The sequence below is a fragment of the Salinicola sp. V024 genome (assembly GCF_052645315.1).
Map to the genome: position 1 here is coordinate 115,061 of NZ_JBQXYB010000007.1, position 107,551 is coordinate 222,611.

88 protein-coding genes, 1 tRNA gene and 1 rRNA gene are annotated in these 107,551 nt (G+C 61.9%); 42 read left to right on the forward strand and 48 right to left on the reverse strand.

The annotated features are described in order from the left end of the window. The first annotated feature begins 44 nt into the window (after positions 1-44). Together rsmD and ACUN9V_RS12145 are read left to right on the forward strand one after the other, a co-directional pair. On the forward strand, positions 45-701 hold the full coding sequence (rsmD, locus tag ACUN9V_RS12140; protein ID WP_445511569.1) for a 16S rRNA (guanine(966)-N(2))-methyltransferase RsmD: 657 nt from the start codon (positions 45-47) through the stop codon (positions 699-701). Positions 702-842: 141 nt separating this feature from the next. Then, complete coding sequence (locus tag ACUN9V_RS12145; RefSeq protein ID WP_445511570.1) at positions 843-1,049, forward strand: cell division protein ZapB; 207 nt, start codon at positions 843-845, stop codon at positions 1,047-1,049. A 53-nt stretch (positions 1,050-1,102) separates the two neighbouring features. Here the strand turns inward: ACUN9V_RS12145 and ACUN9V_RS12150 are convergent, their stop codons facing one another. The 7 genes from ACUN9V_RS12150 to prfB form a co-directional block, all read right to left on the reverse strand. Beyond that, a complete protein-coding gene (locus tag ACUN9V_RS12150; RefSeq protein WP_445511571.1) occupies positions 1,103-1,660 on the reverse strand; it encodes a GNAT family N-acetyltransferase in 558 nt (185 codons plus the stop codon). 151 nt (positions 1,661-1,811) lie between these two features. Further along, positions 1,812-2,705 carry a hypothetical protein gene (locus ACUN9V_RS12155; RefSeq protein WP_445511572.1) on the reverse strand — a complete coding sequence of 298 codons (894 nt, stop codon included), beginning with the start codon at positions 2,703-2,705 and terminating at the stop codon, positions 1,812-1,814. After that, entirely contained in the window at positions 2,705-3,016 is a 312-nt protein-coding gene (locus ACUN9V_RS12160) for a BolA family protein (RefSeq protein ID WP_445511573.1), read from the reverse strand. The genes ACUN9V_RS12155 and ACUN9V_RS12160 overlap by 1 nt, the downstream gene beginning before the upstream one ends. A gap of 95 nt (positions 3,017-3,111) precedes the next feature. After that, positions 3,112-4,512: an MFS transporter gene (locus tag ACUN9V_RS12165; protein WP_445511574.1), complete on the reverse strand. Its 1,401-nt coding sequence runs from the start codon at positions 4,510-4,512 to the stop codon at positions 3,112-3,114. Positions 4,513-4,555: 43 nt separating this feature from the next. Continuing rightward, positions 4,556-4,945 (reverse strand): hypothetical protein, encoded by a 390-nt coding sequence (locus ACUN9V_RS12170; RefSeq protein WP_439304883.1) that lies wholly within the window; start codon positions 4,943-4,945, stop codon positions 4,556-4,558. Between the two features lie 206 nt (positions 4,946-5,151). Next, complete coding sequence (lysS, locus tag ACUN9V_RS12175) at positions 5,152-6,699, reverse strand: lysine--tRNA ligase (RefSeq protein ID WP_445511575.1); 1,548 nt, start codon at positions 6,697-6,699, stop codon at positions 5,152-5,154. A gap of 74 nt (positions 6,700-6,773) precedes the next feature. Further along, a protein-coding gene (prfB, locus tag ACUN9V_RS12180) for a peptide chain release factor 2 (protein WP_445511576.1) occupies positions 6,774-7,872 on the reverse strand; the annotation gives its coding sequence in 2 pieces (ribosomal slippage) (positions 6,774-7,796 and positions 7,798-7,872; 1,098 coding nt in all). A 215-nt stretch (positions 7,873-8,087) separates the two neighbouring features. Here prfB and ACUN9V_RS12185 point away from each other — a divergent pair. The 14 genes from ACUN9V_RS12185 to ACUN9V_RS12250 all read left to right on the forward strand — a co-directional run bounded on the left by ACUN9V_RS12185 (position 8,088) and on the right by ACUN9V_RS12250 (position 29,356). Continuing rightward, positions 8,088-9,665, forward strand: coding sequence for a peptide ABC transporter substrate-binding protein (locus tag ACUN9V_RS12185; RefSeq protein WP_445511577.1), 1,578 nt, complete (start codon positions 8,088-8,090; stop codon positions 9,663-9,665). A gap of 263 nt (positions 9,666-9,928) precedes the next feature. Continuing rightward, positions 9,929-11,527 (forward strand): peptide ABC transporter substrate-binding protein, encoded by a 1,599-nt coding sequence (locus ACUN9V_RS12190; protein WP_445511578.1) that lies wholly within the window; start codon positions 9,929-9,931, stop codon positions 11,525-11,527. A gap of 30 nt (positions 11,528-11,557) precedes the next feature. Next, positions 11,558-12,481: an NlpC/P60 family protein gene (locus tag ACUN9V_RS12195; RefSeq protein ID WP_445511579.1), complete on the forward strand. Its 924-nt coding sequence runs from the start codon at positions 11,558-11,560 to the stop codon at positions 12,479-12,481. A 198-nt stretch (positions 12,482-12,679) separates the two neighbouring features. Further along, on the forward strand, positions 12,680-14,287 hold the full coding sequence (locus ACUN9V_RS12200) for a peptide ABC transporter substrate-binding protein (protein ID WP_445511580.1): 1,608 nt from the start codon (positions 12,680-12,682) through the stop codon (positions 14,285-14,287). Between the two features lie 101 nt (positions 14,288-14,388). After that, positions 14,389-15,999: a peptide ABC transporter substrate-binding protein gene (locus ACUN9V_RS12205; protein ID WP_445511581.1), complete on the forward strand. Its 1,611-nt coding sequence runs from the start codon at positions 14,389-14,391 to the stop codon at positions 15,997-15,999. Between the two features lie 71 nt (positions 16,000-16,070). Further along, on the forward strand, positions 16,071-16,997 hold the full coding sequence (oppB, locus tag ACUN9V_RS12210; RefSeq protein ID WP_445511582.1) for an oligopeptide ABC transporter permease OppB: 927 nt from the start codon (positions 16,071-16,073) through the stop codon (positions 16,995-16,997). Between the two features lie 92 nt (positions 16,998-17,089). Then, positions 17,090-18,064: an ABC transporter permease gene (locus tag ACUN9V_RS12215; RefSeq protein ID WP_445511583.1), complete on the forward strand. Its 975-nt coding sequence runs from the start codon at positions 17,090-17,092 to the stop codon at positions 18,062-18,064. Positions 18,065-18,074: 10 nt separating this feature from the next. Continuing rightward, positions 18,075-19,679: an ABC transporter ATP-binding protein gene (locus tag ACUN9V_RS12220; protein WP_445511584.1), complete on the forward strand. Its 1,605-nt coding sequence runs from the start codon at positions 18,075-18,077 to the stop codon at positions 19,677-19,679. Positions 19,680-19,718: 39 nt separating this feature from the next. Beyond that, complete coding sequence (gene pepF, locus ACUN9V_RS12225) at positions 19,719-21,605, forward strand: oligoendopeptidase F (RefSeq protein WP_445511585.1); 1,887 nt, start codon at positions 19,719-19,721, stop codon at positions 21,603-21,605. A 559-nt stretch (positions 21,606-22,164) separates the two neighbouring features. Beyond that, positions 22,165-22,989: an energy transducer TonB gene (locus ACUN9V_RS12230; RefSeq protein WP_445511586.1), complete on the forward strand. Its 825-nt coding sequence runs from the start codon at positions 22,165-22,167 to the stop codon at positions 22,987-22,989. 38 nt (positions 22,990-23,027) lie between these two features. Further along, positions 23,028-23,750 carry a MotA/TolQ/ExbB proton channel family protein gene (locus ACUN9V_RS12235; RefSeq protein WP_445511587.1) on the forward strand — a complete coding sequence of 241 codons (723 nt, stop codon included), beginning with the start codon at positions 23,028-23,030 and terminating at the stop codon, positions 23,748-23,750. A 53-nt stretch (positions 23,751-23,803) separates the two neighbouring features. After that, on the forward strand, positions 23,804-24,205 hold the full coding sequence (locus ACUN9V_RS12240; protein WP_445511588.1) for an ExbD/TolR family protein: 402 nt from the start codon (positions 23,804-23,806) through the stop codon (positions 24,203-24,205). A gap of 177 nt (positions 24,206-24,382) precedes the next feature. After that, on the forward strand, positions 24,383-27,202 hold the full coding sequence (locus tag ACUN9V_RS12245) for a TonB-dependent receptor (RefSeq protein ID WP_445511589.1): 2,820 nt from the start codon (positions 24,383-24,385) through the stop codon (positions 27,200-27,202). Positions 27,203-27,358: 156 nt separating this feature from the next. Then, the gene (locus ACUN9V_RS12250; RefSeq protein WP_445511590.1) at positions 27,359-29,356 is read left to right on the forward strand and encodes a M13 family metallopeptidase; all 1,998 of its coding nucleotides are present in this window, start codon (positions 27,359-27,361) and stop codon (positions 29,354-29,356) included. A gap of 106 nt (positions 29,357-29,462) precedes the next feature. On the opposite strand, the gene ACUN9V_RS12255 is transcribed toward ACUN9V_RS12250, so the two are convergent. Then, entirely contained in the window at positions 29,463-32,909 is a 3,447-nt protein-coding gene (locus tag ACUN9V_RS12255) for a hypothetical protein (RefSeq protein WP_445511591.1), read from the reverse strand. A 297-nt stretch (positions 32,910-33,206) separates the two neighbouring features. After that, positions 33,207-34,472 (reverse strand): OmpP1/FadL family transporter, encoded by a 1,266-nt coding sequence (locus ACUN9V_RS12260; RefSeq protein WP_445511592.1) that lies wholly within the window; start codon positions 34,470-34,472, stop codon positions 33,207-33,209. Positions 34,473-34,789: 317 nt separating this feature from the next. Between ACUN9V_RS12260 and ACUN9V_RS12265 the strand changes: the two genes are divergently transcribed. The 3 genes from ACUN9V_RS12265 to ACUN9V_RS12275 all read left to right on the forward strand — a co-directional run bounded on the left by ACUN9V_RS12265 (position 34,790) and on the right by ACUN9V_RS12275 (position 38,510). Continuing rightward, complete coding sequence (locus tag ACUN9V_RS12265; protein ID WP_445511593.1) at positions 34,790-35,233, forward strand: MerR family transcriptional regulator; 444 nt, start codon at positions 34,790-34,792, stop codon at positions 35,231-35,233. 191 nt (positions 35,234-35,424) lie between these two features. After that, complete coding sequence (locus ACUN9V_RS12270; RefSeq protein ID WP_445511635.1) at positions 35,425-37,965, forward strand: heavy metal translocating P-type ATPase; 2,541 nt, start codon at positions 35,425-35,427, stop codon at positions 37,963-37,965. Between the two features lie 110 nt (positions 37,966-38,075). Continuing rightward, the gene (locus tag ACUN9V_RS12275) at positions 38,076-38,510 is read left to right on the forward strand and encodes a VOC family protein (RefSeq protein ID WP_445511594.1); all 435 of its coding nucleotides are present in this window, start codon (positions 38,076-38,078) and stop codon (positions 38,508-38,510) included. Positions 38,511-38,545: 35 nt separating this feature from the next. Here the strand turns inward: ACUN9V_RS12275 and ACUN9V_RS12280 are convergent, their stop codons facing one another. From ACUN9V_RS12280 to ffh, 12 genes are all read right to left on the reverse strand, one after another. Next, a complete protein-coding gene (locus ACUN9V_RS12280) occupies positions 38,546-39,157 on the reverse strand; it encodes a YitT family protein (RefSeq protein WP_445511595.1) in 612 nt (203 codons plus the stop codon). 189 nt (positions 39,158-39,346) lie between these two features. Continuing rightward, on the reverse strand, positions 39,347-41,164 hold the full coding sequence (locus ACUN9V_RS12285) for a single-stranded-DNA-specific exonuclease RecJ (RefSeq protein ID WP_445511596.1): 1,818 nt from the start codon (positions 41,162-41,164) through the stop codon (positions 39,347-39,349). 7 nt (positions 41,165-41,171) lie between these two features. Then, positions 41,172-41,792, reverse strand: a complete 621-nt coding sequence (locus ACUN9V_RS12290) for a glutathione S-transferase family protein (protein WP_445511597.1) — start codon at positions 41,790-41,792, stop codon at positions 41,172-41,174. Positions 41,793-41,833: 41 nt separating this feature from the next. Further along, positions 41,834-43,222 carry a threonine synthase gene (thrC, locus tag ACUN9V_RS12295; protein WP_445511598.1) on the reverse strand — a complete coding sequence of 463 codons (1,389 nt, stop codon included), beginning with the start codon at positions 43,220-43,222 and terminating at the stop codon, positions 41,834-41,836. A gap of 111 nt (positions 43,223-43,333) precedes the next feature. Continuing rightward, positions 43,334-44,650 carry a homoserine dehydrogenase gene (locus ACUN9V_RS12300; RefSeq protein ID WP_445511599.1) on the reverse strand — a complete coding sequence of 439 codons (1,317 nt, stop codon included), beginning with the start codon at positions 44,648-44,650 and terminating at the stop codon, positions 43,334-43,336. 195 nt (positions 44,651-44,845) lie between these two features. Next, positions 44,846-45,604, reverse strand: coding sequence for a DsbC family protein (locus ACUN9V_RS12305; protein WP_445511600.1), 759 nt, complete (start codon positions 45,602-45,604; stop codon positions 44,846-44,848). A gap of 2 nt (positions 45,605-45,606) precedes the next feature. Beyond that, positions 45,607-46,494 (reverse strand): site-specific tyrosine recombinase XerD, encoded by an 888-nt coding sequence (gene xerD / locus ACUN9V_RS12310; protein ID WP_445511601.1) that lies wholly within the window; start codon positions 46,492-46,494, stop codon positions 45,607-45,609. Between the two features lie 169 nt (positions 46,495-46,663). Continuing rightward, positions 46,664-47,020 carry a 50S ribosomal protein L19 gene (rplS, locus tag ACUN9V_RS12315; RefSeq protein ID WP_445511602.1) on the reverse strand — a complete coding sequence of 119 codons (357 nt, stop codon included), beginning with the start codon at positions 47,018-47,020 and terminating at the stop codon, positions 46,664-46,666. 156 nt (positions 47,021-47,176) lie between these two features. After that, the gene (gene trmD / locus ACUN9V_RS12320; protein ID WP_445511636.1) at positions 47,177-47,956 is read right to left on the reverse strand and encodes a tRNA (guanosine(37)-N1)-methyltransferase TrmD; all 780 of its coding nucleotides are present in this window, start codon (positions 47,954-47,956) and stop codon (positions 47,177-47,179) included. A 47-nt stretch (positions 47,957-48,003) separates the two neighbouring features. Beyond that, the gene (rimM, locus tag ACUN9V_RS12325; RefSeq protein WP_445511603.1) at positions 48,004-48,633 is read right to left on the reverse strand and encodes a ribosome maturation factor RimM; all 630 of its coding nucleotides are present in this window, start codon (positions 48,631-48,633) and stop codon (positions 48,004-48,006) included. Between the two features lie 11 nt (positions 48,634-48,644). Then, positions 48,645-48,896: a 30S ribosomal protein S16 gene (gene rpsP / locus ACUN9V_RS12330; RefSeq protein ID WP_075560779.1), complete on the reverse strand. Its 252-nt coding sequence runs from the start codon at positions 48,894-48,896 to the stop codon at positions 48,645-48,647. A 174-nt stretch (positions 48,897-49,070) separates the two neighbouring features. After that, positions 49,071-50,504, reverse strand: a complete 1,434-nt coding sequence (gene ffh / locus ACUN9V_RS12335; protein ID WP_445511604.1) for a signal recognition particle protein — start codon at positions 50,502-50,504, stop codon at positions 49,071-49,073. A 325-nt stretch (positions 50,505-50,829) separates the two neighbouring features. Between ffh and ACUN9V_RS12340 the strand changes: the two genes are divergently transcribed. Both ACUN9V_RS12340 and ACUN9V_RS12345 read left to right on the forward strand, forming a co-directional pair. Next, positions 50,830-51,633: a cytochrome C assembly family protein gene (locus tag ACUN9V_RS12340; RefSeq protein WP_445511605.1), complete on the forward strand. Its 804-nt coding sequence runs from the start codon at positions 50,830-50,832 to the stop codon at positions 51,631-51,633. A gap of 108 nt (positions 51,634-51,741) precedes the next feature. Continuing rightward, a complete protein-coding gene (locus tag ACUN9V_RS12345) occupies positions 51,742-53,025 on the forward strand; it encodes an HlyC/CorC family transporter (protein WP_445511606.1) in 1,284 nt (427 codons plus the stop codon). Between the two features lie 7 nt (positions 53,026-53,032). Here the strand turns inward: ACUN9V_RS12345 and ACUN9V_RS12350 are convergent, their stop codons facing one another. Then, complete coding sequence (locus tag ACUN9V_RS12350; RefSeq protein WP_445511607.1) at positions 53,033-54,934, reverse strand: MFS transporter; 1,902 nt, start codon at positions 54,932-54,934, stop codon at positions 53,033-53,035. Next, positions 54,931-55,545: a TetR/AcrR family transcriptional regulator gene (locus tag ACUN9V_RS12355; protein WP_075560774.1), complete on the reverse strand. Its 615-nt coding sequence runs from the start codon at positions 55,543-55,545 to the stop codon at positions 54,931-54,933. Before ACUN9V_RS12355 ends, ACUN9V_RS12350 begins: the two co-directional genes overlap by 4 nt. A 313-nt stretch (positions 55,546-55,858) precedes the next feature. On the opposite strand from ACUN9V_RS12355, the gene ACUN9V_RS12360 reads away from it, so the two are divergent. Both ACUN9V_RS12360 and ACUN9V_RS12365 read left to right on the forward strand, forming a co-directional pair. Then, positions 55,859-56,533, forward strand: a complete 675-nt coding sequence (locus tag ACUN9V_RS12360; protein ID WP_445511608.1) for an SOS response-associated peptidase — start codon at positions 55,859-55,861, stop codon at positions 56,531-56,533. Between the two features lie 150 nt (positions 56,534-56,683). Then, positions 56,684-59,617 (forward strand): insulinase family protein, encoded by a 2,934-nt coding sequence (locus ACUN9V_RS12365; protein WP_445511609.1) that lies wholly within the window; start codon positions 56,684-56,686, stop codon positions 59,615-59,617. Positions 59,618-59,716: 99 nt separating this feature from the next. On the opposite strand, the gene ACUN9V_RS12370 is transcribed toward ACUN9V_RS12365, so the two are convergent. The 5 genes from ACUN9V_RS12370 to minC all read right to left on the reverse strand — a co-directional run bounded on the left by ACUN9V_RS12370 (position 59,717) and on the right by minC (position 66,761). Then, on the reverse strand, positions 59,717-63,034 hold the full coding sequence (locus ACUN9V_RS12370) for an autotransporter outer membrane beta-barrel domain-containing protein (protein ID WP_445511610.1): 3,318 nt from the start codon (positions 63,032-63,034) through the stop codon (positions 59,717-59,719). Positions 63,035-63,186: 152 nt separating this feature from the next. Continuing rightward, positions 63,187-64,695: an exodeoxyribonuclease I gene (gene sbcB / locus ACUN9V_RS12375; protein ID WP_445511611.1), complete on the reverse strand. Its 1,509-nt coding sequence runs from the start codon at positions 64,693-64,695 to the stop codon at positions 63,187-63,189. Positions 64,696-64,871: 176 nt separating this feature from the next. Next, a complete protein-coding gene (gene minE / locus ACUN9V_RS12380; protein WP_075560770.1) occupies positions 64,872-65,141 on the reverse strand; it encodes a cell division topological specificity factor MinE in 270 nt (89 codons plus the stop codon). After that, on the reverse strand, positions 65,138-65,959 hold the full coding sequence (minD, locus tag ACUN9V_RS12385) for a septum site-determining protein MinD (RefSeq protein WP_075560769.1): 822 nt from the start codon (positions 65,957-65,959) through the stop codon (positions 65,138-65,140). The genes minE and minD overlap by 4 nt, the downstream gene beginning before the upstream one ends. Positions 65,960-66,005: 46 nt before the next feature. After that, positions 66,006-66,761, reverse strand: coding sequence for a septum site-determining protein MinC (gene minC, locus ACUN9V_RS12390; protein ID WP_445511612.1), 756 nt, complete (start codon positions 66,759-66,761; stop codon positions 66,006-66,008). A gap of 312 nt (positions 66,762-67,073) precedes the next feature. Here minC and ACUN9V_RS12395 point away from each other — a divergent pair, with 312 nt between their 5' ends. Next, positions 67,074-69,842 (forward strand): DUF349 domain-containing protein, encoded by a 2,769-nt coding sequence (locus ACUN9V_RS12395; protein WP_445511613.1) that lies wholly within the window; start codon positions 67,074-67,076, stop codon positions 69,840-69,842. Between the two features lie 28 nt (positions 69,843-69,870). Further along, positions 69,871-69,947: transfer RNA gene (locus ACUN9V_RS12400), tRNA-Met, on the forward strand. Between the two features lie 235 nt (positions 69,948-70,182). Here ACUN9V_RS12400 and ACUN9V_RS12405 read toward each other — a convergent pair. Then, complete coding sequence (locus ACUN9V_RS12405) at positions 70,183-70,665, reverse strand: cold-shock protein (protein WP_075560766.1); 483 nt, start codon at positions 70,663-70,665, stop codon at positions 70,183-70,185. 193 nt (positions 70,666-70,858) lie between these two features. On the opposite strand from ACUN9V_RS12405, the gene ACUN9V_RS12410 reads away from it, so the two are divergent. Next, positions 70,859-71,083 carry a SlyX family protein gene (locus tag ACUN9V_RS12410; RefSeq protein ID WP_445511614.1) on the forward strand — a complete coding sequence of 75 codons (225 nt, stop codon included), beginning with the start codon at positions 70,859-70,861 and terminating at the stop codon, positions 71,081-71,083. Between the two features lie 93 nt (positions 71,084-71,176). Here the strand turns inward: ACUN9V_RS12410 and trxB are convergent, their stop codons facing one another. The 3 genes from trxB to ACUN9V_RS12425 form a co-directional block, all read right to left on the reverse strand. Continuing rightward, complete coding sequence (gene trxB / locus ACUN9V_RS12415; protein ID WP_110691474.1) at positions 71,177-72,130, reverse strand: thioredoxin-disulfide reductase; 954 nt, start codon at positions 72,128-72,130, stop codon at positions 71,177-71,179. Between the two features lie 182 nt (positions 72,131-72,312). Then, positions 72,313-72,915: a peroxiredoxin gene (locus tag ACUN9V_RS12420; protein ID WP_075560763.1), complete on the reverse strand. Its 603-nt coding sequence runs from the start codon at positions 72,913-72,915 to the stop codon at positions 72,313-72,315. Between the two features lie 146 nt (positions 72,916-73,061). Continuing rightward, on the reverse strand, positions 73,062-73,268 hold the full coding sequence (locus ACUN9V_RS12425) for a CPXCG motif-containing cysteine-rich protein (protein ID WP_075560762.1): 207 nt from the start codon (positions 73,266-73,268) through the stop codon (positions 73,062-73,064). 542 nt (positions 73,269-73,810) lie between these two features. On the opposite strand from ACUN9V_RS12425, the gene acnA reads away from it, so the two are divergent. Further along, the gene (acnA, locus tag ACUN9V_RS12430; protein ID WP_075560761.1) at positions 73,811-76,573 is read left to right on the forward strand and encodes an aconitate hydratase AcnA; all 2,763 of its coding nucleotides are present in this window, start codon (positions 73,811-73,813) and stop codon (positions 76,571-76,573) included. A 470-nt stretch (positions 76,574-77,043) separates the two neighbouring features. Here the strand turns inward: acnA and ACUN9V_RS12435 are convergent, their stop codons facing one another. The 14 genes from ACUN9V_RS12435 to radC all read right to left on the reverse strand — a co-directional run bounded on the left by ACUN9V_RS12435 (position 77,044) and on the right by radC (position 91,264). Next, on the reverse strand, positions 77,044-78,726 hold the full coding sequence (locus ACUN9V_RS12435; protein ID WP_445511615.1) for an NAD-dependent malic enzyme: 1,683 nt from the start codon (positions 78,724-78,726) through the stop codon (positions 77,044-77,046). A gap of 279 nt (positions 78,727-79,005) precedes the next feature. Then, entirely contained in the window at positions 79,006-80,220 is a 1,215-nt protein-coding gene (locus tag ACUN9V_RS12440; protein ID WP_075563225.1) for a YeeE/YedE family protein, read from the reverse strand. 163 nt (positions 80,221-80,383) lie between these two features. Then, a complete protein-coding gene (locus tag ACUN9V_RS12445) occupies positions 80,384-81,397 on the reverse strand; it encodes a tryptophan--tRNA ligase (RefSeq protein ID WP_075563224.1) in 1,014 nt (337 codons plus the stop codon). Positions 81,398-81,497: 100 nt separating this feature from the next. After that, positions 81,498-82,904, reverse strand: a complete 1,407-nt coding sequence (locus tag ACUN9V_RS12450) for a Na+/H+ antiporter NhaC family protein (RefSeq protein ID WP_445511616.1) — start codon at positions 82,902-82,904, stop codon at positions 81,498-81,500. Between the two features lie 84 nt (positions 82,905-82,988). Then, complete coding sequence (locus tag ACUN9V_RS12455; protein WP_445511617.1) at positions 82,989-84,224, reverse strand: NAD(P)/FAD-dependent oxidoreductase; 1,236 nt, start codon at positions 84,222-84,224, stop codon at positions 82,989-82,991. A gap of 59 nt (positions 84,225-84,283) precedes the next feature. Continuing rightward, the gene (locus ACUN9V_RS12460; RefSeq protein WP_445511618.1) at positions 84,284-85,081 is read right to left on the reverse strand and encodes an IclR family transcriptional regulator; all 798 of its coding nucleotides are present in this window, start codon (positions 85,079-85,081) and stop codon (positions 84,284-84,286) included. Between the two features lie 200 nt (positions 85,082-85,281). Beyond that, positions 85,282-86,400, reverse strand: coding sequence for an alanine dehydrogenase (gene ald / locus ACUN9V_RS12465; protein ID WP_445511619.1), 1,119 nt, complete (start codon positions 86,398-86,400; stop codon positions 85,282-85,284). Positions 86,401-86,560: 160 nt separating this feature from the next. Next, on the reverse strand, positions 86,561-86,995 hold the full coding sequence (locus ACUN9V_RS12470) for an acyl-CoA thioesterase (RefSeq protein ID WP_445511620.1): 435 nt from the start codon (positions 86,993-86,995) through the stop codon (positions 86,561-86,563). 37 nt (positions 86,996-87,032) lie between these two features. After that, positions 87,033-87,371 carry a putative signal transducing protein gene (locus ACUN9V_RS12475; RefSeq protein ID WP_445511621.1) on the reverse strand — a complete coding sequence of 113 codons (339 nt, stop codon included), beginning with the start codon at positions 87,369-87,371 and terminating at the stop codon, positions 87,033-87,035. A 27-nt stretch (positions 87,372-87,398) separates the two neighbouring features. Next, a complete protein-coding gene (locus ACUN9V_RS12480; RefSeq protein ID WP_075563229.1) occupies positions 87,399-88,589 on the reverse strand; it encodes a class I SAM-dependent rRNA methyltransferase in 1,191 nt (396 codons plus the stop codon). Positions 88,590-88,814: 225 nt separating this feature from the next. Continuing rightward, complete coding sequence (gene mutM / locus ACUN9V_RS12485; RefSeq protein WP_439304924.1) at positions 88,815-89,630, reverse strand: bifunctional DNA-formamidopyrimidine glycosylase/DNA-(apurinic or apyrimidinic site) lyase; 816 nt, start codon at positions 89,628-89,630, stop codon at positions 88,815-88,817. A 105-nt stretch (positions 89,631-89,735) separates the two neighbouring features. After that, positions 89,736-89,891, reverse strand: coding sequence for a 50S ribosomal protein L33 (gene rpmG, locus ACUN9V_RS12490; protein ID WP_031384643.1), 156 nt, complete (start codon positions 89,889-89,891; stop codon positions 89,736-89,738). An 11-nt stretch (positions 89,892-89,902) separates the two neighbouring features. Further along, a complete protein-coding gene (gene rpmB / locus ACUN9V_RS12495) occupies positions 89,903-90,139 on the reverse strand; it encodes a 50S ribosomal protein L28 (RefSeq protein WP_075563219.1) in 237 nt (78 codons plus the stop codon). A gap of 450 nt (positions 90,140-90,589) precedes the next feature. Next, complete coding sequence (radC, locus tag ACUN9V_RS12500; protein ID WP_075563218.1) at positions 90,590-91,264, reverse strand: RadC family protein; 675 nt, start codon at positions 91,262-91,264, stop codon at positions 90,590-90,592. Between the two features lie 194 nt (positions 91,265-91,458). On the opposite strand from radC, the gene ACUN9V_RS12505 reads away from it, so the two are divergent. From ACUN9V_RS12505 to slmA, 15 genes are all read left to right on the forward strand, one after another. Continuing rightward, a complete protein-coding gene (locus ACUN9V_RS12505; protein WP_445511622.1) occupies positions 91,459-92,163 on the forward strand; it encodes a GntR family transcriptional regulator in 705 nt (234 codons plus the stop codon). Positions 92,164-92,192: 29 nt separating this feature from the next. Then, positions 92,193-93,404 carry a D-mannonate dehydratase ManD gene (gene manD, locus ACUN9V_RS12510; protein ID WP_445511623.1) on the forward strand — a complete coding sequence of 404 codons (1,212 nt, stop codon included), beginning with the start codon at positions 92,193-92,195 and terminating at the stop codon, positions 93,402-93,404. Between the two features lie 75 nt (positions 93,405-93,479). Next, complete coding sequence (locus ACUN9V_RS12515; protein ID WP_445511624.1) at positions 93,480-94,502, forward strand: Zn-dependent oxidoreductase; 1,023 nt, start codon at positions 93,480-93,482, stop codon at positions 94,500-94,502. Positions 94,503-94,602: 100 nt separating this feature from the next. Continuing rightward, on the forward strand, positions 94,603-95,586 hold the full coding sequence (locus ACUN9V_RS12520; protein WP_445511625.1) for a TRAP transporter substrate-binding protein: 984 nt from the start codon (positions 94,603-94,605) through the stop codon (positions 95,584-95,586). A 57-nt stretch (positions 95,587-95,643) separates the two neighbouring features. Next, positions 95,644-96,237, forward strand: coding sequence for a TRAP transporter small permease (locus tag ACUN9V_RS12525; RefSeq protein ID WP_075563213.1), 594 nt, complete (start codon positions 95,644-95,646; stop codon positions 96,235-96,237). Beyond that, the gene (locus ACUN9V_RS12530) at positions 96,237-97,517 is read left to right on the forward strand and encodes a TRAP transporter large permease (protein ID WP_075563212.1); all 1,281 of its coding nucleotides are present in this window, start codon (positions 96,237-96,239) and stop codon (positions 97,515-97,517) included. Before ACUN9V_RS12525 ends, ACUN9V_RS12530 begins: the two co-directional genes overlap by 1 nt. Positions 97,518-97,521: 4 nt before the next feature. Continuing rightward, on the forward strand, positions 97,522-99,018 hold the full coding sequence (locus ACUN9V_RS12535; protein WP_445511626.1) for a mannitol dehydrogenase family protein: 1,497 nt from the start codon (positions 97,522-97,524) through the stop codon (positions 99,016-99,018). A 2-nt stretch (positions 99,019-99,020) separates the two neighbouring features. Then, positions 99,021-100,193 (forward strand): mannonate dehydratase, encoded by a 1,173-nt coding sequence (uxuA, locus tag ACUN9V_RS12540; RefSeq protein ID WP_445511627.1) that lies wholly within the window; start codon positions 99,021-99,023, stop codon positions 100,191-100,193. 98 nt (positions 100,194-100,291) lie between these two features. Continuing rightward, entirely contained in the window at positions 100,292-100,687 is a 396-nt protein-coding gene (locus ACUN9V_RS12545; protein ID WP_445511628.1) for a hypothetical protein, read from the forward strand. Between the two features lie 105 nt (positions 100,688-100,792). Next, positions 100,793-102,052, forward strand: coding sequence for a bifunctional phosphopantothenoylcysteine decarboxylase/phosphopantothenate--cysteine ligase CoaBC (gene coaBC / locus ACUN9V_RS12550; RefSeq protein ID WP_445511629.1), 1,260 nt, complete (start codon positions 100,793-100,795; stop codon positions 102,050-102,052). 80 nt (positions 102,053-102,132) lie between these two features. Then, entirely contained in the window at positions 102,133-102,633 is a 501-nt protein-coding gene (gene dut, locus ACUN9V_RS12555; RefSeq protein ID WP_445511630.1) for a dUTP diphosphatase, read from the forward strand. A gap of 45 nt (positions 102,634-102,678) precedes the next feature. Next, on the forward strand, positions 102,679-103,230 hold the full coding sequence (locus ACUN9V_RS12560; RefSeq protein ID WP_445511631.1) for a YaeQ family protein: 552 nt from the start codon (positions 102,679-102,681) through the stop codon (positions 103,228-103,230). Between the two features lie 52 nt (positions 103,231-103,282). Then, on the forward strand, positions 103,283-104,695 hold the full coding sequence (locus ACUN9V_RS12565; protein ID WP_445511632.1) for a phosphomannomutase/phosphoglucomutase: 1,413 nt from the start codon (positions 103,283-103,285) through the stop codon (positions 104,693-104,695). An 89-nt stretch (positions 104,696-104,784) separates the two neighbouring features. Continuing rightward, positions 104,785-105,687: an acetylglutamate kinase gene (argB, locus tag ACUN9V_RS12570; RefSeq protein ID WP_445511633.1), complete on the forward strand. Its 903-nt coding sequence runs from the start codon at positions 104,785-104,787 to the stop codon at positions 105,685-105,687. 127 nt (positions 105,688-105,814) lie between these two features. Continuing rightward, positions 105,815-106,432 (forward strand): nucleoid occlusion factor SlmA, encoded by a 618-nt coding sequence (slmA, locus tag ACUN9V_RS12575; protein ID WP_445511634.1) that lies wholly within the window; start codon positions 105,815-105,817, stop codon positions 106,430-106,432. Between the two features lie 277 nt (positions 106,433-106,709). Here slmA and ACUN9V_RS12580 read toward each other — a convergent pair whose 3' ends face one another. After that, a complete protein-coding gene (locus ACUN9V_RS12580; RefSeq protein WP_188113758.1) occupies positions 106,710-107,030 on the reverse strand; it encodes a hypothetical protein in 321 nt (106 codons plus the stop codon). Between the two features lie 400 nt (positions 107,031-107,430). Then, positions 107,431-107,545, reverse strand: a 5S ribosomal RNA gene (gene rrf, locus ACUN9V_RS12585). Positions 107,546-107,551 lie beyond the last annotated feature (6 nt).

Sequence of the window (107,551 nt, forward strand, 5' to 3'; positions counted from 1 at the left end):
GTCATCCTATCACCGCGAGGGTTGCGGGGGTACAATTGCGCGCCATGAATCGACGTCGCCCACGCAAGGCTGTCAACAGCGCCCGAAACCGCGCCCCAGGCAGCGCCCGTTCTGGCCATAACGGTCCCGCGTCACCGCATCGGGGGGCCGGTCAGCTGCGTCTGATCGGCGGCGAATTCCGTCGTCGCACACTGGCGATTGCCCAGAGCCCCGGCTTGCGTCCAACGCCGGACCGGGTGCGCGAAACCCTGTTCAACTGGCTGGCGTTCGATGTCGGCGCCAAGCAGGTGCTGGATCTCTATGCCGGCACCGGCGCGCTGGGACTGGAAGCGCTGTCGCGCGGCGCGCATGCGGCCACGTTCGTCGAATCGACTGCCGTCGTCGTCGACGTCCTCGAGGCGAATATCGAACTGCTGGGTGCCAACGGCCGGGTTCATCGAAACGATGTGCAGCGATTTCTCGACGGTACGCCCACCGCGTTCGATCTGGTCTTCCTCGACCCGCCCTTCCGCCTGGGGCTTGCGGCTCAAACCTGCCAGCGACTCGAAACCGATGGCTGGCTGGCAGCCCGAGCGATGATCTACGTCGAGACGGAACACGAACTGGATTGGCAGCCGCCGGATTGCTGGCAGCTTCATCGGGAAATCGTCGCCGGAGAGAGCCATGGGCGGCTGTTTCGGCGCGATCAAAGCGCGGGTTGACGTCGCCAGTTCGAGACGCTTGTCGTGGGCTTCGGCGCCACGTAGGCTGGCGCCCATCAGGTCAACAGTGGTTTTTCATCAGGTTGTTTTCCATTAGATTGTTTTCCATTAGACAGTCATGAGCTTTCAAGGAGCGTGCCAATGAACGGGGAAATCTTCGCCAAGCTGGAGCAGAAGATTCAGGATGCCGTCGACAGTATCGAGATGCTGAAGATGGAAAACGAAGAGCTCAAGGCGGAAAACGCGCGCTTCCAGCAGGAGCGTGAGGAGTGGGAACAGCGCCTCGGCGGCCTGCTCGACAAGCTGCAGTCGCTGGATACTCAGACGAGCGACAGCAACAACAGCTGAGTTGAATCCAGGGTGGCCGTCTTCGAGCCACCCTGTCGGCACGCCGGCCGCGCTCACGAGCCTCGGTTCGAATCCCGCTGTCTCACTCCTCCCCCTGGCGGTGTCCGCCCCTGACTCAACTCAACTCCAATCAGCGCCCGCGACATCAGCACTGCATCCTCGCCTCGCCCATCCTCACGCCGATAATAACCCTGACGCTGGCCATCGACGACGAACCCGGCCTGTTCGTAGAGTCGCCTGGCCCCCAGATTCGATTCTCGAAGCTCGAGCAGCAATCTTTCCGCCCCGCGCGCAGTCGCACACTGCGATATCCAGGCCAGCAGGCCTCGTGCCAGGCCATGGCGTCGCTCGCCAGGCAGGACGCAGATCGACTGCAGTTCGGCGTCGAAGGGCAGGTGGGCCAGAACGGCCGTCGCCCGCAGTCCGGCGCCATCGGCCGATCGGATCCCCCAGACTTCGTAATCGCTGTCGGTCAGCGCGGCACGCAACAACGCTTCCGTCCAGGCGTCGTCGTTGGCCAGGCGCTCGAACGTCAGCAGTGCCGGCAGATCGTCCACGCCCAGGCGGACCGGGGCGAGATCGGACGGGAAAGTGTCGGAAAGAGAGATCACGTGGCGTTATCCGGGAAGCGTGGAAACGATCGACATCGGAGAAGGTCGAGATTGGCGGAGGCCGAGGTTGGCAGAGTTCGACACCGTCAGACGTCGGCTTCGCCATGTGTTGAATTCAACAGCCGCCGGACTCGAGAGGTGATGGAGCCGCTCATTCCGACCGAGCAGCGCCCTGCCGCCAGGCAACCGCCAACGATTGCAGCCGTGGCCAGCATTCCCGTTTGGCATCGGCGGAGGCCAGCAGATCGTCGGGATGAGGCAGCGAGTGGCAGGTCCAGCCGGCATTGTCCTTAGCCTCGTACTCGGCGTTTTCCTCGGCTTTGCTGTCGGCGTCGCTCAACAGCGGCGCCCAGATTTCATCGCCAACGACGATGGCACCGTCGATCCTCAGGCCGTGGCGCTGCGCCTGACCGGCGCAAAAAACCTGAATGCCCTCGCGAGCTTCATCGGCCGGGTCGCTGGCCGGCACGTCCATCAACGGCCAGGAGAGGCGGGACAGCGCGGATCCATCGCCGGGAACGCCGACACTTCTCAGCATCTGCGCCAGCAGCGCGTGACCGGCCGCCGACAGCGGTCGGTCACCGGGAAGCATCAGCCACCAGCGATCGCCGAGCACCGAAAGCGACAAGGTGAAGCGAAGTGGATCGGCGAGCACCGGGCGCTTGGCCGGCTCTTCGGCCGAACCCACCGGTGCGGGCGCCGAAGGAGAGGCTGGAAGAGGCGTAGCCGCCGATGGCGAAACGGTCGCAGGCGACACCCCTTCGAGCAGCGCTCTGGCCCGCGCAGGCGGCGTAGCGGCTGGCTCCGGCGGAGCGCCGACCTCGGGCTCCGGAGCGCCGGCCGAGGGCCGATCGCGGGCCACCGGGGATGACGGCGTCTCCAGTAGCGCCTGCAGGCGCTGCCCCGGGGCCGGCTTGTCGGGCGCGGCCGCAACTTCCCACTCGCTCTGCTCGGTGGGCCTGGCATTGACGAACCGGTACCGCGAGGTCCAGGCAGCAATGCCCATCGCCTCGAGGTACTGGAGGCGTCGGGGATCGGCGATCACTACTGGCCGCCCCCACCGCGGCAGTTGGGCGAGTCCGGGCGGACTTCATTCCGCGCGGCCCATTGCTGCGGCGTGTAGAGATGCAGTGCCAGCGCGTGGACGGGGCCGGCAAGCTCGTCGGCCAGCAAGCTGTAGATCAACTGATGGCGCTTGACCGGCATCAGCCCTTCGAACTGGTCGGAAACCAGCGTCACTTTGAAGTGAGTTTCCGAGTCCGGTGGCACATGGTGCATGTGACTCTCGTTCTCGACCGCCACACTGACCGGCTCGAGCGTTTCGAGTTTCTCTTCGATACGTGCCTGAACACTCATGACAGCTCCTCCTGTGCCAACCGGATTATTGTAACGCCTCACCCGCCGCTGGGGCGACGGCCCGAGAAAATGAGATGCCGGCTCGACGGGTGACGTCAGCGCCGATAGCTTTTGGAATAGTTTTTGGCGGCCATCGGCGTGCGATAGAGACTCAACGCCAGGGCGATCACCACCGAGGCACACCCCAGCCATAGCGCCAGCGTCAACGAACCGAACGAGAACCCGAGGATCAGCCCCACCAGCGCCGTTCCCACGGACTGACCGAAGGTGCGCACCGAGGCCAGTACGCCGGAGGCATTGGCGCTGAGCTCCACCGACACGCTGCCGATCATCTCGCGGTTGTTGGGCGCCTGGAACAGCCCGTAGCCCACGCCGCAGAGCGCGGTTCGCCAGATCACGTCGAGGTTGCTCGAATCGGCATCCAGCCCGGTCAGCGCCAGCATGCCGAGCAGAAACAGCCCCAGTCCGGTCGAGCTGATCAGTGCAGGGTTGCCCTTGTCCGCCAGCCGCCCGGCCAACGGCCCGATGACCATGATCACCAGCGGCCACGGCGTGAACAGCACCGCCGACATGATCGGCGAAACCCCCATCACGGTCTGGTAAAGGAACGGCAGCCCGACGAAGGCCACGCCCTGAGCCAGGAATGCAAACATCGACACGACGGCCGCGAACGAGAAGCGCGGCTCGGCGAATAGCGCCAACGGTACCAGCGGCCTGGCGACGTGGCGTTGGCGATAGACGAACCCGATCAGGCAGATCACGCTGAGCGCCAGCGTCATCAGCGCCAGCGTGCCGCCGTTACCATGACCGAGCTGATCCAGCGCAAAGACACTGCCGCTGAGCATGACGATCGACATCAGGGCACCCCAGATATCGATCCGCCCGGCAATGGGTTTCTCTCGTGGCAGCGCACGGACGCCCAATACCAGTGCCAGCAGCCCGATCGGCACATTGATCGCGAAAAGCCACGGCCAGCTCGCTACGTGCAGGATCAACCCGCCCAGCGACGGCCCCGCGGCGATGCCGAACGCCACCGTCAGCGCGCTGAGCCCGATCGCCGACCCCAGCAGTCGCGTGGGAAAGATGATGCGATAGAGCGATGGCCCGATGCTCAGCATTGCCGCAGCGCCGACTGCCTGCAGCCCTCGCATTACCAGCAGGAACTCGAACGAGCGCGCCAGCGCACAGCCCAGCGACGCCACGGTGAAGAATATCAACCCGCCGATATAGAGACGATGACGGCCGATGCGCCGGCTCACCGCGGCAAAGGTCAGCAGCAATGCGGCGGTGATCAACTGATAGACGTTGGCGATCCAGATGGACTCGGAACCGCTGATCGCCAACTCTTTCGCCAGCGTGGGTAGCGCGATGTTGACGATGCCGCTGTCCAGCACCGCCATCTGGGTACCGGTAATCATCGCCAACAGCGCCAGCTTGCGTTCACGCCCCGGCAGACCGTCGTCGCCGGGACGCTCCTCGAACAGTCGCTTCAACATGTGGTGAAAAAGCGGCCGACGCCGCCATCGTAGAGCACCCGAGTCATCGGTCTTCGTCGTTCTCCATCAATAGCTCATCGTCTACTTCGGACGTTTCCAGCTCGACCTCGTCGTCGAGATCGACCGCCAGGTAGCTGTGCTCGAGGGTCAGAAACTCCTCGAACAGCGCCCAGTTGAGGCTCTCCGGCCACTGGCGCTGATCCTCTTCCCACGCCCGCAGTTCGGACTCGAGAATGTCGCTGTAACGCTCTTCGACATAGGCGAGCAGCGCTTCCGGCGTATCCATTTCGGGAATCAGATAAACCGTGTTTTCGCCGGCGATGTCATCGAGGGTCAGGTCGTCTTCACCGAGAGTCGGCTCCAACGAGTTGACCCAGTCGACGAACGCCTGGGTCGGCTTGACGCTCAGCGCGGAACGGTTGAGCAGCTTCATCGGTGTCACCTCTTTTTGGGAACCGCTCGGAGTCGGCGGAAATCGAACCGCAGCCATTATGGGCGCTAGCCGCGCTCGTGACCAACAACTCTTGCCCGGCTTCGCCGCGAGCCGCGAGCCGCGAGCCGCGAGCCGCGAGCCGCGACTGCAAGTCTCACCAGAAACACAAAGCTCGTAGCTCGTAGCTCGTAGCTCGTAGCTCCGTATTATTCCGGGCGCATCGCCGGGAACAGCAGCACATCCCGAATGGACGGGCTATCCGTCAGCAGCATCACCAGACGGTCGATGCCGATGCCCTCGCCGGCAGCCGGCGGCATGCCGTATTCCAGCGCGCGAACATAATCCGCATCGTAATACATCGCTTCCAGATCACCGGCGTCCTTCTCTGCCACCTGGGCGGCAAAGCGCTCGGCCTGGTCCTCGGCATCGTTGAGCTCGGAGAAACCGTTGGCGATCTCGCGCCCGCCGACGAAGAATTCGAAACGGTCGGTGACATGCGGATTGGTATCGTTGCGCCTCGCCAGCGGGCTGACCTCGGCCGGATATTCGGTGATGAAGGTCGGCTGGTCGAGCCGGTGCTCGGCAACTTCCTCGAAGATTTCGGTCTGCAGCTTGCCCAGACCCCAGCTCGGCTTGATCTGAATGCCGAGGCGCTGACAGGTTGCCGTCGCCCCGTCGATCGTATCGATCTCCGCCTCGCCGATGCCCTGCTCGGCACCGTATTCGAGAATCGACTGACGCAGGGTCAGGCGGCGAAACGACTGTCCCAGATCGTACTCGGTACCCTGGTAGGTGACGGTGGTCGTGCCCAGCACCTGCTCGGCCGCATCGCGGACCATCGCCTCGGTCAGATCGAGCAGATCGCGGTAATCGGCGTAGGCCCAGTAGAACTCGAGCATGGTGAATTCGGGATTATGCCGCGTCGACAGACCCTCGTTACGGAAGTTGCGGTTGATCTCGAACACCCGCTCGAAACCGCCCACGACCAGGCGCTTGAGATAGAGCTCAGGCGCGATGCGCAGATACATGTCGATATCCAGCGCATTGTGATGGGTCGTGAACGGCCGCGCCGTGGCCCCGCCGGGAATCGGCTGCAGCATCGGCGTTTCGACTTCCATGAAGCCGCGTTCGACCATGAAGCGCCGGATCGCGGCGATGACGCCGGAGCGTACCTCGAACACGCGCCGCGACTGCGGGTTCATGATCAGATCGACGTAGCGCTGGCGATAGCGCGCCTCGAGATCGGTCAGGCCGTGGAACTTGTCCGGCAGCGGACGCAGGCTCTTGGTCAGCAGCTTGGCCTCGACCAGCATGACGTAGAGATCGCCCTTGCCGGATTTGTGGACCGGGCCGCGACCGGCGACGATATCGCCGATGTCCCAACTCTGAATGTCTTCCAGCAGCTCGGCGGGCAGGCCCTTCTTGTCGACGTAGAACTGGACCTGACCGGAGACGTCCTGGATCACCACGAACGGACCGCGCTTGCGCATGATGCGCCCGGCCACGGCCGCCTGACGATCGAGAGACTCGAGCTCGGGCTTGTCCTTGTCGCCCAGCTCCGCCTGCAGATCCGCTGCCAGACTGTCGCGCCGAAAGTCGTTGGGGAACGCGCTGCCGCCCTGCTCGGCGGCCTGCTCGCGGCGCGCCGCCAGCTTGGCACGGCGCTCCGAAATCAGCCGATTCTCTTCCTGAGCCGCCGCCTGAGCGTCAGGTTGTGCACCGGAAGGAGATTGCGGATTGTCTTGGTTCGCCATGTCGTCGCCTGTCGAAAATTCGAATTAACGCTGAAAAGAAAGATGCCGCGCCTAGTCGGGCGCAGACACGCGCGTCAGAGCCCCTGTTTAAGGCTGGCTTCTATGAACTGATCCAGATCCCCGTCGAGCACCTTGTCGCAATTGCTGCTCTGCACGCCGGTCCGCAGATCCTTGATCCGCTGATCGTCGAGCACGTAGGAGCGAATCTGACTGCCCCAGCCGATATCGGCCTTGCTGTCCTCGGCCTGCTGCTTGGCCTCGTTGCGCTTCTGCATCTCGTGCTCCCACAGCCTCGCCTTCAACTGCTTCATGGCGAAGTCGCGGTTGGCATGCTGGCTGCGCTGACTCTGACACGCCACCACGATACCCGTGGGCTCGTGGGTGATACGCACGGCCGAATCGGTGGTGTTGACGTGCTGACCGCCGGCGCCGGAGGAGCGATAGGTATCGGTGCGCAGATCGGCCGGATTGATCTCGACCTCGAACTTGTCGTCGACTTCGGGGGAGAGAAACACCGAGGCAAACGAGGTGTGGCGACGACCACCGGAGTCGAACGGGCTCTTGCGCACCAGGCGATGAACGCCGGTTTCCGTTCTGAGCCAGCCGAAGGCGTACTCGCCCTGAACGTGGATGGTGGCGGACTTGATACCGGCCACTTCGCCCGCCGACACTTCGGTCAGCTCGGCCTTGAAACCGTGATGCTCGGCCCAGCGTAGGTACATGCGCAGCAGCATGTTGGCCCAGTCCTGGGCTTCGGTGCCGCCGGAGCCGGCCTGGATATCGAGATAGGCGTTGTTCTCGTCCATCTCGCCGGAAAACATGCGCCGGAACTCGAGCTTGTCGAGCTGGCCTTCGAGATACGCAAGCTCCTTGCGAACCTCGTCGATGGTGGCGTCGTCCTCTTCCATCACCGCCAGTTCGAGCAGCTCCTGGTTGTCGGCCAGACCGCTGTCGAGGGTGTCGATGGTCTCGACCACGGCCTCCAGCGACGCCCGCTCCTTGCCCAGTTTCTGGGCGTAGTCGGGATCGTTCCAGACATCCGGATTTTCCAGCTCGCGGGAGACTTCTTCTAGCCGATCTTTCTTCTCGGCATAGTCAAAGATACCCCCTCAGGACGTCTGTCCGTTCGGACAGGTCCTTGATGAGGTTGTTGATCGGGTTGATCTCTTGCATGGGGCTCCTGCCAACGTCGCCGCAGGCGTGGCGAACGGTCCCGGGATACGGAAACGATCGACTCGCCGAAAAAAGGAGGCCTATTGTAGCCAAACCCCGGCATAGCGTCATCCCGCACGGCGCGGCCGGGCGCGATACGCTAAGGTAAAAAAATCATCAGTTGCCGATTCACGATCGTTCGATCACCGACAATCATTCAAAGGGATGACGTTTCCATGTTACCGACTCGACTCGCAGCCGCCATTGGCCTCGCTGCCGGATTGACCGCCCTGCCCCTCCAGGCCGCGACGCTCCAGGTGGGCATCTCCGGCGACCCCGCCTCGCTCAGCCCGGCCAGGATCACCGGCGGTGTGTGGGAAGAAGACGTCCTGCGGGATATCTTCGAGGGCCCGATCGCCATCGACGCCGACGGCCAGATCATTCCCGGCGCCGCCAAGAGCTGGGAGATCTCCGACGACGGCAAGACCTATACTTTCCATCTGCGTGACGGCCTCGAATGGTCCGACGGCGAGCCGTTGACCGCCGACGACTTCGTCTACGCCTACCGCCACCAGGTCGATCCCGAGACGGCTTCCAACTATGCCCATCGCCTCTATCCGGTGGTCAACGCCCAGGCGATCAATTCCGGCAGTAAGCCGCTCGACTCGCTCGGTGTGGAATCCCTGAACGAGGGCAGGACGCTCAAGATCACGCTGAATTCACCTACCGTCTATTTCCTGAAAACGCTGGTGCTACCGTTCGCCTACCCGATCCCCAAACATCTGGTGGACGAATTCGGCGACGACTGGAGCGATCCTTCCCACATCGCGGTCAACGGCGCTTTCAAGCCGGTGAAATGGGTTTCCAACACCGAGCTGGACACGGTCAAGAACGATCGTTTCCACGACGCCGATAACGTCAGCCTCGATGGCGTCGACTATTTCCCGCTGGAGGACAAGAACGCCGGCATTCAGCGTTTCCGCGCCGGCGAACTGGATATCCTGCGTGACTACCCGGCGGCGCAGTATCCGCGGCTGTCGGAAAATCTGCCCGACGCCACCCATCTGTTTCCGTCGCTGGGCACTTATTACTACGTGTTCAACCTGCGCGACGGCTCTCCGGTCGCCGACAAGCGTGTGCGTGAAGCGCTGAGCCTGGCGATACGTCGCGACGTGATCGCCAAGCAGCTGCTGAAAGGCGGTGTCGAGCCGGCGACGACACTGGTGCCGCCGGGCACCAGCGATTACCAGGCCCAGTCTCAGCCAGGGCTCGACGACGATATGGACAGCCGCCTGGCCAAGGCCAGGAAATTGATGCAGGAGGCCGGCTACGGTCCGGACAAACCGCTCGAACTGACGCTGCGATTCAACAGTGGCGACGAGCATCGTCAGATCGCCGTGGCTGTCGCCGCGATGTGGAAGCCCTTGGGGGTCGACGTCGAGCTGCGCAATACCGAAGCCAATGTCCACTACGCCGACCTGATGGAAGGTGATTTTCAGGTCGCCCGCGCCGCCTGGATCTCGAGCTACGACGACCCCCAGAACTTCCTGCAACTGCTGTCGGCGGAAACCAACAACTACGGCGGCTACCAGGACGACGACTACAATCAATTGGTCACCCGGTCGGATGCCGAACAGGACCCGGCCAAGCGTGCCCAGTTGATGCAGCAGGCCGAGGCTCTGGCGCTCGCCGACTATCCGCTGACACCGATCTATACCTACAGCTCGCGCAGTCTGGTCAACCCGGCCATCGAAGGCTGGAACGACAATGCGCTGGACATGCACGCCTCGCGTTGGATCGATCTACCGGAGTGACTAGACCAACGTCTAACTGTTACTGAAATCACAACCAGGGCGGCGCCCCAGCCGCCTTCATGCGGCCCTATGCGTGAAATGAAACGAACCATCGAGCATTTGTATTAGACGCCTCATGAGGTTCGCGCGAAGGTAGCGCATCGATACTCGGGCGCGTCACTTGCCGGTTCAGACATGACTCGCTCGCAGCGATTGGCCTGCAGCGAACGTTTCACAACGGATTTTCCACATTTCCCAGAACAAAAAGTCGGAGTTCTCAACAGATGTCGAAGGCGCAACTTCCCCGCACCCTGTTTCCCCTGAGCGCCCTGGCGCTAGCCACCTCCATGATGGCGTCGCCGGCAATGGCCGAAACGCTCAGCATCGGCGTTCAGGGCGAGCTCGCTTCGTTCGATACCTCCCAGGTTTCCGGCGGCGTGTGGGAATCCCAGGTATTGATGGACGTCTACGAAGGCCTGCTGAAGGAGTCCCCCGACGGCAAGCTGCTGCCAGGCATGGCAACCAAGTGGGAAGTCTCCGACGACGGCAAGACCTATACTTTTCATATGCGTGACGACGCCGAGTGGTCCGATGGCAAGCCGGTCACCGCCGAGGACTTCGTGTTCGGCTGGCAGCATCTGCTGGCGCCCGAGAACGCCTCCAAGTACGCCTACATGCTCTATCCGGTCGTCAATGCCGAGGCAGTCAACACAGGTGACAAACCGCTCGATGCGCTGGGTGTCGAGTCATTGGACGACGGCAAGACGTTCAAGGTTCACTTGAACCACCCCACCCCTTACTTCCTGCAGCTGCTGATCCACTACACCACCTACCCTGCACCCAAACACCTGGTCGACGAGTACGGCAAGGATTGGGTCAAATTCGACCATATCGCCACCAACGGGGCGTTCAAGCCGGTGGACTGGGTCTCGCAGTCGAAGATCAGCGTCGAGAAGAGCTCGACCTACTATGACGCCGACGATGTCTCCCTGGACGGCGTCAACTATTTCACCGTCGAAGACCGCAATTCCGGCATCTCGCGCTTTCGTGCCGGCGAGCTGGATGTACTGACGGACTATCCTTCCAGCCGTTATCAGTGGCTGACCGACAACCTGCCCGATGCGACCCACATGGGCCCGTATCTCGGCTCCTACTACTACGTGCTCAACAGCCGCGAGGGCAGCCCCACCGCCGACAAGCGCGTGCGCGAGGCGCTCAACCTGGCGGTACGCCGCGAGGTGCTCTCCAAACAGATCATGGCCGGCAGCTTCAAGGCTTCCACCGCCATGGTGCCGCCGGGCGTCAGCCACTACGACACCCAGCAGATGGATCTCGGCAGCGACGACATGGACGATCGCATGGCCAAGGCCAAGGAACTGCTGAAGGAAGCCGGCTACGGCCCCGATCATCCGCTCGACCTGCGCCTGCGCTACAACACCAGTGACGAGCACAAGAAGATCGCCATCGCCGTGGCTGCCATGTGGAAACCGCTGGGCGTCAACGTGCAGATGATCAATTCCGAAGCCACCGTCCACTACCAGACCATCCAGCAAGGCGACTTCGATGTTGCCCGCGCCGGCTGGATCGCCGACTACAACGATGCCGAGAACTTCCTCACCCTGCTGCATACCGGTGTCGGCAACAACTATGGGGCCTACTCCAATCCCGAGTACGACAAGCTGATGGACCAGGCGGCCGGGACTCAGGATCTCGATGCCCGCGAGAAGCTGCTAGAAAAGGCCGAGAACGTGGCGCTCGACGACTACGCGTTCATTCCCATGCTGACCTATGTCACCCGCAATCTGGTGAACCCGAAGCTCGAAGGCTGGGAAGACAACGTCAAAGACAACCATCCGTCGCGCTGGGTGCATTTCACGGAGTAATGACGTGAGCCGCCGCCATGGAGCACCGGCATGACCTGCGTAGCCGTCACCGTGGCCGGATTGTGGACCTCCCCCGAAGCGCCGCGGGCCATCGATGCCCCGGTGCTCGGCAACCCGGTCCTCCTCGAGCGCTGGTTGGCGGCACTGGATGACGACACCCGCCTCGCCCTGTGCAAGGAGAAGCGGCTCGCCACCCAAGTGCTGCTGGACACGCCGGTCGAGATCCTCGAGCGGGCGAGCGATAGCCAGGGCGTCGAATGGTGCCGCGTGGTGGTCCCGAGCCAGGTGTCGTCGCTCGACGACCGCGGCTACCCCGGCTGGATGCCTGCACGCCAGCTGAGCGATGCACCCGGCTGCCGGCCTGATCACGACGACAGCGCTTGCGTCATTGCGCCAATCACCTGGTTGAGAGGTTTGCCGTCGGGCGAGTCGCTGAAGTTGAGCTTTCTGACGCGGCTGCGCCTGGCCACGTCTCCCGATGGTGAAGACCCCTCCCGCGTCTGGGTGGAGACGTCGCTCGGCCGGGGTTGGTTGCCACGCGACAGCGTCCATCTGCCGGGCGAGGGTTTCCCGGCGACTGCCGCGACGCTGGAGACGCTGGGGCGGCGCTTCGACGGCCTGCGCTATCTGTGGGCCGGCAACTCGAGCTTCGGCTACGACTGCTCGGGACTGGTTCACAGCCTGTTCGCCGCCGTGGGTATCGCATTGCCGCGCGATGCTCACGATCAGGTCAAGACGGGGCAGCCGGTCGAGCCAGGCGAGCGATGTGCGGGCGACCTGCTGTTTTTCGAGAAGCCCAACGACGAAGGCCGGCTGGTGGTCGATCACGTCGCGCTCTATCTCGGCGAGGATCGCATGCTGCATTCGCCGACCAACAACGCCCGGATCGAATGTCGTCGCCTCGGCGGCAGCGATTATGCAAGACAGTTGTGCGCCGTGCGCCGCTATTTTTGACGGGCGCTGTCTTAGACGGGCGATGTCTTTGAAGGGCGATGTCTTTGAAGGGCGATGTCTTTGAAGGGCTGCGTCTGACGAGAAAATCGGCGGCAGACGCAGGGTAGCGCTAGTATCGAGTCGGGAGCGGTTTCCCAGTACGACCATCGACGACAACAAATCGGCGACAACAAGCGACGACAACGGACGAACTCGATCATGCCCGAATTCCATTACCGCGCCGGACGCCGGCGCCGCCTGTGGCTACCCCTGCTGCTGGGGACGCTCGTATTTGCCAACACCACCCTGGCCGCAACCCTGGAGATCGGCATCCAGGGCGAGCCGGCCTCGCTGGATACCGCGCGGATCGGTGGCACCACCTGGGAAAACGACGTCCTGGGAGATCTCTTCGAGGGCCTGGTCACGCTGGACCCGGGCGGTGACTACATTCCCGGCGCGGCCAGCAGTTGGGACATCAGTGACGACGGGACCGTCTATACCTTCAAGCTGCGCGACGACGCCAACTGGTCGGACGGCGAACCCGTGGTCGCCAAGGACTTCGTGCTCGCTTTCCAGCGCCTGTTCGATCCGGCCAATGGCGCGGTCTACGCCAGCCTGTTCTACCCGATTCGCGGCGCCGAAGCGCACACCAAGGGTGAAAAAGACGCCCCGGCTCTCGGCGTCGAAGCCGTCGACGCCAAGACGCTGAAGATCACGCTCGATCAACCGACGCCCTACTTCCCGACGCTGCTGGCGCATATCGCGGCGTCGCCCGTGCCCTCGCATCTGGTCGAGCAATTCGGCAACGACTGGACCCAGATGGATCATATCGCCACCAATGGCGCCTTTACCCCGACCAGCTGGGTTTCCCACGATCACATCGCCGCGCGCAAGAACCCCGAGTTCCATGCCGCCGATGACGTCGCCCTCGACGGCGTCGACTACTATCCGGTCGAGGATCGCAGCGCCGGACTGCAACGCTTCCGCGCCGGCGGTCTCGACATCGTCCGCGACTTCTCGCCGGATCGTTATCAGTGGCTGCAGCAGAACCTGGCCGACGCCGTGCATCTCGCGCCGCAGCTGGCCAATTACTACTTCGCGCTCAATCAGCGCGACGGCCACCCTACCGCCGACAAGCGCGTGCGTGAGGCACTCAACCTGGCCATCCGGCGCAATGTGATTGCCGATCAGATCATGGGCGGCGTGGTCTCCCCCGCCAGCGGTTTCGTGCCCGACGGCGTCAGCCACTTTGAGGCCCAGGTCATGCCCGGCCTGGATCAGGACATGGACGGCCGTGTCGCCAAGGCCAAAGCCCTGCTCGAGGATGCCGGCTACGACGCCGATCATCCGCTGGAGCTGACCCTGCGCTACTCCACCACCGAAGCCAACAAGCGAATCGCGGTGGCACTGGCCGCGATGTGGCAGCCGCTGGGCGTCGAGACGCAGTTGATCAACGCCGAAGGTGCCGTCCACTACGCCGAGCTCGCCGCCGGCAACTTCGATGTCGGCCGCGGCAGCTGGGTCGCGGACTTCGACGACGCCAGCAACTTCCTCGGCATTCTGCAGAGCGATTCGCCCAAGAACTACGGCGGCTACCAAAGCGATACCTTCGATCAGCTGATGAGTCAGGCCAGCCGCGAAACCGACATGGGTACGCGTCAACGACTGCTCGAGCAGGCCGAGCGCCTGGCGCTCTCCGACTACGCCGTGGCGCCGATCTACGTCGACGTCTCGCGCAATCTGGTCAATCCCAAGCTGGCTGGTTGGGAAGACAACGCGCTCAATCGACATCTTTCTCGGTGGCTTTCGCTGCCGCAGGGCAACTGAGCGCCATCTCGAGCCACGCCGGCAAAGGACGGACTCATGACAACGACAACGACAACGACAACGACAACGAAGACACCGCTGGAGCGAGGGCGGAATCAGGCATGATGAAAACAACAATCAGGCAACTGCTCGTTATCGCGGGCTGCGCGATGATCACTCTGACGCCCCCGCTCGCCGCGGCGGATATCGAAGGCGGCAAGCAGATTCTCAGACGTGCCAACGGGGCCGAGCCTTCGTCGCTGGATCCGCAGCTGATGACCGGGACCTGGGAGTCGGCCATCATCTCGGATCTGTTCGAGGGATTACTCACGCGAGACGCCGCCGGCGGATCGATCCCGGGCGTCGCCAAATCTTGGGACATCTCCGATGACGGGCTGCACTACACCTTTCACCTGCGTGAAGATGCAAAATGGTCGGACGGAACGCCGCTGACCGCCGGTGATTTCGTCTATGCCTGGCGTCGAATCCTCAGCCCGAAACTCGCCGCCCCCTATGCCTACATGCTGTATCCGATTCTCAACGCTCGCGCCTATAACCAGGGCGAAAAGCCGGCCGGCTCGCTGGGCGTCGAGGCCAGCGACGATCACACGCTGAGCGTTACCCTGGCCCGACCCACCGGCTATTTCCTGGAGATGCTGAGCCACGCCTCGACCTATCCAGTCCCGCGCACCGCCATCGAGCAGTACGGCAGCGATTGGACCAAGCCTGGCCACATGGTCTCCAACGGTGCCTTCGAACTGACCGAGTGGATATCCCACGATCACATCGCTGCGGTGAAGAACCCGAATTTTCACGACGCCACCAATGTCGCACTCGACGAGGTCAGGTTTCTGCCCATCGACGACGGCCGCGCCGCCCTCAATCGCTTCCGCGCTGGCGAAGTCGACATGACCAGCAGTGTGCCGACCGACCGTATCGAGTGGGCGCGCGAGAACCTTCCCGATGCGCTCCATGAAACACCAACCCTGGCGACATTCTATTTCGCGTTCAATCAGCGTCCGGGCAGTGTTCTCAACGATCCCCGCATTCGCGAGGCGCTCAACCTTGCCATTCGTCGTGAAATCATCACGACGCAAATCACCAAACTCAATCAGCCGCTCGCCTACAGCCTCGTGCCTACTGCGATCAGTGATTATGACGGCCCCAAGTTCGACTTTGCCCAGCAACCGATGGATGAGCGGCTTGCCAAAGCGAAAGCGCTCATGCAGGACGCCGGATACGGCCCCGATCACCCGCTGCACCTGACCGTGGATTACATCACCAACCAGGACACCAAGCGCCTTCCGGTCGCCATGGCTGCAATGTGGAAACCGCTCGGTGTCGAGGTCACGCTCACCAACAGCGATGCCGCCGTCTACTATTCGAAATTGCGCCAGGGTGACTTCCAGATCGGCATGGCGCCGTGGAACGCCGACTACAACGACGCCAGCAACTTTCTGGATCTGTTCCGCACCGGCGTGCCCAACAACCACTCCGGCTATAGCAACGCCGACTACGATGCCATGATGGCGCGCGCTTCGAACGAGTTGGATCTCGACGAACGCGCTCGGCTCATGGCCAAGGCCGAACGTATCCTGCTGGACGACTACGCTTTACTGCCGCTCTATTTTTATATTCGACCGGCGCTGGTTTCCCCTTCGCTCTCCGGCTGGGAGGAAAGCCCGATGGACGACCATCTGAGCCGCTGGATGCACTTCAAAGATCCTGAATGATGAATCTGAACACCTATGCCGACTAGGGACTTACTCATGACCGCAGCCAAGCCGAGAAGAGACCGCAATACATGCTGATCTACACCCTCAAGCGCCTGCTGCAGGCGATTCCCACGCTGCTAATCGTGATCACGATCTCGTTTTTCCTGATGCGGGTGGCGCCGGGCGGGCCGTTCGACGGCGAGCGCCAGCTGCCGCCGGAGATCGAAGCCAACCTGATGGCGGCGTATCACCTCGACGAGCCGCTGCCGATGCAGTATCTGCGCTACATGGGCAACCTGCTGCAGGGCGATTTCGGGCCGTCGTTCAAGTACAAGGATTTCTCGGTCACCGAGCTGATCATGCAGGGGTTCCCGGTCAGTCTGGAAATCGGGGGGCTCGCGATTCTACTCGCGCTGCTTGTCGGGCTGCCGCTGGGCATTGCGGCGGCGATCAAGCGCAACTCGACCGTGGATTACGTGGTCATGGGGACGGCGCTGACCGGTATCGCGGTGCCCAACTTCGTGCTCGCACCGATCTTCGCGCTGGTGTTCGGCGTGCTGCTGGGCTGGCTACCGGCGGGCGGCTGGAACGGCGGTGCCCTGCCCAATCTGGTGCTGCCGGTGGTGGCGCTGTCGATTCAGCAGATCGCCTATATCGCGCGGATGATGCGCGCCAGCATGATCGAGGTGCTGGGCAGCCACTTCATCCGCACCGCCCGGGCCAAGGGCCTCAACGAGGGCGAGGTGCTCTGGCGCCATGCGATTCGTCCCGCCCTGTTGCCGGTGATGTCCTATCTCGGACCAGCCATCGCCGGGATCATCACCGGTTCGGTGGTGATCGAGCAGATCTTCGGCATCCCCGGTATCGGCCGCTACTTCGTTCAGGGCGCACTCAACCGCGACTACACCCTGGTGATGGGCACCGTGGTCTTCTATGGCGTGCTGATCGTGTTGATGAACCTGATCGTCGATCTGCTCTACTCCGCGCTCGATCCGCAAATTCGCTATGACGACTGATTCATTACGACGCCTGATCCATGACAACGAATCGACCATGACAAATACCGATCCACAGCTTCATTCACGTGTACAAACCGGGGAGGCCGCTGATGACCAGTGACACCAAGCCCTACAGCGGCGAACAGGCCCACGGTGCGCCGCTGCCCGCCGGCGGCCCCAACCCGCCCCGCTCTCCGGAGCCGGAAGCCGACGTCGCCCCGGTGGGCGCTGCCCCTATTGGTGAAAGCCTGGCCAAGGATGCCTGGCGGCGGCTCTCCCAGAACCGCGCTGCCATGGTCAGCCTGGGCCTGCTGATCGCCATCATCGTGGTGTGTATCGTCGGTCCGTGGCTGCTGCCGTGGGGGCTCGCCGAGGTCGACTGGAATGCTTTCGGCACGGGCCCGACGCTGGAAAACGCCCACTATCTGGGCACCGACGCCAACGGCCGCGATCTGCTCACCCGCGTGCTCTACGGCGGACGCGTCTCGCTCTCGGTGGCGCTGGTCGCGTCGTTCGTCAGTCTGATGATCGGCGTGCTCTACGGCGCCATCTCGGGCTACCTGGGCGGCCGCGTCGACAACTACATGATGCGTTTCGTCGACATCATGTACTCGCTGCCGTTCATGTTCCTGGTGATCCTGCTGATGGTGGTGTTCGGGCGCAACATCTTCCTGATCTACGCCGCCATCGGCGCAGTGGAGTGGCTCGACATGGCACGCATCGTGCGCGGCCAGACGTTGGCACTGAAGCGGCGGGAATTCATCGAGGCCGCCCACGCGCTGGGCGTACGCGACACCAAGATCGTCACCCGCCATCTGATTCCCAACGCCATCGGCCCGGTGATCATCTACGTCACCCTAACCGTACCCAAGGTGATCCTGCTCGAGAGCTTCCTGTCGTTCCTGGGACTCGGCGTGCAGGAACCGCTGACCAGCTGGGGCGTGCTGATCTCCGAAGGCGTCGACATGATGGAAAGTGCGCCATGGATGCTGCTGGTACCGTCGATCTTCCTCGCGCTCACGCTGTTCTGTCTCAACTTCCTGGGCGATGGGCTGCGAGATGCCCTCGACCCCCGCACGCGCTGAGGACATATCGATGACTCAATCACTGCTCGAAATCGACAAGCTCAGCGTGACCTTTCAGTTGCCCAATGGCCCGGTAACGGCGGTCAAGGACGTGAGCTTCTCCATCGCCGAAGGCGAGACGCTGGCGCTGGTGGGCGAATCCGGGTCCGGCAAGTCGGTGACCTCGACCGCCGCCATGCGCCTGCTACCGGAGCTCGCCGAGACAACCGGCGCGATCCGCTTCAACGGCGAAAACCTGCTCGAGATAACGCCCAAGCGCATGCGCCGGATTCGCGGCAACGACATCTCGATGATCTTCCAGGAGCCGATGACCTCGCTCAATCCGCTGCATCGCATCGGCCGCCAGATCGGTGAAGTGCTGATCCGGCACAAGCAGCTCAAGGGCAAGGCCAACCGCCAGCGCGTACTCGAGCTGTTGAATCAGGTCGGCATCCCCGAGCCGGAACGACGCATCGACAGCTACCCCTACGAGCTTTCCGGCGGTCAGCGCCAACGCGTGATGATCGCCATGGCGCTGGCCGGCGAGCCCAAGCTGTTGATCGCCGACGAGCCGACCACGGCGCTGGACGTCACCGTGCAGGCGCAGATTCTCGAACTGCTCAAGTCGCTGCAGGCCAAATACGGCATGGCGATTCTGTTCATCACCCATGACTTGAGCATCGTTCGGCACTTCGCCGATCACGTCGCGGTGATGCGCTACGGCGAAGTGGTCGAAAGCGGCCGTACGCTCGATGTCTTCGACAACCCCCAGCACGACTACACGCGCATGCTGCTGGATGCGATTCCGCGCGGGCGCAAGGAACCGGCACCCGCGAATTCGCCGGTACTGCTGAGCGGGCGAGACGTCAAGGTACGCTTCGCGCTCAAGAAGCGTCTGTTCGGCAAGAACGAGTATTTCGAGGCGGTACGTGGCATCGACCTGTCGATTCGTCGCGGCGAGACGCTGGGTATCGTCGGCGAGTCCGGTTCCGGTAAGTCGACGCTCGGCCGCGCCCTGCTGCGGCTGCTGAAATCCGAAGGTGAAATCCGCTTCGAAGAGGCCGACATCTCCGGGCTCGACAAATCCGGGATGCGACCGCTGCGCTCGCGCCTGCAGGTGGTGTTCCAGGACCCCTTCGGCTCACTCTCCCCGCGCATGACGGTGGGCGACATCATCAGCGAAGGGCTCAAAGTTCACCACCCCGAGCTGAACCGCCGTCAGCGCGAGGCCGAGGTCATCGCCGCACTCGAGGAGGTCGCGCTGGATCCGTCGATGCGTAATCGCTACCCGCACGAATTCTCCGGCGGTCAGCGTCAGCGCATCGCCATTGCCCGCGCGCTGATCCTCAAGCCCGAGCTACTGCTGCTCGACGAACCGACCTCGGCACTGGATCGCTCGGTGCAGGTGCGCGTCATCGATCTGCTGCGGGATCTGCAGAAGAAGCACGGCCTGACCTATCTGTTCATCAGCCACGATCTGTCGGTCGTTCGCGCGCTCTCCGATGACGTGCTGGTGATGAAGGAAGGTCGCGTCATCGAACAGGGCTCGACAGAGATGATCTTTAGTCAGCCCAAAGAGGCCTATACCCAGGCACTGCTCAAGGCGGCGTTTCTGGACGATGAAGTGGCCGCCTGACATCTCGACGCCCCATAACAACCGACTCGGGAAAAATCTGTGATTTTCAACAACAAGAAATGCACATCACTGACCCTCGGCATTTTGCTGGCGAGCACTTCGTTCACGCTACCAGTCAGCGCACTGGCACAGCCCGAGCCACCGTCAGCAAAGAATGGCCGCTGGAATCTAGCCGATCTCTATCCGTCACTAGCCGACTGGCAGCAGGCATTGAAAGATGTCAGCACGCAAATCGACGGGCTCGACGCCTACCAGGATACGCTGACCCAGAGCCCGGAAGCGTTGGCCACGGCACTGGACGCCATTCGCGCGGTCGAGAAGGCCACCAATCGTGTCCAGGTCTACTCGTCGCTCCAGGCTGACGAAGATCTCAGAAATGGCGAGGCGCAATCGCGACAGGGGCGTGCGCAGCAGATAATGGCCAATTTCCAGTCAGCGATCGGCTATCTGCGCCCCGCGCTGATCCAGATGGATCGCGACACGCTATCGAACTGGCTTTCGAACGCGAAGCTCGAGGATCACCATCGTTTTCTCGAGAACGTGATCCGTGAGGCGCCACATACGCTATCAAAGCAGACCGAATCTGCCTTGGCCGCACTAGGCCCGGTGATGAGTCACGAAACGCCCTACTCGCTCCTCACCAATTCCGACATCGAGTGGCCGACGCTGGTCATCGACGGCGAGAGCGTTCGACTCGATGCAGCCGGTTACAGCCACTGGCGAGAATCCAAGGATCGCGACGTGCGCCAACGGGTCTTCGACGCCTATTGGCCCGCCTGGCAACAGTACACGTCGACTCTCGGTTCGCTGCTCAATGCCCAGGTTCAGCAGCATGTTACCGAGGCAAAACTACGCCACTACGACAGCGCGCTGGCGGCCTCTCTTTCCGGAAACGACATACCAACGGCGGTCTATCAGCAACTGATCGATTCGACCAATGCTCACCTGGATACCCTGCATCGTTATCTCAAACTGCGTCAGCGCATTCTTGGTGTCGATCAGCTGCACTATTACGATATCTATCCGCCACTGGTGGAACTCGATCGAACCTTCGATCTCGATGGCGCCCGACAGATGACGCGAGAAGCGACACAACCACTGGGGCCGCACTACGCCAAGCTGCTCGAGCGTGCCACCGGTTCGGCCTGGACCAGTGCTTACCCTAGCCAGGGCAAGCGCTCCGGCGCCTACATGAACGGCTCGGCCTATGACGTTCACCCCTACGTGCTGATGAACTTCAACGGCAGCTACGGCGATGTCTCGACCTATGCCCACGAATGGGGCCACGGCATTCACAGCATGCTGACCAAGGAAAATCAGCCCTATCCGACGTCGGACTATTCGATCTTCACTGCCGAGGTGGCGTCGACGACCAACGAACAGTTATTGGTCGATCGCATGATCCGGCAGGCAAAGACGCCGCAGGAAAAGCTGTTCTACATCGGCCAGGCGCTGGAGGCCATTCGCGGTACCTACTTCCGTCAGGCGCAGTTTGCCGAATTCGAACTCGCCATTCACCAGGCTGCCGAGAGCGGCGAGCAGCTATCCGGCGATCGCCTGACTCAGATGTACGGCAAGATTCTGCGCCAGTATTACGGTGTTGCCCAGGGAGTCACCGATATCGATAAGGCCGACTATGCGGAGTGGGCTTACATACCGCATTTCTATTACGATTTCTACGTCTATCAATACGCGACGTCGATAACCGCAGCCCAGGTATTCGCTCATGGGCTGGTGCAGGACCCTGACGTTTGGCGAGACCGATATCTCAACGTCCTTTCTCAGGGTGGGGCAGAGAGCGGCTATCAGTTATTGAAAGACGCTGGCGTCGATCTCGCCACACCGGAACCCTACGATCAATTGATCCACGATATGGATCAACTTCTCGATGATGCAGAAATGATCCTGAATAAAACCTCGACCTGAACCCTAAAACTCGATCGACTCAACGCCTCCCCCAAGGGAGGCGTTTTCGTTCACGACTTAATAAAGCGGATCGATTCTATAGAAATCTTCATTCAAAAAGTCGATGAGGTCATTGAATAACCGCATGTATTTTTGCAGGGCAAAAATGAATAAATCGCACAAATAAAGTGCAAAAAAATCGTCGACTTTAGCAAGCTTACCCAAAAATAACTTCCTGCCACTGGACTGAAATAAACTCGACACCCACCCTCATTTTCGATACTAGCCTCTCATTTTTTACAACTTATTTTCTCACTACAATCTCGCTGAGTTTGAAGCTTTCCCATTTCCAGAGAGAGAGAAAATAGCGTTAACAAACAAAACACTATATTCATATAGATCTTTAGCCACTGGATTTGTATAAAATATCCAAATATTTGCTGGAAGCAGCCTATCCAGCTTATGAAAAACCACGCAATCTCGGCAAGAGTTGGCACATTAATTGCTCGTAATAGTGACAAGGGAAACGGCTCTTCATGAGTAGCCGCAAGCAAGCTGTCACCAGAATAACTGAGACAATATGATCGCGATCGAAACCGCGCCGCCCCTCCAGGGATCTGTACAGAAAAACAATCGTTCGATATCCCGACCGGAGATATGGGTTCTGGTGGCGATATCAGTATTGGTTCATGGCTTGATATGGTGGTCTCTGAATCGCCAACCCATGGTCGCCGCCGAAGTACTGTCTAATCAGGCGTCTCAAGCCTCGGAAGTTACGGTGATGCTGACCAGCGCACCCCCGCCACCACCACCACCACCACCACCGGTAGAACCGCCGCCTCCCCCGCCCCCCGTGCAGGAAGCGCCGGTCGTGGATGACGTCGCCGTCACACCCGCTGAAGAAAAGGTGGCGCCGGAACCAGAGCCCGAACCCAAGCCCAAACCGGAGCCCAAGCCCGAGCCGAAACCACAGCCCAAACCGCAGCCCAAGCCCGAGCCGAAGCCCAAACCGCAGCCGAAGCCCGAGCCGAAGCCAACACCGCAGAAATCGACTCCGACGCCGCAGCAGACCCAGCCTTCAAAGCCGGCGCCTAGTCAAAGCACGGCATCGAGCAACAAGGTCACACCAGCGGTTTCCGGTATGCAGAGTCTGGGAAATCCGCCACCACGCTATCCCTCGTTGGCACTGCGCCGTGGCTATGAAGGCAATGTACAGCTACAGATCTTGGTGATGCCGGACGGGACAGCAGGCCAGGTCAAGGTGACGCAGTCCAGCGGACACCGCGAACTGGACGAAGCGGCTATAGAGACCGTACGCAGCTGGACGTTCAAGCCGGCGAGACGTGGCGACACCCCCATCAAGGGCTGGGCACTGCAGACCATCGCCTTCCAGCTTCCGAATTAACGAAAAACAATGACGTAACTTTAAGCAAGGAAAACACCATGATGGAATCCAACAGCATTACCGCGATGATCGTACCCGGCGTGCTCTGGACGCTGATCGTCTTCTCTATCGCGACCTGGTCCATTCTGCTGATAAAGGGTCTTCAATTTGCGCGAAATCGTGTCGAAAATAAACGTTTCCAGAAAGTATTCTGGGAAGCAAAAAGCATGGAAGAAGGGGAGTCAATTAGCGAAAAACGCCCAGGCACCATGGCTTCGATTGCCCGTGCGGGGTTCGCTGTCGTCACGGGTCGAGACATCGCACTCAAGAATCAGGATCTGGCTCAAAAAATCAACCGTTCTGACCGCCTGGAGCGTAGCCTGAGACAACAGATTCAACGTGAACGGCGCTCCATGGAGGGCGGCTTGGCGATTCTGGCCAGTATCGGCAGTACTTCTCCTTTCATCGGCCTTTTCGGTACGGTATGGGGCATCATGGAAGCCCTCATCACCATCGGTGAAACCGGTGAAGCGGGCCTGGATACCGTGGCAGGTCCTATCGGTCATGCGCTGATAGCGACCGGCGTCGGTATCGCAGCGGCCGTTCCCGCCGTGCTGATCTACAACTATTTCACCCGCCGACTCAAACTCACCGTATCACTCATGGACGACTTCGCTCACGACTTCTACAGCTTGGCACAGCAGCATGCCTTCCAGAGTCAAAGCCAGATTCCGAGACCAGTAGCGTCGGAAGTCCCCTCGCCGTCGCCGGCAATGGGGTGATTACGGTATATCGAGACATGGCTTTTGCCCTGCATATGAAGAGGTAATGAGAAATGGCTTTTTCCAGTCACGATGATGATGAAGTCCTAAGCGAAATGAACGTTACACCCCTAGTCGACGTAATGCTGGTACTGCTAGTGGTGTTTATCGTCACTGCACCACTGATGACCAACGCCGTACACGTCAACCTGCCCAAGACGGGGGCCGTAGCACCGCCTGAAACCAAAGAACCCATGGTCGTCAGTGTCGATGCCGACGGGGCTTATTTCATCGGCAAGGAAGAGTACAGCTTCGAGGATCTGGAGCAAGCCTTGGGCCAGGCGCACGACGACAACCCGGATCAAGCCGTGCAGCTACAGGCGGATGAAGGGGTGGAATATGGAACGGTAGCGAAAGCCATGGCGGCGTTGGAGCGGTCGGGAATTCAAAAAGTGGCCGTTCTAACCCAGCAATGATAATGGCTCAATCGCTTGGAAATAGCCGCTTCGCGATACATGGAAATAGTGACTATCGCGTTCCAATTCACTGATAAGGGAGAACACGTACTCAACGATAACAACAAAGCAGAGCATCCGAATAATAGCCATTGAGCGTCCAATACCAACAACTGCTATTCAAGGGACACCCTGAAAATGATTACCCCAAAAATTTGGGATGCCGAGCATCCCAGGGAACCACTTCGCTCCAAATCCGGCTGGCGGCGTTCGATGATGCGCCCTGCCATCTGGAAAAAATCGTCATTGCTGGTGTCGACCTGCCTGATCCTGGCGGCTGCGACCCCTCTCGCCATGGCCCAGGACAGCGACGAGGACTATATCGCGCCCCCCGCTGGCGCTTCCGACGAGATTGCCGAGCCGGCACCCGCCGCGCCAGCCGGAGCGGCCCCCGCGGCCGCGGCGGCTCCTGCCGCTGCCGTCGCCCCAGCCATAGCACCGACGCAGGACCTGGGTCGTATGGAGGTCACCGGTTCGGCAATTGCCCGAACCGATGCCGAGACTGCGGTACCAGTAACGATCATCGAGGCAGAGGAGATGCGCCAGCAAGGCATCACCTCTACGGCACAACTGCTCTCACAGATTTCCGCCAATGACACCAGCTACGGGCCCGGTTATGGCACCGGCACCGCCATTACCGGTGGTGCCAGTTTCGCCAACCTGCGTGGTATCGGCACCGACAAGACGCTGGTTCTGCTCAACGGTCGCCGCTTGGCCAACAACTCGCTCGATGGCAGCGCGGTCGACCTCAACTCGATTCCGTTCGGCGCTATTGAACGCGTCGAGGTACTGCGCGACGGCGCCTCAGCTATCTATGGCACCGATGCCATCGGCGGCGTCATCAACTTCATCACCAAGAAAAATCTGACCGGCGGCAACGTCGAGCTCGGCTACGACGCCCCAACCCACAGCGGCGGCGGCGATAGCGGCGACATCAGCGCGACCTGGGGCAACGGCGATCTCGAAGAAGATGGTTTCAACATCATGGGATCGATGCGATACCGCAAGCAAGATGACGTTGACTACACCGACCGTAGCAGTATTCGCCAGATCTATGATCCTTCGAGCGGTATCAACGGCACTTCCTCTTTTGCTTACCCTGGCAATTATTATCAGGGCGGCGTGGCGGGCAACCCGCTTGCCGGAGAAGGTTGTGACGGAGAGGGGTTGGTCGATACCGGTGGCGGCACCTGTACCTATGACTACGGTCGGTACGGGCAAATCCAGCAGAAGACCGAGAACACGTCGCTTTACACTCGAGCCTCGGCCAAACTGGCGGAGAACCACACGGCCTCTCTATCCTATCTGTGGTCACGAAACAAGAACACTTCATTGAGCGCACCGTCGCCGACTTCAGGTGGGCCTGTCATCCAACCCGGGACACCGTTTTATCCCGATGATCCCGCACTTGATCCGACGCAGCCGGTTGATGTGCGCTGGCGCGGTATCCCCGCTGGGCCCCGTGTGACTGATAACACCATCGATGCCCAGCGTCTGGTGCTGGATTTCACCGGCGATTTCTCCGGTTTCAACTACGATAGCGCCGTCTCCTGGAACCGCAGTAATACTGACCTGAACTATCGTAGTGGCTATCTCGATGACAATGATCTGCAAGACGCGTTCAACAACGGCTTGATCGATCCGTTCTCCACTGACCCATTGACCGCAGCCGGTCAACAAGCGCTGGCGGATGCCGAAGCTAGCGGCCTGGTCTGGTCTGCGCAGAACGACGTCTATGCTTGGGACGGTAAACTCAGTCGCGAAATCGGCAACTGGTTTGGCGCGGGCTCCTCGGCTATCGCAGTCGGCGCCGACTATCGTAACGAGCGACTGAAGCTCGAAACCGACCCTGACGTTGCCTCCCGCGCTACCAGCGGAGGACTGTCACCGGATGCATCGGTCAACGAAAGTCGTGATGTCAAAGGCATCTACAGTGAATTGAACGTGCCTATTATCGACGGCCTCGAGGTCACAGCGGCAGTGCGCTACGACGACTATAGCGATGTCGGCGATACCACCAACCCCAAGATTTCCTTCCGCTGGCAACCATTTCAGCAACTGCTGGTCCGTGGTGCCTATAGCGAAGGCTTCCGTGCACCGTCGCTTTACGAGCTCTACGACCCTGCAGCGCAAACGTTCTCGCCAGGCGGCCTCAATGATCCGAGACTTTGCCCTGGCGGCTCACCCGCCAACGGTGGCGTTGCCAGCCGCGACTGTAATACCCAGTTCCTGGAAGAGCAGGGAGGCAACGAGGATCTGAAACCGGAAGAAGCCAAGAACTGGACACTCGGCTTCGTCTATCAGCCGTTCCAGAGCTTCTCGGCGGGTCTGGATTTCTGGTGGATCGAGATCGAAAACGAAGTGGCGCTACCAACTTCTGATTACATTATCGCCAATGAGCCTGGCACCATCATGCGTAACGACGATGGGTCAATCGACTACATTCCGGTTCGCTATCAAAACCTTGGCACCACCAAGACCAACGGTGTTGACGTGTCGGCCAATTATCGACTGCCGACAAGCTACGGCTTCTTTACCGTGGGCTACACCGGTACCTACGTCGACCGCTACGACTTCCAGGAAACACCGGACGGCGATTACGTCAGCCGCGTCGGCCATTATCGCGCCGGTTATGGCACAGTCTTCCGCTGGAAACACAAGCTTTCCGTCAACTGGACGAGAGGTCATTGGGGTGCCGGTGTCATCAACCACTACATGACAGGTTATGACGACTACGACACATCCACCCACAGCGAAGTCGGTTCCTATACCACCTGGGACGCACTGGGTTCGTACGCTTTCACGGCCGGCCCGACGGTCACCCTCGGCGTGCGTAACATGTTCGACCGTGATCCACCGTTCTCCAACCAGCCAGAAATCGGCCAGCTCGGTTACGATGCTCGCTATGCCGATGCGTTGGGCCGCACGGTCTACGCGCGCTTCAACTACGCCTTCTGACCAAATTCGACGTTCCTTAACGATCGATTGCCGCTGCCGTGCGCAGCGGCTTTTTTATCCGCTCGAGTAGAGGCTCCAGGAGTTATGACTGACAGACGCATCATTTCATCCCCGGCATCAGCGCGCGCCATAGCCACTCTCGTAATAGCCGGCACAATGGGACCACTTGCTCTTGCCGACACGCCAGCCTCTGCCCCAACCATGGGTGTGTGGGGCGTCGATCTTGCGGCACGTGATACCGCCATCGCCCCCGGTGATGACTTTTACCACTACGTCAACGGTGACTGGCTGGCACGCACGCCGATTCCGCCCGATCGCAGCAACTACGGGGCATTTACTCAACTGGCGGAGCGCGCCGAGCAGCAGGTGCGCGACATTCTCCGCCAGCTCGACGGTGCCGACACCCCACCAAACTCGCCCCAGCAGCGGCTAGGCGATTTCTACCACGCCTGGATGGACGAGGGCGCTATCGAGGCCAAGGGCGTCATCCCGTTGACGTCGGATCTGGAGCGCCTCGCAGAGATCGAGAGCAAAACGGATCTGGCACGGTTCAGCGCCGACCACCACTTCGGCGTGCCGACCATCGCCACTACGGAGGTCGATATTGACGTCAAGGCGCCGGATCGCTACGTCGCGTATCTATCACAGATGCCGCTGATTCTGCCCACCCGGGACTACTACCTCGGCGGCGACCCGCGTTTCGATGCAATTCGCCAAGCGTATCATGCTTATATCACCAGACTGCTGGCGCTGGCCGGGCAACCCCATCCTCAACAGAGCGCGCAACACATTCTCGAGTTGGAAACCGCCATGGCGAAAGTCGAGTGGGCGCCAGCAAAGCAGCGCGATCGCGATCTGACCTACAACCCTCTCCAGCCGGATCAACTCGGCGAGTACGCGCCCGGCTTCCCCTGGCAAGCATGGCTCTCGGCCAGCGGACTTGCCGGTCAGGACAAGGTCGTGCTGATGGAGAACACCGCCATTCGCGACCTGGCACGGCTTTTTGACGCAACACCGCTCTCGACGCTCAAGACCTATTCGATGTTCCGGCTGCTGGATGCCAACAGCTCCTATCTCTCGAGCGATTTCAGCCAAGCGCATTTCGATTTTCATGGCAGACGCTTATCTGGCCAGCCAGAGCAGCGTGAGCGTTGGAAGCGAGGCGTATCGCTGATCAACGATTTCCTGGGCCAGGCCGCCGGCAAGCTCTATGTGATGCTGCATTTCCCGCCCAGCGCCAAGAGTGAGATGCAGACGCTGGTCGCCAATCTCGAAGACGCCTACCGCGACCGCCTGCAACACCAGGTGAGTTGGATGACCGACCAGACCCGTCAACGAGCACTGGACAAGCTCGACGCCTTCACCGCCAAGATCGCTTATCCCGACGAATGGGAAACCTACGCCGGAATGAACATTCGTGCGGACGATCTTTACGGCGACGTCGGTGCGGCACGCCAGTGGCACTGGGAGGACGACCTCGCCAAGCTCGGAGGCCCGGTTGACCGGGACGAGTGGTTCATGAGTCCGCAGACCGTCAACGCCTATTATTCGCCATCGCGCAACGAGATCGTCTTTCCGGCGGCGATACTGCAGCCACCCTTCTTCGATCCCAATGCCGACCCGGCGGTCAACTACGGCGGTATCGGTGCGGTCATCGGCCACGAGATGAGCCACGGCTTCGATGACCAGGGCCGCAAGTCCGATGGTTCGGGAATGTTGGTCGATTGGTGGACACCGACCGATGCCGAACATTTCGACGAACTGGCCAAGCGCCTCGGGCAGCAGTACGCCGAGTACGAACCGATAACCGGTTATTCACTCAATCCGCAGCTGACAATGGGCGAAAACATCGGCGACCTTGGTGGGCTCAACATCGCCTTCGGTGCCTATCACCGCTCGCTGGATGGCGAACCCGCACCGATCATCGAAGGCTTCACCGGTGACCAGCGCTTTTTCTTGGCCTGGGGCCAGGTCTGGCGTCGCCTAATGCGCGAAGAGGAAATGATCAATCGTGTACAGAGCGATCCCCATTCGCCTTCGCAGTTCCGCGTCAATGGTATCGTTCGCAACATGGATGAATGGTACCGCGCCTTCGACGTCACCCCTGGCGACGATCTCTATCTGCCGTCCGAAAAGCGGGTGGTGATCTGGTAGCGTTCAAAGACGATCGCACCAGTCCGAACGACGACCCCCGGTCAGTTAGCCGGGGGCCATCGTTCGCGCAAGTTTTCGTCGGAGATTTGGATCACCAAAGCGTCGATCAGGCTCGTCGCTCGACCCCGATCGTTTCGAGCCAAGCATTGAGATCCTTGGTACTGATCTTGTCATCACTGCCATCGTTCTTTTTGAAGGTGTCGAGCATGGTGAAGAGACCGTCGTCTCCCAGAAGCAGCTTTGCCGCATCGCGTTCACTGTCGCTGCGATCCTCGTCATCGGCGATCTTGTTCAGGTCCTTGCGACTGACGATATCGTCTTTACCGTTCCAGTCATCCCAGAGTTCGATCACCGACTTCAGCGCATCCTGGTTAGCATGGTAGAAGTCACTGCTGTGATCTCCCACGATGGAGGACTGACGATAGCCATCCAGATCATCTTCACCAATGGTGGCAAACCAGTCATCGAAGTCTTTCGTACTGATCTTATTGTCGCCGTCGCCGCCCTTCTGAAACGTATCGAGGGTATTGAAGAAACCTTCATTCTCGAGCAGAAAGTCCGCGGCCGCGCTCTCGGATTCGCTTTTCTCATCGTCATCGACAATCTTCTGAAGATCCTTGCGACTGACGATATCGTCCTTGCCGTTCCAGTCATTCCACCGTTCGGCAATCGTCTGGAGTTCGGCCGAATGATCCTGCAGGAACTCTAAGTCGTAATCGTTGGCTGCTGCCGTCTGTCTATACGCATCAACGCTGTCCTTACCGAGTTCTCCCAGCCAGGTATCGAGATCGTTGGTGCTGATCTTTGCGTCACCGTCTCCGCCGTGTTTCAAAGAGTCCAACCCATCGTAGAAGCCGTTCTCGTCAAGCAGGAACTGGGCCGCGTCGCGTTCACTCTGGCTTCTCCCCTCGTCGGCAACGATATCTCGAAGATCATCTCGACTGACGATGGAGTCGCCCCCGTTCCAGTCGTCCCAAACGGTGGCGATAGTGTCGATTTCTGCGTGGTGGGCATCAAAAAAATCTTTGCCATAGAGCGTCATCATCGCATCCATGCGGGAATTTCGACGAAGCTCGTCGGTGCCCAGGCCTTCATCACCCGCATCCATGTCGGTGTCACTCCAAGGGCGCCAGTCGTCGGTCTTGCTGGTATGGTCCTTGCCGGTCTGCCGCGTCGTGCCGCCGGTCAGATGTTTCTCCCAAAGATTCTCGGTGCCAGGGTCACCGTCCTTGTGCAGGTAGGGAGACAGCCGGGGGAGAGAGCTGCCACGCTTCCCTTCGGTATCCTGGAAGTGCTGCCACTCCTTGGACTGGTAGTCGAAAATCGATCGGTCGTCAGGCGTATCCCGTCCGCCATACATGTAGGACTCGTAGCGAGCGAACTCGAGCTTGTCGCCCCAATCGTCCTGAGTGACTCCGTATTCGGACAGATCCTTGAAAAAATCACCCTGGGAGTCGGTCAGTTTTTGCAGTTTCTGGTGATTGATCGCTTCCGCAATCAATGAACCGGCAACCCCGAAGATGGCGCCCGCAATCCCCAGCACCGGGCCGGCGATCCGGCTCCCCATGAATAGCCCGTTAATGACCTTTGAACCGATATTGCCAATGCTCGCAGCCAGATTGCTGCCTCGAGAAGAGAACATCGAGATCGTGTTGGCGATCGACATCGCGGTTCCCGAGGTTCCGGCGGCCAGCGTCAGGCCCGCCCCCGCTCTCTCGAGCGCACTGTCGGCATTCTTGAGCTTGTTGACCCCAGTGACGATATCCATGACCCCGCCGGTCACATCCAACCCGGCGCCGCCCATGAAACGCAGGAAACTGCGCCCAGCCTTTCTGGCCGTATCGCCCTTGGAGTCGCCCGTGCTCGGCGCGCCCATCTGTTCGCCCAGCGCCTGGATCATCTCGCGGTAGTCGCGGCGTCCGTTCTCATCCAGGTTATCGAGCGGAATCTCCGCGTCCCCGAGATTTTCGGATGCGGTATTGACAGAATCCTTGATCTGCTTCGATACCGCGTCTGCATTCTGGGTGCTCTGGCTCTTCCAGATGTCGGGGAAATTCTCATCCAGAAGCCCCAACCATGAGGTCGCCTGGATGCGCGCCTGTCCCTCCTTCTTGCCCGCTAATTGCTCGACAATATTCGATCCGAAGCGCGCGAAGTCATTGCCGTAGCTCAAACCACTGACCAAGTCGCGCACGGCTGCCAGACGCTCTGTCCCGGTCATGTCATCCCAACTACCGTTGGCCAGCTGTACACCACCGCTGATCAGACTCATGGTTCCGGTCATGGCGCCCAGCATGCCGGATGAGCTCGACGAGTCGAGTAACTTCTTGAAGGTACCGCGAGTGTCTTCCGATACGTCCTTGAGATTGTCGTTGATGACGTTCTGGAACAGTTTTTCTTTCTGCGCCTTATCCGTACCGGAGGATTCGCTGATATTGATGGCGAGATTGAATGACTTGACGAGCTTCTTGCTGTCGCCGCTGCTCAACCCGCCGAGCGTCTGCTTGAAGCTCTCGATGTCATTGAGGACTTTGTTGTAGGCGTTATAGGCCTTGGTGCCTTTATCGAAATTCTGCAAGGCACCGTTGATACCATGCTGAACGATATCGATGGTGTCGCGCAGCGCCACCTTGGCATTGTCCGCATCGATGGAGTCGGGGTTCTCCATGTAGGTATCGAGTTGATGCGTCATCATATTCTGGTCGAAGGTCTGCTTACGCTGGGCGTAGTTATCCGGCTCGAGTGCCTGCAACGCCTCGAAGTAGTTGTCGACCTCGGTCTGGATCTTGTCGGAAAGTTCCTCATCACCGCTCGCTTCGGCTTTCTCCTTCGTGGCAATGACGTAATTTTCGAAATCCAGGTTGGGGTCCTTGCTATCCGGCTCGAATAGCGCCTCGTCGACCTTATCGGCGATTGCCGTACGCTTGTCGTCGGGAATACTGGCAATCGAATCCTGCAGGGCACTGTCGTAGCGTTTGCTGATGCTCTCCTTCTGCATCAGATCGGAAATCTGCTTGGCCAGCGCATCTTCGTCGATAATCGCTTTGGCATCGTCACCGGTCAGGTGCGTCGGATTCGTCTGCGTCTGGCGATAAGTCGAACCACCCGACTCAATCAGTTCGACGTAGCCATACAGGTCGTAGCCGTTATCGACGGCGCCCTGGGCATCGATCAGATCGACCAGTTTGGCCTCGTCGGAGTCCTCGCTCAGCTTGCCGCTATCGATATCGTCACGGATGCCGTCGATGAAGTTCTCGGCCGCCTGGGTGCCAACGGTCGAGTCGTCGCCAACCGTCACATCCATCAGCCCGTCTTCGCTGAAATCCGGAATTTCGTACTTGTCACGGATCTGGTTGACGCTCAGGTCCATGTCGCCGGTGTCACCGGGTGCGCCTGAACCACCTGCCTCGTCGACTTCAAGGTTCTCTGTGCTCTCCGTTTTTCCCTCGGCTATCGCTCGGGTCAACGTCGTCAGCCAGCCCTTGGTATCCGCAGAGGAATCCGTCGCATCCAGCGCATTCACCTGCTGGTCTGCATTCACGGACGTTGCCATCGGTAGCCTCCTGAGCCATCAGAGTTGGTAGAGAGCGAGCATCAAAATAATCATGTGGTTTTCAGTATCCCGCTTCACCAATATCCATCAAGGTCATAAATGTGACAAAATTTTTTAATTTGTATTGGTAACGAAACAGATAACGATTGTTATGCATCTTCGTAGCTCAACTCTCCATCACCGAATGGCAGCCGCTCATCACGACGGATTCTATGCCATCATTGCGTTACGCTTGCCCCAAATTGACAACCCCGGCCGAGGCCGGGGTTGTCAGATGAACGCAGATCAGCGAAGAGACTAGAACCGATAGGTCAGCTGAGCACCAAAGATATTGGCGTTGTTGTCGTAATCAGCGGTGTAACGGCCACGCGGCTCGGAAGGATCGCCAACCTCGCCTTGCTCCAGCGGCGCGGAATCTTCCCACAGACGAGTGTAGGCCACATCGAGGGTCAGGTTCGGTGTCGGCGTCCACCCAGCGCCTACCGAGAACAGGGTACGATCGGAAGAGGGAACTCGGACGGTGCGATCACTATCCCGTATCGGCGACTTGTCGAGTGCCAAACCGGTGCGCAGCAGCCACTCCGGAGAAGCCTGATAGGACATGCCGACCGCATACTGCCAGGCGTCCTTGTAGTTCTGCTGCTCGCCGATCGCGGTAACATCGTTTTCGACGTTCAATTCCTCGAACCGACTCCAGCGCACGTAGGTCATTCCAGCCATGATCTTCCAGCGGTCATCGAGTGCGTGAGTGATGGAAAATTCGACGGTTTCCGGTAGCGTGATGCTGAGAGAGGCATCGGCTTTGAGATAGGAGACGGGCAGCGAAGCAACATCGCTGAACTTGACGTCTCCGTCGAGGTCGTAGTCGACCTTGGAGCGATAGGCCAGACCAAGCGTGGTCGACGCCACCGGGCGATAGATGATTCCGGCAACATACCCCCAAGCATCGTCGTCGCCCTTGACATTGACCGTACCGTCACCGGCGGTACCCGGTGTCTTGTTCTCCAGTTCACCCTTGATATGGTTGTAGGTCACCCCGAAGCCGATCGCGAACCTGTCATTGAAGCGATAGGAGAGCGTCGGTTGCGCGGTAATGACTTCTACATCACTGTAGTTGCCGTAGTAACGTCCTTTGTAGTCATCGTCGTAATCCGTGATCAGACCGAACGGCGCGTAGACGCCGAAACCGAAGCTCCAGCGATCGCTGATCGGCTGCACGTAGAAACCGAACGGAATCGCCTTGCCGGGCACCATATCGTCGCCGTCATCGCCGCTGATCGGAGTGCCATATGCGGTAGTACCGGTGGAATCCCTGACGTTGCTACTGGCGTCCAGATAGTGCACACCGGCGCTCACCTGAGCCCGGTCGATGAATGACATTCCCGCAGGATTACCGTAAACGACGGTGGCATCCATGACGTTGGATGCCCTTCCGGCATCGGAAGTGCCCTGAGCGCTGACGCTCTGCTCATTCAGTTGGAAAGCCCCCGCCATGGCTTGCCCGGAAGCGGCAGCGCCAATCAGTGCAATGGCCAACGACAGACGGTTATAGCGATAAGTCATGTTGAGTTCCCCTCGTCCCCGGAAGCCGCCACAGGCGCTGTTCAAGCCTAGTGGCACGTCGGTAATTCCATTGTTTTCCGGGCCGTTTTTCACCATGGAACGACCCGACTTCTTCGTCCCCTTGTTTTGACGGAACGGCGGTTCAGCGTCAATTAGCAAACGGTCGTTTTAATCGCGTTTTGGAGATCTCTTTCGTCGTAAGACCAACCGCTATGGCGCCGAAATGGCCTGTCTAGCGGCATTTTTTCAGCGCTTGACCATTGTGCCACACCTAGGTTTTAGACTGATGTTAATCGTCTATCAGTAGAGGTGGGAGGATGAAAGTCACGGAACTGGCCCGAACCGCCGGTGTCACCGCCGAGACGGTGCGTCACTACACTCGCCAGGCACTGCTGAGGCCCCAGCGCGATCCGGATAACGGCTATCAACTGTTCGATCAACGCGATCTCGAGCGGCTGCGCTTCATTCAGCGCGCGAGAACGCTGGGCTTCAGTCTCAAGGAGATCGCCGACATTCTCGAGCAGGCAGATCAGGGCGACTCCCCCTGCCCGCTGGTCCGCGATCTGCTGGCTGCGCGGCTACCGCAGATCCATGCCCGTATCCACGAGCTTCAGGCACTGGCGGATCGCATGGAGCGGGCGATGAACGACTGGTCACGACTGCCGGACGGCACGCCCGACGGCCATAGCATCTGTCGCCTGATCGAGCAGACGCCCGAGAACGTCGACGACTGCTGCGCCCCGGCGAGGAGGAATTCATGACCCGCTACCCCTATCGCGTCGACGTCATGCACTGCCAGGGCTGCGTCAAACGAATGCGTACCGCCATTCAGGCCGAGGACGACCAGGCCGAGGTCAGCGGCGAACCGGACAGACATCTTCTGCAGGTCGCCAGCTCGCTGCCACGGGATCGGATCGCCCGACTGCTGACCGAAGCCGGCTATCCGCCAGTCATGGAAGACGCGAACCTCGGGACCAATGCCTTCACCATACCGGCGATGCACTGCCAGGGCTGCGTCAAAAGGATGCGCACCGCCATTCAGGCCGAAGACGATCAGGCCGAGGTCAGCGGCAAGCCGGACAAGCATCTTCTGCAGGTCGCCAGCTCGCTGCCGTCGGATCGAATCGTCCAACTGCTGACCGAAGCGGGATATCCGCCGGACGAAGAAGCCTCCGATGAAACCGATATTCCGACGTCATCCGCGGCGCCGCCCAAGACGGATTCGGCTGTGGAACCCGGACATCTGCAACGCCTGTCGATCAGCGGCATGACCTGTGCCGGCTGCGTCAACGCGGTGCAGAAAGCGCTCTCCAGGACCTCGGGCGTGCAGCATGCCCAGGTCAACTTCGCCAGCGAGACGGCGCAGGTCAGTGGCAACGTCAGCACGGCCGATCTGATCGCCGCGGTCGAGAGTGCCGGCTACGGCGCCTCGCCGATCGAGGATCTGCGCGAGGCCGCCGAAAAGCGCCAGCAGAACGCAGTTCGACAGGCCCGCCGACATGGAATCGAATCGGCCATCAGCCTGGCGCTAGGCGTGCCGATGATGCTGGCGATGTTCGTGCACACGCCGCAGCTCGAGGGCGGGGAGCGCTGGATCTGGCTGGCGCTGGGGATTGCCACCCTGGGTGTGCTGGCCACCGCCGGTCGGCGCTTTTTCGACGGTGCCTGGAAAGCGTTCCGGCACCATCAGGCCAACATGGATACCCTGATCGCCTTGGGTAGCGCCGCCGCGTGGCTCTATTCGATGGCCGTGCTGCTGTTCCCGACCGCGATTCCTGAAGGCTCTCGCCATCTCTATTTCGAAGCCTCGCTGATGATCGTCGGTCTGATCGGCATCGGCCAGACACTGGAACTGAGGGCTCGAGGCCGCACCAGCCAGGCGCTCTCCCGGTTGCTCGATCTGCAGAGCAAGACGGCCCGGGTGATCCGTGGCGACGAGGAGCGCGACATCGAGATCGATCAGGTCCAGGTGAACGATCGCATCCGCGTACGTCCCGGCGAGCGTCTGCCGGTCGATGGCGAAGTCGAAGACGGCGAAAGCTTCGTCGACGAGTCGATGCTCACCGGCGAACCGGAGGCGATACGCAAGGCGCCGGGAGATCGGGTCAGCGCCGGCACCGTCAACGGCAAGGGCAGCCTGCTCTATCGTACGAGCCATGTCGGCGACGACACCCGCCTGGGCCGTATCGTCGACCAGGTCTCCCGCGCCCAGGAGTCGCGGCCGCCGATCGGTGCGCTGGCGGACAAGGTCTCGGCGATCTTCGTGCCCAGCGTGATGATCGCCGCCGTCGTCACGGCGCTGATCTGGTTGAACTTCGGCCCGGCGCCGCAACTCGTGCACATGCTGGTGGCGGCGACCACCGTGCTGATCATCGCCTGTCCCTGTGCGCTGGGTCTGGCAACGCCGATCTCGACCATGATCGGCATCGGCAAGGCCGCCGAGCACGGTATCCTGATTCGCGACGGTGAAGCGCTGCAGACTGCCAGTCAGTTGACTACCCTGGTGGTCGACAAGACCGGCACCCTGACCGAAGGCAAACCGCGCGTTACCGACAGCCGCTACTGGCAGCAGGAAGCGCGTATCCATGCCGTGGTCACGGCGCTGGAGCGCGGCTCGGAGCATCCGCTGGCCGATGCCTTGATGGCGCATGTCGGCGAGACGAGGGACCGCCTTTCGATCCATGACTTCGAGAGTCTGACCGGCCGTGGCGTCAGTGCGGCCCTGGATGACGGCAGTCAGGTGTTGCTGGGCAATGCCGCGCTGATGCACGAGCACGGCATCGACACCGCCCCCGCGGCAGCCGATGCCGACAAGTGGCAGGCGCAGGCGACCAGCGTGATCTATCTTGCCATCGGCGGCGAGCTGGCGGCCCTGTTCGGCGTGCGCGATGCACTGCGCTCGGACAGCCGTGCGGCGATCTCGCGCCTGCAGGCCGAAGGGCTAAAGGTGGTGATGCTGAGCGGCGACAATCGTGCCGCCGCCGAAGCCATCGCCCGGGAAGCGGGCATCGACGAAGTCCGCGCCGAACTGATGCCGGGGGACAAGCAGCAGGCCATCGTCGAGCTGCAAAACCGCGGCGAGCGGGTCGGCATGGTCGGCGACGGCATCAACGACGCGCCGGCGCTGGCCCAGGCGGACGTCGGCTTCGCCATCGGCCAGGGCACCGATATCGCGATCGAAAGCGCCGGCATGACGCTGATGCGCAACTCGCTGCACGGCGTCGGTGACGCCATCGCGATCAGTCGCGCCACGCTATCCAACATCAAGCAGAATCTGTGGGGCGCCTTCGGCTATAACGCGTTGGGCATCCCGATTGCCGCCGGGATACTCTACCCGTTCACCGGCATGCTGCTGTCGCCGATGATAGCGGCCTTGGCGATGTCGCTATCCTCGGTCACGGTGGTCAGCAACGCCAACCGACTGCGCCTGTTTCGGCCCGATAGCGGACGACATCCGAACCCCGAGATTCAAACAGAGGACGCACCGGCATGACACTTCTGCTCAACATCCTGGGCATCGCCGTGATTCTGTTCATCGTCTGGTGGTTCTGGCTGCGCGGCTGATCGAAACGGACGAGAGCGTCAAACCGGCAAGGAGCAACGATGGCATCATCACACCAGGCGCCGCCACTGGGCGGCGTCATCGAAAGCGTTCTCTATACCCAGGATATGACCCAGGCCCGCGAGTTCTTCACTCGCGTGCTGGGTCTGACCGCGCATCTCGAAGACGAACGTTTCACCGCCTACCCCACCGGCGACACCATGCTGCTGGTGTTCCAGCAGGGCCAGACCGACGAAACGGTGGAGCTTCCCCACGATATGGGCACGATCCCGCCCCATGACGGCACCGGTCGCCAGCATCTGGCGCTGGCGATTCCCGCCGATAGCCTCGAAGCCTGGGAGGCGCACCTCGCCGATCAAGGCGTCGAGATCGAAGGTCGAACCCGCTGGCCGAAAGGCAGCGTGAGCCTCTACTTCCGCGATCCGGACGGCCATCTCCTCGAGCTGGTCACGCCGGGTCTGTGGCCCAACTATTGAACCGCGGCGCCGGCGGACGCTTTCCAGCGCGTTCTTCAGCTCTGGCTAATGCCGGCGTAAAGCCCCGGACGGTGATTGATGGTGAGAATCGCGCCCAGCACCACGGTGCCGATGATCGAATAGATCACGTTGGTCACCGGCAGCACGAAAAACGCCGCCAGCATGATCAAGCCGTCCAATCCCATCTGGACCTTGCCCGCCGGCCAGCCGTAACGATCCTGCAGATAGACGACGAGAATGTTGAAACCGCCGAGACTGCCTCGATGACGGAACAGAAACAGCACGCCCAGCCCGATCAGACTGCCCCCCGCCAGCGCCGCAAACAGTGGATCGACTTCGCCGATCTCCAGCCAGCTCGGCAGCATCCAGGAAATCCATGACAGCAGTGCCACCGCACCGAAGGTCTTGAACGTGAACTGGTGCCCGACGCGTCGCCAGGCGAGCCAGTAGAACGGCAAGTTGATGACGAAGAAGACCGGCCCGAAACTCCAGCCGGTGACATAGGTCACCAATAGCGCAATGCCGGCCGTACTACCGATCAGGATCTCGGCATGATGATAGAGCGCCAGGCCCAGGGCGGCACAGGACGCCCCCAGTAAAATGGCCAGAAAATCCTCATAGGAACGGTGACGATGCGTCGTTTCCATCGGGCAATCCTTGTTATCTTGTCACTGCCGGATAGGCAGCCGAATTCAGAGGCGGCGCTTGTGGCGCCGCGGCGAATTATATCGTCAACGCGACTCAGAAGAGAGCGTCGGCATCACGGGGAAGCGCCGAGGTCGGCGCGGCAGAAGTGCAGGGCAGGAATTGGGGCTAAAAGCGAGCGGTTCGAGAGTTCAGGGCGTCAGGCGCTCGGCGTGCTCGACCATCAGCTGCAGCGACTCACGACCCTTCCAGCGATTGCGAGAGAGCTTGAAGGCACATCGTATCCGGTCGCCCAGCGAGATCGGCGCGGCTTCACCCGGGTTGAGCGCGCGGAACCAGATCGCTCGGCTCACCACGGCCTCGCAGGAGAGCTCCAACATCAGATGATTGCCTTCGGCGCCGACCGGTCGCAACTGCTCGACCAGGAACTCGGCCTCGAATAGCGGCGCGTCGAATTCGCGCCCGTAGGGCGCCAGCGTATCGAGTTCATCCAGCGTCGCCAGGCTCAGCTGCGAAGCCGCCAGGGGACCGTCGCTCCACACCACCGGAAACAGCTCGCGCTCACCAAGCTGCTCTTTCACCGCTTGCAGAAAGGCGCGGCGAAACGCTTCCAGCTCGGCAACGGGAACGCCGACGCCGGCAGCTCCCCGGTGGCCGCCGAAACGTGGCAGACTCGACGGCGAAAGGTCATGGGCCCGCTGCAGCGCATCCCGCAGATGCAGCGCCTCGATCGAGCGTCCGGAACCGGTCAGCATGTCCGGCGTGGTCGCTGGCGTCAGCACCAGCGCCGGGCGACCATAGGACTGGACCAGCCGGGAGGCGACGATGCCCTGCACGCCGGCGTGCCCCTCCGGCAGATGGATCACCAGCGCCGGCAGATCATCTGCCAGTTGCGGCTTGGCCAGCGCCCGCGCGCTCTCGACCATGTCGGCTTCCAGCGCCTTACGCGCCTGATTGTCGTCGTCGAGTACCTGAAGATGCTGACGCGCGATGCCGTCCTCCGCTGCCAGCATATAGTGCAACGCCGCGTAGGGATCATCCAGCCTTGAGCGGGCATTGATACGCGGCCCCATCTGAAACGCGAGCGTTTCGGCGTTGAACGGCACGCTATCGGCACCCAGGCGCTCTGCCATGACTCGCCAGCAGGCGGCCTCCATTCGATTGATCAACTTCAGCCCGTAGGTCACTACGGCGCGATTGGCGGCACTCGCCCCCAACGAGACGCAGTCGGCCACCGTGCCCAGCGCCACGTAGGAGAGCCACGGCGAAAGCTTGGGTGTCGAGGCCGGCAACACCCCCTGCTCGACCAGCACGGAGCGGGTCAGCGACATCACAAGCCACGCCACCATGCAGCCGGCGATGGTCTTGTCGGGGTAGCCGCAGTCCGAGCGTGTGGGATTGATCGTGGCGTAGGCAGAAGGAGGCGGCCCTTCGATCGGCAGCGCGTGGTGATCGGTGACGACCACGTCGATCCCCGCTTCGCGCAGGCGCGCAATTCTAGGTTCATCGGAGGAGCCGCAATCGGCGGTGATCACCAGGCTGGGTAGCGGCTTCAGCGCCAGCGTGCGCTCGACCAGTGGCAGGCTGATGCCGTAACCGTCGTTGATGCGGTGCCCGATCAGGCTATGCAGCTTCTGGGCCGGCACACCGAACAGCTCGGTCATCGACCGCAGCATCACCACGTGCGAGGTAATGCCATCGACATCGTAATCGGTGAGGATGCCGATGTGCTCGCCTTCGCTCACCGCGCGCGCGATGCGCTCGGCACCACGCCGGGCGTCGCAAAGCTGCTCGGGATGGCTGAGATAGCGTAGCGCCGGAGCGGTCAAAGCCTCCACCGGCCCGTCGTACCCGTGCAGCCGCCCGGCGAGGATGCGGGCCTGAAGCTCACTCAGCCCGCTCTCCAGCCCGCGTCGATAGACGCACTCGTCTTTCGGCCGCGACTGGATTCGGCAGCGGGTATAGTCCCGAGAAGCATTGTCGACTTGAGAGAGGGGGGAAATGGGCATCTAGAGCTCAGGTGAGTGCAGTCATCACGTGCTGGCGAAACGCAGGACGCCTCTCGAGCCGCGCATGCCAGTCGGTCAGATTCGGCAACGTCGGCCGTTCGATATCCATCGCGAACCAGGTATGAACGAAACATCCCATGGGAATGTCACCCATGCCGAAGGCGTCTCCCGATAGCCACTCCTGACGCGCAAGCGCGCTGTCGACGATAGCCAACCGTTCGGCCACGAGCGCCTGGCCGCGTGCCATTGCGTCTCCATCGAACTGCTCGGGAGTAGCCCGCACACGATTGAAGAATAGATCGCGAAATGGCGCGGCCAACATCGACAGCACCCAATCCATCCACTGATCGCACATCGTCCGCTGAATCGGAGTGCCACTTTGCAATGCGCCATTGCCGTAGGCCGCGACCAGATAACGAACGATGGTGTTGGACTCCCACACGCTCCGCTCACCATCGATCAGACACGGAATCAGGCCATTGGGATTGAGCTTGCGGTATTCGTCGCTATCCAAGCCGCCATGCGCGCCACCGTAATCGACCCGCTCGAACTCGAGTTCCAGTTCAGCCGCGCACCAGAGCACTTTCTTGACGTTGTTCGAGTTATCGCGTCCCAGTACTTTCAACATGACCTTCTCCCGTTATCGGCTCGATGCAATCCTGTCGATGCTCAGCGCCGATTGTCGGCGACGAACGCCTGTACTGCCGCAAGCTCTGCCGGCAATACGCTGTAACGCTCTTCGCGTTCGAGCAGGTCGGCCATGTGCACAGGCAGCGGCACGCCGGAAAAACCCGCCTTGACCACGGCTTCGGCGAACTTGGCCGGATGCGCCGTGGCCAGGGTGATCATCGGCGTGGTGGCGTCGGCGCGCGCGCGCTGCGCGGCCAGATAACCGGTGGCGGTGTGCGGATCGAGCAGTTCCTTGGTGCGATGACGCGCATCGCGAATGGCTTCGAGAATGGTGTCGTCGTCGACACTGAAGCTCGCGAACTTCTCGCGCAGCTTGGCCAGCGGCGCCTCGGCCAGCACCGCAGGCTCGCTCTGGAAGCGTTCCAGCAGCTCCCGCACGGCGTCGCCATCGCGATCGTAGGCGTCGAACAGCAGCCGCTCGAAGTTCGACGACACCACGATATCCATCGACGGTGCCAGCGTCGCCGCCAGCTCGCGCTTGGAGAAGTCATTGTCGGCCAGCGTGCGGTGCAGGATATCGTTGGCGTTGGTAGCGATGATGAACTGCTTGACCGGCAGCCCCATCTGGTACGCCATGTAGCCGGCGAAGAGATTACCGAAGTTGGCCGACGGCACGCAGAAGCTGACTTCGCGGTGCGGCGCGCCCAGCGCTACGCCGGCGGCGACGTAGTAGACGATCTGGGCCATGATGCGCGCCCAGTTGATCGAATTGACCGCCACCAGCCGTTCCCCTTTCAGGAAGCCCTGATTGGCGAAGCTCGCCTTGACCATCGCCTGGGCGTCATCGAAATTGCCTTCGATGGCGATATTGAAGACGTTGTCCGCCAGTACCGTGGTCATCTGGCGCCGCTGCACTTCGGAAACCCGGTCGTGCGGATGCAGGATGAAGATATCGAGATGGTCGCAGTGGCGGCAACCCTCGATCGCCGCCGACCCGGTATCGCCGGAGGTGGCACCCATGATCACCGCACGCTCGCCGCGTTTGGCCAGAAAGTGATCGAGGATCCGACCCAGCAGCTGCAGCGCAACGTCCTTGAACGCCAGCGTCGGGCCATGGAACAGTTCGAGCAGGAAGTGGTTGGCGTCGAGCTGATTGAGCGGCACGATAGCATCGTGACTGAAGGTGGCGTAGGCGTCGCGGATCAACTCGCGGAACGTCTCGTCGTCGATCTCGCCGCCGACGAACGGTTTCATCACCCGAAAGGCGATCTCGGCATAGGAGAGGCCGGCCATCGAGGCAAGCTCGTCGTGCGACAGCTGCGGCACCGTTTCGGGGACGTAAAGCCCGCCGTCGGTGGCCATGCCGGTCAATACCACTTCCTCGAAATTCAGCGCCGGCGCCTGGCCGCGCGTACTGATATAACGCATCATTCACCCCGTGAGTGACGAACTACGCACCGCCGTCCTGTTCGACGCGCGGTGCGTGGCTGTAGTTGTCTTACCGGTCATTATCTTGGCTGTCGCCGTTTTCGGCGCGAATCAGCCCTGCTCGTCCAGTGACTCGACGCGAATCCGCGTCACCGGCCCAGCAATATCGGCCAGCGATTCCAGCTGTCGGATCGCCTCGTTCATGTGTTTCTCGCGCGTCCGATGGGTCAGCAGAATGATCGGCACCAGCTCGCCTTCGGTGGCTTCCTTCTGGATGATCGCTTCGATCGAGATGCCCTGCTCGGCGAGAATCGTCGCGACTCGCGCCAGTACGCCCGGACGATCCACGGCCAGCAGACGCAGGTAGTAGGCCGTGACGATCTCTTCCATCGGCAGGATCGGCAGCGCATTGATCTCGTCGTTGACGCCGCTAAAGGCCAGATAGGGCACTCGATAGCTGTGCGCGGTGGCGATATTGCGCGCCACGTCGAGCAGATCGGCAACCACGGCCGACGCCGTGGGTTCGGCGCCGGCGCCGGCACCGTAATAGAGCGTCGGGCCGACGGCGTCGCCCATCACGGCGATGGCGTTCTTGACCCCATGCACATTGGCCAGCAGCCGCTCTTTCGGGATCAGCGTGGGATGGACGCGCAGTTCGATGCCGTTCTCGCCGCGACGGGTGATACCCAGATGCTTGATGGTATAGCCGAGGTTGTCGGCCTGCTCGACGTCATCGGCGGTGATACGCGCAATGCCCTCGGTATAGGCGCGATCGAACTGCAGCGGCACGCCGTAGGCGATCGAGGCCAGGATCGTCAGCTTGTGAGCGGCGTCGATGCCCTCGACGTCGAAGGTCGGATCGGCCTCGGCATAGCCCAGCGCCTGTGCCTCGGCAAGCACGTCATCGAAAGCTCGCCCTTCGTCGCGCATATGGGTCAGGATGTAGTTGCCGGTGCCGTTGATGATACCGGCCAGCCACTGGATCCGGTTGGCGCCCAGACCCTCGCGCAGCGACTTGATCACCGGGATGCCGCCGGCGACGGCAGCCTCGAAGGCGACGATGACGCCCTTCTTGTGGGCGGCGTGGAAAATCTCGTTGCCGTAGACGGCGATCAGCGCCTTGTTGGCGGTGACCACGTGCTTGCCGTGCTCGATGGCCGTCATCACCAGTTCGCGGGCGACGTCGTAGCCACCGATCAGTTCGACCAGCACATCGATATCGGGATTGCGCGCGACCTCGAAAATATCGCGTGTCACCTTGACGCCGGATGTGTCGCAGTCGGGATTGTCACGACGGGTGCCGATCTGCTCGATGACGATGGGCCGACCCGCACGCCGGGCAATTTCATCGGCGTTGCGCGTCAGGACGTCAAAGGTGCCACCGCCTACGGTGCCAAGCCCGCAGATACCCACTCTCACCGGATCCAAGATGTCGCTCTCCCCTACTGGTCTGTGCTCGTCGCATCACCCTCCGGAGCGGTGACCGCGGTTACGGCACCAGACGCCTTGCGGTATCGATCTCGATCCACATTGATCTCGACCCACAAAGTGCCCTGAAGGGCGGTCACGGTAGAAACCCCAGCGCCCCTTGTCAAGCTGGCGCGCGGGGTTTCGCCGCCGGGATCAGCTATCGCCATCGGCCTCGACGTTCAGCATCGTCGCCAGACGTTTTGCCGGCAGGTAACCCGGTACCATCTTGCCGTCGGGGAAGATGATCGCGGGCGTACCCTGAATACCCGATTCGACCCCCAACTGATACTGGGAGGCGATCGGCGCTTCACAGCTGGCGGAGCTCTTCACGCTGTCGCCGCGGAACGCCGCGCTCATCGCCTCGGAACGGTTGTCGGAACACCATACGTCGGCCAGCTGTCGCGCCGCATCCGAATTGGGGCCCATGCGCGGAAAGGCCAGATAGTCGACCTCGATTCCCATGTCGTTGAGCTGGGACATCTCGGCATGCAGTTTGTGGCAGTAGGGGCAGGTCGGATCGGTGAACACGGTGAGCCTGGCCTTGACCTCTCCGGCCGGCTTGTAGACCACGCGCTCGTCCTCGGGCACGGCGTCGACTAGCGCTCGGCGGCGCTCGTTGGCCGCCTGCTCGGTGAGATTGACCATTCCGTCGTCGGCGTTCTGGTAGAGATCGCCGACGATCATGTACTGGCCTTCGGCGTCCGAATAGAGCGTATTGCCGCCGCGCAGACGTACTTCATACAGCCCCGGGACCGGCGAGTCGTCGATGGCCTCGATCGGGAGCGGCTGTCCGCTGTGCGCATTGAGCTTGTCGGCCAGATCGGCCGGGGGCTCGGCAAACGCACTGGGTGCCATGGCGGAGGCCAGAGAAAGGCCCGCCAGGGCGAGTGCGGACAGAAAACGACTTCTCATGTTCAACCTCTTGGATGGTGTTGGGCGTGCAGCGCTTCCAGCCGCGCCTGGGCCACGTGGGTATAGATCTGCGTGGTCGATAGATCACTGTGACCCAGCAGTAACTGTACGACACGCAAATTGGCCCCATGATTCAATAAATGCGTGGCGAAGGCGTGGCGCAGCGTATGCGGAGACAGCGGTTTGTCGATAGCCGCGAGCTGCGCGTAGTGCTTGAGACGATACCAGAACGTCTGGCGAGTCATGAAACCATCATGACGCCCCGGAAACAGCGGCGGCTGGCGGATGTCATGCATCAACTCGTTACGACCCTGGCGCAGATAGCGCTCGACCCACGCCAGCGCCTCTTCGCCCAACGGCACCAGGCGCTCCTTGTCGCCCTTGCCGCGCACCAGCACCACGCCCTGGCGCAGATTGACCGCCGCGACGGTCAGCTCCACCAGTTCCGTGACCCGTAGCCCGCAGGCGTAGAGCACTTCCAGCATGGCGCGATCACGCAGGCCCAGGGCAGTTTCGACGTCCGGCGCCTCCAGCAGTCGGTCGACGTCGTGCTCCTCGAGCGTCGACGGTAACCCGGGCTGCACTCGGGGCGGCCGAATCTCCGCCAGCGGATCGTAATTCATCAGGCTCTCGGCCAGCGCCCAGCGGTAGAAGCGACGCAGGCAGGAGAGCTGACGGGCGATGGAGCGTGCATGGTAGCGCTCGCGACACGTCTCGACGAAGTCGCTCAGCGTGGTATCGCCGGGCGCCAGCAGCCGTTCGTTCTGCGCGTCGAGATAGACGATCCATGCCGTCAGATCGCGGCGATAGGCACTCAGCGTATGTTCGCTGACACCCCGCTCCAGCCACAGCGCATCGAGGAAGGCATCGCGTCGGTCGTGATCGTTCATGCGGCTCCCGGACGGAAAGTGACGGAACAAGACGGAGGATGACGATGACAGAAAGCGTGCCATCATAACGCGGAAACCCCGCGAGCCGAGTGGCTCGCGGGGTTTCCGTTGGTCCTGCCAGGCACGCTCCGGCGAAAGTAGGAGCGCGTGGATCAGCGCCGTACGCTGATCAGCCCAGCTTTTCCTTGATCCGCGCAGACTTGCCGCTACGCTCACGCAGATAGTACAGCTTGGCCTGACGCACGTCACCGCGACGCTTGACTTCGATACCGGCCACCAGCGGGCTGTAGGTCTGGAACGTACGCTCGACGCCGACACCGTGGGAAATCTTGCGCACAGTGAAAGCGGAGTTGAGGCCGCGGTTACGCTTGCCGATCACGACGCCTTCGAAAGCCTGCAGACGCTCACGAGTCCCTTCCACCACCTTGACCTGGACGATGATGGTATCGCCAGGGGCGAACGCCGGAATTTCCTTGCCCATCTGCTCGTCTTCGAGCGCCTGGATCACTTTGCTCTTGCTACTCATGTCTTGCTCCTCGTTGAAGAAACATCCCTGGAGGACGTTTCGTGATCCCGGCGCCCGCCAGTAAGGGTCGGGGCGGAATCGGACTCGTGGGTGACGCATGTCGACGATCGCTCTATTCAGAGATCCCCATCCGGAGATTCGCGAACAGCTATCGCCTCATGCACCGCCGTCGCGGAAGGAAGGGCTTCCTGCGACGTGTTCATCGATGAATTCATCGAGCAACTTGCGCTGCTCACGATCCAACGTTCGGCTCTCCAACAGATCCGGACGCCTGAGCCAGGTGCGCCCGAGAGATTGCTTCAGTCTCCAGCGACGAATCCACTCGTGATTGCCGCTGAGCAGCACGTCCGGCACCCGATGACCATCGATCACTTCGGGCCGCGTATAGTGCGGGCAGTCCAGCAGGCCATCGGCGAACGAATCTTCGCTGGCCGACGCCTCATGCCCCAGCACGCCCGGCACTTCGCGGGCCAGCGCATCAATCATCACCATGGCCGGCAACTCGCCGCCGCTGAGCACGTAATCGCCGATCGACCACTCTTCATCGATATCGGCCTCGACAACGCGCTCGTCGATCCCTTCGTAACGCCCCGCCACGACGATCAATCCGTCACGCGACGCCAGCTCGCGAGCCCCGGCCTGATCCAGCCTGCGCCCCTGAGGCGAGAGATAGATCACGCTAGGCCGATGACCGGCCGCTTCGGCGCCGGCACGCGCGTCGGCCAATGCACCGCGCAACGTATCGACCTTCATCAGCATGCCTGGGCCGCCGCCATAAGGACGATCGTCGACAGTGCGATGCCGATCCGAGGCATAATCCCGAGGGTTCCAGAAAGCCATTTCCAGCAACCCGCGATCCACGGCACGTCCGGTAACGCCATGCCGGGTAATGGCCTCGAACATCTCCGGAAACAGGGAGACGACACCAATCCACACGGTACGCTTCTCCTGGCCGCCGGCCGCCAACCCCTCGATTTCCGAGGTCAGAAGGACGGATCCCACTCCACGATCATGGACTGCGCGCCGAGATCGACCTGAACGATCACGTCGTCAGGCAAAAACGGCAGCAACCGTTCTCGATCATCGAGGCTACCCTCGGAGGGTTTGATCACCAGCACATCGTTGGCGCCGGTCTCGAACAGATGATCGACTCGCCCCAGCTTGACGCCGTCACGGGTCGAAACCTCGAGGCCTTCCAGCTGGTGCCAGTAATATTCGCCGCTATCCAGTTCGGGTAGCGCCGTCTTCTCCATCAACACCTCGGCACCGGCCCACTGCTCGGCCAGCTCTCGGGTGTCGATACCTTCCAGTCGTACCACCAGACCCTTGCCCTGGGGCCGCGCATCGAGCAGGCGCCGTGTCTGGCGCTCGCCGTGCATCGACAACACCCATGTCGGATAGTCGAAGATGCCCTCGGCCGGGCTGGAGTACGAATAGACCTTGAGCCAACCTTTCACACCGTGCGGACTGGTCAGACGCCCCAGCACCACATGCTGCGCCTCCTCGCCCTGCCTGGAGTCAGCCTGTTCGGCATTGCCCTGCGTGGACTTATCCTGCGTGGATTTGTCCAGACTGGGGTTGTCCTGATCAGGCTCGCGAGACGCTTGCGGCATGACGATCGAACTCAGGCCTGAGCCTTGCGAGCTTCTTTGACCAGCTCGGCGACGCGCTCGGAGACCTGCGCACCCTGAGACTGCCAGTGGGTGACGCGGTCCAGATCGACGCGCAGACGCTCTTCCTGGCCGCGAGCGACCGGATTGAAGAAGCCGACGCGCTCGATGAAGCGACCGTCGCGAGAAACGCGAGAGTCGCTGACGGTCAGGTGATAGAAGGGACGCTTCTTGGCGCCACCACGTGCCAGACGAATGGTTACCATTGCGTTGATAATCCTTCGGTTAAGTTAATCGTTACGCCACGAAATCAAGTCTTCTCGAACACTAGCCCGAGACGAAGACGCAGCATTCTACGGAAAAGGCCGCGTCTTGGGAACCTTTTGTTGAGATCGGCGAAAGCGTCGATCCCGAAGCGGGTGCCGGGTCCAGCGCAAGCCTCAGCGGCGCGGAAAACCGCCGCCGCCCATGCCACCCATACCCCCGGGACCGCCCATGCCACCAGGACCGCCCGGGCCTCCGGAACCACCCCCGCCCATCATGCCGGACATCCCGCGCATCATCTTTTGCATGCCGCCCTTCTGCCCGGCTTTCTTCATCATCTTCTGCATCTGCTTGTGCTGTTTGAGCAAACGGTTGAGATCCGGCACCTGGAGGCCGGCACCGGTGGCGATACGGCGCTTGCGCGAGCCATTGATGATCTCGGGCTTGCGACGTTCCTGAGGCGTCATCGAGTTGATCAGCGTCTCGAGCTTGCCGAACTCCTGCTCGGCGCCCTTGTTCTGAGCCATGTCCGCCATCTGCCCCATGCCCGGCATCTTGGACATCAACCCGCCCATGCCACCCATCTTCTTGAGCTGCTGGAGCTGATCGCGGAAGTCCTCGAGATCGAAGCCCTGGCCCTTCTTGACCTTCTTGGCCAGGCGTTCGGCCTTGCCCTTGTCGACGTTGCGCTCGGCTTCCTCGATCAGCGACAGCATGTCGCCCATGCCGAGGATCCGCGAGGCCACGCGATCGGGGTGGAAGGGTTCGAGGGCATCGACCTTCTCGCCCATGCCCATGAACTTGATCGGTTTGCCGGTGATATGACGGACCGACAGTGCGGCACCGCCACGCGCGTCACCGTCGGCCTTGGTCAGGATCACCCCGGTCAACGGCAGGGCATCACTGAACGCCTTGGCGGTATTGGCGGCATCCTGACCGGTCATGGCATCGACGACGAACAGCGTCTCCTGCGGCTGAATCGCCTGATTCAACGCCTGGATCTCGGCCATCATCGCCTCGTCCACCGCCAGTCGGCCGGCGGTATCGACGATCACCACGTCATGGAACTGGATCTTGGCGTGCTTGATCGCCGCCTCGGCGATCGCCACCGGCTGCTGGGCGCTGGTCGACGGGAAGAAATCGACCTCGACTTCTTTCGCCAGCGTCTCGAGCTGGTCGATGGCCGCGGGGCGGTAGACGTCGGCCGAGACCACCAGCACCTTCTTGTTCTCGCGCTCGCGCAGGTACTTGGCCAGCTTGGCGACGGAGGTCGTCTTGCCCGCACCCTGAAGGCCGGCCATCAGCACCACGGCGGGTGACCCTCGAAGCATCAGCGCCTCGTTGGCCTGCCCCATGATCGCTTCCAGCTCCTGCTGGACGATCTTGACGAACTGCTGACCCGGCGAGAGGCTTTTCGACACCTCCTGCCCGACCGCACGTTCGCGAACGCGGTCGACGAAATCCTTGACCACCGGTAGCGCGACGTCCGCTTCCAGCAGCGCCCGGCGCACTTCACGCAGGGTGTCCTTGATGTTGTCTTCGGTCAGACGCGCCTGGCCGGTGATCGACTTGAGCGTCTGCGAGAGACGATTGGAGAGACTTTCGAACATGGAACGCTCCGGGCGACGATGCCTGGCGCCACCGTTGCTCGAAACAAGCTCGCGGCGCCGCTAGAAGGAATGTGGCAGACATTATACGCATGGATGGCGCTTGGCTCCATGCAACGAGAAGGGATGAGGAAGTCGCCGAGCAGGGATATGGCCGTGGCACGATGCCGAGGCTAGCGCTGGGCGAGGTGGCGGTGATTGGGTATAGTAGCGGCGAAACGCGATTGGCTATCATCTAGCCAACCCGCATCTCAAACTCTTTCATCGTCATGGCGGCTACTGGCAACGATCCGCTAGTCAGAAGACCGCCCACAAGGCCAAAACACCGATGCCGGCGCTTCCTTTCGCCCTTGTCGCCATTATCTGCTATCTCGCCGCCGGGCTGTGGCAAAGCCTGAGTCTTGCCCGCCGCGTCGCCGAACGTCCGAACTGGGTTCGCGGAGTCGGACTGATCGCCCTGGTCTGCCACAGTCTCATCGTTGGCCTGGCCATCATCGGCCCGCAAGGGCTGCACCTGGGACTGACCCAGAGCGCCGCGCTGGTCGGCTGGCTGGTCGTGGCGCTGCTGCTGCTGGCCAGCCTGTTCAAGCCCGTGCTCAATGCCGGCGTGTGCGTATTTCCGCTGGCCGCGATCACCATCGTCGGCGTGGTCGGCATGCCGAGCCGAATGATCGAATCCGGCGTCTCTCCCGGCCTCTACTTTCATATCCTGAGTTCGATCGCGGCGTTCTCGTTTCTCGCCATTGCCGCCGTCCAGGCGGCGCTACTGGGCTTCCAGCATCACGCTCTCAAGCGCCGCCACACCGGCGGCATCGTCCAGGTTCTACCGCCGTTGACCCGCATGGAACAGCTGCTGTTCGAACTGATCTGGTGCGGCATGCTGCTGCTGACGGTCGCCATCATCAGTGGCTTCCTGTTCGTCGACAATCTGTTCGCCCAGCATCTGGCCCACAAGACCATTCTGTCGCTACTGGCATGGCTGATCTTCGCCGGCCTGCTGGCAGGCAATCACTATCTGGGCTGGCGTGGCCAGAAGGCGGTGCGCTGGACGCTGACCGGCGTCGCCGTGCTGGTGCTGGCCTTCTTCGGCACCAAGTTCGTGCTCGAGTACATCTTCCATTACAACGCCTGATTGGCACCCCGGGCCGATAGGCGTGATCCTGTGCGGCCATCGGCGACGTTGACAGCGTTCAGCCAACGCCCTACAACGATCTGACAACTCCACGAGGAATTTCCCGCCTTGAGCGATGACATACCCTTGGGCCTCATGCTGGGCCTGCTCTTCATCCTGGTTTGCCTGTCAGCATTCTTCTCCAGTTCCGAAACCGGCATGATGTCGATCAATCGATATCGGCTGAATCATCGAGCCAATGCCGGATCCCGCTCGGCCATTCGTGTCGTCGAACTGCTCAAGCGCCCCGACCGTCTGCTGGGCGTGATCCTGATCGGCAACAACCTGGTCAACAACCTCGCCGCCTCCATCGCCACCATCGTCGCCATTCATTTCTTTGGTGACGTTTCCGGGCCGGCGATCGCCACCCTGGCGCTGACGATCGTGGTGCTGATTTTTGGTGAAGTGACACCCAAGACCTACGCAGCGATCAAGCCCGATCGCGTCGCGCTCCCCGCCTCGCTGATACTGGCGCCGCTGTTGCGGCTATTCTATCCCGTCGTGTGGCTGGTCAATGCCGTCTCCAACGGCTTGCTGCGTTTGATGGGCGTACGCCATCTGGATGCCAGCGCCGACAGCCTGACTCGCGACGAACTGCGCAGCGTGGTGCATGAAGCGGGATCGCTGATTCCCGGCCGTCACCAGGCGATGCTGCTGTCGATCCTCGATCTGGAAAATGTCACGGTCAACGACATCATGGTGCCGCGTCACGAGATCGTCGGCCTCGATCTCGACGACGACCTGGAAACCCTGCTTGCCCAGATGCGTCAGAGTCAGCACACCCGGCTGCCGATCTTCAAGGGCGACATCAACAACATCATCGGCATCCTGCATCTGCGCAATGCCGCACGCTTTCTCTCCAAGCCCGATCTGAACAAGGCAGCGATCGTGCAGGAAGCCCGCGAGCCTTATTTCATCCCCGAGTCGACGCCGCTGCATACGCAATTGCTCAACTTCCAGCGGCAGAAGCGCCGGATCGGCGTGGTCGTCGATGAGTACGGTGACGTGCAGGGTCTAGCGACACTGGAAGACATTCTGGAAGAGATCGTGGGCGAGTTCACCACCGATGTGGCCGGCACCTATCGCGAGATTCACCCCCAGGCGGACGGGGGCTACGTGATCGAAGGCACGGCCAACATTCGCGAGGTCAACAAGGCGCTGGGCTGGGAGCTACCGACCGATGGCCCCAAAACCCTCAACGGCCTGATCCTGGAGGAGCTCGAATCCTTTCCCGACGCCCAGGCCTGCCTGCAGATCGGCACGACGCGCCTCGAGATTCTCGAGATCGGAGACAACCTGATCACTTCAGTACGTTGCTGGCAGCAGGGCGTTCGACGCCGCAGTAGCGAATAGACGGATTCTAGATCGGGCCGCCCGGATGCCGGGACAGGCTCAGGTCGGCCGCGCGCTTGAGCCCACGAACGCGACGCTCCAGCGTTCTTCGCGGCGAATGGCCGGCCGGAATCGCCTCCCCGAAGACCAGCAGGACCCGGGCTCGCAGTCGTCGCGGCCGTTTGGTCAGCGCCTTGCCATCCTTGTTGGAGGTCCACGACCCCCACAATCCCGACAGCGCCGCCGGCACCACCGGCACCGGGTCCCGTGCCAGCATCAGGTCCAGCCCGCGGCGAAAGGCGTGCACCTCGCCGTCCGGCGTCAGTCGACCTTCCGGAAAGACCATCACCACCTCGCCATTGCGCAGCGCTCGACTGACCTCTTCCAGGGCACGACGAACCCCACCCGGGTCCCGCCGATCGGAGTCGACGGGGATCGCCCCGGCGATCCGGAAAAACCAGTGAATCCAGGGGTTTTCGTAAATCGGCCGATCCATCATGAAGCGTAGCGGGCGCGGACAAGCGCCACCCAGCACCAGCGCATCCATGAAGCTGACGTGATTGCACACCACCAACGCCGGACCGGTCGCGGGCACATGTTGCCGACCGCGACAGCGCAGCCGATAGAGCAACTGAACCAGCACGAAGATCAACAGCCGCAGCGCAGGGCGCGGATTGCGCAACAGCAGCGCCACGCCCACCAGCAGCGACAGCCACCCGAGGCAGGCGAACAGCACGGTGAGCGACAACCCCAGCACGCTCAGCATCACGATTCCGAAGACCGCGGAAAGAATCATGAACAGCGCGTTGAGAATATTGTTGGCGGCGATCATGCGGGCGCGACGCTCTTCACGACTGGCCAACTGCATCAGGGTATAGAGCGGCACGCTGTAGAGCCCCCCACCGAGACCCACCAGCCCGAGCAGGGTGCTCATGCGCCAGAACTCGGTCAGCGTCAGCAGTTCCGAGAGCACCAGCGTCTCGCCACCGAAGTCCGTCTGCGAGGCCAGCTCGATACCGGAGACGCCGATCACCAGCGCCCCGATCGGCACCAGCCCCAGTTCCAGACGGCCGGCCGACAACCGCGAGCAGAGCAGGGCTCCGAGCCCGACCCCGACTGCGAAGGCGCCCAGCAGGAAGCTGACTGCGCCCTCGCTGCCGTGAACGACATCACGCACCCAGGCCGGCAACTGGGTCAGATAGCAGGCCCCCAGAAACCAGAAGAAACTGATACCGATCAGTGCCGGACGCACTTTTTTCTCGGCAAGCCCGTCGCGCATGACATGCCAGGTTCCCGACAGCGGTCGCCAGGCAACGCGACCGCTGACGCTCGGCGGTGCCGGGGGAATCTTGAGACTGGCAGCGACACCGATGATCGCGATGAGAACCAGGCTGCCGGCAATCGCGGCCCGCTCCAGCGAACCGTCCAGCGATGTCAGCACGCCCGCCAGCAGTGTGCCGAGCAAGATCGACACGAACGTGCCCAGGTTGACCCAGGCGTTGCCCTTGACCAACTCGGTGGCCGCCAGATGCTGCGGCAGAATCGCGTACTTTACCGGGCCGAAAAGCGCTGACTGCGTACCCATCATGAACAGCAGCGCCAGCAGCAAACCGAACAGTTCGAACCAGACCGCCACCGCGGCAGCGATCATCGTCACCAGCTCAAGTAACTTGAGTCGGCGTACGAGTCGTTGCTTGTCGAGGTGATCGGCGAGCGTCCCGCCCCAGGCGGAAAACAGAAAAAAAGGCAGAATGAACAGTCCCGCCGCCAGGTTGTTGAGCAGCCCGGTGTCCCAGCCATAACGGGGAACCGCGACGAAGGTCAGCAACAGCAGCAAGACGTTCTTGAATAGATTGTCGTTGAAAGCACCCAGCGCCTGGGTCCAGAAGAACGGAGCAAACCGGCGCTGGGCCAGCAACCCCCGAATCACGAAGGATCCGGCAGGTAGCGCAGGCCATTCAGGGTCATCGTCAGCAGCTGATCGAGCAGGTCGCCGGCTTCCATCGGCTGCCCCTGCCAGTAGCCGAGGCGATCGTTGAGCCCGAGCTGAACCAGACCATGCACGCTGCCCCACAGCGTGCGCGCCATGCGTTTGGCAGCAACGTCGTCGAGCGCGGGCTGGTATGCCTTGAGAGCGCTTTCGACGCGCAGGAACAGGGCATCGATGATATGGGTCTGGCGTTCGTCCAGCTCCCCTTCGTCCGCCAGCGGATATTCGAACAGCATCTGCCAACGATGGGGTTCATGCTGGGCGAACTGCCAGTAGGCCATCGCCAGGGCCTTGAGCTGGGGAGTCGGCTCGGCATCCTCCAGCCAGGAGACAGCAGCGCCCATACGATCGAGCGTCTCGATATTGACGTACTGGAGCAGGTTGCTGAAGCTGCCGTAGAGTTTGAGCAGCGTGCTCGGCGCGCAACCCACATCGCGAGCCAGCGAGCGCAGCGACAGCGTGTGCACAGGATTTTCACGTAGCCAGGCATCGCAGGCCGCCATGACCTGAGCATGGAGCGCCTCGGGGGCGTGCTGTCGCGGTCGAGCCATAACATCCCTCGCTCGGAATAGTGTCGAAGTGCTGCCGATGCTGCAAAAGCCGGGAAATCTTGTTGTCGACTTAAAATCGAACAGCGTTTCCCAGCATATCGCCATACCGTATAAACGCAAGCGCCATGCGCATTAAGGTGACGATTTCGTAAGACTTTTACGTCGAACACCAATAGCGGCGTCATGCCCTGGGGTCGTCGCGGCGAGCGCAATAACGTCTTGGCCCCGAACTCTCGGTGGCATACGCTGTGGCCCCTGCCACCCGATCATCTGTCATCGATCACCTGTCATCGATCACCAACGAGGAGAGACCATGGCCGGTCGACTGCACGTCGACGACTGGACACGACATCCGACGAGCCCCGCTTTTCGAGCTGTCGATTCGCCGATATTCAGCCCCAACCTGGCGCCCCGCCACTGGCTTTCGATCCTGCGCCAGGAAGCGGAGACGACGGTTCTGCGAGACGCGTTCTGGGGGCTGACGCCAACCTGGCTGAAAGTCCTGGATCAGGCGCCTCACTGCGCCCGTGCCGAGTCGCTCGACGAGCGCCCGATGTTTCGCGAGGCATTGTCCGAACGGCGCTGCCTGGTGCCCGTGACCGGCATCTACGTGTGGCAGGCCGGGCTGCGCGGCAAGCAGCCGTTCCTGGTCACGCATACCGACCGTTCGCCGCTGCTGCTGGCCGGTATCTGGAGTCGCTACGCACCGGAGACCGGTGAATCCCGGGACTCGTTTGCGCTGATCACGGTGCCCGCCACGGAGATCGTCGCCCCCATGAGCGATCGTCTGCCGGCGATCATCGCCGCGTCCCAGGCCGAGACATGGCTATCGCCCGGAACGCCGTCTGGCTCGGCCCGAGAGCTCCTCGGCGCGGCCGACAGGGAACTTCTGGGCGCATTCCCGGTATCTAGACGGGTGAACGATCCCGCCTATCAGGACTGGAACTGCGCCTACCCGATCGGCGCCATGCGGGTGTGGACCGCCTGAAGGATCGCTGGACGTCTTCTACTTCTCTCTTCGTCGTCGCCCTTATTCATCATTGCCCTTGTTCGTCATTGCTTTTGTTCAACATTGCCTTTGTTCAACATTGCCTTTGTTCAACACCGAGCCGATCTTATTCACTACCGAGACAATCATATGCAGGAATCCCGTTCTCGAGCGCTATCACGTGGCTCTCTCTCTCGCGCGTCAGACTTCTCTGACAGCGTTACATCGCTGCGGGCCGGTCTGCGCACCTGGTTCGCTGCCGGCTATCTGGCCATCGGCCTGGCGCTGGCGTTCGTGGTCACGCCGGTAGAAGCCGTCGCCAGCTCCGAATCCGCCGATGCCGCCCAGCCGACCCAGAGTCAACCGCTTCAAGGCCAGCTGATCCAGAGCCCGAATGACGACCGCCAGTACCGCGCGGTGACGCTCGACAACGGACTTCAGGTACTGCTGGTCAGCGACCCTGATGCCGACAAGGCGGCGGCCGCCATGGATGTCTCGGTCGGCAGCGACAACGACCCCGCCGACATGCCAGGGCTCGCGCATTTCCTCGAACATATGCTGTTCCTGGGCACCGAGGGCTATCCCGATCCGGATGGTTATCAGCGCTTCATCAGCCAGAACGGCGGTTCCCACAACGCCTTCACCGCGGATCAGGACACCAATTTCTATTTCGACGTCGACCCGAGCGCCTTTCCCGAAGCTCTCGACCGCTTCTCGCAGTTCTTCGTATCGCCACAGTTCAATCCGGACTACGTCGATCGCGAGCGACACGCGGTGAACTCCGAGTATCAGGCGCGGCGCGACGACGATGCCCGGCGGATCAATGAGGCGCTGGGCAAGGCGCTCAATCCCGATCATCCGATCAATCATTTCTCGGTCGGCAGCCTGGAAACGCTCAATAGCGACAAACGCCCGCTGCGCCAAGCCCTGCTCGATTTCTATCATCAGCACTACGACGCCAACGTCATGCATCTGGCCGTGCTGGCACCGGAGTCGCTGGATGCCATGGAGCAGCAGGTTCGCCAGCGCTTCGCTGCGGTACCCGACCGCGAGCTGAAAAAGCCGGTCATCGATCAACCGCTGGCCAGGGATGGCGATCTCCCGGCGTCACTGCGCATCAAGACCAACGAGGCACGGCGCCAGCTCGAGTTCCTGTTCCCCATCGATGACCCGATCCTCGAGTACGCCGACAAGCCGGACGATTATCTCGCCAACCTGCTGGGTCACGAAGGTGAAGGCAGCCTGCTGGCCGCTCTACGCAAGGCCGGCTGGGCCGACGGGCTCTCCGCCGGCACGACCCAGAGCGACGGCGAGCATGCGCTGTTCGATATTTCCATCAGCCTGACGCCGGAGGGCGAGCAGCATCTCGACGACATCCAGGCGAGCCTGTTCGAACAGATCCGACGTATTCGCGATCACGGCGTCGACGCCTGGCGCTACGACGAACAAGCGAAGCTGGCCGAGCAGAGCTTCCGTTTTCAGCAGCGCAGCGAGCCGATCGATACCGTCAGCGGCATGGCAATGAGCCTGGCGCACTATCCGCTCCAGGATGTGCAGTACGCGCCCTACCGCATGGATCGTTTCGACAAGGCGGCGATCGACGACACTCTCGACCGGCTGACACCGGACAACCTGCTGCGGGTCTACAGCGGACCGGACGTCTCGGGTGACGAAACCACACAGTACTTCGCGACGCCCTACACCTTGACGCGTCGCGACGACTGGCCTCGCGGAACGTCACTCGACGGACTGGCGCTTCCCGAGCCCAACCCCTATATCGCCGAGGACCTGAGCGTCCAGCCGTTCGATAGCGCCGAACCCGCGCGCCTCGTCGACTCACCCAGCGTCGAGATCTGGCACCAGGCCAACAGCGCATTCGGCGCCCCGCGGGTCGAGTGGCGCTTCAGCCTGCAGAACCCCGATGCCACTCAGGACGCCCGCTACGCCGCGCTGACGCGCCTGCTGGCCGGATGGTTGAACGACGGCCTCAACGAGCGCTTCTATCCCGCGTCGCTGGCGGGCCAGGATTTCGCCGCCTACGCTCACGGCCGTGGCATCACCCTGGCGTTTTCCGGCTGGCGCGACCATCAGGATCGACTGATGCAGACCGTCGTCGAGCAGCTCGAGCAGGGCGAGATCACCGCCGACAGCATTGCCCGAGTCAAGCAAGGGCTGAAACGTAGTTGGGAGAATGCCCCGCAGGACGCGCTCTACCAGCAGGCGCAGCGAACACTGGGCGAAGCCCTGATGCGACCCCAGATCAGCACCCGCAACATGCTGGCCGCGCTCGACGGCCTCGGCGTGGAGGATGTACGCGACTATCGTCAGCGATTCCTGAGTCAGCTCTACGTTCAGGCCATGGCGGTGGGCAACCTCGATGCCACGCTTGCCAGGCGCGAAGGGTTACTGGTCGCCAACGCGCTGGCGCCCCAACTTCACGCCGACGACATCCCGCCATTGAGCGTGCTCGATGTGCCGTCGAACGCTCCGGCGCTGCACCCCGCAACAACACGAAATGACGCCGCCGTGCTGCGCTATCTTCAGGGCCCCGATCTCTCGCTGCAGAGCCAGGCCAGTCTGGCCGTGATCGGGCAGCTGATCGGCCCCCCGTTCTTTGCCAAACTGCGTACCGACGAGCAGCTCGGGTATATCGTCAGCGCCGGCTACGCGCCGTTCATGGATGCCCCGGGGCTGATGATGCTGGTGCAGTCGCCAAGTGTCGCAAGCGATACCATCGGCCAGCGCATGGACGCTTTCCTGAAGACGTTCGATCAGCGCATCGAGACGCTGAGTGATGACGATCTGGCGCCTTATCGGCAGGCCGTGCGGCAGCAACTGCTGCAGCGCGATCAATCGCTGTCGGCGCGCGCCGACCGGCTATGGCAGACGCTTGCCTATCCGCAGGTCGATTTCGATCGCCGTCAGCAACTGGCTGCACAGGTCGACAAGCTGAGTGTCGAGGAGATCCGCAGCGCCTGGCAGACCCTGCGCCACAGCCCGGCGCTCGACATCACCGCCGACCCGCGCGATCAACCCAGTGACGTCGATGCGCTGACCAGTGACTTCGAGCCTTTGACACAATAGGGCCCGCATCGTCACGGATCCATCAACGCAAAACCCCAGCCGTCTGGCTGGGGTTTCGTCGTTAGCGCAGGCTCGGCGCGGTCGATTACCGGATAGTGCCTAGAAACGTATCTTCAGATTGGCGCCGACACTCTGGTCCCGTGCATCGCTGGCCAGTCTGCCCGTGTAGCCTACCCCCACCGAGGTTGCCGGTGAGAGTGCCATATCGATCCCGGTTTCGAGCGTGATGGCGTCCTCGCCCACCGGAACGGCATCGACCGAAAAGGTGTCCCCGCCCCGGAATGCCTGGTCCGCCGTCGGTGTCCGCTCGCCAAAAGCGTGCTGCCAACCCACCGCCGCCTGCCAACCGGCGTTTACACTGCCGATCTCGAATGGCGTTGTCGACCGCAGCCCCAGCGTCGAAAAGGTAACGTCGGCGTCCCCATCCTGGCCATGCAGGCCCGCCTTTCCGCTCTCCTGATAGCCGTCGCTGTGCAGATCGATATAGGCGAGTCCGGCGTAGGGCTCCAGCCGAATCCGGCCCGCCGTCAGAGAGATGCCGATCTCGCCGAACACTTGAGCGGTGCGAGCATCGTAGGAAGCCTTGGCCGTTTCGAAGTCCGCGACGTCGATCGAGCGGCGCGTGTCGACATCGTGCCAGGATTGCGCCGCACCCAGACGCAGACCCAACGGCCCGAAGGATCGGCCGGCGTAGGCGGCCAGGGTGTAGCTGTCGATATCGGCAGACGAATCGCGACGGTCGACATCGTAGTCCGAGCGGCTATAGCCACCCGCCAAACCGAGTCGCCATGCGCTATCGTCAGCGCCGCCCATCAGCGTATCGACGCCCACGAAAAGCCCATGTGTCGAGCGCTCAAGCCCGGCGGCATTGCCATCGCCGTCACTCTCACCCCAGCCGCCGAACCCTTGCAGCCAGAACCCCGATCGGTCGTTCGACAGTCCTTTCGTCGCCGATGCGGCGCCCGTGGCGATGGCGACGCGTGAGGAACCCGAGTCTGCACGACGCATTCGGTCGAACACGGCCTCGCGCACGAACCGACTCTCCTCGATCAGCCCGGTGCGCGTGCTGGCATGAATCTCGCCGGAAAGCGCGTCGTAATCGTGGCGAAGCTTCGCGGTGTCGGTCGTGCGGATGATCGCGTCATAGATACCGTTGCCCGCACCCAGACTCTCGAGCCCGGCCGCGGTCGCCCGCTGATTATCGGTCGCGGCAAGATCGGCGAAGCGTGTGTCGTTGCGCGTGACCTCGAGCACCACAGCATTCGCCTGATAATCCAGATCGAGATCGAAAAACGGCGAATACGCCTCGGGGTCGGTGTAGCCCCCGCTGACGCCCTCGGCTGCGGTGAGCAGCGTATAGCTCGAGCTCGCGTAAGCGTCATCCGACAGCGGTGTCACGACGAGATCACCCGCCAGCGCCGCCGTGCCATCGACGCGGATTTGATCGGCGCTCCCGGCGCCATCGATCTCCGCCTGATAAGTCGAACCGGCGGTCTGCTGGTAATCGCCGGCCACGTTCAGCTGGCCGACGGAGTGACCGGGTGAAATCGTGCCATCCATGGTCACGTCCCCCAGCGTGCCGTTACCCTCGAGCACGCCATCGGCCGCAACCGCCAGCGCGCCATCCAGTGTGCCGTCAAGGTCGAGACGGCTGCCACTGGCGAGATCGATCCCGTCGGCATACTGCTGAGTACCGGTGAGCCGCCAATCACCCTTGATCGAGAGCGACTCGAAATTGTCGCCGCCGGCGAATTCGCCATCACCGTCGAGCACGATGCTATCGACGCCATCCCCGCCGTCGATGCGACCGTCGAAACTCCCGCCAGTCTCGACGACCAGCGTATCGTCGCCATCGCCGAACGCCAACGCCAGACCGTTACCGCCGGCGATCAGCCCCGAATTGACGACGGTGTCGTCGAAGTCGCCCACCAGCGAAATGCCGTAACCGTCGACGCCTTCGATGGTGCCGCGGTTGACGATCGTGGTCTCGCCATAAGCGCCGCCGCTGCTACCATCGTCGATCAGAATGCCGTTGTCGGCGCCGCTGATTAGCGCACTCTCGTTGGCATTGACGATGGCGCCGCCGCCCATGGCGATCCCTTCGCTCTGATTGGGCGTATCGCCCGGCTTCTGGCCCTTGGCGCCGGTTCCCCGGATCGTGCCGCCGTTGGTGATCTCGCCGATGTAGTCGATATCCACGCCGTCGCCGTCGCCCAGCTCGGAGTCGGTATCGATATCACCGCTGATCAGGCCCTCGTTGACGACCGTTCCATTGCCATCGGAGCCGACACCCGAGCCATTGCGACCCCGGATCGTCGCCCCGGCCGCGTTGTAGACGGTCACATCGACGTCGGTGGTGATGCCGTGGCGCGCGCCGGAGATCGTGCCGCCGGCCAGGTTGTTGATCGTCGCGGCATGGCCTTGAAGATCGACGCCGTCGTTGGAGGCGTCAGGCTCGGCGCTGTTGGAAACGATGGTGCCGGCATTATTGACCGTGGCGCCCTCGCCGGGACGCACGCCATCGGCATCTTCGGCCCGGATTTCGCCGCCGGCGTAGTTGTTGATCGTGACGTCGACCTGGCCGGACTCGATGTGATCGAAATCGATCGCCTGCCCGGCATCGTCGCCGGTGCCGGAGGAGAGAATCAGGCCGTCGTTGTCGACCGTGACGACGCCATTGGCGCCCTGCTGGTCGTCATCGCCATCGATTCGCACGGCGTCGTCGATGGACTCGATGATCCCGGTACTGTCGTTGATCAGATGAAATTCGGAGAGGTTGGCGACATCGGCGACATTGATTGCCCGATTGGCGGAGGCCGTCGACAGAATCCGGCCCGCATTATCGATGCTGATCGTGCCGGTACCCGGGCGAATCGCATCATTGTCGGCGGCCTCGATCAGGCCACTTTCGGCATTGCTGATCGTGACGACGGCCGTCGGCGATTCGATCGAGTCGAAATCCAGAACCTGACCGCCGGCCGAGTGCAGGGTGCCTGCGTTATCGACGGTGATCTTGCCATCGGTGACGTCGGTGTCGACCCGAAAGGCGTCGTCACCCGTTTCAATGACCGCACCGGCGGCGTTGTACAGCGTCAGCGAGCGCTCGCTCTCGTCGCCATCGGTATCAATGCCACGGTCCCGACTGAGAATCGAGCCGGCGTTGGTGATGGATACGCCGGCATCGGGCGACGCCCCGGTCCACTCGATCGCCGTCTCCTCGGTATCGAGCACGGCCCCGGCCTCGATGCTCAACGTATCCGTACCGGTCACGCTGCGAGGTGTCGCTTCGGTGTTGCCACTAGCGAGGGTGTAGACGTCGGCAAGGCTCAGCGCCGGCATCAGTGCCGATAGCGCCGCGGCCGAAAATGACGCTGCCATCAGCGTCACGCCGCGACGCCGTCTGATCTCGATCCCCATGAAAGTCCCCTGATCCCTGCTTGTTGGTTGTCATCAAGGGAATGCAGGCTAGGCAGAGAGTGTGACAACGCGATGACCGACGATAGCGCTTCGGTTCATCACCTTGGACATCGCCCGGGGGTTATGACTTCGAGGATCGGGCCCGGAACGTCTCAGTAGGCGTCGAAGGCCTGTTCCGGCATGATCGATTCGACGTACATCACCAGTTCCTCGAGGACCTGGCGTTCGCGATCCTCGAGCGGGGTCTGATTGAGGCGTTCGATCTCGCGGGCGAAATCCTTGAGCGTCACCCCGCCGCTCTTGGCATCGTTCATCCGCGCCCAGCGGAAGGCGTCCCACTGGGACTTCTCTTCACTGTCGAGCGTGTCCGGATAACTTCGCGCCCGCAGCCGGAACAGCATCTCCTCGAGACGCGGATCCTGAAAGGCGAAAGCGGTGGTCCCCAGGTCATCGGGGGACGTGGCGTGCACGCGCTCCATGACCTGTCGGTCGTGCGGCGAGAAGAAGCCACCGGAATAAAGCATCAGATCGGGATCCGACGGCGGATCCGGTGGCGATTCGGCAAACGCCAGCGCGGCCTTGCTGGAAGACTCGGGATTCTGCACCAGCGCCTGCCAGTGCTGTTCGCAGAGTGCCCGGTCGAGCCCCACACGCTTGGCAACGGCATCGTCGGCCGTGGCGATCGGCAACAGCACCGGGCTGCGGTTGAGGTGGACCACTTTCAGCGGGATGCGCGTCTCGCCCTCGGCCAGCTCGTTGTCGCTGACGAAAATACGCGCGCGAATCTCTTCTGGCGTCAGCGAGAACAGCGGCGCCGGGTCGACGGCAAGATCGTATACGATGACGCCGTTGGGGTTGGATGGATGCATGGCCAGCGGTACGACCAGAGCACTGCAACCGCGACTGGCGGGATATCGCCGGGAAATGTGCAGCATCGGCTTGCGCGCATCGACATCGAGCAGCCCGGCCACGCGTCGTTTGCTGCGCAGCGACAGCAGGTAATCGAAGAATTTGGCATTCCGCGCCCGTAGCAGTCGCGCCAGGCCGATGGTGGCACGCACGTCGGCAAGCGCATCGTGAGCGCCTTCGTGCTCGATGCCGTTGGCCGCGGTCAGATGCTCGAGCTTGAAACTCGGTGCACCGTCTTCACGCTTTGGCCATTCGATACCGTCGGGGCGCACGGCGTGGAAAGCGCGCACGGCATCGATCAGATCCCAACGGGAATTGCCGTTCTGCCATTCACGCGCATAGGGGTCGAACAGGTTGCGATAGAACAGGTGACGGCTGACTTCATCATCGAAGCGCAGGCTGTTGTAGCCCAGCGAGCAGGTGCCGGGAACGCTCATTTCCGCCTGGATGCGCGCAGCGAACTCGACTTCGGGGACGCCACGCCGTAACGCCGCCTGAGGGGTGATACCGGTAATCAGACAGGCTTGAGGGCTGGGCAGGTCATCATCGGCCGGCCGAGCATAGAGCGTCAGCGGCTCGCCGATCTCGTTGAAGTCGGCATCGGTGCGAATCGCTGCGAACTGCGACGCCCGATGCCGGCGCGGATCGGCGCCGAAGGTTTCATAGTCGTGCCAGAGAAAGGTAGGCTCTGCCTGAGGCTGGACTTTTTGGCTCTGGAATTTGTTGCTCTGGGCCCTTCCGCTCTCGGCCATACCGCTCTCCGCCTGCGCAAAAGCCCAAGCCTAGCATAGCCGGCCACACGACTCATGTGCGGCTGCCATGCCAGACCCATTCCTCGAGCGCCCGTCTGTTGGCAAGAGTTGGACAAGAGCCATTGCCGGAAGCCGTCGCCATGAGCCACTGACACGATCATGGTCGACACTGGCAGTCAGCTCTTGGCCGCCTCGCCTTCGTTGGGCAGCGTCACGTTGAGTTCGAGTACCGAGCAGTCGTTGTCGCTGTCGAGGCTGATATTGATGGCATCCTGGTCGACCTTGACGTACCGCCGAATGACCGCGAGCAGCTCCTGCTCCAGCATCGGCATGTAGTCGGGCTGCCCGCGATGCCCGCGCTGATGGGCGACGATGATCTGCAGCCGTTCCTTGGCAACGGATGCCGATTTCTTGCGTTCGCCCTTGAGAAAATCGAGTAGCCTCACCGGCGGCCTCCTCCTCCGAACATGCGTGCGATCAGTCCACGTTTCTGCACCGACTGAAAACGTAGCGGCACGTCTTCACCCATCAGACGCGACACGGTATCCGCGTACGCCTGGCCGGCGTCGCTCTTGTCGTCATGGATGACTGGCACCCCCTGGTTGGAGGCACGCAGTACGGCTTCCGATTCGGGTATCAGACCGACCAGATCGATGGCCAGAATCTCGCGAATGTCATCCAGGTTGAGCATGTCACCGTCATCGACCCGGTTCGGATTGTAGCGGGTGACCAGCAGATGCTCCTTGATCGGTTCACGACCCTGCTCGGCCCGACGCGATTTGGACGACAGCAGCCCGAGAATGCGATCGGAATCTCGAACCGACGAGACTTCCGGGTTGGTGACGACGACGGCCTCATCGGCGAAGTAGAGCGCCAATTGGGCACCGCGTTCGATACCGGCGGGGGAATCGCAGATGATGTAATCGAACTCTTCGGAGAGATCCATCAGCACCTTCTCCACGCCTTCTAGTGTCAACGCATCCTTGTCGCGCGTCTGGGAGGCGGGAAGGATATGCAGATTCTCGGAGCGCTTGTCGCGAATCATGGCCTGCTTGAGGCCGGCCTCGCCCTGGATGACATTGACCAGGTCGTAGACGACTCGGCGCTCGCAACCCATGATCAGGTCGAGGTTACGCAGGCCCACGTCGAAGTCGATGACCACGGTCTTGTTGCCGCGCAGAGCCAGCCCCGTGGCAATGGCCGCCGCACTGGTCGTTTTACCGACGCCACCTTTACCGGATGTTACAACGATGATCTTGGCCAAGATGAACTTCCTGTTGCCCGATAAATGTTGATCACTCTCGCGCCATTCAGGTCAGCGCCGAGATCCTTAACTGGTCTTCCTTGAGCCGCACCTGGACAGAACATCCCAGCATCTTGGGATCGATATCCTCGAGACGCTTGTAAGTCCCTGCCACGGAAAGCAACTCGGCATTCAGATCGTGGCAGAAGATACCGGCCTCACGATCGCCATGGATACCGGCCAGCGCCCGCCCGCGTAAGGGTCCGTAGACGTGGACGCTGCCGGCAGCCAGCACTTCGGCACCGGGATTGACCGCGCCGATCACGACCAGGTCGCCTTCGGAGGCGGAAATCTGCTGGCCGGAGCGCACCGTGCCGCGATGAATACGTCCGCCGGCGTGCGCCGCCGCTTCCGGCACCGGCAGTTCGGCTTCGGCTTCCACCGACGCCTCGACGAGCCGGGATTCGGCGGGTCGCATCTCGACCGCCCGCGGGCGGGTTTCCTGAGGCGGAAACCATCCCAACCCTAATGCCCATGCCGACTGTTTGACCGGATCCGACCCGCCGCGCACGGCCACCGGCAACAGCTTGTGCGCGCGACACACCGCGCAGATGCGCTCGAGCGCGAGATGAGGCTCATCGATCTGCTCGACGCTCAACACCACCGGCGTGTGCTGGAAGAAGGCAGGAGCCTGGCTGACCTTGCCGGCCAGTTGCGCACGAATGCGCTCCGGGTCGCCACTGGCCAATTCCATGACTGTCATCGGCAACATGCCACCTTTGAAGGTAAAGGCAGTATCTGCCCGATCCCTGTTGAGACTCATGACCGAACTCCGCGGCGGGGGAATGGGGTTACGCTAAGCGAGGGCGGACGTCGCTGCAACCGATCATAAGGCTCCTCAGACCTTTTGTCAGGTGTCTCCGCAGACCGACGCACCTGACGATCCCGGACCGATGCATTCATTGGTCGCAGACCGCCGCATCCATCAATACCAGACTTCATCGCAGACCGACGTCCATCAATCGGGCTTTTACCGCCGGCCGTCAGATGGTTAGATAGACAGTTGCCGTCGGCGCCGCCAAGTTGCGAGGCCGACCTTTGCCAGCCTCGTCGTTTTCAGGATGCCACACCGGCCATGCCAGGACTCTTTCAACGTTTTTTCTCTCCCCGCTGGCGGCACAAGGATCCCGCTGTCCGCGCCCAAGCCGCCTCTCAGCTGAGCCCGAACGATCTCGACACGCTGCGACAGCTCGCCCAGGACGAATCGCCCGAGGTTCGCAGGGCAGCCTTGGCGCGAGTGCAGGAACTCGATCCGCTCTTTCAGTGGCACCGCCAATCGCCAAGCGAGGAATCGTTCCAGCGTCTGGTCGACCTGCTCGGCGGTCGCGTATCGCCCAGCCCCGATCTCGATACGCGTCTGGCCAAGGTCGAGCAGCTCGAGGACTTTGCCCTGATCGATGCCCTGATCGTTCACAGCGACAATCAGGCGTTACGCCTGGCGGCGCTGGCGCGTATCGACGATGAAGACCGCCTGATCCACCACGCCAGTGACAACGGCATCACAGCCGTGCGTCACGCCGCCGCCGACCGAGTCACCACCGCGGAAGGGTTGACGCTTCTGGTCAAGCAGGCGCGCCGCGACAAGCAGGTCGCCCGACTCGCCCGTGAGCGTCTGGCACGCCTGCGCTCCGACGCCGAACAGCAGGCCCGGGAAGAGAGCGAGCGCGAACAGCTTCTGGTCACGCTGGAGGCCCAGGCCAATCGGTCCTGGGAACCTACCTTCGAGGCGCGCCTGAAGCACTGGATCAAGAACTGGGACGCGCTGACCAGCAGTGCCGACGAGGAACAGCGAGCTCGGTTCGACGCTGCAGTGGCGCGCTGCCGCCAGCGAGTGGCCGAGCACGAACACCAGTCTCGAGAGATCGAGCGCGTCCAGCGCGAGAAAAGCGAGGCGCAGGCGACTCGCGAAGGCATTCTCGAAGCGCTGAACCAGGCCTTGAGGATCGTGGCTGAAGCCGACCGCCTGACCCCGGAGGTCATGCAGGCGCTGCAAGGCAAATGGCGGCTGCAGGAGGAGCGCTGGCAGGACGTCTCGGATCGCTACGGCGTCAGCGAGTCTTTCCAGCAGCGCTATCTGGCGCTCGACCAGCAGGCGCAATCCATCTGGCAGGCCTGGGAGCGGCTGCAGGCGGAAGCGCCGGCCCTGCGCGAGGGCCTCGAAAAGGACGAGCCGTTGCAGCCCGCGCTCGATCGTCTGGCCTGGCCGGCCGCGCTGCCACCGACCGAGCTGGTCCTCGATGCGCAACGTCAGGCCGCAGCCAGCGAGCGCTACGCCAGCGCGCAGAACGCCGCCAAGGTCGAAGAGCACTGGTCGGATGAGGAGCTCGGCCGCCATCTCGAAGCGCTGACCCAGGAACTCGACCAGGGGCGCTATCGCCCCGCCTCCCAGCTACATCGTCGTCTGCGTCAGCATCTGGAGTCCAGCGAGCAGACGTTGTCTTCGACGCATGAGCAGCTTTACAAGCAGCAGACCGCTCGCCTTGCCGAGCTGCGGGATTGGCGCGGCTTTGCGGCGGCGCCCAAGCGCGAGGCCTTGCTGGCAAATATCGAAGCGCTGGTCGAAGCCCGCGATCAACCGGATGCCGAGCGTCATCGTCGCCACCAGCAGTTGATCCGCGACTGGCGTCTACTCGGTGATGCCGCGGCGACCCGCGACCTGGCCCAGCGTTTCCGCGCCGCCTCCGACGCGCTGCATGCGCAGCTGGCAGACTGGGAAGCCGAGCTGAATTCGCGGGAGCAGGACAATCTGGCCTCCCGCCGAGCTCTCTGCGATCAACTGGAGGCGCTGCTCGCCAACCCTTCCGCGGCGGCCGACCCCGATGGCCTGCGCCGAGTGCGCGATGCCGCCCAGGAACAGTGGGACCATCACTGGCCGATCCCGAAACGCCAGGCGGCTTCCACCGGGCGGCATTACGCCCGCCTTCGCCGCCAGCTACAGGCATTGATCGACGAGCGCGCCGGCGACGTCGCCAATCGCAAGCGGGCACTGGTCGAACAGGCCCGACAACTCGCCGACGACAGCGCACCCGCCACGCAGCGGGCCGAGCAGGCCAAGACGCTGCAACAGCGCTGGCGCGAGATGGGACGCGCCCCCAAAGGGATCGAGCAGACGCTGTGGCAACAGTTCCGTACCCATTGCGATACCATTTTTGCCGCTCGCGACACCGTTCGTGACGAGCAGCAGACACGCCAGCAGCAACGGTTCGACGACATGCAGGCGCTGATCGACCGTCTCGATGCCTGGCAGCCGGAGTCCGGTCGCGAGCGCCACGTGCTCGACGCGGCATTGGCGGAGGCTCAGCGCCTGATTCCGCTGCCACGCAGCCGGCGCAGCGACGGCATGGAAAAGCGCTGGCAAGGCATCGTTCACGCTCGGGAAGTGACGCTGGACCGTCTTGCGCTGGTCGAAGAGGCAAGCCAGTGGTCCGACTACCGGCGCTATCTGCGCCAGGCGATCGCAGGCGAACTCGACACCGCACAACTCGACGGCGACGTACGTCGCGCCTTCGAGGCTCGTCGCGCCCAGCAACGGACGCAGTCCCCGGAAAATGCCGAAGAGAGTCTGCAGCGATGTCTGGTTCAGCTGGCGCTGCTGGCCGGCGATGCGATTCCCGCCGAGCTGGAGCCACTGCGCCTCGAAGTACAGGTGGCAAGACTCAACGATGGCCTGGGTCGCCCGCCCACGCCGCCCGAAGAACTGGAGCAGACGCTACTGCGCCTGCTGTCGATCGCCCCGCTCTCGCTGGAGATCTGGGAGCGCTACGAACCGGCGTTCGACAACGTCATGCGCCATCTCGGACGCACAGGACATCATCATGACGATGAGGCTATTGACATCATCTAATCCATCCGTATAATACGCCACAAGTTGATGCGGGGTGGAGCAGTCTGGTAGCTCGTCGGGCTCATAACCCGAAGGTCATCGGTTCAAATCCGGTCCCCGCTACCAAATTATTTAACCGGTGCCTTCCCCAGGCGCCGGTTTTTTTTGGTCTGAATCTTTATTCTGTCGGAACAATCTTCTCTGGCAGATTCCGGCGGGTTCAATAGCGTTCGACTCCCTCGGCAATGCCTAACCTGGCGGACGGGCAACCAACGAAAAATGCCCCCGAAAGCGCAAGCTTTCAGAGGCATCGAAGCGTTTTTCGAGAAGCGCTTTTCGAGAAAGGCTTCCCGGGTCGAGATCAGGTGATGACGGTAACGTCATCCGCCTGCAGACCTCGATCATTCTCGATCACGTGATAACGCACTTTCTGCCCCTCGGCGAGGGTACGATGCCCCTTGCCGCGAATCGCGCGGAAATGCACGAACACGTCTTCACCATCGGCGCGGGTGATGAACCCGTAGCCCTTGTTGACGTTGAACCACTTGACCTCGCCCAGCTCGCGATCGTCGTTTTCGACATCGGCGAGCATGGCGGCGGTAACCGCCCTGGGTGTGGCCGGCGACAGCAGCGCCATGGCCAGGGTGCCAAGCCACAACACGATGAACACGGCGATCACCGTCGCACCGTACATGGCGGAGACCCCTTCCACATTCAGAAACCAGGTCAGGTCGGTCGCCAGCATGCTGCTGATCAGCGTGATCAGGAGACCGATCAGCAATGGCGAAGGTATCGAAAGGAGGAGACTGATCAGCGTACAACGCAGAATTACCTTGCTATTCATGGATTCTCATATCTCTGGACGTCGGGACACGGAAAAAGCCCGTTTTCATGGCGGGCAGGAACGGTTTTCATACTCATCATCACTCATCTACTATCACTAACTGACTGTCAATAATCTACTTTTACTGAAGGTGCCGTGAATGAAAGATGACACGCAACCAGGGAAGTCTAGCACGGTAGACTCACCCTCGCGCATGACCACGGACGCCCGTTTCGAGGCTCTCGAGAGCCGTCTGGCATTCCAGGACGATTGGCTGGAAACGCTGGATCGGCTGGTCAGAGAGCAGGCAACCGAACTCGAGCGATTGACCCGGGCCAATACCTTGCTGCGCACGAGACTCAGCGAACAACGCCAGGCCATCGACGAGCTGGGCGGAGAGATGCCGCAGCCCGAGAACGAACTCCCGCCTCACTATTGAGAGCCACCGCTGTTAAGAATCCAGAACCACCCCTGGACACGATGAAGCCCGGCCGGAGCCGGGCTTCATCAGTGCGGCGACATCCCGTCCGGCTCAGTCGATACCGTCCAGAAAACGCTCGGCATCCAGCGCCGCCATGCAGCCGCTGCCGGCGGAAGTGATCGCCTGCCGATAGATGTGATCCATGACGTCGCCGGCGGCGAAAACACCGGGAACGCTGGTCGCCGTGGCATTACCTTCCAGGCCGGACTGGACGCGGATATAGCCGTTCGCCATGTCGAGTTGGCCCTCGAAGATGCCGGTATTCGGTGTGTGACCGATCGCGATGAAGACGCCCATGGCATCGAGCTGCTTGGTCTCGCCGGTCAGCGTGGAGCGCAGCTGGGCGCCGGTCACGCCGCTGCCGTCGCCCAGCACTTCGTCGAGAGTATGGTTCCACTCGATCGCCATGTTGCCGTTCTCGACCTTCTCCCGCAGGCGGTCCTGCAGGATCTTCTCGCCCCGGAGCCCGTCGCGGCGGTGAACCAGAGTTACCTTCGAAGCGATATTGGAAAGATAGAGCGCCTCTTCCATCGCCGTATTGCCGCCGCCGACCACGACCACATGCTGATTGCGATAGAAGAAACCGTCACAGGTGGCGCAGGCGGAAACGCCCTGCCCCATGAACTGTTGTTCGGAAGGCAGTCCGAGATAACGGGCGCTGGCACCAGTGGCGATGATCAAGGCATCGCAGGTGTAAGTGCCGTTGTCTCCCTTGAGGGTGAACGGCTTTTCGCGCAGTTCGACTTCGTTGATATGATCGAACAGCACTTCGGTTTGGAAGCGCTCGGCATGCTTGCGCATCCGCTCCATCAACTCGGGGCCCTGAACGCCTTCATCGTCGCCGGGCCAGTTGTCGACGTCGGTCGTCGTCGTCAGCTGGCCGCCTGCCTGCATCCCGGTGATCAGCAACGGCTTGAGATTCGCTCGCGCCGCATACACGGCAGCGGTATAACCGGCCGGCCCGGAGCCCAGAATGATCAAACGTTCGTGGCGCGCGTCGCTCATGGCTACCTCGGTTCAGATGTCGATTCGATTGGCGTGTCGATCCAAACGCCTTGTGGGATGCGTCGCGATACGAAGCATGCCGCAAGGCACTTATCAAATAGCCCAGGATGTCAAAATGACCCGGGATGATACCAGAAATGAATGGGGCGACCGTATCGGTCGCCCCAGGAACTCAGCGCGGCTTACAGACTGCCGGCATGAGTGCCGAGGTACTTGGCCACGCCTTCAGCGGTGTCCTTCATACCTTCCTGGCCTTCTTCCCAGCCAGCCGGGCAGACTTCGCCGTTCGTCTGGTGGTACTTGAGCGCCTTGACCATACGCAGCATCTCGTCGACGTTACGACCCAGCGGCAGGTTGTTGACGGTCTGGTGCTGAACGACACCGTCTTCGTCGATCAGGAAGGAGGCGCGCAGCGCGACACCGGCTTCCGGATGCTCGATCCCGTAGGCCTGACAGATATCGTGCTTGACGTCGGCCACGATCGGGAAACCGACTTCACCGATGCCACCGGCGTCCGGCGAGGTCTTGCGCCAGGCGTGGTGGGTGTACTGGGAATCGATGGAGGCACCGATCACTTCGACGCCAAGTTCCTTGAACTGCGCCAGACGATTGTCATGGGCGATGATCTCGGACGGGCAGACGAAGGTGAAATCCAGCGGCCAGAAGAACAGCACGCGCATCTTGCCGTTGCTGTCGGACAGACGATAGTCATCCTTGATGGAGCCATCAGGCATGACGGCTGCCGTTTCGAAATCCGGGGCCTGGCGACCTACGAGTACGCTCATGAGCATCTCCTATAGTGGGTTATCGAGGGGTTAGAATCTTGAGCGGTTAGACTAACGGCTAACCTCTCATGCTCCAATTTAATTGCCGCAATAGATCGTATAGCGCTTCACTATTGAAACAGTGCGATGTTTCTATCAATGCCTATTCATACCACGTCGTCGTCATCCGCCAGCGTGACGCTCTCCAGCTCGCCGGAAAGCGTCGTTCTCACGCCCACGTGAATTGGCTGACAACAGACCACGCAATCTTCCCAGGTGTCGTAACCGCCGGCGCTGAGGTCCAGCAGCAGTGAAAACGGCGCGTCGCAATACGGACAATTGACCGGCCATTCGATGATCGATTCATGCGACATGGGTCACCTCCCGCGATGCGGATCGTTTGCGTGGCCAGGCTGCTACAGAGCCAACGTCATGGCGCTCCTGGCGAGGCTGTTCATCAAAGTCGCTCAGCCAATGCCCTGAGCCCTGAGCCAGAGCCCGCCCTGAGCCAAGGTCCTTTCGGCAGAGTCCATGACCACGAACTACGCTGAAACTGGTGGCGGTGGGATGCGCTTTCAAGGCCGCACCGGACGATAGTCGCGGAGCATCCGATTGAAAATCCATGTTATTGTACCCATGATTATTGTCGACAACCTGTTTCGTCCGGCCGCCGTGCTCGATGTTATTTGCCGGACCGCTGGAGAATCTCGAGCAATTTCATCCGACAGGGCAAAGCGTATCAGCCGAAACCAGGCTCGAAACCAGACCCGAAACTAGACATAAGAGCGGTGCAAAGACACCCCTTCGACAGACGATCGGCAGTGATTGAATGCTGGCGAATCGTAGTTCAGGAACCGGACAGGCGAGTTGGCACCGCATCTCGATGCCAGGCGCCGCCATGAGGAGGATCACTGAGATGGCTACAGCCCCAAGTCATACGCTAGCGACGCTCGACGTCAAAGGTACGACCTTTCACTATTACAGCCTGCCCAAGGCGGCCGAGACCCTCGGCAACATCGACAAGTTGCCGATGACGCTCAAGGTGCTGCTGGAAAACCAGCTGCGCTACGCCGACGACCCTACCGTGTCGGAAGACGATATCCAGGCGCTGGCCGACTGGCTCAAGGAAGGCAAGTCGACTCGCGAGATCGGCTATCGTCCGGCACGCGTATTGATGCAGGACTTCACCGGCGTTCCCGGCGTCGTCGATCTGGCTGCCATGCGGGATGCGGTCAAGAAGCTGGGCGCCAAGGCCGAGCGCATCAATCCTCTGTCCCCGGTGGATCTGGTCATCGACCACTCGGTGATGGTCGACCATTTTGGCGACGCGTCCGCGTTCAAGGACAACGTCGCGATGGAGATGGAACGTAACCTCGAGCGCTACGAATTTCTGCGCTGGGGCCAGGACGCCTTCGACAACTTCCGCGTCGTACCGCCGGGCACCGGCATCTGCCACCAGGTCAACCTCGAGTATCTCGGCAAGACGGTGTGGACCAAGGAAGTCGACGGCAAGACCTACGCGTTCCCGGACACCCTGGTCGGTACCGATTCCCACACCACCATGATCAACGGCCTGGGCATTCTCGGCTGGGGCGTGGGCGGTATCGAAGCCGAAGCGGCGATGCTGGGTCAGCCGGTGTCGATGCTGATTCCGGAAGTGGTCGGCTTCAAGCTGACCGGCAAGCTCAACGAGGGCATCACCGCCACCGATCTGGTGCTGACCGTCACCCAGATGCTGCGCAAGAAAGGCGTCGTGGGCAAGTTCGTCGAATTCTATGGCGACGGCCTCGACGATCTGCCGCTGGCCGACCGTGCCACCATCGCCAACATGGCACCGGAATACGGCGCCACCTGCGGTTTCTTCCCGGTCGACGAGGAAACGCTCAACTACCTGCGCCTGACCGGTCGCGAAGAAGAGCAGATCGAACTGGTCAAGGCCTACACCCAGGCCCAGGGCCTGTGGCGTCAGCCGGGAGCCGAGCCGACCTTCACCGACGCCCTCGAACTCGACATGGGCAAGGTCGAGGCGTCTCTGGCCGGCCCCAAGCGTCCGCAGGACCGTGTCGCCCTGACCGACCTGAAGTCCACTTTCGAAGGGCTGATGAACGGCGATAAGCCGGACGCCTCGAAGGAAGAGCAAGGCAAGTGGATGTCCGAAGGCGGCGATACCGCGGTCGGCGCTCCGCCTGCCGACGGCGAGAGCTATCGGACCGGCAGCGATTACCGCACCGGCGACAGTCAGCAAGTCGAGTACGAGGGCGAATCGTTCTCTCTCAACCATGGCGCCGTGGTGATCGCCGCCATCACCTCCTGCACCAACACGTCCAACCCCAGCGTGATGATGGCTGCCGGCCTGCTGGCGCGGAAGGCGCACGAGAAAGGGCTGACCACCAAGCCTTGGGTCAAGACCTCGCTGGCACCTGGTTCCAAGGTCGTCACCGACTACCTGGCCGCCGGCGGCGTGCAGGACGATCTCAACGCGCTGGGTTTCAATCTGGTCGGTTACGGCTGCACGACCTGCATCGGCAACTCCGGCCCGCTGCCCGAACCGATCGAGAAAGCCGTCAACAACGGCGATCTGACCGTTGCCTCGGTGCTTTCCGGTAACCGCAACTTCGAAGGTCGCGTGCATCCGCTGGTCAAGACCAACTGGCTGGCGTCGCCGCCCCTGGTCGTCGCCTATGCCCTGGCCGGCAACGTGCGCAAGGATTTGACCAAGGAGCCGCTGGGCAAGGATCAACAGGGTAACGACGTTTACCTGAAGGATATCTGGCCGTCCCAGGCCGAGATCGCCGAGGCGGTCGAGAAGGTCAAGACCGAGATGTATCGCAAGGAGTACGCCGAAGTCTTCGACGGCGACGAGATCTGGCAGTCGATCGAGTTTCCGGAAAGCGAGGTCTACGCCTGGTCCAAGGATTCGACCTATATCCAGCATCCGCCGTTCTTCGAGGGCATGGAGAAAGAGCCGAAACCGGTCGAGGACGTCAAGAATGCCCGCGTGCTGGCCAAGCTCGGCGACTCCGTCACCACTGACCACATCTCGCCGGCGGGATCGATCAAGCCGGACAGCCCTGCAGGCAAATATCTGCAGGAGCACGGTGTGGCGGTGAAGGATTTCAACTCCTACGGCTCGCGTCGCGGCAACCACGAAGTGATGATGCGCGGCACCTTCGCCAACGTGCGTATCCGCAACGAGATGCTGGAAAACGTCGAAGGCGGCTACACGCGCCACGTGCCCAGCGGCGAACAGATGTCGATCTACGACGCGGCGATGAAGTACGCCGAAGACGACACGCCGCTGGTCGTGATCGCCGGCAAAGAGTACGGCACCGGCTCCTCGCGTGACTGGGCGGCTAAGGGTACGCGTCTGCTTGGCGTGCGCGCCGTCATCACCGAGTCCTACGAGCGTATCCACCGCTCCAACCTGATCGGCATGGGCGTGCTGCCGCTGCAGTTCCCCGAAGGCGAGAGCCGCGAGACGCTGGGTCTGACTGGCGACGAAACCGTCTCCATCGAGGGCCTGAAGGATCTCGCGCCGGGCAGCACGGTCAAGGTGACCATTGCGTCCGACAAGGGCGAGAAGAAGATCGACGCCCTGTGCCGCATCGATACCGCCAACGAGCTGGAGTACTACCGTCACGGCGGTATTCTCCACTACGTACTGCGCAGCATGCTGTAAACGCATATCGCGTCGTTTGAATGGCGTTGCACGGCAGTCAGCGAAGCCCCACCGATTGGTGGGGCTTTTTTGTGGATCCTGCGCCAACCGGACGAGGAGACTCATTTCATGTCCTCGTGGTTATCACTGATCCGGCATCAACCTACCTTCCGCTCATGGTCGTGAGGGGCAAGCCCCTCACACTCCCCTTTTTGACGCCGCACAATAGCGAAACCCTGAACGCTGTCACGCCGAATTCGGGTCGGCGCAAAAGGGCATCCTGCCCAACGCGCCTTTTGCGACATCCATGTCGCAAAACCCGATTCGTCGTTCCTGCGTTCAGCGCTATTGCGGAGGCGTCGAAGGGTGGCAATTTTCGAGCGTGGAGAGAAACACCTATTAACGAACAATCCCCGCTCTCGGGCGGGGCTTGTTCGTAGCTCGTAGCTCGTAGCTCGTAGCTCGTAGCTCGTAGCTCGTAGCTCACGACATCAGATCGAACGCCGACGATACTGCCGATAGCGCGGATACCAGAAGTGACCGTGGATCGCGCCCCACAGCACCTCGTCGCTGGACGAGAGCGCGACACCGTCGGTCTGGGCCTGCTTGCCGACAGCGAAGGCGATCAGCTGACTGATCTCGCGGATATCGCCCAGCGCCGGCAGCAGCGCGCCTTCACCGGTCTTGACGATCGGAGCGCTGTCGGCGAGCGCGTTGGACGCCGCCATCAGCATGTTGTCGGTGACGCGCGTCGCGTTGGCGGCGATCACGCCCAGCCCGATGCCCGGGAAGATATAGGAGTTGTTGCACTGCGCGATGGGAATCTCGCGACCGTTGATCTCCACCGGCGGAAACGGGCTCCCCGTGGCGACCATCGCCTGACCGTTGGTCCATTCCAGCACGTCCTGCGGCACCGCCTCGACCTTGGAAGTCGGGTTGGAGAGCGGCATGACCAGCGGGTTCTCGCAGTTGGCGTTGAGCGTCTTGATCACCTCTTCGGTGAACAGGCCGCGTTGACCGGAAACACCGATCAGAATCGTCGGCTTGGCATTGCGGATCACGTCGATCAGCAGACGGACGTCGCTGTCGAAATCCAGCTTCGCCGGATCATGGGCGAGGCGCTGCTGGAAACTGTGCAGCCCTTCCATGTCGGTGGTCAGCAGGCCGTCCTTGTCGACCATGAAGACCCGCTGGCGCGCTTCGTCTTCCGTCAGCCCCTCGCGGGTCATCGCGATCACGATCTGCTCGGCGATACCGCAACCGGCGGAACCGGCCCCCGCGAAAGTGATCGTCTGCTCGCTGAGCTTGACGTTCTTGGCCTTGCACGAGGCTAGCAGCGTGGCGACTACCACCGAGGCCGTGCCCTGGATATCGTCGTTGAAGCAGCACAGCTCATCGCGATAGCGCTCCAGCAGCGGCATAGCGTTGGTCAGCGCGAAGTCCTCGAACTGCAATAGCACATTCGGCCAGCGAGCCTTCAGCGCTTCCATGAACAGGGTGATGAACTCGGCGTACTCGTCCGGCGAGACGCGCTTGTGCCGCCAGCCCATGTACATCGGATCATCGAGCAGCTTCTGGTTGTTGGTACCCACGTCCAGCGTGATCGGCAGTGTGTACGCCGGGCTGATACCGCCGCAGGCGGTGTAGAGCGAAAGCTTGCCGATGGGAATCCCCATGCCACCAATACCCTGATCGCCCAGGCCGAGAATACGCTCGCCGTCGGTCACCACGATCACCCGGACCTTGTCCTTGGTGGCGCTGCGCAGGATATCTTCCATGCGGTGACGGTCGGGATAGGAGATGAAAAGACCGCGATGATTGCGATAGATATTGGAGAACTCTTCGCACGCCTCACCCACCGTCGGGGTATAGATGATCGGCAGCATCTCCTCGAGATGCTCTTCCAGCAGACGGAAGAACAGCGTCTCGTTGTCGTCCTGAATCGCACGCAGATAGATGTGCTTGTCGAGATTGTTCTGACACAGCGTGTACTGATGGTAGGCGCGTTCGAGCTGCTCTTCGATACTCTCGACGTTCTGCGGCAGCAGACCCACCAGATTGAACTCGACCCGTTCTTCGCTGGTGAAGGCACTGCCCTTGTTGAGCAACGGCGTCTCCAGTAGCGACGGTCCAGCGTAGGGGATGTAAAGCGGGCGCTTGGCGTGATCGGACATGAATCGACTCTCGCGGTAACCAACGAATGAAACGCGCCTCTCGGCCGGGCGAGCTCACCGGTCGTTGGTGCAGGCCCGATGGCGCATTGTCGTTATCGTTCCTGCAGTTGCCTGGCAACCGCAGAGACGCCTGGCCAGCCCATGGCTGGCCGAGGGCCGACCAGTATGCCATCTGCCGCGGTCAATGGCATGCCCGCGATGGAAACCCTTGCCAAAAGACTAATCCGACACTGAAAAGCCCCGCCGAAGCGGGGCTTTCATCAGGGCATCGAACCGTTATCAGCAGCTCGCCGCGACCGGTTTCGCGGGCCCAGGGAAGAACAGCGGCCGCAGCTTGACGCCGAACATGTTGCCGGCGAACGCCGCCACCAGCCATAGCCAGCCGTGCAGACTGCCGGAGGCGATACCGCTGAAATAGGCCCCAATGTTGCAGCCGAATGCCAGACGAGCGCCGTAGCCCAGAAACAGACCGCCGATCACCGCTGCCGCGACAGAACGCAGCGGAATGCGGAAATTGGGCGCGAATCGCCCTGCTAGGGATGCCGCCAGCCCGGCGCCGAGAATGATCCCGACGTTCATCACTGTGGTGACATCACTGAAGATACTGCTGTCGAGAGACGCCGCGCGTCCCGGATTTTGCCAGTAGCCCCAGCCAGTCACATCGCCACCGACAGCCTGAAATGCCTGGGCGCCCCACAGCGCAAACGCCGAGGTAATTCCCCACGGGCGGCCGGCCAGCGCCAGTGTCAGGAAGTTGAGCAGCGCCAGGCCAACCGCACCGGCGAGAATCGGCCAGGGGCCCGTCAGCCAACGACCCGGGCCGGGCGAGACCGAGGAGGTCTGCTCCAGCTGGCCGTGACGACGTTTCTCCATGGCGATGGTCAACGCGGCGATCGCCGCGAACAGCACCAGGCTGGCAACGATGCCACCACCGGTGCCGAACAGATCGATCATCGAGGTCGGTTGAAAGGCCGGCAGGCTCTGCCACCAGGCAAAATGCGCCGTGCCGATTACCGAACCGACGATGAAGAACAGCAGCGTAATCAGCATGCGGGCGTTACCGCCACCCACGGTGAACAGCGTCCCGGAAGCGCAACCGCCGCCCAACTGCATACCCACGCCGAACAGGAAAGCGCCTACGATCACCGAAACGCCGATCGGCGACACGAAGCCCTGCACCGGATGGCCGAACAGCGTTCCCGCCCCCAATGCCGGAAAGAACAGCACCACGGCGAGTGCCAGCATCACCATCTGCGCGCGCAGGCCACGACCGCGGCGCTCGGTGATGAACACGCGCCAGGCGGAAGTGAATCCGAACGAGGCGTGATAGAGCACAATACCCAACGCCCCGCCGACCAGCATCAGCCAGCCCTGATTACCGCCAAAAGCCAGACCAACTGCCAGCGAACCCAGCACCAGCAGGACTGCCGCGATCCAGGCCTTCGGCGATAGCCGTCCGATCCCCGGTGGCGACGTGCGTGTCAGAGTCGTCATAAGCGGAACTTCCTTTAGACTAAAATCGAATGGCGATACTTTAGTCTTTTGGTCGGGAATACGAAAACGACGAAAATGACTTTGATTAGCTGATTTAGTTATATATCTGAATCACTCTCAAAAAAGCCGGCGCAGTGGCCGGCTTTCCCGCTTGAGCAAACGCTTACTGGAAGCGGCCCAACCCGACCGCAATACGCAACCTCTCCATCAGCGTATTGGCCTCGGCGCGCGCACGCTCGGCGCCCTTCGCCAGCACCTGCTCGATATGGCCAGGATCATTCATCAACGCCTCATAGCGCTCGCGCGGCTCGCGCAGATGAGCGTTGAGATACTCGAACACCTCGTTCTTGGCGTCGCCCCAACCGATACCTTCCTGATAGCGTTGACGCATCGCCGCGCTCTCCTCCGCCGTGACGAAGGCCGAGTAGATCTGGAACAGCGTGCAGGTATCCGGATCCTTGGGCTCGCCCGGTTCCAACGAGTTGGTCTTGATCTTGCGCACCAGCTTGAGCAGCTTCTTCTCGCTGACGAACAGCGGAATGGTGTTGTCGTAGCTCTTCGACATCTTGCGGCCATCCAGGCCCCGCAACACCTCGACCTTCTCGTCGACGATCGCCTCGGGCAGGGTGAAATAATCGCCCTTGTAGATATGATTGAAGCGCCCCGCCATATCGCGCGCCATCTCGATATGCTGAATCTGATCCCGGCCCACCGGCACCTTGTGCGCGTTGAACATCAGGATGTCTGCCGCCATCAGCACGGGATAGCCGAACAGGCCCATAGTAATGCCGCGATCGGCATCGCTCTGGCCCACGGCCTCGTTGTCTGCCACCGCCGCCTTGTAGGCATGGGCCCGATTCATCAAGCCCTTGGCGCAGACGCAGGAAAGCAGCCAGGTCAGCTCGGGAATCTCGTGAATATCGGACTGGCGATAGAAGATGGCGTTATCGGTATCCAGCCCCAGCGCAAGCCAGGTGGCAGCGATCTCGAGACGCGACTGCTGAATGCGCTGCGGATCCTGCGACTTGATCAGCGCGTGCAGGTCGGCGAGAAAGTAGTAGGACTGGACGTCGGGATTCTGGCTCTCGGCGATGGCCGGCTTGATCGCGCCGACATAGTTGCCCAGATGCGGCGTACCCGTGGTGGTGATGCCGGTAAGAACGCGTCGCTTGCTCATGGAGTCTTCGAATCTGTCCGGGAAATGGCATAGAGGAAAGTGGCAGTGCGGGCAGTTTACCGTGCCACCTCCCCTATAGCGAACACCCCGCAATGCGTGTCTACAGCCCGTAGCCGATCAGCAGATAGACAATCAAAGATACGGCCGCAACCGCGAGAGCAAAGGGTATCTGCGTGCGCACGTGATCCATGTGATCACAAGCAGAGCCGGTGGAAGCCAGCACCGTAGTATCGGACAGTGGCGAGCAGTGATCGCCAAAAACGCCACCGCCTGCCACGGCCGCGATCGTCGCATAGACAAGAGGCGTCAGCGTATCGCCAGTGAGCACGAATGCCACCGGCACCGAAATCGGCATCATGATCGCGAAGGTGCCCCAAGATGACCCCGTCGCGAATGCAATCAATGCAGCGAATAAAAAGGTGATGGCAGGAAGGAGCGTCGGTGACAGCCAGTCGCGGCTCAGATGCACAATATAGTCCGCCGTCCCCATGTCCTTCGAGAGCTGATTCAGCGAATAGGCTAGTGCCAGAATGAGAATTGCCGGCATCACGCCTTTCATGCCCGCCGTGGCGGTCTTCATGATGTCATTGAGCGGGATTCCCTGAAATCGCATGATCACGCCCAGCACGATCGCCGCGGCCAGGAAGGCTTCCATGGTCTTCGCCGACCCCATGAATGCGAAGGTGCCCACGGCGACACTGATTACGATCAATACCGGCAGCACGAAATTCAGAAAGAGACTGGTCCTGATGTCTTCGAATGGCTGGAGGTCGGTCAACTCCTCGCCCAATAATGGATCCGCGCCGTCTCGGAAAACCTTGCCTTCCTGCTGCGCCCGAGCCTCGGCGCGCTTCATTGGACCGAACAGCGGTACGATCCCTACGATCACCAATCCAACCATCAATACCGACATCCAGGCATATAGGTTGAACGGTATCGCGTAAATGAAGGCCTGCATGGCATCGCCTGCGGTCTTGATGGGTCCCATACCGATGAGTAGTCCGGAAATGAACACCGCCCATCCGGTAATCGGTACCAGAACGCTAACTGGCGCCGAGGTGGAATCAGCAATATAAGCCAGCTTCTCCCGCGAAACTCGATAACGATCAGTCAGCTCGCGAAGCGTGGAACCGACGAACAGCGGACTGAAGTAGTCGCTGAAGAACACGAACATGCCCATGAACCATCCCACCAGCTGTACACGGACGCGGGACAACGCCTTGGCTTCGACCCAGAGGGTGAAGTTGCGAATCGCCCCGGTTCGCTGAAAGAAAGCGATAACGGTACCGATGAAGAGCTCGAGAAGAAGGATCCAAGAAAAATCCGTGGTCCCCAACGAGGTCTTCAGCAGGTTGGGAAAACCAAACAGCCCCTTCCCCATGATCGATACGCCCACGACACAGGCGACAGCAAGCGAGAAAATCGTATTGCGCGTAGCGAAAGCCAAGACAATGGCGAGACATGCAGGCAATAACGACAGCATTCCATAGTGCGTCTGAGGATCCATGGTGACTCCTTGAATTGTTGTGTGTTGTGGGTCTCGATAACTCGTTGGTGGTGCTAGGCCTCGGCCAAGGATGGGCCGAACGTATCAGGCCTCATCTCTACCCTTGTGCCGTTCGATAGTGCGAATGGCATTGAAGGCGAGTTTGCGAATGGGCTCGGGCGGCATCCAGCTTGGCTTCCCGAAAAGGCCGGGAACATCGACTGTCGGAAGTTTCAGAGCCAGACGTGCCAAGGCATCGCCCAATAAGGTGCCTTTTACGATGCCCCCGCCGTTGCAGCCCGCAGAGACGAATACGCCATCCGCCAGCTCCCCCCACAGCGGGGCACCGTTATAGGTCAGGCCGGTGGTTCCACCCCAGACCCGTTCGAACTCGATATCCGCCAGCTCCGGATAGCGTGCCACCAGGCTTGCCTTGAGATCGGCAGCCACGGTCGCGTTGTCCCGCTCTTGCTCGTAGCTGTACTGGGCACGGATCATTAGCCGGCCATCCCAAGTGGTGCGTAATGTGCAGCCCAGCCGATGTGTTGGGAGCAGCCCCCAAGGTGCGGCGCCGATCGCTGCCGTCAAAGTGGGATCGAGTCTCGCGGTCAGCGCGGCGTAAGTATAGATAGCTGCGAGACGCGAATGGTCAGCGCCCAAGGAACGCGAGAACGCGTTATTGGCCAACACCACTTGGCGCGCACGAATCGATCCGTTCGGCGTCGTGATTCTCCAGGCACCGTTGTCTCGCTGAACCGCCAACGCCGGACTCTGCTCTCGACAGTCGATCGCTTCTGGTAGCGTGTCGACCAGCCCCCGGATCAGCGCGGCCGGCTGAACGAGATAGCAATCGGGAGAATAGAGCCCCTCGGCGTAGTAGCGGGTCCCTAACGCAACGGAGAGCTGCTCGCGCTCCAGCCGCTCGTAAGACAATCCCGACGCCTCCAGAAAATCTCGATACTGGGCCAGCGCACGGCGCCCCTCTCCCCCCCGGGCGGCCCGATAAGTGCCGGTGCGCTGCAGCTGACATTCGATAGCGTGATCGTCGACCTGCGCTTTGAGCTTCGCCATTGCCTGACGGCTCAACGCATTGAGCGTCGACATTCGCGCTAGTTGATCCGAAGACGCGTCACTGGCCAGGGCGATCTCCAGCATGAAACCAGAGTTACGCCCAGGGCTACCCTCGCCGACTGTTTCGGCATCGAGCATCACGACACGGCGGTCCGGCGCCAAGGAGTGATAGGTCTGCGCCACGGCGACGCCGGTGTAGCCCGCGCCCACGATCACCAGGTCCGCGATCTGATCACCGTGAAGCTCAGGCCGCGGCGTTGCGGGAGGCAACAGCGCCTGCCATCCACACGGGCGAAGATGAGACGGTTGAACCGTTTTCGACGTAGTCATCATTCCGCCTGCAACAGACCGTGGGCTTCCGACATCAAGCTATCGGCCTGCTCCGCCATCATCGCCAGCACGTCCCGTCGATGATCCATCGTCATCCGTGACTTGAGCATCGAGCAGCTAAAGGCGCCAAGGCAGCGCCCGCTGTGGTCGAGAATGGGGATCGCCAAGCCCGTAAACTCCGGCAGGCTCGAACCCTCGACACCCCGGGCGTAACCCTCTCGGTGGAAGCGCGAGATTTCCTGCTCGACGGCCTCGACACTGACCTGGTAGCGATCTTGCAGCAGCTCGCGATTGGCGGTCAGAATCCATTCGCGCTCACGCGGTTCGAGCGAGGCCAGTAGCGCGACCGATGCTTGCCCCGCGCCCAGCAGTACGCGACCACCGATCGAGGCGACGAAACTGCCGACCGGGTAGGCACCGTTCTGAACTTCGAGACAGACCGCGTGACGGCCATCGTGCGCAAACAGATAGAAGCTGTCGCCGAGACGCTGCGCCATCGCCAGTAGTCGGGGACGAGCCAGATCGCGTAGGCTGCCGCCGTTCCCCGCCTCGGCACCGAGTACCAACAGCTCGTAGCCCAGCAGGTAGCGATGACGCAGCGGCGAGGGCCGCAAAAACCCTTCTCCTCGCAGTCCCTTGAGCAGCCGATAGATGGTCGGCCGGCTCAACTCAGTGGCATCGAGGTAATCGTCTATACCGGCGCCTCGAGCGCCGCACGCGGCGGTTACCCGCAGCAGTGCCATCACATGACGGAGGGTGGAGGGAGTCTGGGAAGATTCACGATAAGCTGACGACATGTTGATGGCTCGAGACAGGGTCTTTCCCGAGCATACCGAGACGCCTGACCATTTTCGTCTCGCATAGCGAGATTCCTACCCGCTGCATTTCATTCAAGGCTGAGCAACCACAGTTTGAAATCGAGAGCGGCACCGATTGTGTCGGCGCCGCTAATTTATCGATCTCGTCTATTGGTACCCGCCTCGGAGGGTTTCCGACCTCAACCTTTCAGAATCTGCTCGGTCGAAACCACTTCCATCCCGAACGCTTGGCCGACGGAGGCGTAGGTCACCTGGCCGGCGTGGACGTTGAGGCCGCCGCGGAAATGAACATCGTCGGCCAGCGCCTGCTTCCAGCCCTTGTCGGCGAGCGCGATCACGAAGGGTAGCGTCGCGTTGGTCAGCGCCTGGGTCGAGGTGCGGGCCACCGCGCCCGGCATGTTGGCGACGCAGTAGTGAACGATACCGTCGACCACGTAACTGGGATCGGCATGAGTGGTCGGCTTGCTGGTCTCGAAGCAGCCTCCCTGGTCGATCGCCACGTCCACCAGCACGCTGCCCGGCTTCATCTCGGCGAGCATCGCGCGGCCGATCAGCTTGGGCGCGGCGGCGCCGGGCACCAGTACCGCGCCGATGATCATGTCCGACTCGCGCACGGCGACTTCCAGCGTCTCGGTGGTCGAATAGACCGTGCGGATCTGGCCCTGATAACGATGATCGAGCACTTCCAATCGCGGCAGGGACTTGTCGAGGATCGTCACTTCGGCACCCAGGCCCAACGCCATGCGCGCAGCGTTTTCGCCGACCACGCCGCCGCCGATCACCGTCACCTTGGCTGGCGCCACGCCGGGCACGCCAGGCAGCAGAATACCGGCACCGCCCTGCGCCTTCTCCAGACTGTGGGCGCCGGCCTGAACGGCCATGCGCCCGGCGACGCGGCTCATCGGCGCCAGCAGCGGCAGACCGCCTAGCGCATCGGTAATGGTTTCGTAGGCGATGCAGGTCGCGCCGCTATCGATCAGCCCTCGCGTCAGCGGCTCTTCGGCGGCCAGATGGAGATAGGTGAACAGCGTCTGCTGCGGGCGCAGCCGTGCGACTTCCTCCGCCTGCGGCTCCTTGACCTTGAGGATCAGGTCGGCGGCTGCCCAGAGCGCGTCGACGTCGCTCATCATCTCGGCGCCCGCTTCCCGATAGGCATCGTCCGCATAGCCGGATCCGGTACCCGCTTCCGCCTGCACCGACACCCGGTGACCCCGAGCGATCAGCTCACGCACGCCGCCCGGCGTCAAAGCGACGCGGTATTCATGATTCTTGATTTCCTTGGGCACGCCGATATGCATGATGATTTCCTCGATCGCTGGTTATCATTAAAGGATCGAGCGAATTACAGCACAGCAGCAATAAAGACGGGATAGCCGCGGATAAAAGACGAACAAGACCCGAATAACGCCCGCTCTTCGAACGAATATCCGGATTTAAAGGCAAAGACAGGAATATTTGCTAACCAGCGATCACCGCATCACCGTATACCTCGACGAATCGAGGCGGCATTCGCTTGGGCCGACCACTGGAAAGTTCGATGCAGGCGAAACGCGTGTGCGCACGAAGCAGCGTACGAGAGCTTGCGACATTGCAGAGCTGGAACCGGCGCTTCAGCGTCAGACGCCCGTCACAGGCAATGATCCACGTGGCGAGCTGGAGGCGATCATCTTCGAAGGCGGGCGCCAGGTAATCCAGCTCGTGGCGATGGACGACCATGCCGCGATCGAGCGCGCGGTAGTCGTCGAGGCTCAGCCCGAGGTGGCGGGAGTGGGCCCAACTGGCACGTTCAACCCAGCGCAGGTATTCCGCGTTGTTGACGTGGCCGTAGTGATCGATGCTCGATGCCTCGACCTGGATGTCGATCACGAAAGGGCTGGGCAGATCCCACGTCATACGGGCCTCCTGAGCAGCGTCGGTCAATGACTTAAAGTCAGATCGATGCGAATTCTGTCGGGCGCTCATGACCGCACTGCCAGCAGCGATCGAACACGCCGTCCAGCCGTTCGCCGCAACCAGCACAGCGCCATGTCGGCGCGGTCACGGAGGGGCCGTCGAGCGCCTCCCGGACCAGCTGGCCCGCCTGCCATTCGGCCTCGATCGCCACCCAGACTTCCGCTTCGCACTGATCGGGAAGCAACTCTCCTGCCCCGCCGGCCAGCGTCATGTTGCGCAACGTGGCCGAGAGACCCGCGCTCTCGATCACGTTACGAACATGACTGACCAACAAGACATTGGAGTGACGAAACACGCAAACCTGGCCGGCAGACATGTCAGCGATCCCCGTCAGTGGCGTCGATCAATTGTGGAAGACCCGCACGCCGAGCGCTTTCAGATAGGCCGTTTCCGGAATGGCCGGATGAATCGGGTGATCGCCGGACTGGCCGCCACGATAGAGAATCTGGCCGTGGCGGTCCTGATGACGAACCGCACCCCTCACGCACTCGACCAGCCGTTCTTCATAGAGATGCATGGAGCAGGAGGCCGACATCAGCAGGCCATCGCGGCTCAACAGGCGCATCGCCTCGCGATTGAGTCGGGCGTAGGCGCGTTCGCCATTGGTAAGATCCTTGCGCTTCTTGATGAACGCCGGCGGATCGAGTACCACCACATCGAAACGCTCACCCTCGGCACGCAGCGCGGTCATGGCTTCGAAGACATCGCCATGACCGACGGCGACCTGCTCGTGGACACCGTTGAGCGCGGCGTTCTCGGCGACGCGATCCAGTGCTTTCTCCGACGCATCGACACACAGCACTTCGCTGGCACCGTGAGCCGCAGCCTGAACACCCCAACCGCCCACGTAGCTGAACAGATCCAGCACGCGCTTGCCGGCGACCAGGCCATTGAGCCAGGCGCGGTTGGCGCGGTGGTCATAGAACCAGCCGGTCTTCTGACCGTCCAGCACCGGGGCCACGAAACGCACCCCGTTCTCTTCCAGCAGCACCTCGTCCGGCAGTTCGCCATGGACCACTGCCACCTCGGAATCGAGCTTTTCCAGACGACGGCCGCTGGAATCGTTCTTGAACACGATGGCGCGAGGCGACAGCACCTTGTCCAACGCCGAGATCACCTCGTCGCGAACCATTTCCATGCCGAGCGTGTTGAGCTGCACCACGAACACGTCGTCGAATCGATCGATGATCAACCCCGGCAATAGATCGCCTTCGCCATGGATCAGCCGATAGAACGGCTTGGCGAACAGGCGATCACGCAGCGCCAGCGCCTGGTTGAAACGATGCACCAGTAGCGAACGGTCGAGTCGGACATTGGCATCCCGGGAGACCACTCGCGCGCAGATCAGCGAGTTCGGATTGACATAGGCAACACCCATCGCCTTGCCGTTGGCGGCCTCGATGATCACCTGCGCACCCGGCTCGAGATCCTTGAGCGGCGTCGCCTGGATATCGATCTCGTTGGAGTAGAGCCACAGATGGCCCGCCTTCAGACGTCGATCGGCGTTCTTCTTGAGACGCAGGGTCTGGGTCACGGTTGACTCCATGTGCAGGGCTCCATCGGCAAGGACATCGGGAAAAGAAGTTGGAAAAAACGTTTCGAACGGGCATCGATAAACAGAAATCCTGGCGCATTCTAACCCGCATGCGTCCGACACCAACCCGCAGAGGCAAAATCGAATGGATTTAGAACCGATCTCGACCCGACGGCCGAGCTTCGGACCGGAAGGTCAGGCCTGACGCGACCAGCAAACTGCCGCTCAGGTCTGACAGAGGGCGCAATAAACCGTGGCGCGCTGCCCCAGCACGATATGGCGCAGCTCCAGCCCGCAGTGACGGCACGGCTCGCCGGCACGGCCGTAGACATTGAGCCGCTGGGCAAAGTATCCCGGCTCGCCGGTGCCGCTGACGAAATCCCGCAGCGTGGTTCCGCCCTGAGTAATCGCCGCCGCCAGCACGGTCTTGATCGCCTCGGCAAGGCGCGCGAAGCGCTCGAGCGAGACGCGCCCCGCTGCCCGGCGCGGATCGATGCCTGCCATGAACAGCGCTTCGGTAGCATAGATATTGCCCACACCCACCACCACGATGTTGTCCATGATAAAGGTCTTTACCGAGGCGCGGCGGCCCCGGGAGAGCCGATACAGCCGCTGACCGTCGAAGTCGGGCGACAACGGTTCCGGACCCAGCCGCGATAGCCGGGTATCCAGGTCGGCGCTCCCCCGCAGCCAATCGACGAAGCCGAAACGCCGCGGATCGTGGTAGCGCAGGATGGCCCCGCCCTCGAACACGACATCGACATGATCGTGCTTCTTGGGTGGATCGCCGACGCGAGCGATACGCAGGCTGCCGGACATGCCCAGGTGCCACAGCAGGGTCCGATCCGCCAGCGGCAGCAGCAGGTACTTGGCGCGGCGGGCAAGCTCGCCGAACTGCCCGCCGATCAGCGCCGATTCCAGGTCGCTCGGCACCGGTACGCGCAAGCTGCGATGGCGCACGATGACCTCGACGATCTCCCGACCCTCCACGTAGGGCGCGATACCGCGGCGTGTCGTTTCGACTTCGGGAAGCTCGGGCATGCTCGGATTCTCGCGTTTCAGCCATCACAAACGAGAAAACCCGGTCGAGGACCGGGTTTTCCGTACTGTCATCCAGCGCCTATTCAGCGCTGTCGGTAAGCTAGATCACTTGATCTTGGCTTCCTTGTACATGACGTGCTTGCGAACAACCGGATCGTACTTCTTGAATTCAAGCTTGTCCGGAGTGTTACGCTTGTTCTTTGCCGTGGTGTAGAAGTGGCCGGTACCGGCACTGGACACCAACTTGATCTTGTCACGCATGTCTCGACTCCTTAAAGGCTAGCGGCACGCTTGCGAATATCGACGAGCACCGCTTCGATGCCCTTCTTGTCAATGATGCGCATGCCTTTGGAAGACAGGCGCAGCTTGACGAATCGCTTCTCGGATTCGACCCAGAAACGATGCGTGTGCAGGTTCGGGACGAAACGACGACGTGTCTTGCGCTGTGAGTGCGAGACGTTATTACCAGTCACCGGACGCTTACCGGTAACCTGACAAACTTGGGACATGGAAGCCTCCGACCACTGGCGGGTTGGGTTGTTCGGTTTATCTCGGGCATCTGTTTCGGAATACCCCTTTCGGGACTACCCCAGCCACCTCGGAAGACGCACGAAATGACGAGCTCTCGCCGTATGCCCTGATTCAAAGGGCGTACTTTATACCAGAGCGCCCTGATTTTCGCAACAAGTCGAGCCACAAGGCACTGAAGCAATCATCCGTGCCGTGCGAGCCAGACCTGGGCAATCGTTATCGCGCGGGGCAATCGTTACCGATAGCCCCCTCGAGAAACCACCCGAGAACATGGCGCGGTATGTTACCCGAAACCGACACGCGTTCCCATCCCCTTCTCGAAATGGTTCTCCTGCCTCTCTATATGATGCAGCTAACGCCCTGTCACCACTCTGTACAGCCAACGTTCGAGAACCGTTCTACAAGACCAGCGCTCTACGACTGACGCTCTACAACCACCCGCGTTCGGCAAAAGAGATCACTTCGCCGTCACCGATCACGAAATGATCCAGCACGCGGATGTCGAACAGGGCCAACGCCTCGCGCAGACGTTCGGTGATTCGGCGGTCGGCATCGCTCGGCTCGGCGACGCCGGAGGGGTGATTGTGCGCGAAGATGACAGCGCCGGCATTGCGCGCCAATGCTCTCCGAGCGACCTCGCGCGGGTAGACGGAAGCGCTGTCCAGCGTGCCTTCGGACAGGATCTCGAATCGGATCACGCGATGCTGGGTGTCCAGAAACAGCGCCGCGAACGCTTCGTGATCGAGGTGGCGCAGCTGCGCGCTCAGGAACTGCCGCACCAGCGCAGGCGACGTCAGCGCCGCGTCGCGTTCGAGCAGGCTGCCCAGATGGCGGCGCGATAGCTCGAGCGTCGCCTGCAGCTGAACATAGGTCGCCTCCCCCAGCCCGTGCTCGGCGCAGAATCGTCGCCGATCCGCCTCCAGCAGCGGGCGCAGTCCGCCGAAGGCGCTGAGCAGATCCCGCGCCAGATCCACCGCCGAACGCCCCTTGACGCCGACGCGCAGAAAGATCGCCAGCAGCTCGGCATCCGACAGCGCCGAAGACCCTAGCGTCATCAGCTTTTCCCGCGGCCGTTCTCCCTCCGGCCAATCGCGTATTCCCATGCCCCTCCCGTTCATCCGTCGTGTCTGAGCCCTGACTCAGGACATCGGCCGCGTCTCCCGAAACCTGTGCGCGGTTATCGGAAAAGGCGTACTTCTAGTCCCAAAGTTGAATCGCCAATTTCTGACAACCCACTACCATACTAGTCAGACAAGCCCTTGAAGCATGCCCACCAGACATCGACATCGGAGCCTCCTTGCCCCCCACGACCTTACAGAGCCTCTGGAACAGCTCGGATGCCGGCCATGTTCGCCAGCGCCTCTACGACGTGCTGCGCCACGCCATCATTCGGCTGGTGCTGGCACCGGGGCAGGCACTGTCGGAGAAAGAGATTGCCGACACCTTCGAGGTCAGCCGTCAGCCCGTCCGCGAGGCCTTCATCCGCCTTTCTGAAGCAGGGCTGGTCGAAGTCCGCCCGCAACGCGGCACTTTCGTGGTCAAGATCTCGCCTCAGGCGGTCTACAGCGCGCGCTTCGTGCGCGAGGCGATCGAGGTGGCGGTAGCCAAGTCCGCAGCGGAAGAAGGCCTGTCGACACGCGGGCTCGACGATCTCTTCGAGCTGGTCGAGCGCCAGCGCAGGACGATCGGCGGCGGGGATTACGACCGCTTCTATGTGCTCGACGAGGAGTTCCACCAGACGCTGTCGCGAGAAGCCGGCCATGAATCGGCCTGGCGATTCACCGAAGAGGTCAAGGCGCACTTCGACCGCGTGCGCTACATCAGCGTACCCGACGGGACGCCACTGGAAACCCTGGTCGAGCAGCACGCCCGCATCGTCGAGGCGATCAAGAATCGCGACCCGGGCGCTGCCGAACACGCCGTGCAGACGCATCTGCGCGAGCTGCTCATTTCACTGCCGCGGCTGATCGAACGCTTTCCCGATCTGTTCGACAACCACTGAAACCGCCGTTTTCCCTAGCCGGAGAGTCCATGAAAATCATCGACGCCCGCGTCATCGTCACCAGTCCGGGACGCAACTTCGTCACCCTCAAACTGATCACCGAATCCGGCACCTACGGCATCGGCGACGCTACGCTCAACGGCCGCGAAATGGCCGTCGCCGCCTATCTCGAAGAGCACGTCGTGCCGGCGCTGATCGGTCGCGATGCCAGCCGCATCGAGGACACCTGGCAGTATCTCTATCGCGGCGCCTACTGGCGTCGCGGCCCCGTAACCATGAGTGCGATCGGCGCCGTCGACATGGCGCTTTGGGACATCAAGGCCAAGGCCGCCAACATGCCGCTCTATCAGCTCCTGGGCGGCAAGAGCCGCGAGCGCGTGATGACCTACGCCCACTGCACCGGCAAGGATATCGACAGCTGCCTGGAGGAAGTCGCCCGGCACGTCGAGCTCGGCTACAAGGCGGTACGCGTTCAGGCCGGCGTGCCGGGCATCAAGACCATCTACGGCGTCGCCAAGCGGGAAGGCGAGCGCTATGAGCCGGCGGACTCCGAACTGCCCGCCGAGCACGCCTGGAGCACGGAGAAGTACCTCAACCACGTGCCGCAGCTGTTCGCCGCGGTGCGCGAGCGCTTCGGTCACGATCTGCACCTGCTGCACGACGTCCACCACCGTCTGACGCCGATCGAAGCGGCGCGTCTGGGCAAGGCGGTAGAGCCCTACCATCTGTTCTGGCTGGAGGACTGCGTCCCCGCCGAGAACCAGGAAAGCCTGCGTCTGATCCGCGAACACACCACCACGCCGCTCGCCATCGGCGAAGTGTTCAACTCGATCCACGACTGCCGCGAGATGATCCAGAACCAGTGGATCGACTACGTTCGCACGCCGCTGACCCACGGCGGCGGCATCACGCAACTGCGCCGGATCGCCGATCTGGCCTCGCTCTACCACGTGCGCACCGGCTTCCACGGCCCCACCGACCTGTCGCCGGTGTGTCTCGGCGCCGCGATCCACTTCGATACCTGGGTCCCCAACTTCGGTATTCAGGAGCACATGCCCCACAACGAGCTGACCGACAGCGTCTTCCCCCACGACTATCGCTTCGAGGATGGCCATTTCCTGGTCGGCGAATCGCCGGGGCATGGCGTCGACATCGACGAGGAAGCCGCCGCTCGCTATCCGTTCAAGCGCGCCAGCCTGCCGGTCAACCGGCTCGACGACGGCACGCTGTGGCACTGGTAAACGCCGGCACTGGTAGACGCCGGGACGGGTGAACGAGCGATGCCGGAGACCGTGAGAATGTCAGGAGAGTTATCGATGCAAGCCTTTGAAGTCAGCGCCCCTCATGCGTTCGCCGTCGGCGAGAAGCCTGTGCCTCAGGCGGCGCCGGGTGAAGTCGTCGTCGACGTCGCATTCGCCGGCATCTGCGGCTCGGACATGCATATCATCCACGGCGACAATGCCTTCGTGCAGTTTCCCCGCATCACAGGGCACGAGTTCGCCGGCGTGATCAGCGCCGTCGGTGAAGGGGTCGACGCGACCCGCGTCGGCGAGCGCGTCTGTGTCGATCCGGTCGTCAGCTGCGGCCGGTGCTATCCCTGCCGCATCGGCCGGCCCAACGTCTGCAGCGCGATGCAGGTGATCGGCGTACACCGCAACGGCGGTTTCGCCGAGCAGGTCAACGTGCCGGCGAACAATGCCCATCGCATTTCCGACGACCTCGATCTCGATGCCGCCGCGCTGGTCGAGCCCTACTCCATCGCCGCCAACGTGCTGTCGCGGATGGAACCCCAGCGTGGCGATCGTCTGCTGATCATCGGTGCCGGCGTGATCGGCCTGACCGTGCTGCAGATGGCGCGCGCCCTCGGCATCGAAAAAGTGATCGTCACCGACATTCTCGACGAACGCCTGGCCACGGCGCGTGAACTGGGCGCCAGCCACGTGATCAACGGTCGCACGGACGATCTCGAGCAGGCCGTGCTGAACGCGACCGACGGCGAAGGCATTCCGCTGATCGCCGATGCCGCCTGCATACCGGCGATGCTGCCGGCCATGCTGCGGATGGCCTGCCCCGCCGGACGCATCGGCCTGCTCGGATTCAGCCCCACCCCCAGCGATCTGATCCAGCTGGAAGTGATCAAGAAGGAGCTGACGCTGGTCGGCTCGCGTCTGAACAACCGCAAATTTCCGGAGGTGATCGAACACATCGCCGCCGGTCGTCTCGATCCCAAGGCGCTGATCAGCCATCGCATCGCCCTGGCCGAGATGCCCGGTGCCATCGATCTGCTCGAGAACCACCCGGAACAGGCGCGCAAGGTGCTGGTCAGGATTTCACCTTGAACGCCCCGTGAAGCCCGTCCCTGATTCTGGAAAAACCGGGAACTTGACTGACGGGGACAACAACACCGACGCGTATCCAACGCGACAGGAGACTCACGCCATGTTGACCACCACCACACTCAAACACATGCTCGCCGGCGCCGCCCTCGGGGCCACGTTGCTGGGCAGCCAAGCCGTAATGGCCGCGGACTACACCCTGAAATTCGGCCATCTGGCCAATGAGCAGAACATCTGGAACAAGGCCGCGCTGAAGTTCAAGGAGCTGGTGGAAGCCAACTCCGATGGCCGAATCGAGGTCCAGGTCTTTCCCAACGAGCAGCTCGGCAGCGAGATGGATGTGATCAACAGCATCCAGCTGGGCACTGCCGACATGACCATCACCGGTGAGAGCCTGCAGAACTGGGCACCCAATGCCGCGATGATGGCCGTGCCCTATCTGTTTCGCGACGCGGACCACATGCGCAAGGCCGTCGAAGGCGACGTCGGCACACAGATCGAAAAGCAGATCACCGAGCGCACCGGGCTGGTACCGATCGCCTGGTTCGAGCGTGGCCCGCGCGAGCTGACCTCGAACCGCCCGATCAAGACGCCGGACGACCTCGATGGCCTGCGGATCCGGGTTCCCAACGTGCCGCTGTTCGTCGATACCTGGCAAGCGCTGGGCGCCCGCCCGACCCCGATGGCTTTCAGCGAAGTGTTTACCTCGCTGCAGCAGAACACCATCGAAGCTCAGGAAAACCCGCTCAGCCTGATCGAAAGCGCCAGCTTCAATGAAGTCCAGCAGTACGTGGACATGACCGATCACGTCCGCAGCTGGATCTACGTGGTGATCGGCAAGCAGAAGCTCGAATCGATGCCGGACGATCTGCAGAGCGTGGTGCGCGATGCGGCCAGCGAGATGCAGTCCTACGAGGAAGGGCTGTTCGTCGATGACCAGAAACGTCTCGAACAAGCGCTCAAGGACAAGGGCATGAAGTTCGTCGATGTCGATCAGGAGGCGTTTGCCAAGAAAGCGCGTCCGGCGGTGCTCGACTCGCTCGACGAAGATCAGCGCAAGCTCTACGACGAAATTCAGGGTCTCTGATAATCGTACGCCGGGGGCACGACGCTCCCGGCCCCATTCCCCTGGTCGGAGAGCGCCATGTCGGAACGACAAACGGACACTCAGCCGCAGGATATTCAGGAGAGCCTGGAGATCCTGAATCGTGTTCCGCGCCTGGGCGGCCCCATCGGCCGCCTGGCTGACGGGCTGGATCGCCTTATGCTGTGGCTGGCCGTGATCGCCCTGGTGGGGCTGTCACTGACCGTGCTGCTGCAGGTCGCCTCGCGACTGTTTCTGCCCATCACGCTATCGTGGACCGAAGAGCTCACCCGCTATCTCTTCATCTACATGGTAGCGCTGGGCGCCGGCGTGGTGCAGCACCGTAACCGCCACGTCAACGTCGAACTGTTTCATGGCTGGCTCGGCTTTCGTGGCCGTGCTGCCTATCTCGTATTGATCTCGGCCATCACCTTCATCTTCACCATTCTGGTGCTGCCTAATGCCTGGCAATTCGCCCAGATCGGGGCGTTCCAGACGTCGCCGACGCTGCGCATTCCCATGCTCTACATTTTCTTCTCCTCGGTGGTGCTGTTCGGGTCGCTGTTGCTGTACAGCCTGATCGGCATGACCGAGGGGGTCATCGCCATGATTCGTGGCGAGCGCGCCGACACCACTCGCCAGGAGGCGCTCTGATGGAAATCGCCGTTCTCTTCGTCACCTTTCTGGTACTGCTGCTGATCGGTCTGCCGATCGCCTTCTGTCTCGGCGTATCGTCACTGGCCTACCTGATGCTCGGTGGGATCTCGTTGACCATCGTGCCGCAGCGGATGTTCTCCGGCATCGACTCCTTCGTGTTGCTGTGCATTCCCGGCTTCGTGATGGCCGGCAATCTGATGAACGTGGGCAACATCACCCAGCACATCGTGCGCTTCTCCAATGCCCTGGTCGGGCACATCCGCGGCGGCCTGGGTCTGGCCAACGTCGGCGGCTCGATGATCTTCAGCGGCATCTCCGGTACCGCCGTGGCGGACGCCGCCAGCATTGGCTCAGTAATGATTCCGGGGATGTCGAAAGCCGGCTACGACAAGCCGTTCGCCGCCGCCGTGACCGCCGCCTCCTCCACCATCGGCCCGATCATCCCGCCCAGCGTACCGATGATCATCGTCGGTTCGCTCTCCGGCATCTCCGTCGGCCGCATGTTCCTGGCCGGCGCCGTCCCCGGTCTGCTGCTGGGCGTGGCGATGATGATCACAGCCTACTGGCTGGCCGTGCGGCGCGGCTATCCCAAGGAGAAGCGCGCCACCTTCAAGGAGCTGATCAAGGAGGGCCGCAGCGCGTTCTGGGCGCTGATGATGACCTTCATCATTCTCTACGGCATCATCGGCGGACTGTTCACGCCGACCGAGGCTTCGATCGTCGCCAGCCTCTACGCACTGCTGGTGGGCACTTTCGTCTACAAGGGGATCAACTGGCGCAATCTGGGCGGCATCCTGTCGGACACCGTGATCACCTCCGCCTCGCTGATGCTGCTGGTCGGCCTGGCCAATCTGTTCGGCTGGATCCTGACCAGCCAGCAGATCCCGCAGATGCTCGCCGATGCGATTCTCGGTATCAGCACCAATCCGATCGTGGTCATTCTGATCCTCAATCTGATCCTGCTGTTCGTCGGCGCCTTCATGGAGACGATCGCCGCGCTGATCATCCTATTCCCGGCGCTGCTGGGCGTGGCCACCGGCGTGGGCATGGATCCGATCCACTTCGGCGTGATGGCGGTACTCAACCTGATGATCGGCCTGACCACACCGCCGGTGGGCGTCTGCCTGTTCGTGGTCTCGAGTATCGGCAAGCTGCCTATGCTGCATGTCGCCAAAGCCATCATCCCGTTTCTGATCTGCAACCTGATCGTGCTGATGCTGGTGTCCTTCGTTCCTGCCATCTCGCTGTGGCTGCCCAACCTGTTGATGGGGAAATAGCGCCATGGCCGCAGCCGACACCCATATCGAACGTGAGCCGAGCCGACGGGGCCCGAGCGGGATCGGCATCGTCCACCTGGGGCTGGGCGCGTTCCATCGCGCCCATCAAGCGGTCTACCTGCAGCGAAGTATCAATCGCACTCCCACCGGGGAGGAAAGCGAGTGGGGCCTCTGCAGCGCCAACATCCGTTCCAACCGCACGCTGGTCGATCAGCTTCGCGACGGCGACTACCGCTACCACGTCGCCGAATTCAGCGACAGCGAACACGTCACCCTGCGCGAGGTCAGCGCCATCCGTGAAGCGCTCTACGCAGGGCCGGATGGTCCGGATCGCGAAGCGCTATTAGCGCGGATGAGCAATCCTGAGGTGCGAATCGTCACGCTCACCGTGACCGAGAAAGGCTATTTCCTGAGCCCGGGCAGCGGCGAACTGCTGAGCGATGCTGCGCCGATCGCCCACGACATTGCCCATCCGGAATCACCGGATACCGCCCCGGGCATGCTGGTGGAAGCGCTGGCGCGACGCCGAGCGGCCCGGGTCGCACCGTTCACCGTGCTGTGTTGCGACAACATGCCCCACAACGGAAAGCGCACGCGGCGCGCGGTGGTCTCGCTGGCCCGTCATCGCGATAAGGCGCTGGCCGAGTGGATAGAAGCGGAGGTTGCCTTCCCCTCGAGCATGGTCGACCGAATCGTGCCGGCGATGACCGACGCCGACCGCCAGCGTCTGGCAGCGTTGGGCGTCGGGGATCCCGGCGCGGTGGTCTGTGAAACTTTCAGCCAGTGGGTGGTCGAGGACGACTTCCCGCAGGGCCGGCCGGATTGGGAAACCGACGGTGTCGAGATGGTCGCCGACGTCGCACCGTTCGAAACCATGAAGCTGCGCCTGCTCAACGGCGCCCACTCGCTGCTGGCCTACCTGGGCGCCCTTGCCGGCATCGAAACGGTCGATGCCGCCGTCGCTCGCCCCGCTTTCCGCCGGTTGCTTCAGCACTACTGGCAGCAGGAAGCGATCCCGACGCTGTCACTGCCGGATGGCGCCGATGCCGGCATCTACACCGAGAGCCTGCTGGCGCGCTTTGGCAACGACAGCCTGCACCACCGCCTCCAGCAGATCGCCATGGACGGTTCGCAGAAGATTCCCCAGCGCTGGCTGGCCGGCGGTGTCGAACGAATGACTGCCGACGACGCGATCAGTGCGACCGCGTTGGGCGTGGCTGGCTGGATCCGCTATACCGTCGGCACCGATCTCGACGGCCAGCCGCATCCGGTGGACGACCCCATGGCCGAGACGTTCGCCGCGCTGCATCGTCGCCATGGCGGCGACCGCGCCGCACTGGTCGACGCCTTTCTCGCGCTCGATGCCGTCTTTCCCGCGACACTGCGCGATGATCGACTATTCGCCCAGCAGATCGTCGACGCGCTGATGCAACTGGAACGCGATGGCGTGAAAGCCACGATTATTGCTCTGACACTCAACTTTTCTGATCGGGACGCTTGATCATGGAACATACCTGGCGCTGGTTCGGTCCGGCCGATCCCATCACCCTCGGCGAGATTCGCCAGGCCGGCGCAACCGGCATCGTCACGGCCCTGCACGAGATCCCCAACGGCGAGGTGTGGCCGGTGGAAGCGATCGCCGAGCGCAAACGCCTGATCGAATCCGCCGGTCTGATCTGGTCGGTGGTCGAAAGCGTGCCGATTCACGAAGCGATCAAGCAGGGGTTGCCGGCAGCCGAGAGCTACATCGACAAATATCGCCAGACGCTCGCCAACTTGGGCCAGTGCGGTATCGACGTGGTCTGCTACAACTTCATGCCGATCCTCGACTGGACCCGCACCGACCTGGCCTGGCCGCTACCCAACGGCGGGACGGCGCTGCGCTTCGACCAGACCGCCTTCGCCGCTTTCGATCTGTTTCTGCTCGAGCGCGAAGGGGCAGCAACCGATTACAGCGAGACCGAGCGGGACGCGGCCAGCGCTTACCTGGAGACACTCGACGCGGCGGCACGAACACAGCTGGTCGACACCGTTATCGCCGGGCTGCCCGGCACCGAAGAGCACTATACGCTGGAAGATTTTCGCCAGGCGCTCGACGCCTACCGCGAGATCGATGCCGAACGGCTACGCGCCAATCTGACCACGTTCCTGCGCGCCATCGTGCCCACGGCGGAGGAAGCCGGCGTGCGCCTGGCGATTCATCCGGACGACCCGCCCCGGGAACTGCTGGGGCTGCCGCGCGTGGTCTCGACGGCCGAAGATGCCCAGTACGTGCTCGATAGCGTACCCAGCCCCGCCAACGGCCTGACTTTCTGCACCGGCTCCTACGGCGTGCGCGAGGACAACAACCTGGTCGCCATGGCCCAGCGTTTCGCGCCGCATATCCATTTCGTGCATCTGCGCGCTACCCGTCGCGAAGCCAACCCGCTCAGCTTCCACGAGGCCGAGCATCTGGACGGCGACGTCGATATGATCGGGGTGATTGGCGCGCTGGTTCAGGAACAGCGCCGACGCCAGCGTGAAGGCGGCAACCGACTGCCGATGCGCCCGGATCACGGCCATCATCTGCTCGATGACCTGACTCGCGACAGCCGCCCCGGGTACCCGTTGATCGGTCGACTCAAGGGGCTCGCCGAGCTGCGCGGTGTGGAACGTGCGATAGAACGGCTCTTTTGATGACCCGGCGCATCTCCTTCACGCCTCTCCACGTAAGCTCCTGGGTACGGCCGTCACGCACGACCACTATTCACGCAACAGCGCGGGGTTCATGAACCATGTCGATCAACACATCATCAGTCTCTCCCAAGGCTCGAATATTACCGACTCTCTGCCTGGCAACCACGCTGGCAATGCTCGCCTTCGCGACCACGGCAACCGCCGCCGAGGGCGAACGACTCAGCGGCGAGGAGATCCAGCAGCAGGTCTGGGGGCATCGCGTGCAGGGCGCCATGGCGAGTGGCCAGCAGTACGACGAAGTCTACCGCCAGGACGGCAAGATCGAGGGCGACGGCTATACCGGCCAGGCCACGATCGTCGACGATCGCATGTGCTTCGATTACGGCGACGATAAACCGACCTGCTACGGCGTTCGTCGTGATGGCAGCGACAGCATCGAGTGGCTGGAGGGCGACGAGGTCGTCGGCGAAGGCGAGCTCGGCAACGCCGAATGATCGCCACGGGCGGCCGCTGCAACGGCGGCCGCCACTTCCAGCGCACCATTACGCAACCTGCGACCGCAATGGTATGGTAACGACCGAACCATCAGGACAGATCCCATGTCGCTACCGATTGGTCCGGAATTGGCCGGAACCCGCATTCTGCTCGGCATCAGCGCCGGCATCGCCGCCTACAAGAGCGCCAATCTCGCTCGCCTGTTGAAAAAGACGGGCTTTGAGGTGCGCGTGGTCATGACCGAGGGCGCCCAGGCGTTCATCACGCCGCTGACGTTGCAGGCACTCACCGGCGAGCCCGTGCGCACCTCGCTGCTGGAGCCGGAAGCCGAGGCCGGCATGGGCCATATAGAGCTGGCCAAGTGGGCGGATATCATCCTGATCGCGCCGGCCACCGCCGACCTGATGGCGCGACTGGCCCACGGCCATGCCGACGATCTGTTGACCACGCTATGTCTGGCGACCGAAGCCAGATGCCTGATGGCGCCCGCCATGAATCAGGCGATGTGGCGCCACCCGGCGACGCTGGCCAATGCCGATCGACTCGCCGAGCTGGGCTGGACCCTGCTGGGGCCGGACGCCGGCGACCAGGCCTGTGGCGACGTCGGCCTGGGCCGAATGCTGGAGCCGGAAACCATTCTCGCCCAGCTGCTGGACGAGGTCGGACAATCCGGCGGAGAATCGCTCAGAATGATGCCCGTGCACCAGGATCTGGCCGGCAAGCGCGTGGTGATCACTGCCGGACCGACTCGCGAAGCGCTGGATCCGGTGCGTTATCTCTCCAACCACAGTTCCGGCAAGATGGGGTATGCACTCGCTGCCGCCTGCGTCGAGCGTGGGGCCAGCGTCAGCCTGGTGAGCGGCCCCGTCACCTTGTCGACCCCGCCGGGGGTCAATCGCATCGACGTGACCTCGGCGACGGAGATGCTGGCCGCCGTCGAATCCCAGCTGCCCTGCGATCTATTCATCGGCTGCGCCGCCGTGGCGGACTATCGCGCCGCAGCCGTCAGCGAACACAAACTCAAGAAGACGGACGCCGACAGCGGCCTGACCCTCGAGCTGGTGCGCAATCCGGATATCGTCGCCACGATCGCGGCGCGCCCGGACCGCCCCTTCACCGTCGGCTTTGCCGCCGAAACGCAGGATCTCGAAACGCACGCCGGCAGCAAGCTCGAACGCAAGCGCCTGGACCTGATCGTCGCCAACGATGTTTCCCGTGAAGGCGTCGGCTTCGGCAGTGACGACAACGCCGTCACGCTACTGTGGAAACAGCACGACCAGACGACACGCCGCGAACTTCCGGCTCAAGCCAAAGCGACACTGGCTGCCGTCATCGTCGACCACATCGTCGATCGCCTGCCCTAGTCGCGTCCGACCCGCCCCCGCGATGATAAGCTAGGTCGCTGCCTCGCCTTCAACGTCATCCGCTTTCAGGAATGTTTTTCATGTCACTCAGCAATCCGTCCGTCACGCCCGCTTCTCCATCGACGGTCAAACCCAAGCTTTCGGTGAAGATTCTCGACGAGCGTGTGCACGACTACCCGCTGCCGCACTACGCCACCGTAGGCAGTGCCGGCATGGACCTACGCGCGCTGCTCGACGAGGCGCTGACCCTGACGCCCGGTGACAGCGCCCTGGTACGCACCGGCCTCGCCATCCATATCGGTGACCCGGGTCTGGCCGGCGTGGTGCTGCCGCGCTCCGGGCTCGGTCACAAGCACGGTATCGTGCTGGGCAATCTGGTCGGGCTGATCGACTCCGACTATCAGGGCGAGCTGATGATCTCGGTGTGGAACCGGGGCCGCGAGACGTTCATGCTCGAACCCGGCGAGCGGCTGGCACAATACGTGCTGGTACCGGTGGTCCAGGCCGAACTCGAGATCGTCGAGGAGTTCGTCACCACCGACCGCGCCGGCGGTGGCTTCGGTCACTCCGGCCGGCAGTGAATCCTATTCCGCTTCCTACAGCCGTTCTCTGCAAGGACATGTCACGTGGCGCTAAGCGCAACCATCTATAAAGCGAAACTCAACGTCAGCGATCTGGATCGTCACTACTACGGCGATCACGCGCTGACCGTGGCCTGCCACCCTTCCGAGACGGCGACCCGGCTGATGGTGCGTCTGCTGGCGTTTATCGCCAACGCGCCTCTCACCAGCGGCGACGATGAACTCGCCATGACCCGTGGGCTGAGCAGCGACGACGAGCCGGACCTGTGGCTCAAGGCGCCGGACGGCCGCATCCTGTTGTGGATAGAATTGGGTGAACCGTCGTTGAAGCGGATCAAGCAGGGGCTCTCGCGAGCCGAACGCGTACTGGTCTATCCCTACGCGCCCCGCAGTGCGGTGCAGTGGTGGAAGAAACTCGAGAACGATATCCGCGCACTGCCGCGGGTCGAGGTCTGGAATCTGCCCACCGAACCGTTGGCGGCGCTGACCTCTCTCGTCGATCGCAACCTGAGCCTGGGTGCCACGCTGATGGAAGGCCAGTGGCTGATTACCGACGGACAGGCCTCGGTGGAACTCGAGCTCGAGCGCTGGGCGTGACCGCCGACGCTGGCGCGACAATGCCGGACAATGACGACGCAAGGAAATGACGATGAATGACCCGTCCGGGTCCCACGTGCCCGCCTCGATCTTCCGGGCCTACGATATTCGCGGCATCGTCGACGAGACGTTGACCGAGGAGACGGTGGAGTGGATCGGCCGCGCGGTGGGCAGCGAAGCGGCGGCGAGGGGGCAGCAGTGCGTGATCGTCGCCCGTGATGGCCGCCACTCCGGCCCTCGCCTGCAGGCGGCGCTGATCCGCGGCCTGCGGGCCTCCGGCCGTGATGTGATCGATATCGGTCGCGTGCCCACGCCGGTGCTCTATTTTGCCACCGCCACCCTCGACGAGAGTCGCAGCGGCGTGATGGTGACCGGCAGCCACAATCCGCCGGACTACAACGGCTTCAAGATCGTGCTCGACGGCGTCGCGATTTCGGGCGACGCGATTACCGCCCTGTTCGAGCGCATCCGCAGCGGCGATCTCAGTGAAGGCGAAGGGACTCTGACGCAGCTCGATGTCAGCGAGGCCTATCTCCAACGCATCCTGGGTGATATCTCGCTCGATCAAGGCCGACGCGGGCGCCCGCTCAAGGCGGTCGTCGACTGCGGCAACGGTGTCGCCGGTGAGCTGGGGCCGCGCCTGATCGAGGCGCTGGGTGTCGAGACGATTCCTCTTTTCGCCGAAATCGACGGTGATTTCCCCAATCATCATCCCGATCCCGGCAAGCCGGAAAACCTGGTCGACCTGATCGCCAAAGTCAAAGAGAGCGGTGCCGATATCGGGCTGGCTTTCGATGGCGATGGGGATCGCCTCGGCGTGGTGACGCCGGCCGGCGAGATGATCTATCCGGACCGGCTGCTGATGGCCTTCTCGGTGGATCTGCTCGAGCGCGATCCCGGCGCCCGCATCGTTTTCGACATCAAGTGTACCGGCAATCTGGCGCAGATCATCGAGCGTGCGGGAGGCGAGCCAGAAATGTGGCGCACTGGCCACTCGCTGATCAAGGCGCGCATGAAGGAGACCGGCGCCCAGCTTGGCGGCGAGATGAGTGGTCACATCTTTTTCGCCGAACGCTGGTATGGCTTCGATGACGGACTCTATGCCGCCGCCCGGCTGCTGGAAGTTCTCTCGCGCCAACCGCATGACGCCGATCGTTTTTTCAGCGCTTTCCCGCAGGATATCTGCACCCCGGAGCTGAACGCGGCGGTCACCGACGAGGAGAAGTTCGCGATCATCGGGCGACTGGCCGAGACCGGCGACTTCGGTCAGGATGGCATCAAGACGACGCTGGACGGCATTCGCGTGGACTACCCCGATGGTTGGGGGCTGTGTCGCGCCTCGAACACCACGCCGGCACTGGTGCTGCGATTCGAGGGCAAGGACCAGGCCGCGCTCGCTCGAATCCAGCGTCAGTTCGGCGCCGCCCTGCTGGCGGTGGCACCGAACGTCGAACTGCCGTTCTGAGATCGCCGAGTACGGGACGTACGCAACAACAGGGAACGCGCCGCTTTCGATAGACTCGTGGCGCACAGACAGTGGAGATATAACGCCTCATGAACGAGAGCCCACGCGATCCGCGTCAGGTGGTCGAAATCCTGTCGGAAGCGCTGCCCTATATTCAGCGCTATTCCGGCAAGACGGTGGTGGTCAAGTACGGTGGCAACGCCATGACCGAAGACAAGCTGATCGACTCCTTCGCCCGCGACATGGTGTTGATGAAGGAGGTCGGGATCAACCCGGTGGTGGTCCACGGTGGTGGCCCGCAGATCGGCCAGCTGCTGGCGCGACTCAACATCGAATCGCGCTTCGTCAACGGCATGCGCGTGACAGATGCCGAAACCATGGATGTGGTCGAGATGGTGCTCGGCGGGCTGGTCAACAAGAACATCGTCACCCAGATCAACCAATGCGGTGGCAAGGCGATCGGTCTGACCGGCAAGGACAACGCCCAGATTCTGGCGCGTCAGCTCAAGGTCGAACAGTACAATCCGGCACTGACCGAACCCGAGATCATCGATATCGGGCACGTCGGCGAGGTGGAACACATCTCCACCGATCTGATCGAGATGCTCGCCGAACGCGATTTCATTCCTGTCATCGCACCGATCGGCGTCGATCGCGAAGGCCATAGCTATAACATCAACGCCGATCTGGTGGCGGGCAAGGTCGCCGAGGCGCTGAAGGCCGAGAAACTGATGCTGCTGACCAACGTTGCCGGTTTGCAGGATGCCGAGGGCAAGGTGATGACCGGGCTCTCCACCGAGCAAGTCGATGCGCTGATCGCCGACGGCACGATCTACGGCGGCATGTTGCCAAAGATTCGCTGTGCGCTGGAAGCGGTCAAGGGCGGTGTCGGCAGCGCCGTCATCGTCGACGGCCGCGTAGTGCACTCGACGCTGCTGGAGATCTTCACCGATGCCGGGGTCGGCACCCAGATCACCGACAGTCACGGCTGACGACCGGCTTCACCGTGTTTCTGATTATCGCGGGCTTGGAAGGCCCGCCTCGGCTGCTGAGCAGACAAGCAAGCAGTCCGGGCCGCTCCAGGAAGGAGCTCCAATAAAACGACCGATAAGAACCGCCATGACGCAGGCAACTCCCCCACTCTCTCGCCGCGAGCAGATCCTCCAGGCACTGGCTCTGATGCTCGAGGAAGATAGCGGCAAACGCATCACCACGGCCGCACTGGCACGTCAGGTCGGCGTTAGCGAGGCGGCTCTCTACCGCCATTTTCCGAGCAAGGCGCGCATGTTCGAGGGGCTGATCGAATTCATCGAGGCGAGCCTGTTCGAGCGTATTCGACGCATCCTCGACGACGAACCGTCGGCGCTCGCGCGCTGCGAGACGATCGTTCAACTGGTGCTGACGTTCGCCGAAAAGAATCCCGGTCTCAGCCGGCTGATGGATGGCGACGTGCTGACCGGCGAGACGGCGCGTCTTCGCACCCGCATGTCCCAGCTGTTCGAGCGACTGGAAACACAGCTCAAGCAGATACTGCGCGAGGCGGAACTCCGCGAGGGGTTGCGCCCACAGCTGACAGTGTCGGCGGCGGCTAATCTGCTGTCGGCTTTCATGGAAGGCAGGATCAGTCAGTACGTGCGTAGCAACTTCCGGCATCTGCCCACGACGCACTGGGAAGATCAGTGGCGCCTCCTGGGGAATGGATTGCTATTCTCCGCAACCCAATCCGCCCCGGCTTGAGACCCTGCCTTTCTCGATAAAGCGTAGTGAGCTCTGAACTTTCAAGTAGTCTAGGAGCGCCTGCAAATGGTTAGAAGTGCTCGCCATTGGAGGTAAGAGCAACCGCCCACCATGAAACCGGCGCTCCTTGATATTTTAGGCGGATACGAAAAGGCCCGAACCCCATGTGATGCGGGGCTCGGGCCTTGAATGCCATTTCGAAAGAACTCTCTCCTTACAGGAGGAACTCCATCAGAACGGGACTTACGACTCTTTCATCGTAGTGTCGTCAGAATGATCAGTTCTGGTTTTCTTTGGCTTCATCCTGCATGTCTTCACCAGCGTCTTCCATGGAATCACCGGCATCATCCATCGCATCTTCGGTGGCGTCGCCTGCGTCATCCATCTTGTCGCCCATGGCGTCGCCAGCGTCGTCCATGTTGTCCTCGGCGGAATCTACGGCGTTGTCGGTAGACTCTGCGGCATTATCCGCGGCATTATCGATGGACTCACCGGCTTCCTCGGCGGACCCGTCGTCGCTGTCACAAGCTGCAACGCCCAATGCCATCGTACCGACCAGCGCCGCCATTGCCAGTTTCTTCAACAGTTCGGATTGCATCGTGTAGCTCCTTTACTCTTCCGTGAATTCTCATACAAGGTAGCTTGAGCCGGACCAATCATCCACCGATTTACTCTCTTTCCTCATTTTTTACTCATCATGGAAAAGTCTGATGACAAATATGACAAGCGGCTTAAAACAGAGACCCGCGTGACCTACTCGACATACAGAAGTCGCCGTTCTAAACACGTTGCCGGCACGAGTTTTCAGTGTCACCAGTTTTCTTTCCGACATAAAAAACCCCGGCCTGTTGGCTGGGGTTTGGGATAGATGCCTGACGATGATTGGGGCGGCCATCCGTGGGCCGGCACTCCGGGACTCTTCATGGAGAGACCCCTAAACGCATGGGGAGACCCCTAAATAAGTGAACCCCGACCAATGGCCGGGGTTCGGAATAGATGCCTGACGATGACCTACTCTCGCATGGGGAGACCCCACACTACCATCGGCGCTAAGCGGTTTCACTACTGAGTTCGGCATGGATCAGGTGGTTCCCGCTCGCTATGGTCGTCAGGCAAAAC

Excerpts from the sequence above, each read along its gene's own strand:
- rsmD (WP_445511569.1), top strand. The coding sequence starts at position 45 with ATGAATCGACGTCGCCCACGCAAGGCTGTCAACAGCGCCCGAAACCGC.
- ACUN9V_RS12145 (WP_445511570.1), top strand. The coding sequence starts at position 843 with ATGAACGGGGAAATCTTCGCCAAGCTGGAGCAGAAGATTCAGGATGCC.
- ACUN9V_RS12160 (WP_445511573.1), bottom strand. The coding sequence starts at position 3,016 with ATGAGTGTTCAGGCACGTATCGAAGAGAAACTCGAAACGCTCGAGCCG.
- ACUN9V_RS12165 (WP_445511574.1), bottom strand. The coding sequence starts at position 4,512 with ATGTTGAAGCGACTGTTCGAGGAGCGTCCCGGCGACGACGGTCTGCCG.
- ACUN9V_RS12170 (WP_439304883.1), bottom strand. The coding sequence starts at position 4,945 with ATGAAGCTGCTCAACCGTTCCGCGCTGAGCGTCAAGCCGACCCAGGCG.
- lysS (WP_445511575.1), bottom strand. The coding sequence starts at position 6,699 with ATGGCGAACCAAGACAATCCGCAATCTCCTTCCGGTGCACAACCTGAC.
- ACUN9V_RS12185 (WP_445511577.1), top strand. The coding sequence starts at position 8,088 with ATGTTACCGACTCGACTCGCAGCCGCCATTGGCCTCGCTGCCGGATTG.
- ACUN9V_RS12190 (WP_445511578.1), top strand. The coding sequence starts at position 9,929 with ATGTCGAAGGCGCAACTTCCCCGCACCCTGTTTCCCCTGAGCGCCCTG.
- ACUN9V_RS12195 (WP_445511579.1), top strand. The coding sequence starts at position 11,558 with ATGACCTGCGTAGCCGTCACCGTGGCCGGATTGTGGACCTCCCCCGAA.
- ACUN9V_RS12200 (WP_445511580.1), top strand. The coding sequence starts at position 12,680 with ATGCCCGAATTCCATTACCGCGCCGGACGCCGGCGCCGCCTGTGGCTA.
- ACUN9V_RS12205 (WP_445511581.1), top strand. The coding sequence starts at position 14,389 with ATGATGAAAACAACAATCAGGCAACTGCTCGTTATCGCGGGCTGCGCG.
- oppB (WP_445511582.1), top strand. The coding sequence starts at position 16,071 with ATGCTGATCTACACCCTCAAGCGCCTGCTGCAGGCGATTCCCACGCTG.
- ACUN9V_RS12215 (WP_445511583.1), top strand. The coding sequence starts at position 17,090 with ATGACCAGTGACACCAAGCCCTACAGCGGCGAACAGGCCCACGGTGCG.
- ACUN9V_RS12220 (WP_445511584.1), top strand. The coding sequence starts at position 18,075 with ATGACTCAATCACTGCTCGAAATCGACAAGCTCAGCGTGACCTTTCAG.
- ACUN9V_RS12230 (WP_445511586.1), top strand. The coding sequence starts at position 22,165 with ATGATCGCGATCGAAACCGCGCCGCCCCTCCAGGGATCTGTACAGAAA.
- ACUN9V_RS12235 (WP_445511587.1), top strand. The coding sequence starts at position 23,028 with ATGATGGAATCCAACAGCATTACCGCGATGATCGTACCCGGCGTGCTC.
- ACUN9V_RS12240 (WP_445511588.1), top strand. The coding sequence starts at position 23,804 with ATGGCTTTTTCCAGTCACGATGATGATGAAGTCCTAAGCGAAATGAAC.
- ACUN9V_RS12245 (WP_445511589.1), top strand. The coding sequence starts at position 24,383 with ATGATTACCCCAAAAATTTGGGATGCCGAGCATCCCAGGGAACCACTT.
- ACUN9V_RS12250 (WP_445511590.1), top strand. The coding sequence starts at position 27,359 with ATGGGACCACTTGCTCTTGCCGACACGCCAGCCTCTGCCCCAACCATG.
- ACUN9V_RS12255 (WP_445511591.1), bottom strand. The coding sequence starts at position 32,909 with ATGGCAACGTCCGTGAATGCAGACCAGCAGGTGAATGCGCTGGATGCG.
- ACUN9V_RS12260 (WP_445511592.1), bottom strand. The coding sequence starts at position 34,472 with ATGACTTATCGCTATAACCGTCTGTCGTTGGCCATTGCACTGATTGGC.
- ACUN9V_RS12265 (WP_445511593.1), top strand. The coding sequence starts at position 34,790 with ATGAAAGTCACGGAACTGGCCCGAACCGCCGGTGTCACCGCCGAGACG.
- ACUN9V_RS12270 (WP_445511635.1), top strand. The coding sequence starts at position 35,425 with ATGGAAGACGCGAACCTCGGGACCAATGCCTTCACCATACCGGCGATG.
- ACUN9V_RS12275 (WP_445511594.1), top strand. The coding sequence starts at position 38,076 with ATGGCATCATCACACCAGGCGCCGCCACTGGGCGGCGTCATCGAAAGC.
- ACUN9V_RS12280 (WP_445511595.1), bottom strand. The coding sequence starts at position 39,157 with ATGGAAACGACGCATCGTCACCGTTCCTATGAGGATTTTCTGGCCATT.
- ACUN9V_RS12285 (WP_445511596.1), bottom strand. The coding sequence starts at position 41,164 with ATGCCCATTTCCCCCCTCTCTCAAGTCGACAATGCTTCTCGGGACTAT.
- ACUN9V_RS12290 (WP_445511597.1), bottom strand. The coding sequence starts at position 41,792 with ATGTTGAAAGTACTGGGACGCGATAACTCGAACAACGTCAAGAAAGTG.
- thrC (WP_445511598.1), bottom strand. The coding sequence starts at position 43,222 with ATGCGTTATATCAGTACGCGCGGCCAGGCGCCGGCGCTGAATTTCGAG.
- ACUN9V_RS12305 (WP_445511600.1), bottom strand. The coding sequence starts at position 45,604 with ATGAGAAGTCGTTTTCTGTCCGCACTCGCCCTGGCGGGCCTTTCTCTG.
- xerD (WP_445511601.1), bottom strand. The coding sequence starts at position 46,494 with ATGAACGATCACGACCGACGCGATGCCTTCCTCGATGCGCTGTGGCTG.
- rplS (WP_445511602.1), bottom strand. The coding sequence starts at position 47,020 with ATGAGTAGCAAGAGCAAAGTGATCCAGGCGCTCGAAGACGAGCAGATG.
- rimM (WP_445511603.1), bottom strand. The coding sequence starts at position 48,633 with ATGCCGCAAGCGTCTCGCGAGCCTGATCAGGACAACCCCAGTCTGGAC.
- rpsP (WP_075560779.1), bottom strand. The coding sequence starts at position 48,896 with ATGGTAACCATTCGTCTGGCACGTGGTGGCGCCAAGAAGCGTCCCTTC.
- ffh (WP_445511604.1), bottom strand. The coding sequence starts at position 50,504 with ATGTTCGAAAGTCTCTCCAATCGTCTCTCGCAGACGCTCAAGTCGATC.
- ACUN9V_RS12340 (WP_445511605.1), top strand. The coding sequence starts at position 50,830 with ATGCCGGCGCTTCCTTTCGCCCTTGTCGCCATTATCTGCTATCTCGCC.
- ACUN9V_RS12355 (WP_075560774.1), bottom strand. The coding sequence starts at position 55,545 with ATGGCTCGACCGCGACAGCACGCCCCCGAGGCGCTCCATGCTCAGGTC.
- ACUN9V_RS12360 (WP_445511608.1), top strand. The coding sequence starts at position 55,859 with ATGGCCGGTCGACTGCACGTCGACGACTGGACACGACATCCGACGAGC.
- ACUN9V_RS12365 (WP_445511609.1), top strand. The coding sequence starts at position 56,684 with ATGCAGGAATCCCGTTCTCGAGCGCTATCACGTGGCTCTCTCTCTCGC.
- ACUN9V_RS12370 (WP_445511610.1), bottom strand. The coding sequence starts at position 63,034 with ATGGGGATCGAGATCAGACGGCGTCGCGGCGTGACGCTGATGGCAGCG.
- sbcB (WP_445511611.1), bottom strand. The coding sequence starts at position 64,695 with ATGGCCGAGAGCGGAAGGGCCCAGAGCAACAAATTCCAGAGCCAAAAA.
- minC (WP_445511612.1), bottom strand. The coding sequence starts at position 66,761 with ATGAGTCTCAACAGGGATCGGGCAGATACTGCCTTTACCTTCAAAGGT.
- ACUN9V_RS12395 (WP_445511613.1), top strand. The coding sequence starts at position 67,074 with ATGCCAGGACTCTTTCAACGTTTTTTCTCTCCCCGCTGGCGGCACAAG.
- ACUN9V_RS12405 (WP_075560766.1), bottom strand. The coding sequence starts at position 70,665 with ATGAATAGCAAGGTAATTCTGCGTTGTACGCTGATCAGTCTCCTCCTT.
- ACUN9V_RS12410 (WP_445511614.1), top strand. The coding sequence starts at position 70,859 with ATGACCACGGACGCCCGTTTCGAGGCTCTCGAGAGCCGTCTGGCATTC.
- trxB (WP_110691474.1), bottom strand. The coding sequence starts at position 72,130 with ATGAGCGACGCGCGCCACGAACGTTTGATCATTCTGGGCTCCGGGCCG.
- ACUN9V_RS12420 (WP_075560763.1), bottom strand. The coding sequence starts at position 72,915 with ATGAGCGTACTCGTAGGTCGCCAGGCCCCGGATTTCGAAACGGCAGCC.
- ACUN9V_RS12425 (WP_075560762.1), bottom strand. The coding sequence starts at position 73,268 with ATGTCGCATGAATCGATCATCGAATGGCCGGTCAATTGTCCGTATTGC.
- acnA (WP_075560761.1), top strand. The coding sequence starts at position 73,811 with ATGGCTACAGCCCCAAGTCATACGCTAGCGACGCTCGACGTCAAAGGT.
- ACUN9V_RS12435 (WP_445511615.1), bottom strand. The coding sequence starts at position 78,726 with ATGTCCGATCACGCCAAGCGCCCGCTTTACATCCCCTACGCTGGACCG.
- ACUN9V_RS12440 (WP_075563225.1), bottom strand. The coding sequence starts at position 80,220 with ATGACGACTCTGACACGCACGTCGCCACCGGGGATCGGACGGCTATCG.
- ACUN9V_RS12445 (WP_075563224.1), bottom strand. The coding sequence starts at position 81,397 with ATGAGCAAGCGACGCGTTCTTACCGGCATCACCACCACGGGTACGCCG.
- ACUN9V_RS12450 (WP_445511616.1), bottom strand. The coding sequence starts at position 82,904 with ATGGATCCTCAGACGCACTATGGAATGCTGTCGTTATTGCCTGCATGT.
- ACUN9V_RS12460 (WP_445511618.1), bottom strand. The coding sequence starts at position 85,081 with ATGTCGTCAGCTTATCGTGAATCTTCCCAGACTCCCTCCACCCTCCGT.
- ald (WP_445511619.1), bottom strand. The coding sequence starts at position 86,400 with ATGCATATCGGCGTGCCCAAGGAAATCAAGAATCATGAATACCGCGTC.
- ACUN9V_RS12470 (WP_445511620.1), bottom strand. The coding sequence starts at position 86,995 with ATGACGTGGGATCTGCCCAGCCCTTTCGTGATCGACATCCAGGTCGAG.
- ACUN9V_RS12475 (WP_445511621.1), bottom strand. The coding sequence starts at position 87,371 with ATGTCTGCCGGCCAGGTTTGCGTGTTTCGTCACTCCAATGTCTTGTTG.
- mutM (WP_439304924.1), bottom strand. The coding sequence starts at position 89,630 with ATGCCCGAGCTTCCCGAAGTCGAAACGACACGCCGCGGTATCGCGCCC.
- rpmG (WP_031384643.1), bottom strand. The coding sequence starts at position 89,891 with ATGCGTGACAAGATCAAGTTGGTGTCCAGTGCCGGTACCGGCCACTTC.
- rpmB (WP_075563219.1), bottom strand. The coding sequence starts at position 90,139 with ATGTCCCAAGTTTGTCAGGTTACCGGTAAGCGTCCGGTGACTGGTAAT.
- radC (WP_075563218.1), bottom strand. The coding sequence starts at position 91,264 with ATGGGAATACGCGATTGGCCGGAGGGAGAACGGCCGCGGGAAAAGCTG.
- manD (WP_445511623.1), top strand. The coding sequence starts at position 92,193 with ATGAAAATCATCGACGCCCGCGTCATCGTCACCAGTCCGGGACGCAAC.
- ACUN9V_RS12515 (WP_445511624.1), top strand. The coding sequence starts at position 93,480 with ATGCAAGCCTTTGAAGTCAGCGCCCCTCATGCGTTCGCCGTCGGCGAG.
- ACUN9V_RS12520 (WP_445511625.1), top strand. The coding sequence starts at position 94,603 with ATGTTGACCACCACCACACTCAAACACATGCTCGCCGGCGCCGCCCTC.
- ACUN9V_RS12525 (WP_075563213.1), top strand. The coding sequence starts at position 95,644 with ATGTCGGAACGACAAACGGACACTCAGCCGCAGGATATTCAGGAGAGC.
- ACUN9V_RS12530 (WP_075563212.1), top strand. The coding sequence starts at position 96,237 with ATGGAAATCGCCGTTCTCTTCGTCACCTTTCTGGTACTGCTGCTGATC.
- ACUN9V_RS12535 (WP_445511626.1), top strand. The coding sequence starts at position 97,522 with ATGGCCGCAGCCGACACCCATATCGAACGTGAGCCGAGCCGACGGGGC.
- uxuA (WP_445511627.1), top strand. The coding sequence starts at position 99,021 with ATGGAACATACCTGGCGCTGGTTCGGTCCGGCCGATCCCATCACCCTC.
- ACUN9V_RS12545 (WP_445511628.1), top strand. The coding sequence starts at position 100,292 with ATGTCGATCAACACATCATCAGTCTCTCCCAAGGCTCGAATATTACCG.
- coaBC (WP_445511629.1), top strand. The coding sequence starts at position 100,793 with ATGTCGCTACCGATTGGTCCGGAATTGGCCGGAACCCGCATTCTGCTC.
- dut (WP_445511630.1), top strand. The coding sequence starts at position 102,133 with ATGTCACTCAGCAATCCGTCCGTCACGCCCGCTTCTCCATCGACGGTC.
- ACUN9V_RS12565 (WP_445511632.1), top strand. The coding sequence starts at position 103,283 with ATGAATGACCCGTCCGGGTCCCACGTGCCCGCCTCGATCTTCCGGGCC.
- argB (WP_445511633.1), top strand. The coding sequence starts at position 104,785 with ATGAACGAGAGCCCACGCGATCCGCGTCAGGTGGTCGAAATCCTGTCG.
- slmA (WP_445511634.1), top strand. The coding sequence starts at position 105,815 with ATGACGCAGGCAACTCCCCCACTCTCTCGCCGCGAGCAGATCCTCCAG.
- ACUN9V_RS12580 (WP_188113758.1), bottom strand. The coding sequence starts at position 107,030 with ATGCAATCCGAACTGTTGAAGAAACTGGCAATGGCGGCGCTGGTCGGT.